Source organism: Limnohabitans sp. 2KL-27 (assembly GCF_001269345.1).
Lineage (GTDB): Bacteria > Pseudomonadota > Gammaproteobacteria > Burkholderiales > Burkholderiaceae_C > Limnohabitans_A.
In genome coordinates, this window is record NZ_CXOP01000001.1 from 1 (window position 1) to 114,657 (window position 114,657).

A 114,657-nucleotide genomic window follows, 5' to 3' on the forward strand; every position below is an offset into this window, starting at 1 on the left:
CATAAGGCGTCTTGTTCTGGATGGCCAGCCCATTGAGCAAAATCTCGCCACTGGTGGGGCCAAAGCGGCCGCTGATCAGGTTGAACAACGTGGACTTGCCTGCGTCGAAGACCGTGCGATTCCTGGCCATTGGGAAGGCGACTTGGTATTTGGAAGTGGCAACAGCCAGGTCGCAACGCTTGTTGAGCGCCAGACGCGATATCTGATGCTGATCAAGCTCGATGGCAAGGATTCGCAGACAGTGGTCAACGCCCTTATCAAGAGCGCTCGAAGGTTACCGCAAGAGCTCTATAAATCACTGACTTGGGATCGTGGCACGGAGATGCACGGGCACAAGAAATTCACGATGGCAACCGACATCCAAGTCTACTTCTGCGATCCCAAAAGTCCCTGGCAACGTGGCAGCAACGAGAACACAAATGGGTTGCTCAGGCAGTACCTGCCCAAAGGCATGAACCTGTCTGGCTACTCTCAAATTCAGCTCAACGCAATTGCACGACAATTAAACGAGAGGCCGCGCAAAACGCTCGGCTTCCAAACGCCCGCTGAGATGTTCAGCGAATGTGTTGCACTGACCAGTTGAATCCGCCGCCTGTTACAGCCACTCGCCAACACCCTCACCCCCCACCCCGCTGCATCGTCAAATCAAAACGCTTCATGAAGCTTTGACGCGCATCTTCTTGCACGCCCTCAAACACAAAAGACACGGCCAACCGCTGCAGGCGCAGCAGCGCGATCACGCGTGGGGGCAGGATGCGCCATTGCAATTGCAGATGGCCGTCACCGATGTGCACGCGTGCTTGGCCGGTTTCCAGTTCAAAGGCGTGCTCGCCCAAAGCCCGGGGCAAGGCGGTCAACCATTCGGTTTCGCTGGTGCCCATGTCGCGCTCAAAGCGCTCGGGGTAGTGGGACTGCATGGGTCGGGTCGCCGCGTGTGCTGTGCTCAACCACCGGCCACCGGGGGCCAGATGGCGAGCACATCGCCTTCGACCAAGGTGGTGGTGCCTCGGTCTTCTGGTTTGATGTATTTGCCGTTGACCAACACCAGGTGCACCAGCTTCGGCGGCATGCCAAAGGGCTCGATGATCTGGCTGATGCTGGCATCCTGCGCCACATCCAGCGTGACCTGGTTGCTGCGCCGGGCTTCGGGGGGCAAGTAGTCGGTCAGCGTGGCAAACAGTTTGAAAGTGATGTTCATGCGCAGATTGTCACTTCATCGGCGGCGTGCGTCTTGCGCACCGCTCCATCGCCCTTGACCCTGTGCGCAATCGAGATAGGCGTCCATCAGCTTGGTCGGGTCGTGCATCAGGCGGTCTTTCCAGTCGCCCAAATGCACCTGGCCTTCCACCAAGCCGCGCATCACACCCACATGCTCGGTCCAGCCCACGCTGTTGCAGCCAACCATCACATCGTCCTTGAACTGCAGGCTCAGGTGACGACCCGCAGCCTTGTCGGTCAACACGGCCGACTGGCCTCCGGCCACGCCTTCCCAGTTGCCAAAACTGGTGGAGATCAATCCCAGGGTGTCGAGCACGTTGATTTGGGTGACGCCTTTGAGCTCGGTCTTTTGGCCCAGCATGTTGAGCGCGGCCACACGGGCCTGCTCGGCGGCGTTGGGCTGGATGGCGCTCACAATCGTTTTGCCGCTGACCATGTCAAACGCTTCAGCGCAGTCGCCTGCGGCGTAAATGCCGGGCACATTCGTTTGCAGGTGTTGGTCGGTCAACACGCCTTGCAGGCAGGTGATGCCGCTGTCCTTCAAAAAGCCAATCGCTGGGCGCACACCCGTCGCGCTGATGACCAGATCGGCTTCGACGGTTTGACCATTGGACAAGCGGACCTGCAGCGGGCCACCCGCATCGTCAGAGGCCAAGCCCACCGCAGACGCCAACTTGCCGAGCAAGCCTTTTTCAGCGCCTTGGCTGATGGCTTCCACCTTGGTGCCGGTGAACACCTGCACGCCTTTGGCCTCGCACCAGTCGCGGATCATGCCGCCGGCCACCGGGCCCATCATGCGGGGCACCATGCGGTCGCCCATCTCCACCACGCTCAGCTTGACGCCACGCGCGGCCAGCGCTTCCATGATGATGCAGCCAATGAAGCCCGCGCCCATTTGCAGCACACGAGCACCGGGCTTGGCCAGCGCCTGAATGGCGCGGGCGTCTTCCAGCGTCCAGCACGGGTGCACGCCGGGCAAGTCCATGCCCGCAATCGGCGGGCGCACAGGGTGCGAGCCGGTGGCGATCAAGAGCTTGTCAAAAGCCATCGACTGGCCGTTGTCCAGCTGCACCGTTTTGCTTGCCGCATCGACGCGGGTCACCTTGGCCTTGACTTGCGTGATGCGCAGATCGTCAAAGTGGGTGGCGCTCTTGCGCAGGTAGGTGCCCTGCTCTTCAATGTTGCCGATCAGCAAATAAGGGATGGCCATGCGCGAATACGGCGCATCGGGCTCGTCACCCACCAGGGTGATGGTGTCGGCGGGGGCGTGCTTGCGCAGGGTTTCGGCGGCGATCACGCCGGCAGGGCCGGCGCCCAAGATCAGGTGGTGCATGGTTCAGTTTCCATAAACGGGCAGCGGCCCAAGGGCCGCTGGAAATGAAAGGCCAGATTGCCACGCTGCGCTCGCAATGACCGGGTTTTTCACTGCAAGCATGGCGGGAAAACTTCGTCACTGCGAGCTTAGCGCGGCAGTCCATGGATCGCCGCGCTGCGCTTGCGATGACTTAAAGGTCACAGCCAGCGCAGTGGGCTGCCATCTCACAAACCCAGACGCTCCCGAGTGGCCGATGTCGGACGGCCTTCGCCATCCCAGCCGCGGGCGTCGTAGTACTTGGGCAGCATTTCATCCAACTTGCTGACCATGCCTTTGCCGGGGCCGGTTTTGGCGGCTTCGGTCATCAGGCGCTTGGGCAGGTTGTCGTCGGCCTTGGTGAAGCCGGCGGCGTTGTTGAAGTCGCGCTCCATGTTCCAGATGCGCTCGCCGATGTGGTTCAAGTGCTCCATGGTGAACTCTTCACCGCAAGCGGCTTGCACCTGAGGGGCCACGTCAGCCAGTGTCCAGGCAAAGCTGGTGAACACGCAAATACCGGCCGAGTCAAAAGCGGCTGTCGCGTCTTGGAAGGCCTTGACCAATTCTGGCTTGCCTTCGTGCTCGGTGGGCTCGGTCTTGACCGGGATGCCCAGCACTTCAGAGGCGATGGTGTAGCCGCGCAGGTGGCAAGCACCACGGTTGGATGTGGCGTAAGCCAAGCCAATGCCTTGGATCACACGGCCGTCGTAGGCCGGGAACTCCTGGCCCTTGACGCTCATGGACAAATCGGGGTGGCCGTATTTGGCGGTCAGGCGCTTGGAGCCCATGCCAATTTCCTTGCCAAAACCGATGCCCTTGGCTGTCATGTCAACAAACTCGCACAGCGCTTCAGCCGAGCCAAAGGGGGCTTCCACACCGATTTGCTCTTTGGTCAGCACGCCCATTTCGTACAGCTCCATCACGGCACCGATGGTGGCACCGAAGCTGATCGGGTCAAAGCCTTCTTCGTTGCAGATCATGTTGGCGTACTGCAGGGCTTCCAAGTCTTTCACGCCGTTGGCCGCACCCAGCGCCCAGGCTGCTTCGTATTCCAGGCCGCCGTTGGCACCCCAATACTCGGGCTTGTTCTTGACCGAGAAGTGGCCCTCGTCCATCTTGCTGATGCGACCGCAGGCGATGGTGCAACCAAAGCAGGCTTGGTTGGTCACCAGGTGCTTTTTGCCATCGGTCTCACGGGGCGTGACCATGGCTTCGGCCGAGATGTCTTTGGCGCTTTCAAACTGCACGTCGCGGTGGTTGCGTGTGGGCAAGCCGCCCACTTCGTTGATCACGTTCATCAGCACCTGGGTGCCGTAAGCAGGCAAACCTTGGCCTGTGACGGCGTTGTCGGCCAACACCTTTTTGGCTGCCTTGGCCGCAGCCATGAAAGCCTTGGGGTTTTGCATATTGCCCACGCCTTTGGTGCCGCGCACCGCGATGGCTTTGAGGTTCTTGCTGCCCATCACGGTGCCCACGCCCGAACGGCCCGCCGCACGGTGCAGGTCGTTCACCACAGCGGCATACAGCACGCCGTTTTCACCGGCCTTGCCAATGCTGCAGACGCGCAGCAAGGGGTCTTGCAAGCTGGACTTGAGGATTTCCTCGGTCTTCCAGACGCTTTGGCCCCACAGGTGGCTCGCATCGCGCAACTCGGCTTCGTCGTCGTTGATGTGCAGGTACACGGGCTTGGCCGATGCACCTTCAAAAATGACCATGTCCCAGCCGGCCATTTTGAGCTCAGCGCCCCAGTAACCGCCCGAGTTGGAGCAAGCGATCGCGCCGGTGAGCGGGCTCTTGGTGATGACGGTGTAGCGGCCACCGGTGGAGGCCATGGTGCCGGTCAGTGGGCCCGTGGCCCAAACGATTTTGTTGTCAGCCGACAAGGGATCGACTTTGGGGTCGATCTCGCTGATCAGGTATTTGCTACCCAGACCGCGTGAGCCGAGGTAGGCTTTGGCCCACTCCATGTTCAGCGGTTCGGATTTGACGGTGCCAGCCGTGAGGTTGACGCGAAGAATTTTTCCAGCCCAAGACATGTTGATGCTCCTTGTGGGGGGATTTAAGAGGCCGAGGGCTGATTGCCCAACTTGTCGGCCCACTGCTTCATCTTGTCGATGCCGGTCCAGTTGGCGTCCACAAAAGTGATGGCGCCAGTCGGGCAAGCATCGGCACAGGCCGGATCGCCACCGCACAGGTCGCACTTTTGGACTTTGCCGGTTTCCTGCACGTAGTTGATGGTGCCAAACGGGCAGGCGATGGTGCAGACCTTGCAGCCCACACAGGTGGACTCGTTGACCACTTTGGCGCCTGTGGCTTTGTCCACGGTGATAGCTTCCACAGGGCAAGCATGGAGACACCAGGCTTCGTCGCACTGGGTGCAGGTGTAAGGGACTTTTTTGCCGGTGTGATGGAAATCAAACACCTTGATGCGAGATTTGGAGGTCGCGTAAGTGCCGTAGTTCTCGAAAGAACAGGCCATTTCGCACTGCAAGCAGCCGGTACATTTGTCCGGATTGATGTGCAGGACTTTCTGCATGGGGATCTCCTGTGGTGTGGCGGACTTTTCAAGCACGCGCTTATGAATCAGAATGCATAGCCATTGTTGGCGCATCGCCCAGTAAACCGATGCGGATTAACCCTAGGTTTATCAGGGTTGACGCAAAAATTCTCAGCTTGATACACATCTGACATGCCTCTGACTGCCCACCACAGTGACCGCTTGCAGCGGATCGAACGAGCCCGTGACCTGGTGTTTCAGGGCAGATCCGAGGCACAGGGCAGCGGCGTGCCCCCCTGGATTGCCCAGTCCTGGCAGCGCTGCCTGTCCATGGGCCTGCAGCCGGGCCAGGCCGTGGGCTTTGACGCCATCTCAGCCCAGCACATGCGCCGCGTGCAAGAAGCCAGCCGCCCCTTGGTGCAGGCGGCCCAGCCGGTGCTGGTTGAACTGGCACGGGCCATTGCCGACATCCGCTATTTCGCCATCCTGACCAATGCCCAAGGTATCGTGGTGGATGTGCACGGACCGGTGGACCGGCGAGACCGCCGTGCCGAGGTGATCGCCCGTGTGGGCGTGGACCTGTCAGAAAAAGCCGTGGGCACCACGGCCATCAGCGCCGCCCTGACCGAACTGCAGCCCGTGTGGTTGCACCGGGGCGAACATTTCTTTCAGGACACGGGGGTCTACAGCTGTGCCGGAGCACCGGTTTTCGGCCCGGATGGCCTTTGCGCTGGCATGCTCGACCTGACGGGCATCGAAACCACCGAGCGCCCTGCCCTCAAACACCTGGTGCGCCGCTCAGCCCGCAGCATCGAAAACAGCTGGCTGCTGTCCACCGATCACGCTCTGGTGCTGCGCCTGAACTGGCCCGGCAACCAGCCCGGGGACGACAGCGATGGCCTGATCACACTCGACCACAACGGCCAGATCGTGGGGGCCAACCCCACGGCGCGGCAAATGTTGGCCATGGGCCCCGGCACCGGCGGCCACACGCTGCACGCCAGTGAGGTGTTTGCCTCACCCTGGGAAAACCTGTTCGATGCGGCCAGCCGCCAGGCCAGTGCGCAAGAGTTGCCGCTGTGGTCAGGCCTGCGTTTGCAAACCCAAGCCCTTCGCCCGGGCACCCGCCCAGCGGCCGCGCACAGCGCGAAGACCTCAGAACGTGCTCAGGCGATGGCCAAACCCCTCAAGGACGTGCAGACCGAGATGATCCGCGAAGCCGTCCAGCAAGCACGTGGCAACGTGGCCGAAGCCGCACGTTGCCTAGGCATAAGCCGCGCCACGGTTTACCGCAAACTTGGCTTACCCAAAGTCTGATCACTTGCCAGCATTAGGGAAGAACAGCTGTTCACCACCAATTTTGTAATCGGCAATCACCCCCTGCCCAGCGGCCGAGGTGATCCAGTCGACAAACTTCTGCGCATCGGCCTGTTTGACGTGCGCATGTTTGGCGGGGTTGACGACCATCACGCCGTATTGGTTGAAGAGACGTTGGTCACCCTCCACCAAAATGGCCAGATCGGCGCGATTTTTGAAGTTGAGCCAAGTGGCGCGGTCGGCCAACACATAGGCGCCCGAAGACGCCGCGATGTTCAAAGCCGGGCCCATGCCGCAGCCGCACTCTTTGTAGCCACTGCCTTTTTTCTCGGTTAAGTTGGCCATCTTCCAAAAACGCAGCTCGGCCGCGTGTGTGCCGCTCTTGTCACCGCGCGACACAAAGGCTGCGTTGCCTGTCGACAACTTGGCCAAGGCCGCCACAATGTCTTTGCCTTTGGTCGCCGCCGGGTCGGCCTTGGGGCCGATCAGCACAAAGTCGTTGTACATCACAGGCAAGCGCTTGAGGCCAAAACCATCGGCCACAAATTTGTCTTCGGCCACTTGGTCGTGCACAAACACCACATCGGCATCACCGCGCCGGGCCATGTCCAGCGCTTGGCCTGTGCCCAGGGCCACGACTTTCACATCCAAGCCGCTGGCCTTTTTGAAGGCGGGCAGCAGGTGCGCAAACAAGCCCGACTGCTCGGTCGAGGTGGTGGACGACATCACGATGGACTGGGCTTGTGCCGAAATTGAGGTGATCGAGGTGGTGGCCAAAACCGCACACACCAAGGCGCGACGGGTCATAGAAGATGGAAAGGTCATGAAAGTTCTCCTTGAACAAAAGCATGGGCTGCCGGGCTGTGTTCAGCCAGCAGTTCGGGGTTGAAAAAATCGGCCACAGGCAAGTCGGCCATCACATGACCGAACTCCAGATAAATGACGCGGGTGGCCAAGCGCTTGACTTGGCCCAGGTTGTGGCTGGCCCAGACCAAGGTCAAGGGCCGTTCTGGCGCACAGGCAAATTCGGCCATCAGGGCTTCGACTTCGCGTTTGGCATGCGGGTCCAGGCTGGCCGTGGGTTCATCCAGCAGCAGCACATCGGGGTGCCGCGCCCAAGCGCGGGCTAAGGCCAAGCGCTGCTGCTGCCCGCCCGACAACTGGCGGCCGTTTTGCTGCGCCACAGACTGCAAACCCACGCGCTCCATGGCCTGGAGCGCCAGCGCTTTGGCGGCAGACCAAGACAGGCCCCGTGCGCGGTCCAGCCACAAGCCCAGCGCCACGTTGTTCTGTGCCGACAGACGCAACAAATGCGGCCTTTGGAACAACATGGCCTGGCGCATTCCCGGTGCTTGCAGCACCTGGCCTTGCGTGGGCGGCACCAAACCATGCAAGGTGCGCAGCAAAGTGCTTTTGCCCGAGCCATTGGCGCCCACCAGCGCCACGCGCTCGCCAGCCTCGATGCGCAAGCTCACGCCCGTCAAGGCTGCTTGCGCCCCCAGGTGCACGCTCACGGCGTTCAAGCTGATTTGCACAGTGCTCATGCCAGCGCCCCTGGCTCGCGGTCCACTGGCGCGGGTCGGGCGTTGCGCCGCTCACCCAACAGGCGTAGCCCTGCCACCAGCGCATTGAGCAGCAGCACCACCGCCAGCAAGACCATACCCAGCCCCAGCGCCAGCGGCAAATCGCCCTTGCTGGTTTCCAATGCAATGGCGGTGGTCATGACCCGCGTGAAGCCGTCGATGTTGCCGCCCACAATCATCACCGCGCCCACCTCCGAGATGGCGCGGCCAAAGGCGGTCACGCCAATGGTGAGCAAGGCCAGCCGTTCGTCCCAGGCCAGCAGCAAGCTGCGCAGCCAAGGCCCAGCGCCGAGCGAAGCCCACTGCTCGCCATGCTGGCGCTCCACGTCTTCGACCACCTGGCGCGTGAGCGCTGCAACCACGGGCACCACCAAAATGAACTGGGCCAGCACCATGGCCTTGAAACTGAACATCCAGCCCAAAAAACCCAAAGGCCCGGTGCGAGACAGCAGCAGATACACCACCAAGCCCACCACCACAGAAGGCAGCGCCAGCAAAGTGTTCAAACCCACCAGCACGGCACCCCTGCCGCGAAAACGCGAGACGGCCAGCCAGGCGCCCAAGGCCACACCCACGCCATAGGCCAGCAAGCAAGCCGTGGCACTCACGGCCAAAGACCGAATGACGACCACCCAAAGCGCGTTATCGAAGGAAGTGATGAGATGCAGCGCCGCCTGGACGCTGTCGGAGAAGGTGTTCATACAGCGCTCTGGATGCTACGTGACAAGCACCCGGCAAGTCATGAGGGGTGTCCACTATGAATTACTTTGCATAGGCCGCATCAATTGACCCAACACAAGAGGAACAGCGATCGAAGCCCACAAAAAAGCCCGGCGAACCGGGCTTTTTGTGGGCGGCTTGTGCGCCAGCTTTACTTCTTTTCAGCCTTCATGTCGGCTTCCAAGGCTTTGGCAGGATCATCCTCCGGTGCATCCTCACCTTCAGGCTTGAGGTCATCGGCTTGGTCATCTTGCGTCTGACTTTCGCTCTCAAGCATCTGCTCCAAGGCGGCATCAGCATCCACTTTGACCCCCTCTTGCAGGCCACCGGTGACCAAGGAGGGGACCATGATGATGGCGGCCACCATGATCAACTGGAGCACGATGAACGCGATCGAGCCTTTGTAGATTTCGGTGGTGGTCACCGCCTTGATGTTCTCCCCCGTGACGCGGTCTTTGTAATCGTTCTTGGGTGCGACGCTGCGCAAGTAGAACAAAGCAAAACCGAAGGGTGGCGTCAAGAACGAGGTCTGAAGGTTCATCGCCACGATCACCCCGAACCAGATCATGGCCTGGTCGGGCGTCATGCCAGGCACCAGTCCGGGCAAGATTTTCTCAGCCACTGGGGCCAGGATCGGAATGACGATGAATGCGATCTCGAAGAAGTCAATGAAACATCCCAGGATGAAAATCAGGATGTTCACCACGATCAAGAAGCCAATCGCACCACCGGGCATGTCGACAAACAGGTGCTCTACCCAAATGTGACCGTCGGCCGCATTGAAGGTAAAGCTGAACACGGTGGAGCCGATCAGGATGAACAGGACGAACGAGGCCAGCTTGGCTGTGCTCTCCAAGGCCTGGTTCATCAAAGGCTTGTCCATGCGGCGCTTGCCCATGGCCAGAATCAAGGCACCCAAAGCCCCCATCGCACCGCCTTCGGTGGGCGTGGCCACGCCGAGGAAGATGGTGCCCAGCACCAAAAAGATCAAAATCAGCGGGGGCATCAAGACAAATGTGACCTGCTCGGCCAATTTGGACAACAAGCCCATGCCGGTGACGCGGTTGACGATGGCCAAAGCCAGTGCAACCAAAGAGGCTACGGTCATGGACATGATGACCACTTCATCACCGGGCGCATCTTGTGAGCGGTCCAACCATGCCGTCATGATGCTGTTGTGTGCCGAGGCCCAGGCATAACCCACCACCACGCACAAGATCATCAGGAACATCAGGGACACATGGCCCGATTTGCCATTGGCTTCGCGGTAGATGCGCGCCTCTGGCGGCAGAGCTGGCACCATGGCGGGCTTGAAAATCGCCACCACCACGATGAAAAGCACATACAAGCCCACCAGCAGCAAGCCGGGCAACAGCGCACCCGCATACATGTCACCGACCGAACGGCCCAACTGATCGGCCAGCACAATCAAGACCAAGGAAGGAGGAATGGCCTGCGCCAAAGTGCCGGACGCGGTGATGGCGCCAGTGGCGATCACCCGGCTGTATCCGTAGCGCAGCATGATGGGCAAAGAGATCAGGCCCATGGAAATCACGGCAGCGGCCACCACACCCGTGGTCGCAGCCAGCAAGGCCCCCACCAAAATCACCGCGATGGCCACGCCACCGCGCACCGGACCAAACACCTGGCCCACGGTCTCCAGCAGGTCCTCGGCCATGCCGGATTTTTGCAAGATGATGCCCATGAAGGTGAAAAACGGGATGGCCAGCAAAGTGTCGTTTTGCATGATGCCGAAAATGCGCAGCGGCAGGGCCTGGAACAAAGAGGGCGGAAACAGCCCGGCCTCCATGCCAATGAAACCGAATCCCAGACCACAAGCGGCCAAGGCAAAAGCCACCGGAAAACCGGTGAGCAACAGCACCAAGAGGCCGCCAAACATGATGGGCACAAAGTTCTGTGCCAAAAAAGTCGCTTCCATCAACGTGCTCCCTGCGCTTGCTGTTGCGCAATTTTTTCAAGTTCCAAAAGTTCCTTTTGCTCATCCGACATGGTCTCTTCAGACGACAAAACGTCTTCGCCCTGCCCCAACAAAAAGTCCAATCGCTTGATCAATTCAGACACGCCTTGCAGCATGAGCAAGGCAAAACCGGCAGGCACCAGCGCATACACAGGCCAGCGGATCAAGCCACCAGCGTTGGATGACATTTCACCCGTGTTGTAAGCCTGCATGAACAAGGGCCAAGACAGGTAAATGCAAATGGCGCAAAAAGGGAACAAGGCCAGCAAGATGCCGCCCACGTCAATCCAGTTGCGCGTGCGCGGGGTCAGCATGGACGAGATGAAATCAATGCGCACATGCGAGTTTTTGAGCAGGCCGTAACCGGCACCCAACAAAAACACCGCCGCAAACAGGTACCACTGGATCTCCAGCAGCGCGTTCGAACTCGAATCAAACGCCTTTCGCACAATGGCGTTGCCCGCACTGATCAAGGTCGTGGCCAAAATCAACCAAGTGGTGAAAAGCCCCACGCTTTGATTCAAACGGTCAATGCCCCGCGAAATCAACAAGAAAAAAGACATGTCGTCCTCCACAAAATCTGGCGCGATTGTAAGTCTGTGTGAAGCTGCAATCCTGCATTCACTCAAAATGCTCGGCTTGATATTTTTGACAGCTGCCTTGAACGCATTTCAAGGCCCAAAAATCAGGGGTTAACCCTTGCTCATCCGTTCAGATCTGAATCGCCACCAAGGCAGCATGCTGCGCAAGGACTGGACCTGCCCCGCATCCTGGTTGGTGGTGTACCCCGACATCGCTTGCAAACGAGCCAACCAAGCCGGATCGCTCAGCAAGGCGCGCAATTGCCGCACAGGTTCGGTGTCCAGGGCCGACGCCAGACACACCAACCAATAACGCTCCGGGTACAAAGGCAAAAAATCGAGCCCATGCACCTGCGCCGCACTGGCGATGCCCAAGCCCGCGTCGGCCTGTCCAGCAGCAATGCAAGCGGCCACAGCGGTGTGCGAGTTTTCTTCTTGTTCATAACCCATCAGGTCGGATGCCTGCAAGCCCAAAACCTGCAAGCACTGGTCCAACAGCAATCGCGTACCGGTGCCGGGGCTGCGGTTGACATAGCGGACCCTTGCATGGACCACATCCCCCAGGCCATTCAAGCGCAGAGGATTGCCTGGAGCCACCATCAAGCCTTGAGAACGCGTGGCAAAACCAATCAGCTTGTGCTGCCCGGGCTTGAGCAAAGGCTTGTAGGTGCGGGCCACCAGGGACTGCGCATCGGGCTGCCACGGCGCATGAAAGCCCGCCACATGGCATCGCCCCTCGTTCAGGGCCCGGATGGCATCAACGCTGCCGCAAAAGCGCAGGTCCAGATGCAAGGACTGGGCCGCAGCTTCTTCGCGCAGCATGACCAGCGCATCATCATGGCTGGCGTAAATGGGCAAGGCCTGGTGTGCAGGGTCAAAAGCCACCGCAAACGTTTTTTCCAGCTCGGCCTGCAAGGCATTGATTTGGGGGGCCAAGCGCGCTTGCGCCTGGCGCTCGGCCCACAACAACTTGTCCGCAAAACCCGTCAGTCGGGCGGCCTGACCTTTCTCCCAGACGATGATTGGCTGACCCAAGGATTGTTCCCAGCGCTTGAGCTCACCCCAAACATGGCGGTAAGACAAATCGAGAAGCTTGGCCGCGCCACCGATCGAGCCGGCTTGCCGCACCGCTTGCAGCAAATCCATGAGGGGGTTGCGCAAAGGACTTTGGCGGTTGCGCGTTCCCTCCATATTCGGAGGGACCCATTGATAGGAAAGATCGATGTGCTTCATGGGTTGAAGTTTGCCTGATGCGGGTGTTCTGACCTGGCGTTAGCCAAAACAAAAGGCCCCGAAGGGCCTTTTGTGGTGCATGCAAGCGGGGCTGAATTACAGCTTGGCCGATTGCATGTAGCTGTCGAAGCGCGCTTCGGTGAAACGGAACCACTGGTTGGCTTCCTTGCGGAAGGCCGAGTAGTCGGCGTAGATCTTTTTCCAGCCTGGGTTCTTGGCACCGATTTCGTCGTACAACGCCATGGACTCTTTGAAGGCCGCATCCATCATGTCCTTGGGGAATGGGAAGAGCTTGGCACCACCAGCCACCAAGTTCTTGAGGGCGGCTGCGTTGCGTGCGTCGTAACGGGCTTGCATGTCGGTGGCTGCAAAACTGGATGCCGCCTCGATGATGGCCTTGTACTCGCTCGACAAGCTTTCGTAAGCTTTTTTGTTGATGTGCAGGTCCAACTGAGGACCGCCTTCCCACCAACCTGGGTACGCGTAGTTTTTGGCCACTTTGTGGAAGCCCAACTTGAAGTCGTCGTAGGGACCCACCCACTCGGCGGCATCGATCGTGCCTTTTTCCAGGGCTTGGTAAATCTCGCCACCAGGAATGTTCTGGGGCACGCCACCGATGCGCTCAACCACTTTGCCCGCAAAGCCGCCCACACGGAATTTGGTGCCCTTGAAGTCTTTCAACGATTTGATGGGTTTACGGAACCAGCCACCCATTTGGGCACCTGTGTTGCCCATCACGAAGTTGACGATGTTGTAGTTGTTGTAGTGCTCGCGCATCAATTTCATGCCGTTGCCGTGCAGCATCCAAGCCGTCATCTGGCGGCTGTTCAGACCGAAAGGAATGGCGCAACCCAGGGCAAAGACTTCGTCCTTGCCAAAGTAGTAGTAAGGCGCGGTGTTGGACATTTCCACGGTGCCGTCTTTGGTGGCATCGATGGTGCCGAAAGCGGGCACCAATTCACCGGCCGCGTGGGTGGTGATCTCAAACTTGCCACCGGTCATCTCTTTGACCTTGGCCGCGAACACGTCGTTCACGCCAAACAGTGTGTCCAGCGCCTTGGGGAAGCTGGATGTCAGACGCCAGCGCAAGGCGGCTTGAGCGTGAACGGCAGGTGCAGCACCTGCGGCCAAAACACCGGCGATGCCGGCGTTTTTAATGATGGAACGACGATCCATAGGGAAACTCCTTGTGAAATGACTGAAACCCGTTGTCAGGGTCGCTTGACCTAGCAGGCCGTATTGTAGAAAGCGAACCCGCCCCAATCCGTGGGGGTTTACCCTTTTCTAAATCATTAAATTTAAAGGGCTTTAGCAATACCGGCAATAACGAGAAGGCCATCCAGAAACCCACTGGAAACCGTTCAGTGATCCCAACGTTGTCGAATGGAAGCCTCGATGCCTGCGGCATCCAAGCCTTGCAAAGCCAACAGCTTGGCCGGATCGCCATGCTCGATGAATTCATCGGGCAAGCCCAGGTGCAACACCGAGCGCTGCAGGTTCAGCTGCTGCAAGGCCTCGCCCACCGCGCTGCCTGCGCCGCCCATGATGCAGCCCTCTTCCACCGTCACCAAGCGCTCGTGACTTTGGGCGATTTGGGCCAGCAACGCCACATCCAGCGGTTTGACCCAGCGCATGTTGACCACGGTGGCATTGAGCGCTTCAGCAGCCTGCAAGGCCGGGGCCAGCAAGGTGCCAAAAACCAAAATGGCCACTTTTTCGCCTTGGCGGCGCACTTCGCCTTTGCCAAAGGGCAAGGTGTCCAGATCGCGTCCGGGCTCGGTGCCCACGCCAGCGCCCCGCGGGTAGCGCACGGCCACCGGGTGGTTTTGCGCGTAAGCGGTGCTCAGCAGCTGACGGCATTCGCGCTCGTCGGCCGGGCAGGCCAGGCTCATGTTGGGGATGCATCGGATGTAGGCGATGTCGTAGGCCCCCGCGTGGGTGGCCCCGTCCGCCCCCACCAGGCCCGCGCGGTCCAGTGCGAACACCACCGGCAGATTTTGCAGCGCCACGTCGTGGATCAGCTGGTCGTAGCCGCGCTGCAAAAAGGTGGAGTAAATGGCCACCACCGGCTTGAGGCCTTCGCAGGCCATACCGGCGGCAAAGGTCACGGCGTGCTGCTCGGCAATGCCCACGTCGTAATAGCGCTTGGGAAAGCGCTGGTGGAAAGCCACCATGCCCGAGCCCTCGCGCATGGCGGGCGTGATGCCGACCAGGCGCATGTCTTTCTCGGCCATGTCGCACAGCCACTGGCCAAACACTTGGGTGAAGGTGGTTTTGGCGGGTGTGACCGCCGGCACCAGGCCCACATTCGGGTCGAACTTGCCGGGGCCGTGGTAAGCCACCGGATCGGCTTCGGCCTTTTCATAGCCCTGGCCTTTTTTGGTAACCACATGCAAAAACTGCGGGCCATCCAAGTGCTTGATGTTCTCCAGGGTCGGGATCAGCGAGTCCAGGTCATGCCCGTCAATCGGGCCAATGTAGTTGAAGCCAAATTTCTCGAACAGCGTGGCGGGCACCACCATGCCTTTGGCGTGTTCCTCGAGACGCTTGGCCAGCTCAAACAAGGGGGGCGCATTTTTGAGCACATTTTTGGCCCCGGCCTTGGCGGCCGAATAAAACCGCCCGCTCATCAGTTGGGCCAGGTAGCGATTGAGGGCCCCCACGGGCGGGCTGATCGACATGTCGTTGTCGTTCAGGATCACCAAGAGCTTGCACTCTTCGACGCCCGCGTTGTTCAGCGCCTCAAAGGCCATGCCGGCGGTCATGGCGCCGTCGCCAATCACGGCAATTGAATGGCGCGATTCACCTTTTTGGCGCGCGGCCACGGCCATGCCCAAGGCGGCCGAAATGCTGGTCGACGAGTGCGCCGTGCCAAAAGTGTCGTACTCGCTCTCGTCGCGGCGCGGAAAGCCCGACAAACCACCAAACTGGCGCAGCGTGGGCATGCGCTCGCGACGGCCTGTGAGGATTTTGTGCGGGTAGGTCTGGTGCCCAACATCCCAGACGATGCGGTCCTCTGGGGTGTTGAAGACGTAATGCAAAGCCACCGTCAACTCGACAGTCCCCAAGTTGGAGCTCAGGTGCCCACCGGTTTTCGACACGTTGTCCAGCACGCAGTGGCGCAACTCGTCAGCCAATTGAGGCAAGTCGGTGCGCTGCAGGCGGCGCAGATCGGCGGGCTGGTTGATGGTCTTGAGCAAATCGGTCATGTCAGTTGTTTCTTTCTACCACCATGGCGGTCAGCGCACGCAAGGGGGCCAAACGGGCTTCGGGCAAACCGGTATCGGCCAGTGCCTGCATGGCCTGAGCCGCCAAGCTGTCGGCATAGGCCTTGGCCGCATCCAGCCCCATCAGGGCGACATAGGTGGGTTTGTCAGCGGCTTCATCCTTGCCCGCAGTCTTGCCCAGAGTGGCCGAATCGGCCGTCACGTCCAGGACATCGTCGACCACCTGAAAGGCCAGGCCCAGGGCCTCGCCGAAACGCTTCAAAGCCGATGGAACCGGTTCGAGCACGCCCGGCACACAGGCCGCGCCCATCTGCACGCTGCACAGCAGCAGTGCCCCAGTTTTGAGGCGGTGCATCTGGCGCAGCTGGTCTTCGCTCAGGCGCTGGCCCACGCTGGCCAGGTCTATCGCCTGCCCCCCGGCCATGCCCTGGTAACCCGAGGCCCGCGCCAACAAACCCACGCAGGCGGCTTGCACGGCAGTGCTGACGCTGGCGTCCTGGGGGGTCAAAAACTCAAAGGCCAGGGTCTGCAAGGCGTCCCCCGCCAGCAGGGCCTGGGCCTCGCCAAACTGCACATGCACCGTGGGTTTGCCGCGCCGCAGCACATCGTTGTCCATGCAGGGCATGTCATCGTGTACCAAAGAATAAGCATGGATCAACTCGATGGCGCAGGCGGCCCGGAGCGCTGCCGCGCTGCGGGCCTCATCGCCCACGGCCTCGGCGGTGGCCAGCACCAGCAAGGGGCGCAGGCGTTTGCCGCCGTCGAGCACGGCGTAGCGCATGGCTTGGCCCAATTGGGCGGGCGAATCGGCGGCGATGCCTTGCGACAGCGCCTGCTCAACCCGGTCCAGATGCGGCTGCATCCAGGCTTTGAGGTCAAAAACACTCATGCACCGCTCCAGGGTTTGAGTTGCCCGCCGTCCAGGACCTGAATCTGGTCTTCCACCGCCTTGAGCTTGTCGCGGCAAAACGCCAGCAAAGCTGCGCCGCGCTGGTAGCCCGTCAAGAGCTGGTCCAAAGGCATTTGGCCCGACTCGAGCTGACCGACCAAGGACTCCAGCTCCGCCAGCGCCGCTTCGTACGTGGCAGGCAGGGGTGCTGCCGGGGCGTCAGCGGGGTCGGTGGGGGCGGCCTTGGGCATGGGGTGTTCCGGAAGAAAAAACCCGATTTTAGGCCTTAAGCCTCGAAGGGGCTGACAGTTGCCCCTGTCAAGTCCACAAGACGGATATGGGCGAGGCTCAGCCATGCCTTCAAGCGCAGACCTTGATTTTTTCAAGGCTTGAGCCGTTGTGCACAGCAAGGACCAGCCCCCGGGGTAGAATCCGCGTTCATCGGCAGGGTTTCCCTGTCATTTTTTTGCGCGGTTTTCCCTGAATACAGCGCTTTGTTCCTGCCCCTTCATAGGGGGAGTCTCTAGGTCAGGTCACCCATGTCTGATTTAAGTCTTCAACTGCAGCAGGCCGCAAGCCAACTACCAGTTTCCACTTATTTCGATGAAGCGCTGTTCCAGCGCGAATTGAACACGCTCTTTCGGCAAGGCCCCCGTTATGTGGGCCATCAGCTGGCCGTGCCCGAGCCGGGCGACTATTACGCCCTGCCCCACGAGGCAGAAGGACGCGCCCTGGTGCGCAACGCCCAAGGCGGTGTCGAACTTGTCTCGAACGTCTGCCGCCACCGCCAGGCCGTGATGCTGAACGGCCGGGGCAACTTGCAGACCCAGCAAAAGGGCAGTGCAGGCGGCAACATTGTGTGCCCGCTGCACCGCTGGACCTACTCGCCCAGCGGCCAGTTGTTGGGCGCACCCCACTTTGCGCACGACCCCTGCCTGAACCTGAACAACTACCCGCTGCAGGCGTGGAACGGCCTCTTGTTCGAAGACAACGGCCGAGACATCGCTGCCGACCTGGCGGGCATGGGCCCCAGAGCGCAGCTCAGTTTTGAGGGCTATGCGCTCGACCGGGTCGAGTTGCACGAATGCCACTACAACTGGAAGACCTTCATCGAGGTCTATCTCGAGGACTACCATGTCGGCCCCTTCCACCCGGGGCTGGGCCAGTTCGTCACCTGCGACGACCTGAACTGGGAGTTCAAGGAACATTACTCGGTGCAGACCGTGGGTGTGTCGGGCGGCTTTGGCAAGCCCGGCTCGGACACCTACAAAAAATGGCACGAGGTGCTGCTCAAATACCGCAACGGCCAACTGCCCGAGCGCGGCGCGATCTGGCTGACGTACTACCCGCACATCATGGTCGAGTGGTACCCGCATGTGCTGACCGTGTCGACCCTGCACCCGATCAGCCCGAACAAGACGCTCAACATGGTGGAGTTTTACTACCCCGAAGAGATCGTCGCCTTTGAGCGCGAGTTCGTCGAAGCCCAGCAAGCGGCTTACATGGAAACCTGCATCGAGGACGACGAGATTGCCGAGCGCATGGACGCGGGCCGCAAGGCCCTGCTGGCGCGTGGCGACAACGAGGTCGGTCCTTACCAAAGCCCCATGGAAGACGGGATGCAGCACTTTCATGAGTGGTACCGCCAGCAGATGAACACCCTCTGAAGTCAGCCCGGATGCAAGCCTCTTGGATGATTCTGGCGTCGCTGTTTTTTTCCATGATGGGTGTGTGCATCAAATATGCATCGGCCCACTTTCACACTTTTGAGCTGGTTTTTTTCCGCGGCCTGATCGGCGTGGTGTTCATGGCCACCCTCTGCAAGGTTCAGGGCGTTTCTTTGCGGACCCCCATACCCATGATGCATGTCTGGCGCTCGGTGGTGGGCGTGACATCACTGGCCGCATGGTTTTACGCCATTGGCCACCTGCCACTGGCCACCGCCATGACGCTCAACTACATGAGTGGCGTCTGGGTGGCGGTGTTTTTGGTGGGCGGCACGCTGGTCATGGGCAGGCTGCAGGATGCGACTCAGCAAGGCCCCATCGTGCTGACGGTGATCGCCGGTTTTGGCGGTGTCATCTTGCTGCTGCGCCCCACCATCGAACAGGACCAGTTGTTTGCCGGCATCGTTGGACTGCTCTCGGGCCTGATCGCCGCATTGGCTTACCTGCAGGTGGCCGCTTTGGGTCGATTGAACGAACCCGAAGCCCGCACCGTGTTTTATTTTTCGGTCGGCACCACCGTGGTCGGAGCCTTGCTGATGGGGCTCACCGGCATGAGCGCCTGGGTGTGGCCCACCATGCTGTGGCTGCTGCCGGTGGGTGTGCTGGCGGCACTGGGCCAACTGTGCATGACCAAAGCTTACAGCCGCGGCTCCACACTGGTGGTGGCCAATTTGCAATATTCGGGCATCGTTTTTGGCGCCTTGTTTGGTCTGATGCTGTTTGGTGAACACATTGCCCTGATGGGCTGGCTGGGCATGGCCCTCATCATGGCCAGCGGCATCGCATCCACCATCTTGCGCAGCCGAACCCTGCCCCGCGCCCCTGCCGAAGACCACTGAACGGAGACCATTGCCATGTACCCCTTGCTGATCACCGCCGCCCAATTGCAAGACCTGCAAGCCCAAGGCCAGCCCTGTGCCGTCTTGGACTGCAGTTTCGACCTGATGAAACCCGAGCTGGCCGATGGCTTTTTTGCCAGTGAGCGCATCGCCGGTGCCCTGCCTGCACACCTGGACAAGAACCTGAGCGCGCATCAGCCGGGTCAGGCCGTCAATGGCGGGCGACATCCCTTGCCGCAGCGCGAGATCGTGGCGAAGTGGCTGGGCAGTTTGGGCATTCACAATGGCCTGCAGGTTGTGGTGTACGACCGAAACAAAGGCCATTACTGCGGTCGTTTGTGGTGGATGCTCAAGTGGTTGGGGCACGAGGCAGTGGCCGTGCTCGACGGCGGTCTGCAGGCCTGGAAAGACGTTGGCGGCGCCATGGCCTCGGGGCCTGCCCAGCCCGTGTCACCCACCCGCTTCGAGCTGAAAACGCCACTGCGTCAATTGGTGCTGACCGATGCGGTCTCAGCCACTTTGGGCCAGCCCTCCCAAACCGTGGTCGATGCCCGCGCAGGAGCCCGTTACCGGGGCGAGGTGGAGCCTCTTGACCCGGTGGCAGGCCACATTCCGGGCGCTTTGAACCGCCCTTTCACCGAGAACTTCACCGAAGACGGCCGCTTCAAAAGCGCGCAGCAGTTGCAAGCGGAATGGACCCAGGTGCTGGCGGGGCGTCCGGCCAGCAGCGTGGTGCACCACTGCGGCAGCGGCGTGACCGCCGTGCCCAATCTGATCGCGATGGAGTTGGCGGGTTTCGGGCCCACTGCGCTGTATGCGGGCAGCTGGAGTGAGTGGTGCCGCACGCCCGGACTGCCCTGCGCCAAAGGCTGACACCTCTGAAATCAGTGCTGGTGTCCTGCCAGGGCGCTGACCAGCAGCACCATGCCGATGCCCAAGCCCAGCCAAATGATCTGGGCTGCCGTCTCTCTCGCGGACAAGCGCTTTTGCAATTGGGGGATCAGGTCGGCCAGGGCCACATAGACAAAGCTGCTGCTGGCCACGACCAGAAAATACGGCAACCAGTCGTGCAGGGCGTCGACCAGGACATAACCCACGGCGCCGCCCAAAGCGGTGATGGCCCCGGCCATCGACACCTTGAGGATGGCCGCCTGGCGGCTGCTGCTGCCTTGGCGCAACACCGCCAAATCGCCCATGTGGTGAGGGATTTCGTGGGCCAGCACGGCCAGTGCGGCAATCACGCCCAAACGCATGTCGGCGATGAAGGCCGAGGCAATCAGGATACCGTCGCCAAAGCAATGCACGCTGTCCCCCGCCAACACGGCCCACTGTCCGCGGGGTGGCTCGGCTTCAGCATGCAGCTTGTCCGCATGTTCATGGCCCGTGTGGTGTGCATGCCCATGGTCGTGCCCATGGTCGTGCCCATGCGCGTGTCCATGCCCATGTTCATGCCCGTGGTGCCAAAGTTCGGCCTTGTCGAGCAAGAAGAAAAACAGCAAACCCACCAGCAAAGTCAGGAACAGCTCGTGCGCCCCGGCCTCGCTCTCGAAGGCCTCGGGCAAGAGGTGCAAAAACGAGGTGGCCATCAAGGCCCCAGCGGCCAGGCTCAGCATGTGCTGGGTGTAGCGGCTCAAGATGCCGAAACTCAGCCACGCCGCCACCCAAACGCTGCCAATGCCCGCCACCAAAGTGCCCACCAAAATCGCCAATAAAGTCATCATGTTTCCCGGGATGCACGGCACCCCATCAAAAACCGCCCCGAAGGGCGGTCGCTGCATTCAAAAAATCAGGCCACGCCTTGGCGCTTGAGCCAAGCCAGCAAACGCTGCCAGCCGTCTTCAGCGGGCCCCTTGCGGTAGCTGCTGCGGTAATCGGCATGGAATGCGTGCGGGGCCTCAGGATAAACCACAAACTCGCTCGCTTTGGCCGCTGCGGGCCCTTGGGCCAGTTCTGCCTTCATCTTATCAACCGTGTCAAGGGGAATGCCCGTGTCGGCAGCGCCGTACAAACCCAGCACCGGGGCCTTGAGGCTGCCCACCAAGGCCAGCGGGTGCGCTGGCGTTTGCGCTGTGGCATTGCCCACCAGACGGCCATACCAGGCCACACCCGCCTTGAGTTTGGGCTGGTGCGCGGCATACAGCCAAGTGATGCGCCCGCCCCAGCAAAAGCCGGTGATGGCCAACTTGTCGGGGTTGCCGCCGTTGGCCCCTGCCCAGGCCACGCAGGCGTCCAGGTCACCCATGACCTGCGCATCGGGCACTTTGGCGATGATCTCGGATTGCAGCTTGGCGAGTTCGCCGTATTCATTGGGATCGCCCTGGCGCACAAACAGCTCGGGTGCAATGGCCATGTAACCGGCCTGGGCCAGTCGGCGTGCCACATCGGCGATGTATTCGTGCACCCCAAAAATCTCGGAAATCACCAGCACCACCGGCAAACCGGTCTTGCCGGCTGGGGCGCAGCGGTAGGCGGGCATCTTGAACCCATTGACATCGATGGTCACTTCGCCCGACACCAGACCCGTAGAAGGGGTTTTGATGGCCGTTTGCGCCATGATCGGCACGGCAGCAGCGGCATAGCCTACGCCCAAAGCCGCTTTCAAGGCTGTGCGGCGTGTGGCCACGGCGTCCCCCAAGCGGCCGCCCAGCAAGGCTTGTGTGTCTTCAATCAGGTCGTGGTTCAAGGGATGTCTCCTCGGTCATGCTTTAAAAGGGGCTTTATCTTGGCACAGCCACTGAGGGCTTGCACAAGGGCGGCGATTTAAACTGCCTCCATGTCCCATTCCGCCTTGCCTGTCTTGTATTCGTTTCGCCGTTGCCCCTACGCCATGCGGGCCCGATTGGCCTTGCAGGTCAGCGGGGTAGCGCATGAGCACCGTGAGGTGGTGTTGAAGCACAAACCCGCCCACATGCTGGCCCTGTCGCCCCAAGGCACGGTGCCCGTTTTGTGGCTGCGCGGCGCAGACGGCGATACGGTGCTGGCGCAAAGTCTGGACATCATGCTGTGGGCGCTGCGCGAGCACGACCCGCTGGGCTGGCTGCCCAACTCGGATGTCGCCATGGCCGATGCCCTGGCGCTGATCACGCACAACGACGGGCCGTTCAAGCACCGGCTCGACCGCTACAAATACCCAAACCGATCGGGCTTGGACAGCGGCTTGGCAGACCGGGATGAGGCCGCTGAGTGGTTGCACACGCTGGATGCCAGGCTGGGTGCGCAGCCTTTTTTGGCCGGTGAGCACTTTGGCCTGGCCGACGCCGCCTTAGCGCCCTTTGTGCGCCAATACGCCCACACCGATCCGGCCTGGTTTGCAGCGCAGCCTTGGTGCCCCTTGGCCGCTTGGCTGGGCAAGTTTGAAGCCTCTGCGCTGTTTGATGCCATCATGCAAAAGCACGCCCCCTGGCCAGACAAGCTCGCCTGAGTACCCCACGCAGACTACCCTGATGGCTACCCGGTCTGGCCGCTTGTGACCCATCAGGGCGGGTCAGTGGGCTTGTTCCCAATTCGGCCCAAAGCCCACTTCGGCCAAGAGCGGCACCTTCAGATCGGCCACACCGGCCATGATGCGCGGCACCTCGGTGCGCACCCAATCTACCTCTGACTCGGGCACCTCGAACACCAGTTCGTCGTGCACCTGCATGATGACCTTGGTGGCCTTGCCTTGCTCGTCCAGCGCCTTTTGCACCGCGACCATGCTCAGCTTGATCAGATCGGCCGCCGTGCCCTGCATGGGCGCGTTGATGGCCGCACGCTCGGCCCCGGCGCGGCGCGGGCCGTTGGGGCTGTTGATCTCGGGCAGCATCAGGCGACGGCCAAACACCGTCTCCACATAGCCCAGCGCCTTGGCTTGCTCACGCGTGGCATCCATGTAGTGCTTGACGCCCGCAAAGCGCTCAAAGTAGCGGGTGATGTAGTTTTTGGCGGCGGTGTTGTCGATGCCCAGCGCCTTGGCCAGACCAAAGGCGCTCATGCCGTAGATCAGCCCGAAGTTGATGGTCTTGGCGTAGCGGCGCTGCTCGCTGCTGACCGTGTCGGGCGTCCCACCAAACACCTCGGCCGCGGTGGCCTTGTGCACGTCCAGCCCTTCGTGAAAGGCCTTGAGCAAGGCCGCGTCGTCGCTCAGGTGCGCCATGATGCGCAGCTCGATCTGGCTGTAGTCGGCACTCGCAATCACGCAGCCGGCGGGGGCCACAAAGGCCTCACGCACCTTGCGGCCTTCGGCCGTGCGCACCGGGATGTTTTGCAGGTTTGGCTCGTTGCTCGACAAACGGCCCGTCACCGCCACCGCTTGGGCGTAATGCGTGTGCACCCGACCCGTGCGCGGCAAGGCCATTTGCGCCAGCTTGTCGGTGTAGGTGCCCTTGAGTTTGGACAGACTGCGGTGCTCCAGGATGCGGGCGGGCAGCGGGTAGTCCTCGGCCAGTTTCTCCAGCACCTCCTCGTCGGTGCTTCGGGCACCGGTGGCGGTCTTTTTGATGACGGGCAGACCCAACTTGTCAAAGAAAATCTCGCCCAGCTGCTTGGGGCTGGCCAGGTTGAAAGGCTGCCCGGCGATCTCGTAGGCCTCGGTTTCAAGCTGAACGATGCGCTCGCCCAGCGCCTGGCTTTGTGCGGCCAGCGTGGGCGCGTCGATCAGCACCCCATTGCGCTCGATGCGGTAAAGCGCTTCGCTGGTCTGGATCTCCAGGTCGTACACGTACTTCAGTCCCGCATGGGCCTCGATTTGCGGCCACAGCGCCAGGTGCACATCCAGGCACTGGTCCGAGTCTTCGCACGAATAATGGGCTGCTTTGTCCACCTCCACCTGCGCAAACGGGATCTGGTGCACGCCCTTGCCGCACAGGTCTTCGTAGCTCACGCCCCGGCGACCCACATGCCGCTCGGCCAGGCTCGACAAGCCATGGGGCTTGTGCACTTCGAGCACATAGCTTTCCAGCATGGTGTCGTGGGCATAGCCTTGCACCTCGATGCCGTGGTTGGCCAACACATGGCGGTCGTACTTGATGTGCTGGCCCAATTTCAGGCGGGCCGGGTTTTCCAGCCAGGGCTTGAGTTTGGCCAGCACCTCGGCCAGCGGCAGTTGTTCTGGCGCTCCCGGGCCGTTGTGGGCCAACGGGATGTAGGCCGCCTCACCGGGCGCGACGCTCAGCGAAATCCCCACGATCTCGGCGCGCATGGCGTCCAAAGAGGTGGTTTCGGTGTCGATGGCCGTGAGCGGCGCTTGCTCGATGCGCGCCAGCCAAGTGTCGAACATCGCCCAGTCGAGCACCGTGTCGTATTTCAAATCACCCTGTACGGCGCTGGCTGCGCTGTTCAACTCGGGCAAAGCCGCAGTTTCATCGGCAAGGGCCTCGCCAAACAAGTCGCCCATGCCCGTGTCCTTGGGTTTGGCGGTTTTGGCCTTGGGGGTGGGCGCTGGCACGGTCCCGCCCAGCGACTGCACCAGCCCCTTGAAGCCATAGGTCTGGTAAAAATTGAGCAGCTTGTCCTTGTCGGGCGCGTGCAGGTGCAGGCTGGCGAGCGAGGGCAAATCGGGCACCCAGCCGTTCAGGTCGCAGTCGGTTTTCATGGTCACGAGCGCCCGGCCCTTGGGCAGCCAGTCCACGGCCTGGCGCAGGTTCTCGCCCGCCACGCCTTTGATCTCGTGGGCTTTTTCCATCAACTGATCGAGCGAGCCATATTCCAGCAGCCACTTGGCCGCCGTCTTGGGGCCGACCTTGGCCACGCCGGGCACGTTGTCCACCGGGTCGCCCACCAGCGTCTGGTAGTCGATCATGAGCGAAGGCGGCACGCCAAACTCTTCGGTCACGCCCGCCACATCGCGCACCTTGCCGTTCATGGTGTCGATGATGGTGATGTGGTCATTGACCAACTGGCTCAAGTCTTTGTCTCCGCTGGAGACGGTGACCTGAATGCCCTGCTGCGCGGCCACATGGGCCAAGGTGGCGATCACATCGTCGGCCTCCACGCCGGGCACGTCCAGCACAGTCCACCCCATCAGGCGAACCAACTCGTGGATGGGCTCGATCTGCGAGCGCAGGTCGTCGGGCATGGGGCTGCGATGGGCCTTGTACTCGGGGTACATCTCGTCGCGGAAGGTCGGGCCTTTGGCGTCGAACACGCAGGCGGCATAGACGGCGGGCACATCTTTGCGCAGCCGCTCCATCATGTTGATCATGCCGCGAATGGCCCCGGTGGCCGGGCTGGTCGGGTCACCCGGCACGGCCCGCAAATCGGGCATGGCATGAAAGGCGCGGTACAGGTAGCTGGAGCCATCGACCAGCAGGAGGGTCGGTGGGGAGGTTTCGGGGGTGTTGTCGCTCATCCCTCGATTGTGTACCGGGTTAAGGGCTTGACCATCAAACGACCCCATGATCGGGTGGCCGGGCCTGCGCCAGGGCGATGTGGCAAAGCGAAGCGCTAAGACCACTGCCGAACTTCCAGATGGTGAGTGGGGGCTGCGCTGAGGCGATGTGGCAAAGCGAAGCGCCTCTGAGCCTCGGCGCAGCCCCCACTCACCATCTCTGCGCGCCCTGGGCAAACACGCAAAGGGCTGACGGCGCAGGGCCTCAGAGGCGCTTCGCTTTGCCACATCGGCCCAGCGCAGTCGGGCCTTTCCGGGTCATTGTTGGGTGTTCGCCCTCTACAATCCGTATTTTGCTCACCCAAGCCAGTCCCCATCTGGCGCTTTGACGGTTTTCTCCCCCATGGCGGTATTCACCGAAGTCACCGAAACCCAGGCCAACGACCTGATGCAAGCCCTGAACCTGGGGGCCTTGACGGCATTGCGCGGCATCGAAGGCGGGATTGAAAACACCAACTACTTCGCCAGCACCACCCAAGGTGAGTACGTGCTCACCCTGTTCGAGCGCCTGACGCATGAACAGCTGCCGTTTTACCTGTTCCTGATGAAACACCTGGCCGGGCGCGGTATCCCGGTGCCCGACCCGGCTGCCAACCGCGACGGCGATGTGCTGCACACGCTGTGCGGCAAACCGGCCGCCGTGGTCAACAAGCTCGCGGGCAAAAGCCAGTTGCAGCCCCAGGCCGTGCACTGCGCTGCCGTGGGCGACATGCTGGCGCGCATGCACCTGGCCGGAGCCGACTACAACCGCAGCCAACCCAATTTGCGCGGTTTGCCCTGGTGGAATGAGACCGTGCCTGTGGTGCTGCCCTACCTGGAAGAAGCGCAAGCGCGCCTGTTGTGCAGCGAATTGGCCTACCAAAACCACATCGCCAGCGGCGCCGCTTTCGCCGCCCTGCCCCGTGGGCCTGTGCATGCCGACCTGTTTCGCGACAACGTGATGTTCGACGGCGAGCGGCTCACCGGCTTCTTTGACTTCTATTTCGCGGGCGTCGACACCTGGCTGTTTGACTTGGCCGTTTGCCTGAACGACTGGTGCATCGACCTGCCCTCGGGCGTGCACGATGCAGCCCGAGCCCAGGCCATGCTGCGCGCCTACAACCAGGTGCGCCCCCTGACCGCTGCCGAACGCGAATTGCTGCCTGCCCTTGTGCGCGCAGGGGCATTGCGTTTTTGGATTTCACGGCTGTGGGACTACCATCTGCCCCGCGAAGCGTCCATGCTCACCCCGCACGACCCGACCCATTTCGAACGGGTTTTGCGCGGTCGGGTGCAAGCGCCCATTTCCCTGTCCGACCTCGTCTGATCACCATGAACCTGCAAATCGTTCCCACCCGTGCCGGCCTCAAGTGGGTCCGTCAGGGCATGAGGACTTTCTGGCGTCAGCCACTGGCGCTGTCAGGGCTGTTTTTTTTGTTCATGGCCACCGTGTCCATTGTGTCCATCGTGCCCTTCATCGGCAGCGCCTTGGCGCTGATCGTTCTGCCCGCGCTCACGCTGGGCATGATGGCGGCGACCCAGACGGCCTCCGAAGGCAAGTTTCCCATGCCCAGCGTGCTGTTTTCGGCCTTCAAAGCCGGGCCGCACCGCCAAGCCATGCTCCATTTGGGTGGCTTGTACGCGCTGATTTTTTTGGTGGTCATGGGCGCTTCGGCCTTGGTTGACGGCGGCACCTTCGCCAAGGTGTATTTTGGCGGCCAAGCCATGACGCCCGAGGTGGTCACGACCGACTCGTTCCAGACCGCCTTGTGGGTCTCCATGCTCTTTTATGTGCCCTTGTCCATGATGTTCTGGCACGCGCCCGCTCTGGTGCACTGGTACGGCCTGCCGGCCGTTAAAAGCCTGTTTTTCAGCTTCGTGGCCTGCTGGCGCAACCTCAAGGCCTTCGGGGTGTATGTGCTCGCCTGGGGCTTGATTTTCATGTTGGCCGGGGTCTTGGCGCTGCTCATCAGCAGCCTGATGGGCCATCCGGGCCTGGTCACGGCCACCTTCATGCCGCTGGCGCTGATGGTGGCGGCCATGTTCTTCACTTCGATGCTGTTTTCGGTGCGTGACTGCTTCTCGACCGATGTCTACGACGAGGCCCCCGCCAACGCGGCCGGGCCTGACTGAGCGACTCAGTGGTGGTGGCCGTGCGCACCGTGTGCATGGCGGTGCGTCACCTCGTCGGCTGAGGCCGCCCGCACTTCCAGCACCTTCAGACTCAGCGTCAGGTGCTGCCCAGCCCAAGGGTGGTTGCCGTCCAGGATCACCTTGTCGCCCTTGATTTTGAGCACATTGAACACCTGCTCGCGTCCATCGGGCGTGCGTCCGCGCAGCTGACCGCCCACTTTGACACCGGGCGGAAACTCGCTTTTGGGGATGGTCTGCACCAGGCTCTCGTCGCGCTCGCCAAAGGCGTCGGTCGGGTTCAGCAGGAGCGTGGTGCTGAAGCCCACGTCCTGGCCTTCCAGCGCGGCTTCGATTTTGGGAAAGGTGTTGTCGTAACCACCATGCAAATAAGAAGTGGGCTCACTCGCCTTGTCGAGCAACTGGCCTTGGGCGTTGGTCACTTTGTATTGCATGGTGACGACGGTGTCTTGGGTGATTTTCATGGGGACTTTCAGAACAGAAATCGGGTTTAAACCACGGTGAGTTTGGCCACGCTGAGCGCCAGCCATTTCACACCATGGCGCGGGAAATTCACTTGGGCCCTGGCATCGGCGCCCACGCCTTCAACCGCGAGCACTTTGCCTTCGCCAAACTTGGTGTGAAACACCTGGCCACCTGCGGCAATGCCGTGCTCGGGCGCGACTTTTTGTACCGGCACGGGCGGGCTTTTGTAGGTTTCGGTGCTCAGGCTGCTTTGGCCCCAAGCCGGTCGGGCGTGTCGGTTGAAGGCCGGGGTTTGCGGCCAGCCGCCACCCGCAGCGCCGGCCCCGGCTTGCCCCAAGTTGGAGAACCCGCCGTTTTTGGGCGTGACCCACTTGAGGCACTCTTCGGGCAGCTCTTCCAGAAAGCGGCTTTTCAGGTTGTAGCGGGTCTGGCCGTGCAACATGCGGGTTTGCGAATGGCTCAAATACAAACGCTTGCGGGCGCGGGTGATGGCCACATACATCAAGCGGCGCTCTTCTTCGAGGCCGTCAAAATCGTTCATCGAATTTTCATGCGGGAACAGGCCCTCTTCCAGCCCGGTGATGAACACCGCATCAAACTCCAAGCCCTTGCTGGCGTGCACCGTCATGAGCTGCACCGCGTCTTCACCGGCTTGCGCCTGGTTGTCGCCTGCTTCGAGCGAGGCGTGCGTGAGGAATGCCGCCAGCGGGCTCATGATCACGCCGTCTTCGCTGAACTCGTCGGTCAAAACCTCGTCATCGCGAGGACCGAAGGGACGTGGCGATCCAGCACTGGACTGCCGCGCGTCGCTCGCAGTGACGGAGTCTTCGTCATCGCGACCACGAGCTTGCCAAGCGGGTGACGATCCATCTTCTACGGGGTATAGCCCCTGACTGGCCTGGCTCTGCGGCAGGGCCACCGCGCTGCGGCCAAAGCCTTCCTGTGTGACAAAGCTCTCGGCGGCGTTGACCAGTTCCTCCAAGTTCTCCACCCGGTCGGCGCCTTCTTTTTCAGCGCGGTAGTGGGTCACCAGGCCGGTCTTGTCCAGCACCAAATCGATGATTTCGCGCAAGGTTCGGCCCTCGGTCTGCTCGCGCAGCACATCCACCATGGCCACAAAGGCCGCCAAATTGGCCCCGGCCTTGCCGGTGGTCGCGCTCACCGCATCGTGCAGCGAGCAACCTGCGGCGCGGGCCGCGTCTTGCAACTGCTCGATGCTGCGCGCACCAATGCCGCGCGGCGGAAAGTTGACCACCCGCAAAAAGCTGGTGTCGTCGTTGGGGTTCTCCATCAGGCGCAAATAGGCCAGCGCGTGCTTGATCTCGGCGCGCTCAAAAAATCGCAAACCGCCGTACACCCGGTACGGAAACCCGGCGTTGAACAGCGCGGTTTCCAGCACCCGGCTTTGCGCGTTGCTGCGGTACAGCAGGGCCACTTCTTTTCGTTCAAAGCCGTCTTGTTTGACCAGTTGGCGCAACTCGTCCACCAGCCACTGCGCCTCGGCAAAGTCCGACGGCGACTCCACCACCCGCACCGGCTCGCCCGCGCCTTGGTCTGTGCGCAGGGTTTTGCCCAAGCGGGTCTTGTTGTGGCTGATCAGGTGGTTGGCCGAATCCAGGATGTTGCTGAAACTGCGGTAGTTCTGCTCCAGCTTGATCTGGTGCTTGACTTGAAACTCGCGCACAAAGTCGGCCATATTGCCCACACGGGCCCCCCGGAAGGCGTAAATGCTCTGGTCATCGTCGCCCACGGCCAAAATGGCACATTCCCCCCCCTCGCCCGGCAAGCCGGCCAGCTGCTTGAGCCAAGCGTATTGCAGCTTGTTGGTGTCCTGAAACTCGTCCACCAGGATGTGCTTGAACCGGCGGCGGTAATGATCCCGCACATGCAGGTTGTCACGCAGCAGCTCGTACGAGCGCAGCATCAGCTCGCCAAAATCCACCACACCTTCGCGCTGGCATTGCTCTTCGTACAGCTGATACAGCTCCACCTTGCGGCGGGTTTCGTCGTCGCGCACGGGCACATCGCCCGGGCGCTGGCCGTCTTCTTTGCAGCCCGCAATGAAATACTGCACCTGCTTCGGGGGGAAGCGGTCTTCGTCCACATTGAACTGCTTGCACAGCCGCTTGACGGCCGACAGCTGGTCTTGCGTGTCCAAAATTTGAAAAGTCTGCGGTAAACCTGCCAGCTGGTGATGCGCCCGCAAAAACCGGTTGCACAGCCCGTGGAAGGTGCCGATCCACATGGCGTTCACATTGACCGGCAGCATGGACTGCAAGCGCAGCTTCATCTCTTTGGCGGCCTTGTTGGTGAACGTCACCGCCAAGATGCCGCCGGGCGAGACCTGGGAGGTCTGCAGCAACCAAGCGATGCGCGTGGTCAGCACCCGGGTTTTGCCCGAACCTGCGCCCGCCAAAATCAAGGCGTGTTCAGCTGGCAAGGCCACCGCCCGGTGCTGCTCGTCGTTGAGCTGGGCGAGCAAGGGGGAGGATGGATTCGGTGGGGAGTCTGACAGCATAGGGGGAGATTGTAGGAACTAAGTGTCCCGAAGCCGTGAACCCAAAAAAGCCGTCAGGTCATGCGGGTAGAATCAGCCACCGGGCCCAAGATTCTTGCGCCCGGTTTTTTTTGCCCTGAACCTGCAATGGGTTCGTTTCAAGGGCGAGAAAACCGGCCAGGCCAAGCGCTCACTCGTTCTCTCAACGAATCCTTTTTTGGAGCTTGGTTTTCTCATGGAAATTTTTGACTACGACAACATCCTGCTTTTGCCACGCAAGTGCCGCGTGGAAAGCCGTTCCGAGTGCGATGCAAGCGTCACCTTGGGCAGCCGCACCTTCCGCCTGCCGGTGGTACCGGCCAACATGAAGACGGTGGTGGATGAAACGATCTGCCTGTGGATGGCACAAAACAACTACTTTTACGTGATGCACCGCTTTGATCTGGACAACGTCCAGTTCGTGCGCGACATGCACGCCAAAGGTGTTTACGCCTCGATCTCGTTGGGCGTCAAAGCCCCCGACCGCGCCACCGTGGACCAGCTGGCCGCCGAGAACCTGGTGCCCGAGTACATCACCATCGACATCGCCCACGGCCATGCCGACAGCGTGCGCGACATGATCGGCTACATCAAGGCCAAACTGCCCGCCAGCTTTGTGATCGCGGGCAACGTGGCCACGCCCGAAGCCGTGATCGATCTGGAAAACTGGGGCGCAGACGCCACCAAAGTGGGCGTGGGCCCCGGCAAGGTCTGCATCACCAAGCTCAAGACGGGTTTTGGCACGGGCGGCTGGCAGTTGTCGGCGCTCAAGTGGTGCGCCCGTGTGGCCACCAAGCCGATCATTGCCGACGGCGGCATCCGCAGCCACGGCGACATCGCCAAGAGCATCCGATTTGGGGCCAGCATGGTCATGATCGGCTCACTCTTTGCCGGCCACGAAGAGTCGCCCGGCAAAACCGTCGAGGTCGATGGCGAGATGTTCAAGGAGTACTACGGCTCGGCGTCTGACTTCAACAAGGGCGAATACAAGCACGTGGAAGGCAAACGCATTTTGGAGCCGATCAAGGGCAAGCTGGCCAACACGCTGATTGAGATGGAGCAGGACGTGCAAAGCTCGATCAGCTACGCAGGTGGCACCAAGCTGATGGACATCCGCAAGGTGAACTATGTGACCCTGGGCGGCGACAACGCGGGTGAGCACCTGTTGATGTAACCCCCCCGCCGCTTTGACACCAAGGGGAGCCGCATGGCTCCCCTTTTTTTGGGGGTTCAACGGCCTCAGCGCAAGGCCCCCAGCGCCAGCATCACACCACTGACCACCAGCAAGCCGCAGATGATCTGACGCAAACGCGCCACAGGTACGCGGTGCGCCAGACGGTGGCCCAGCCACACGCCCGCCAGCGCCACACCGATCAGCCCCACCCAACGCTGCCAGATCCAGCCGCTGGACAAGCGCCCTTCCCAAGCCATCCCGATCAGCACGGTGGCCGCTGCCACGGCAATGACCAAGGGCGTGGTGGCCCGCAATTGCTGCACATCCGACAAGCGGCGACTGAGCCAAGCCACCACCAAGGGGCCGGCCGTGCCGAAGATCATTTCGACCAAACCAATGGCCGCCCCAGCAGGCCAAGCCCACACAGGTGCTGCGTCTGACGCTGGGGACACCTTCGGCCGCAAGGCATTGATCCCCACGCCCGCCACATACACCCCCAGCACAAGCAAAGGCCAGCGGCTGTTCATGTGCTGCACAAGCCACAAACCCAGCAGCGTGCCCAGCACCATGCCCGGCAAGAGGCGGCGCAGTTCGCGCCACTGCACCTGACGCCAGTTCAGCCCGCTGTGGAAAGCCGAAGCGGGCACGTCCATCAGCAATGCAAGTGCCACCACATCGGGCAAGGGCCATGTCCAGGCCAACAAGGGCACCACCACCAAAGACGAACCAAATCCCGTCAGGCCCAGCACGGTGTAACCCAACAAAACCACCCCCACGGGATAAAACCACTCCTGCATCCTGATTCCTTTTTGACCGTCAATCCGTCAAGTGTTTTTGGATAAATTCCCGGAACACCGACATGACGGGCAACTCGGTGCGGCCCGCCAGGGTGATGAGACCCAGCCTTGCCTGACCCTGCAAAGGCGTGCTCATGCCCAATTCCACCAAACGGCCTTGGGCCATGCCCTCTCGCGCAGCCCCCACAATGCCCAGGTAAATCGCATCGGTTTGCCCCACCACATCGAGCAAGCTGGCGATGTCTTCGCACTGCAAGGTGGTCATTTGTGCCGGGTTGGCCTGCGGGCCATAGTGGTCCACCAGCAAACGGGCCACCTCTTGCGACAAGGGGATGGAGGCGATGGGGTAGGCCAGCAAGGCTTCAAAGGGCACGCCATGGGGGTGGAGGCTGAGCAGCGGGTGCCCCTGACGGCAGACAAAGCCTGCACGCATTTCCACCAGATGTGCCATTTTCAAGTCGGGCGCGGCTTCCACACGCCGCACGTCCACCACCAGAGCGTCGAGTTGCCGCTCGCGCAGCTCAGTCAGTTGCAGTTCGGTGGACCCGCGCGACACCGTGACCTGCACCGTGGGGTGATGCTTGGCCATGAAGACCAACCAGGGCGTCATCAGCATCGCGCCAGGGCCAGAGCCCAAACCCACCCGCAACGAACCCAAGCCGCCTTGTTGGAGCAAAGAAGCGCCCTGTTTGAGTTCCTGGGCCTCGTGCACAATGCGCCGAGCCCGCTCCAGCACCGAGCGGCCCAAGGGTGTCAGCTCATTTTTTTTGCCGACCCGGTCCACCAGCGCGCCGCCCAAGTCTTCTTCCAAGGCTTGAATGCTGCGGCTCAGGGCCGACTGGGTGATGTGCAGCTTTTCTGCCGCGCGGCTGAAGGAGCCGGTATCGGCCAGGGCCAGCCAGTGCTCAAGGTGCCTGAGGTTCATGCATGCATTTTACGAATGAACATCAGGAAAATAAGTCATTGGACACATTGATTTGGAGTTTTTACGATTTCTCCATGGTCATTTCAACCATGCAGAACCTCAAACTTCCTGGAGACATCATGAACATCCCTACCCTTCTCGCCAGTCTGGCCTTGGTGGCCAGCGCTTTGAGCCCCGCCCTCGCGCAAACCTATCCGGCCAAAACGATCAACCTGATCGTGCCCTACCCGGCCGGTGGCCCTTCGGACTTTTTTGCCCGCAAGGTGCAACCCGATGCCGCAGCCAAGCTGGGGCAAACCATGATCATCGACAACGTTGGCGGCGCAGGCGGCGCCATCGGCATGGCCAAACTGGTGAACGCGCCGGCCGACGGCTACACCCTGAGTCTGGGCAGTCCCATGGAGCTGGTGCTGGCCCCCATGGCCATCCAAGGCGTGAAGTACAAATCCGAAGACTTCAAGCTGGTGGCGCAATTCACGACCACCAACACGATTTTGGCGGTGCGCAACTCCCTGAACATCAAGACGGTGGATGAACTGCTGGCATTGGCTCGCAAAAACAAAGACAAGCCACTGAGCTACGGCAGCGTAGGGCCCGGCTCGCTGTACCACCTGATTGGCGAAAAATTTTCGCAACTCACCCAAGTGCAAATGTTGCACGTGCCCTACAAAGGCATTGCCCCCTTGCTGACCGACCTGATGGGCGGGCAGATCGACATGGCGTTCCTGCCCATGGCCGGCTCCATTCCGCAAACCATCATCGACGGCAAAGTTCAGGGACTGGCCGTGACATCCAAAACCCCGCACCCGCTGTTCAAACAGTTCCCGGCCATGGCGGCCATGAAGGGTCTGGAGGCCATGGACTTTGACATCTGGGCGGGCGTGCAGGTGCACAAAAACACCCCGGACGCTGTGGTCAACACCCTGAACAAAGCCTTCTATGCCGCCGCTGAAGTGCCCGAAACCCGCAAAGCGCTGGAAGCCAGCGGCAATGTGGTCCTGCCTTCGCGCAGCCCAGCAGAGCTGGCGCGCGTGTACCAAGGCGAAATCGAGCGCTACCGGGCGATTGCCAAATCCATTAACCTGCAAGCTCAGTAATCCACTGCGGTCACAAGAGGTCTCTGCCATGAACGCACCCAGCGACGTTTTTTTGCACGACAAACTGCACGCCCTGCATGCCCAGGCGGATGAATTCATCGCGGTGCGCCGCGACATCCACCAGCACCCCGAAATGGGCTACAAGGAGTACCGCACCAGCGACCTGGTGGCCGAGCAACTGAGCGCCTGGGGTTATCGGGTCACACGCGGTCTGGGCGACACGGGCCTGGTCGGCCAGATCCAAAAAGGCTCTGGCCGCAAACGCATCGGCATCCGTGCCGACATGGACGCCCTGCCCATCGACGAAGCCACCTGCCTGCCCTATGCCAGCTGCAACGTGGGCATCATGCATGCCTGCGGCCACGACGGGCACACCGCCATGCTGTTGTCAGCGGCCAAGCACATCGCCCAAAAAGGCGCATTCTCGGGCACCGTGAACCTGATCTTTCAGCCGGCCGAAGAAGGTTTGGGCGGCGCCAAAAAGATGATGGAAGATGGCCTCTTTGAGCAGTTCCCGTGCGACGCGATTTTTGCCATGCACAACATGCCCGGACAGCCACAAGGCCACCTGATCTTGCGCGATGGCCCGGCCATGGCCTCCTCCGACAACGTCACCATCACCTTGCATGGCAAAGGTGGGCACGGTGCCATGCCCCACATGGCCGTTGATCCGGTGGTGGCCGGTTCGGCCATCGTCATGGGCCTGCAAAGCATCGTCGCTCGCAATGTCGATCCGCAGCAGATGGCCATCATCACGGTGGGCGCCTTCAATGCCGGCGTGGCCAACAACGTGATCCCTCAGAGCGCCACGCTGCGTTTGAGCGTGCGCTCACTCGACCGCGATGTGCGCATCCTGCTCGAAAAACGCATCACCGAGTTGGTGCAAGCCCAAGCCGACAGCTATGGCGTGACCGCCGACATTGACTACCAGCGCGGTTACCCGGTGCTGGTGAACCACCTCCAAGAGACCGACTTCGCACGCAGCGTCGCCGATGAGCTGGTGGGCGCAGACCGCGTGGTCCGCCAGGGCCGCGCCCTGAACGGCAGCGAAGACTTCGCCTTCATGCTCGAGAAGGTGCCCGGCAGCTACCTGTTGATTGGCAACGGCAACGGCGAAGGAGATGGCCATGGGGCGTGCATGGTGCACAACCCGGGCTACGACTTCAATGACAAGAATGTGGCCGTGGGTTCGGCATTCTGGTCGCTGCTGGTGGAGCGGTTCTTGCCTGCCTGAGCCGACTGCACGCGTCAAGCAAAAGGGCAAGCCGGATGGCTTGCCCTTTTTTTGGAAGGTCAAGGAGAAGGTTCAGGCTGGTTTCTGATGAACCAAGGTGTTGGCCATTACATTCAACCGACTGCCAGAGCGCGTCAGTTCCGTCACCACACTGAAGTGGTTCAGCCCGGGCAGGTCTTCGCAAATGGGCACGGTCTTGGGACCCCAGGCTTGGTGAATCAAGCGGTTGTGGCGCAAAAATTCGGGGCTTTCATCGCCGCCCACCACCGTGTAGAGCACCCCTTTGGACGGGCGCTGCCATTTGGCCGGGCTGGCCATGCGCACATGGGCGGGCGTGATGCGCAGATCGGCTTGCACAAAGGGCGTCTTGCGCACCGGTGCCAGATCGAACAGGCCCGAGATCGACAGGCTCTTGCGCACCAGGCCCGCAGGCAAATCGCGGCCAAGCTTCTTCCAGTCGCAAGCGAGCAACATGGCCGCCAAGTGGCCACCTGCCGAATGACCGATCGCGGTGATGTTGCCGCGGTCGCCGCCATGCGCGCCAATGTGCCGCCAAACCCAGGCCGTGGCACGCGCCATTTGCAAGGCAATGTCGGGGATGGTGATGGGCTGATCGGGCGTGCCGGGGCACAGCGCGTAATTGACCACCACGACGCAAGCGCCCATGTCCCGCAGCGCCGGGGCCACGAACGAGTGGTCTGATTTGTCCAGGCTGCGCCAGTAGCCACCATGGATGAAGACCACCACAGGTGCGTTGGCTTTGGCCGCAGGAAAGATGTCCAGCGTTTCATTGGGGCCGTCGCCATAGGGCACATCCAGCTGGGGTTGGAGCGTGTCGCGGGCTTGAGCCGAGGCGTTTTTCCAGTGCTCGAAGTGGTCCGCAAAATCAGGCACAAGGGCCCGGTTGTTGTACATGCGGTCGTACCAGGCGGCGTCTTGGGTGGGCATGGGTGTCTCCTTTTAAATTTTCATTTCCAGGCGCAGCTGGATGTTGCGCCAGTTGCGATCGGTGGTGCGGGCTGTTTCCTGTTGCGCGCCCGTGTTGAATGTGCTGGCGGTCTCGTAGTCACGCGGCAGCAAGTTGCTGAGGGTCAAACGCAAGGCGGTCGCTGCCGAATAACGCCACTGGCCGTACACATCCACCACACGCTTGATGCCTTGGTAGGACCATTGCTCTTGGCTGCGCCGCGTGTCGTAATCCGGGTTCCAGTTCAGGTTGCCGCCCAAAGTCAGCGGCATGCCGCGAAGCCGGTAATCGGCCCCGAGGTTGGCGGTCATGCTGGGCTGTTGGTCAAGTCGGTTGTCGGGGCCAGGCACATCCTTGACCTTGGAGCGGAAAAAGCTGACGTTGCTGCGGATGTCCACGGGCCAGGCCCCAACCCAGACCTGATTCAGCCGGAACTTGGCCTCGAGCTCCACCCCTTGGGTGACAGCATCGCCGACGTTTTGGGGTGAGGAGACGCAGCGAGCGCCGCCGCTCACACAGGTGGTGGTGGTTTGGTAACGGATCAGGTCTTGAATGTTGCGGCGGAACACATTGGCGCTGAGCACGCCGCCGCCATCCAGATAACGCTCAAACCCCAGGTCAATGCCGGTGGCCAACTCGGGCTTCAGGTCCGGGTTGCCCACACGGTCGGGCTGGGTCGGCACGTTGTTGCCCGTTATGGGGTAATCACGCGAGTAACGCAGCGGGGCCACCATGTTGTAGAGCGTGGGCGTCTTGTAGCTGCGCGTGAGGCTCATGCGCACCTGGTCTCGCTTGGCCGGATCAGGTTTCCATAAGGCGTGCAGCAAAGGCGTCATCACCTGGCTTTGGTTGCGCTTGAGTTCCTCGCTGACTTGTCCTTGGGTCAGGATGCTCTCGTAGCGAACACCGACGTAGGCCGACCAATTCGGATTGATCTTGAATTCATCTTGGGTATAAGCCGCCCAACGGGTCGTGCGGGCCTTCAGGTTGCCACTCTCGTCACCCGCGCCTGCGCTGGCTTCTTCGACACGGCGCACGCCTTCGTGCTCCAAACCACTGACCCACTGATGGCCGTTGTCCAGCACCCGGGTCCACTTGGCGTTCAAACTGGTGTTGCGGTCAGTGAAGCGTTGCTCATCGAGCGCGTTGGACAGCAGGGCAGGCGTGCTGCTGATCTGGGGGGTCTGGGTGATGTGCTGGTTGTACTTGGCCTGGCCTAAACCAAAACGCACTTCCAGCCGGTCATCGGCCGACAAGCGCTGACCCCACTGCCCGTTCAAGCGGGCCGCCGCGTAACGGCTGTGGTTGTCAGTCAAGGCCGTGTCGGTGATGTTGGCATCCGCCAGACGCCGAGCATCGATGCGGCCAAAGGCCGCGTATTCGGAGTAAATCAAAAACGGCGTGATGGTCAGGGTTTTGCCCTGCTCACCTTTCCATTGCAAACGGGCATTGGCGTGCACCCCTTTGCGGCGGCCCGAAGACTCGGACCAACGCACCTGGTCATCGCGGTAATCCGAATCGATCACCGTCACGCTTTCATCTGGTCGCTGGTTGTCCATGGCCGACAGCGTGAAGGTGCCGCTCATGGGCGCGGTGTTCAAATTGCGCACCCAATTCAAGATGCTGGAGCCCTCACCGTGCTCTTGGCTGCGGGTGACCTTCAAATCGTCCAGTGCGGCCTTTCGGCCCTCACGCAGCACGATGTTGATGGTGCCCGCAATCGCCCGCGCACCGGTTTCGGCGGTCGGTGCACGCAAAATTTCAATGCGCTCCACCTGCTCAGGGGTCAACGAATCCACCGAAAAACCGGGCGGTATGCGCTCACCGTCCAGCAAAATTTGGGTGTAACCACCGCCCAAACCGCGCATGCGAATGGCCCCGCCGCGCCCGGGAGTGCCCTGCACGGTCACGCCCGGCAAACGCTTGAGCACATCGCCCAGGGTGGCGTCGCCTTGTTTCTCGATCTCTTCACGGCCAATCACGATTTTCGAGGCCGTGGACTCTTGCCGCGCTTCGGTGTCGCTGTTGCGGGTGCCTCGAATCTCAACCTGACCCAGATCGGTGGCCGCAGGGGGCGCGGATGAGGCCTGGGCCTGGGCCTGGGCAACGCCCGGCGCAGACAACACCATCAGTGCCGATGCCACAAACCCCTGCGAGACGACAGACCAGAGTCCGGTCAGAGGCTGGTGAACAACAGGGAATGGAGGTGTGCAACAGGTATCACGCATGGAGGCATTTTGACAGCCTCACATGACGCCCGTTTGTCGAGCCGGCAAAGACCGGGACAACCGCCTGATCAATCTGCGGGTGCTGACTCGCCGGACTTGAACAAAGCCGCCACCTTGCGCTTGGGCTTGATGTTGGCAGAAATCGACGAACGGACCGTTTTGGGGCCACTGGGCTCCCAACTGGGGGCTGCGTCGGTGGCGGCTGGCTCGTAAGGCTTTTGGAAAAACGGATCCCGGTTGATCGGCGCAGGGCGGAAACCACCACGTCGCTCGTTCGGCGCATCCAGCGCGTCGCGGGGATCCTGCTCGCGGCGGCGGCCTTCAGAAGCGCGGCCACGCGGACGGTCCTCAGCACGTGCCCCCCACTTCTCAGGCGCGGGGTCTGCAGGGGGCGTGTCCAGCTGCAAGGTTTCGACATCCAGTTTCTTCTTGATCAGCTTTTCAATGTCACCCACCAAGCGGTTGTCCGAAGGGCTGACCAAGGTCACGGCCAAACCTGAGGCCCCGGCGCGGCCTGTGCGGCCAATGCGGTGCACATAGTCTTCAGCGTTGAAAGGCACATCGAAATTGAACACCGCAGGGACATCCTTGATGTCCAGACCGCGCGCGGCCACATCGGTGCAGACCAGCAAATCAACTTCGCCTTTTTTGAAGGCTTCCAAGGCTTTGAGGCGCTCGTCCTGGCTCTTGTCGCCGTGCAAGGCGGCAGTTCTCAAGCCTTCGCGCTCCAGCGAACGGGCCAGACGCCCGCAGCCGAGCTTGCTGTTCACAAAAATGAAGGCCTGCTTGATGCCCCGGTCGTCCAGCACCTTGCGGATCACGCGGCGCTTGTCATCGTCTTGCGCAGCGTAAAAGCGCTGCTCGACGGTCGACGCGGTTTCATTGGGGCGGGCCACCTCGATGGTGATGGGGTTTTGCAGGTAGCTGCCGGCCAAGCGCTTGATCTCGGGGGAGAAGGTGGCCGAGAACAGCAGTGTGGTGCGCTGCTTGGGCAAAAAGCTCAGGATGCGCTGCAGGTCGGGCAAAAAGCCGATGTCCAGCATGCGGTCGGCTTCGTCCAGCACCACATATTCCACTTGGTTGAGCACCGCGTTCTTGGCTTCGATGTGGTCGAGCAAACGGCCCGGTGTGGCCACCAGCACTTCCACGCCTTTTTTCAGCTCCAGCGTCTGAGGCTTCATGTCCATGCCGCCAAACACCACCGCGCTGCGCAGCTGGGTGTACTTGGCGTACAGCTTGATTTGCTGGGCCACCTGATCGGCCAGCTCGCGCGTGGGCAGCAGCACCAAGGCCCGCACCGGGTGACGGGCAGGTGAGGTGGAGGGGTTTTCGTGCTTGAGCAGGCGCTGCAGCAAAGGCAGCGAAAACGCTGCCGTTTTGCCGGTGCCCGTTTGGGCAGCGCCCATCACGTCCTGGCCCGTCAACACCACCGGAATGGCTTGGGCCTGGATAGGGGTCATGGATTCGTAGCCCATTTCGGCCACGGCTCGTGCCAGCGTGGGCGCCAGCGATAAATTGGAAAAAGAGTCGGTCATTAACCCGCTATTGTCTCATTTTGGGCTGACCACCCCGAAATCCGATTTTCGGCCTCTGGATTCCAGGCTCAGGTCTTGGGCAAGGTCACGCCCACTTGGCCCTGGTACTTGCCGCCCCGGTCTTTGTAGCTGGTCTCGCAAACCTCATCGCTCTCGAGGAACAGCACCTGCGCACAGCCTTCACCCGCATAGATCTTGGCGGGCAGCGGCGTGGTGTTGCTGAACTCCAGCGTGACATAGCCTTCCCACTCAGGCTCGAAAGGCGTCACGTTGACGATGATGCCGCAGCGGGCGTAGGTGCTTTTGCCCAGGCAAATGGTCAACACATTGCGCGGAATACGGAAGTACTCCACCGTGCGGGCCAGTGCAAAACTGTTGGGTGGAATGATGCAGACATCGCCTTCGATGTCCACAAAGCTGCGCTCGTCAAAATTCTTCGGGTCCACCACCGTGCTGTAGATGTTGGTGAACACCTTGAACTCGGGCGCGCAGCGGATGTCATAGCCATAGCTGCTGGTGCCGTAGCTCACGATTTTTTGACCTGCGGCGTTTTGGCGGACCTGTCCGGGCTCAAACGGCTCGATCATGCCGTGCTGCTCGGCCATCCGGCGGATCCATTTGTCGCTCTTGATGCTCATGGTGTGCCTTTGTATCGATCGCGCTATTTTAGGGTCTTGCCCGGGCACTCGGTCCGGACCGGTTTGTCAACGGGCGATGCGCCCCAGAACCCCTTGAACCAGGTAGTTCATGTTCAGAATCTGAGCGTCACTCAAAGTCTGGCCAGCAGGCACCACCCACTTGCCTTCGTTGTCGGTGATCGGACCGGCAAAGGGCTGCAGGCGGCCTGCCCCCACAGCTTTTTGCTTGGCCAGGATTTCGTCCTGCACGGCCTTGGGCACCTTGGGGCCAAAGTCGCCCACGCGGACCATGCCGTCCTTCACGCCGCCCCACACGTTGCCCGATTTCCACTGACCAGCCCGAGCCGCCTTGACACGGGCCGTGTAGTAGTCGCCCCACTGGTGGGTCACGGCGATGATCTGCGCATCCGGCCCCATCTTGCGCATGTCGGAGTGGTAGGCCACGGCCATCTTGCCGCGCTCTTGCGCCGCGGCCATCACGGCGGTGGAGCCGGTGTGGAACGCGATCACGTCCACATCCTGGTTGAACAAGGCCATGGCCGCTTCGCGTTCTTTGGGCGGGGCAAACCAGGCGTTGAGCCAGACCACTTTCACAGTGGCTTTGGGATTGACCGAACGCATGCCCAAAGTGAACGCGTTGATGCCCTGCAACACCTCCGGAATCGGGAAGCCCGCCACATAACCGGCCACGTTCGATTGCGTCATGCGCCCGGCCGCGATGCCCGCCAGAAAGCGGCCTTCGTAATAACGGGCGTTGGACGCGGCCACGTTGGGGGCCGTTTTGAAGCCGGTCACCGACTCAAATTTCACATTCGGGAAATCTTTGGCCACCTTGAGTGTGGGCTCCATGTAGCCAAAGCTGGGCGTGAAGATGATGTGGTGCCCCTGCTGTGCCAAATCGCGGATCACGCGTTCGGCATCCGCGCCCTCGGGCACGTCGGCCACAAAAGTGGTTTTGACCTGGTCACCCAAAGCCCGCTCGACAGCCTTGCGGCCCTCGTCGTGCTGGCGTGTCCAGCCCGCTTCGGTGATGGGCGAGACATAGACAAAACCGGCCTTGATGGGCTCGGTGGATTTGACAGTGGGTTGAGCTGAGATTTGGGCCTGAACGGCCGGAAGAAAAAAGCAGGCGGCCACGAGCGTGGCAGCGAGGTTTTTATACATGGTAGTCCTCTACATGGCCCCGGGATGGAACAAAACAAAGCCCGCCGGGGCAGCGGGCTTCGGGGGTGAATTTTAACCAGCGCGCAAAGGCATTCCATCCCGCTGTTCAAAACTTTGAAAACAAGTTGTCAGCTCGCGCAGCCAGCGGTGCTTGTCCGCCTCAGGGGCAAAGCTCGCTTCGATGCTGTTGGCGGCCAGTTGGTAGGCGTGTTGCGCATTCAGCTGCAGGTCGGCAAAGGTCTGCAGGTAGTTGTCGTTCAAGTAACCGCCAAAGTAAGCCGGGTCGTCGGAGTTGAGGGTCACGCACAGGCCGGCGTCCAGGATCTGGCCCAGGTTGTGCTCGGATAGTGTTTTGAACACGCACAGCTTGAGGTTGGACAGCGGGCAGACCGTCAGTGGCATGCGGCTGTCGGCCAGGCGCTGCATCAAACCCGCATCGTGGATGGCCTGCACCCCGTGGTCGATGCGCTCGACTTTCAGCACGTCCAGTGCGCCCCAGATGTAAGCGGGCGGACCTTCTTCGCCCGCATGGGCCACGCAGTGCAAGCCCAACTCGCGGGCACGGGCAAACACGCGCGCAAATTTCTCGGGGGGATGACCCACTTCGCTCGAATCGAGCCCCACGCCGATGAAGTGTTCGCGCCAAGGCAGCGCCGCCTCCAGGGTGGCCAATGCCTCTTCTTCAGACAGGTGGCGCAAAAAGCACAGGATCAGGTCGGCACTGATGTTCAGCCGGGTTTGCGCATCGCGGCAGGCACGGCTCAGGCCTTCGATGACCGCACCCATGGGCACACCCCGCGCCGTGTGGGTTTGCGGGTCAAAAAACAACTCGGCCCGCACCACCTGGTCGGCGGCGGCTTTTTCAAAATAGGCCCAGGCCATGTCGTAAAAATCCTGCGCATGCAGCAGCACGCTGGCCCCGGCGTAATACAGGTCCAGAAAACTTTGCAGATTGCTGAAGGCATAGGCACTGCGCAAGGCGGCCACATCGGCGTAGGGCAGCGACACACCATTGCGCTGGGCCAAGGCAAAGATCAGCTCGGGCTCCAGCGAGCCTTCGATGTGGATGTGCAGCTCGGCCTTGGGCATGACGCGCAGCAACTCGGGCAGGCGCTCTGGGTCAATGGCGTGGACTTCGAACATGGTCATTCTTGAAAAAATTGGGATCGGATGGTGGCTTCGTCGAGTCGATCAAAACAAGCGTTGTGCCGGTGGGTCAAAGGCCCATGGCCCGGCATCACTTGGCCTGCAGGGCCATAGCCCACAGCCTTGAACTTCCATTGGCCGTTGACCCACTTGAAGTTGCCGACATGCAGGCCCGACAGGTCATGCAGGGCGCAGACGTCTTCGTTGATTTTTCGAATGTGCATGCTCGCTGCTCAACAGGTTCTTCAGCGATGCTGGAAATCGCCCTGCTCCATCCACCACGACACCGCGAACCCGGCCACCAGACCCCAAAAAGCCGCGCCGATGTTGAACAAGCCAATGTCGGCCACCGTGACCAGCAAACTCACCAAGGCGCCGAGCGAGAATTTGCCCGCACCAAACGAGGCCACAAACGCGCCCTGCAACACCCGCAACATGGCCAGGCCGCCCAGCACCATGATGAACTCCTTGGGCGCGGCCAGCATCAATCCGGTGAAGGTGGGCGCCATGAGGCCGAACAACAATGCCAACACGCCAAACATCAGCGCTCCAGTGTAGTGGCGGGGCTTCTCGCCAGACGAAGAGAGCATGCCATTGGTGGGCCCGGTCAGGCAAGTGCTGACGGCGCCAACCAGTGCGCTCACGGCTGCCCCCAGCCCGCAGGCTACCGCGATCATGTTGACGGGCGGCTCGTGCCCTGCGTTTTTGAGCACGGCAACGCCCTGCCCGTTTTGCACCACCAGCACCGTGATGGCCAAGGGCACCACCAGCTCCAGCATGGCCGCCCACGACCACACTGGCGCCTGAATCACTGGCTGCGCCAAAGTCAATTGCCCCACAGCCGCGGCATCCAGCCTGCCCGACAGTGCCACCGCCAAAGCCCCCACCAGCAAAGCACCGATCACAGGCGGCAGGCGTTTGCCCCAATCGGCCCGGGCCGACAACAACACGAAGACCGCCACCATGGGCGCTGCGATGGCCATGTCGCTTTGCAGGGCCCGCACGATGTCGAGGCCAAACCGCAAAAACACCCCGGCCACCATGCCCATGACAATCGGCATGGGCAGCGCCGCCATGACGCGCTTGACCCAGCCCGTCAGGCCCAACACCAGGAGCAAAGCGCTGGTCACGCAAAAAGCGCCAATCACTTCGGCAAAACTCAGGTGCTGCAAAGCCGGTCCGACCAGCACCGTGCCGGGGATCGTCCAGCCAAACGCCAAGGGCGTGGTGTAGCGCCAAGTCATCAGCAAAGTGACCACGCCATTGATAAAAAACACGCCAAATACCCAGGACGCCAGCTCCTCGGGCGACAAACCGCCACGCGTGCCCACCGACAAAATGATGGCCACCGGCCCGGTGGCTGCAAAAATGAAACCGATCAGCGCGTTGACGGCGTAGGTGCTGCCAAAGTCCGATCGGATTTGCCGCCAGCTTCTGCGCGGGGCTGCGGGAGATTCCAGGTGTTTCAACAAAGCTTGGGCCTAGGTGGTGTGGGCAAGGGACTCAGGGTATCAAAAAAAAGCCGCCCGACTGGCATCGGGCGGCTTCGGTCGATCAGCGCCTTTTGGGCGCTAAACATCACTTGCCTGGAATCTTGCCTTCCACGCCCTTGACGTAGAACATCACGCCACCCAGGAACTTGTCGTCGGCCACAGCGTCTTTGGCCAACATTTCCTTACCGGCCTGGTCCACGATGGGGCCTTTCCAAATGGAGAAGGTACCGGCTTTCAAACCTGACTTGATCTCATCGATCTTTTTCTTGGTGTCTTCTGGCACGTCAGCGGCCACGTTGACCATCTCGATCGCGCCTTCTTTCACGCCCCACCAGCTTGTACCGGTGCTCCACTTGCCTTCCAGAGCTTCACCCACGGCCTTGACGTAGTAAGGGCCCCAGTTGATCACGGCCGAACCCAAATGGGCCTTGGGGCCGTAGGCGGTCATGTCGGAATCCCAACCGAAGGCACGCTTGCCCATTTTCTCGGCGGTCTGCAGCACAGCCGACGAATCGGTGTTTTGCATCAGCACGTCCGCGCCACCGTTGATGAGCGAGGTGGCGGCTTCGGTTTCTTTCGGTGGGTTGAACCACTCGTTGACCCAGACCACCTTGGTCTTGATCTTGGGGTTGACCGACTGCGCGCCCATGGTGAAGCTGTTGATGTTGCGCACCACTTCAGGGATTGGGATCGAAGCCACCACGCCCAGCGTGTTGGTCTTGGTCATCTTGCCCGCGATCACACCAGCCATGTAAGCGCCTTCGTAGGTGCGGCTGTCATACGTGCGCATGTTTTCGGCGGTTTTGTAGCCGGTGGCGTGCTCGAACTTCACACCCTTGTTGTCGGCAGCCACCTTGAGCATGGGCTCCATGTAACCGAAAGTGGTGCCAAAAATCAGTTTGTTGCCTTGGGCGGCCATGTCGCGGATCACGCGCTCAGCGTCAGCGCTTTCTGGCACTTTTTCGACAAAGGTGGTGACCACTTTGTCGCCGAAGGCTTTTTCGATCTCCTTGCGGCCGTTGTCGTGGGCAAAGGTCCAGCCGCCATCGCCGACAGGGCCCACATAGGCAAACGCGATCTTCAGGGGCTCGGCCTTGGCCGCAGCGGGAGCGGCCGCCTTGGCGGCTTCTTCTTTTTTGCCACAACCGACCAATGCGGCGGCGGCCACAGCGGTCAGGGCCACCATCTTGACGATGGAGCGCTTGGAGATGTCTGTCATGTCAGGTCCTTTTGAACAGGGTTACAGGGGTTGGAAAAAAAGCAATTATGAACCGGGATAAAAGGGCTTGCCCAGTGAGGCCGGCATGTTCACGCGAATCCAGGTCGGGTTGCGCGAGATCAAAGCCAGCACCACGATGGTGGCGATGTAGGGCAGCGCCGTGAGCAACTGGCTGGGCACTTGCACGCCCACACCTTGCAAATGGAACTGCAGCATGGTCACTCCGCCAAACAGGTAAGCACCCAGCAAGACCCGTGCCGGACGCCAGGTGGCAAACGTGGTCAGCGCCAAGGCGATCCAGCCCTTGCCCGCCACCATGCCTTCGACCCACAGCGGGGTGTAGATCACCGAGATGTAGGCGCCGGCCAAGCCGCACAAAGCGCCGCCGGCCACCACCGCCGCCAATCGGATGCGGCGCACCGGGTAGCCCAAAGCGTGGGCCGAAGCGGGCGATTCGCCCACCGCCCGCAGCACCAAACCGGTGCGGCTTTTGTACAGGAACCAAATCAGGGCCAACACCAGCGCCACCGCCCCATAAACGAGCGGGTGCTGCTTGAACAGGGCGGGGCCCACCAGCGGAATATCGGCCAAATAGGGCACCGCAAAATGAGGCCGGTCCGGTAGTTTTTCTTTCACATAGCCAATGCCCACAAAGGCTGAGAAGCCCACACCGAACAGACTCAAGGCCAGACCCGTGGCGTATTGGTTGGTACCCAGCCAAATGACCAACACCCCAAAAAGAGCCGCCAAGACCGCGCCTGCGCCCATGCCCGCCGCAAAGCCCAGCCAGTCATTGCCGGTGTGCACCACACAGGCGAAGCCCGCGATGGCGGCGCACAGCATCAGGCCCTCGGCGCCCAGGTTCACCACGCCGGCTTTTTCGTTGATCAGCAAACCCAAGGCGGCAATGGCCAGCACCGTTCCCGCGTTCAAAGTGGCAGCGATCAGCAATGCATAGGACTCCATCACACACTCCCTTTTTTGGAGGCCACCCAGCGCAGGCGATAAGCCACCAGCGTGTCACACGCCAACAAGCAAAACAACAGCAAGCCCTGGAACACGCCCGTGATCGACTTGGGCAGGCCCAGGCGAGATTGCGCCAGCTCGCCGCCGATGTAGAACATGCTCATCAGCACCGCCGACAACACCATGCCCGCCGGGTGCAAGCGCCCGACAAAGGCCACGATGATGGCGGCAAAACCATAGCCCGCAGGCACATAGGGCGTGAGCTGCCCAATGGGCCCCGCCACCTCCAATGCGCCGGCCAAACCTGCCGCACCGCCCGAGACCATGAGTGCCACCCACAGCGCCTTGCGCGAAGAAAACCCTGCGTACCGGGCCGCATCGGGCGCCAAGCCGCCCACCTGCTGGGCAAAGCCCGCACGCGTGCGAAACAGAAACACCCAAAGCAAGCCTGCACCGACCAGCGCCAGCAACAAGCCCACACTCACGCGCGAGCCGTCCATCAAACGCGGAATTTGGGTGACCGCTTCAAAGGTTTTGGACTGCGGGAAATTGAAGCCCGCCGGGTCTTTCCAGGGGCCATAAACCAGGTAGCTGAGCACCATGTCGGCCACATAGACCAGCATCAAACTGACCAAGATCTCACTGGCATTGAAACGGTCGCGCAGCAGCGCTGTGATGCCCGCCCACACCATGCCGCCCAGCATGCCCGCCAGCAGCACAGCCAGCACGATCCAGCGGCCCGTGTCTTTGTCGGCCAGCAGGGCCACGCCCGCGGCACACACCGCGCCGATGACAAATTGCCCCTCGGCCCCAATGTTCCACACATTGGACCGAAAGCACACCGACAGGCCCAAAGCGATCACCAAAAGCGGCGTCGCCTTGACCATCAACTCGCCCAAGGCGTAGCTGGTTTTGACCGGCTCCCAAAAGAACATCTGTAAGCCACGCACAGGGTCTTTGCCCAGCGCCATGAACAGGGCCACGCCCAGCAGCACCGTGAGCACCAGCGCCAACACCGGCGAGGCATAGGTCCACAGGCCAGACGCCTGGGGACGGGCTTCAAGCCGCAGCATGTTGCGCTCCTTCTTGTGCGGGTCGCGCCGAAACCGCGGCATCGGGCCACAAGCCACTCATCCACTCGCCAATGCGCTCCACCGTGGCCTCGGTTCTCGCCACGGAAGGCGACAAGCGCCCTTTGGCGATCACATGCAAACGGTCGGACAATTCGAACAATTCTTCCAACTCCTCACTCACCACCAGCACCGCACAACCGGCGTCGCGCAAGGCCAAAATTTCGCCACGAATCTGCGCCGCCGCCCCCACGTCCACACCCCAGGTGGGTTGCGAGACGATGAGCAACTTCGGCGAAGCGCTGATCTCGCGCCCCACGATGAACTTTTGCAAATTGCCGCCCGACAAGGACTGCGCGGGGGCATCGGGGCCGGAGGCCTTGACCTTGAAGCGCTCAATGACGCTGCGCGCCTGATTGGCCAACACCCCCATGCGCAACCACCCCCACGCGCCCAGCGCCTCGCTGCGCGTGAGCAGCAGGTTTTGAGACAGGCTGAGCGAGGGCACCGCCCCCCGGCCCAGGCGCTCCTCGGGCACAAAGTGCAAGCCCATTTGCCTGCGCGGCACCGGCCCCAAAGCGGCCACGGGCTGACCGGCCAAACGCACACTGGCCGCGCCGCACTGCACGCCTGCCCGGGTGTCTTCCCCCGACAAGGCCCACATCAATTCCTTTTGGCCATTGCCCGACACCCCGGCCAGGCCCACCACTTCGCCAGCGCGCACTTGCAAGTGGATGTCCTCCAGGTCCACGCCAAAAGGGTCTTGGCGCGACAGGCTCAGGGCGTGGACCGACAGCACCACCTCGCCCGGCGCACGCGTCACATGCGCCAATGCCGGTGGCTCGGCCCCGATCATCAGGCGGCTCAGGCTGGCATTGGTTTGCTCACGCGGGTCGCAGACGCCCGTGAGCTTGCCGCCGCGCAGCACCGTGCAGGCGCTGCACAGCGCCCGGATTTCGTGCAGCTTGTGCGAGATGTACAAAATACTGACGCCCTGACTGACCAATTTGTGCAGCACCACAAACAGTTTTTCGACCGCTTGCGGCGTGAGCACCGAAGTCGGCTCGTCCAGGATCAGCAGTTGCGGCTCTGACAACAAAGCCCGGATGATTTCCACCCGCTGCATTTCCCCCACACTCAGGGTGTGCACGGGGCGGGCAGCTTCAATGTCCAGGCCATATTCAGTGGCCTTGGCCTCGATGCGTCGGGTCACTTCGGCCAGGCTCAGCGTCTTGTCCAGCCCCAGCCAGACGTTTTCAGCCACCGTGAGCGTGTCGAACAGGCTGAAATGCTGGAACACCATGCTGATGCCCAGCTTGCGCGCTTCTTGCGGGTTGCGGATGGTGACCGCTTGGCCCTTGAAGAACACCTGGCCTTCATCGGGTTTGACCGAGCCGTAGATGATTTTCATCAAGGTGGACTTGCCTGCGCCGTTTTCACCCAGCACGGCGTGGGCCTGGCCGGGCATCACGGTCAGCGACACAGCCTGGTTGGCCACCACGCCCGGGTAGCGTTTGGTGATGCCTTGCAAAGACAAGAGGGGTGTGGTCATGTCGGGTGCGGTGGAGGATCTGGAGAAGTCTCATGCAAAGTCCGTGCCTCAAGCGCTGAGCCGACCCTTGCAAGCGAAGAGATTGCCGCACAATGTACCACTCCCAACACGCCCGTTTTCCGGGTGTTTATCCCCGTATTCACCCCCTTCTGACCCATGCGCCACGCCCCCCATCTGACCGAATGCCAAGGTTGGCGAGCCAGCTTGCTGTGGTTCGCCGAGCCGACCACGCCGAAGGCCCACTACGAAACCGACGGCCTGCTGGTGACCGCACGCGAAGCCGACGGCATCGTGCGCATTCAGGCCATCGGTCCCTACCGCGATTTGGCCCCCCCGTATCCCCAACTGCCCGTGACCCATTGGCCCGGTCGGTGCATCGCCCCCGGATTTGTCGATTTGCACATCCACTACCCCCAAACCGATGTCATCGGTTCGCCCGCCGAGGGCCTGTTGCCTTGGCTGGAGCACTACACCTTTCCACACGAAAAACAGTTTTCCGACCCCGCTTATGCCCAGGAGGTGACCACTTTCTTTCTGGATGAGTTGATGCGCCAGGGGGTGACCACCGCCCTGTGCTTTGCCACGGCACACCCCGAGTCGGTCGATGTCTTCATGGCCGAGGCACAAAAGCGCCGACTGCGCATGATCACTGGCAAGGTGCTGCAAGACCGCCACAGCCCGGATCGCCTGCGCGACACCGACACCCCCTTGAGCCTGCGCCAAACCGAGGAACTGATCCGCCGCTGGCACGGTGTGGACCGTTTGGGCTATGCCATCACACCGCGCTTTGCCCCCACCAGCAGCCCGGCGCAGCTGCACGGCGCAGGCGAGATCGCGCAGCAGTTCCCCGATGTCTGGGTTCAGTCGCATGTGGCCGAAAACCTGGACGAGATCCGCTGGGTGCACGAACTCTTTCCCGAGGCACGCAGTTATCTGGATGTTTACGACCGTGCAGGCCTGCTGCGCCAGCGCTCGGTGTATGCACACTGCATCCACCTCGACGACACCGATCGCCGGCGCATGGCCGAAGTGGGCGCCAGCGCTGCGGTGAGCCCCACCAGCAACCTGTTTTTGGGCAGCGGCTTTTTTGACTATCCCGCATCCGACGCCGCAGGCCTGCGCTATGGCCTGGCCAGCGATGTGGGGGGCGGCACCAGCTTCAGTCCTTTTCACACCATGCACGCGGCCTACACGGTGGCCCGCCAGAGCGTGGGCCGTGCCGGCATCAGCCTGTCGCCCGAACATCTGTGGTGGCAACACACGGCAGGGGCTGCCGCAGCACTCGACCTGAACGGCCAAGTGGGCAATCTGCTGCCCGGGTGCGAAGCCGATTTTGTGGTGCTCAACCCCCAGGCCACCCCCCTGCTGGCGCGACGCACCGCGCAAACCGAGACCCTGGCCGAATGGCTGTTCGCCATGGTCGTGTTGGGCGATGAGCGGCTGATTGCGCAAACGGTCGTTCAAGGCCAACCAGTCAATGACAATCGGGCATGACCGGCGAGAACGAACACCCCATCATCGACCCCTACCAGGCCCAGCGCGCTTCCGTGCGCCGGGGCATCGCCCAATTCCAGGAGCGCCTCAAGGCAGCGGGCCACGACTTCAGGGAGCCGCCCCCGGAACCCACCTCCTGCTGCGGTCGCGGCTGTAACGGTTGCGTGTGGGAAAGCTACGACGCTGCGCTGATGTTCTGGTACGAAGACGCGGGGATTTTGCTGGCGGGTTAATGCTCACAACCCGCCTCAATTCAAATGCTTTGCGGCCTCCCTGCGCGTGAGGCCCGACAGTTGCTCGGCATGCCGCGACAAAAATGCCCGCACCGCTTCGGGCTGGGTGCGCGCATGGTCCCGCAGGGCCCAACCAATGGCTTTGCGGATGAAAAAGTCGGTCTCCGGCGCCAGTGTCAGCGCGTAGTGGAACAGGCGCTCCTGATCGGTCTGCTCGCGCCAGCCCAGCTGGTGCAGCATGGCCACCCGCCGCACCCACAGATGCGGGTGGCGCAAGGCAGCGTCCATGTGTTGTTGCACATCGGGCTGGCTGGTTTTGACCCTCAGGACGATGTCCCCCACCACGCCCGCCAGACCGTCCACCGTGTCCCACCAGGGGTCGGTTTGCACCCACTCCAAAATGCGCGGCAAATCGCTCACGGCCAAGCGCTTGTGGTGTTTGGCCAGCAGGTCAATGGCGGCATAACGGAACTCTCGCTCGGGCAAGCGCCACAGCGAATGGGCCAGCGCCAGCAGGTCTTCGGCCGTGCCCGTGAACTGGGGCAAGCCCTTGAGTGCCTCACGCCGTGGGCCAGCGCGAATACCCAGAAACTCGAATTGGCCCAACATGTAGGCTTTCATGGGCACGGCCTGCTGCGCATCGGCCCGCGCACGCAAAGCCATTTCGATGGGCAGGCGCCAAGGGGAGATGCGCACCATGCTCAAACCCCCATGGCCGTCAACATGTCCTGCACGCTGGTGGGGCGCACCACACGGGCCACTTCTTGACCGTCACGCAAGACCAGCAAGGTCGGCCACTGTTTGACGCGGTAACTGCGCCCCAGCGCGCGGCCGGGGCCGTCTTCGACTTTGAGGTGTTGCCATAGCGGCTGGCGGGGGGGCTGCTGGGGGGACTGCTGAGAGGGCTGCTGGGCCAGTGCCTGCGCCACCACAGGCTGAGCGGCGCGGCAGTGACCACACCAGTCGGTGCCAAATTCGAGCAAGGTCAAGCCGCGCAAAGCCTCCACCTCGGCGCGGCTGGGCGCCTCCATGGGGCTGAGGTAAGGTTGGAAGGAAGTCGGTGTCATGTCGGGCAGAACAATTGGGCAACGGTGGCGCGCAGCCATTGCAAACCAGGGTCTTTGTCAAAACGCTGGCTCCAGTGCATGGACACGGTGAAGTCGCGCAAAGGCAGATCGGGCTCGATGATGGCCAATTCGCCGGCCACCGCGAAACCTTGGGCAAAATTGTGCGGCATCAACACAGCCAGATCGCTGCTGTTCACGATGCCGGGCAAGGACAGGAAATGGCTGACCGTCAACCGCAGCCGGTGGCGCCATTGCATCAAATCCAAAATGCGCAAGGTGTCCGCATGGGTGCGCACCGCGGCAAACTCCAACTCGGCCAACAGCGCCTGCAGGGCATCAGCGCGGGCGTTCCCGCTGGCCTGTAGTTCAGACCAGCGCCGGGCCACCGGATGCCCCTGACGCATCAACACCACATAGCGGTCTGTCAGCAGGGGCTGCTGCAAGGTTTCACCCACTTCGGGCAAAAACCCGATGGCCATGTCCAACTGCCCGTTGTCCAGCGCCGCGCCGATCTTGTCATGCGCCAGCGGCATGGCTTCGAGCCGTATGCCCGGCGCCAGCCGCTGCAAGGCGAGCACCAGATCGGGCAAAAAACGGGCCTCGCCAATGTCGCTCAAGTGCACGCGCAACACGCGCGCCGAACGCAGGGGGTCAAAGACCTGCGAGGTGTTGAGCGCCTCTTCGATCGTGCCCAAAGCGCTTTGCACCGCCTGCGCCAATCGGTCAGCACGCGGCGTGGGCCGCACACCCGTGCCGCTGCGCTCGAATAAGGCATCGCCCAGCATGCTGCGCAAACGCGCCAGACCTTGGCTGGCCGCCGGTTGCGACATGCCCAATTGCCGAGCCGCCAAGCTGACACTGCGGGTGCGCCAGACCGCGTCAAACAAGCGCAGCAAATTCAGATCGAGGTCTTTGATATTCATTGAATGCATACCGTTTATTAAGAATATTTTATGAGCTTATACGTAAGATGGCCCTGTCCCGTCCCCAATCGGGCCACCACAACGCAAGGAGCGTGCTTTGGAAGTCTCATTTCACGAAGAGATCAAGGCCCTGCGCATGGGCGAAGGCGAGGTGTTTCACGGCGAAGGCATTTTGGCCATCACCAAAGGCTTGTTGCAATCGGGGGTGAGCTATGTGGGCGGCTACCAGGGCGCCCCTGTGTCGCATTTGCTGGACGTGATGGTGCAGGCCAAACCCTATATGGACGAGTTGGGCGTGCACGTGGAGGCCTGCTCCAACGAAGCGTCTGCCGCCGCCATGCTGGGCGCCTCGATCCACTACCCGATCCGCGGGGCGGTGACCTGGAAATCGATTGTGGGCACCAACGTGGCAGCCGATGCCCTGTCCAACCTGTCCTCACCGGGGGTGACCGGTGGCGTGCTGATCGTGGTGGGTGAAGACTATGGGGAAGGCGCCAGCGTGATCCAAGAGCGCACACATGCCTACGCGCTCAAATCGGGCATGTGCCTGCTCGATCCTCGCCCGGAACTGGGTCAGATGGTCAACATGGTGGAGCACGGCTTCCGGCTGTCGGAAGCGTCCAACATGCCGGTGATGATGGAGCTGCGCATCCGCGCCTGCCATGTGCGCGGCCAGTTTGTGGCCAAAGACAACCCCTCCCCCAAGCTGTCCAAAAAACACCTGCTCCAGGAGCCGGCTGGCTTCAACTACATGCGCTTGGCGCACCCGCCGGTGACCTTTGCGCAAGAAAAGCGCAAGGTCGAGCATCGCCTGCCCGCCGCACGCCAATACATCGCCGAGCATCGGCTGAACGAGCACTTTGAAGGCAGCACGCACCGACACTTGGGCCTGGTGGTGCAAGGCGGTCTGTACAACACACTGATTCGCACTTTGCAGCAGTTCGATCTGGCCGATGCATTTGGCGTGAGCAGCCTGTCGCTGCTGGTGCTGAACGTCACCTACCCGCTGGTGCCCGATGAGCTGGTGGGTTTTTGCAAGGACAAATCGGCGGTGCTGCTTCTTGAAGAAGGACAGCCCGAATACATTGAACAAGAACTGGCCCTGATGCTGCGCCGCCTTGACCTGCAGACCCCACTGCATGGCAAAGACATGCTGCCCTCGGGCGGCGAGTACACCGCCGAGGTCATGGCCATGGGGCTGCTGAAGTTTTTAGACCGCCACCACAGTGATGCGGTGCCGGCCACCACGCGCCAATGGCTGCAGGGCAATGGCGAGCGCCGCCAACAGGTGCTGGCCCAATTGGGCAGCCCCGTGCCTGCACGGCCACCGGGCATGTGCATTGGCTGCCCCGAGCGCCCGGTGTTTTCTGCGCTGAAACTGGCGCAACAAGACGTGGGGCCGGTGCACATCGCAGGCGATATTGGCTGCCACGCCCTGGCCACCTTTGAGCCGTTTTCGATGGGCCACTCCATCCTGGGCTACGGCATGAGCCTTGCCAGCCGCGCGGGCGTGTCGCCGCTCATGAAGCGGCGGGTGTTGTCTGTCATGGGCGACGGCGGGTTCTGGCACAACGGCTTGCTCACCGGTGTGCAAAGCGCTTTGTTCAACGGCGACGATGCCGTGCTGCTGATCTTCAAGAACGGCTACACCTCGGCCACCGGCACGCAGGACATCATCAACACGCCGACCGACATCGCCAAAGAACTGGCGGGCGACAAACGCCAGAGCATGGTGCACACCAACCAAACCATCGAGTCCACCTTGAAGGGCTTGGGGGTGCAATGGTTGCGCACGGTCAACACTTACGAGGTGAGCCTCATGCAGGCCACATTGACCGAGGCCTTCACCACCGAATTTCAGGGTCTGAAGGTGATCGTGGCCGAAGGCGAATGCCAGCTCGAACGCCAGCGCCGCATCAAACCCTGGCTGGCCTCGCTGCTGTCCAAAGGCAAGCGGGTTGAGCGCGTGAAATACGGCGTGGACGAAGACGTGTGCAATGGCGACCACGCCTGCATTCGCCTCTCGGGCTGTCCCACCCTGACCCTCAAAGACAACCCTGACCCGCTCAAGGTGGACCCGGTGGCCACCGTGATCGACGGCTGTGTGGGCTGCGGCCTGTGCGGCGAAAACGCCCACGCAGCCACCCTGTGCCCCTCCTTTTACCGCGCCGAAGTGGTGCAAAACCCCAAGTGGCACGAACGCCTGTGGGCCCGCTGGCAAGGCCTGGCCACGCGCTGGCTGCAACCGGCTTGACCGACACACCGAGACAGACCATGACCCAAGCGATTTCGATTTTGCTGTGCGCCCTGGGCGGCGAAGGTGGCGGCGTGCTGGCCGACTGGCTGGTGGATGTGGCCCGCCACGCGGGCCACCCCGCACAAGCGACCTCCATCCCCGGTGTGGCGCAGCGCACCGGCGCCACCACCTACTACCTCGAGGTGTATCCCCTGCCCCACAGCCAACTGCAAGGGCGCTGGCCGGTGCTGGGTCTGAACCCCTTGCCGGGCCGGCTCGATGCGCTGGTCTCGTCCGAGTTGCTGGAAACCGCTCGCCAAATTGGCAACGGCTTGGCCTCGGCGGACCGCACACTGGTCATCAGCGCCTCCTCGCGCGCCTTGACCACCGCCGAAAAAATGACCATGGGTGATGGTCGCCGTGCCGAAGGCCCATTGCTCGACGTGGTGGCCGCTCACAGCCTGCGCCACCATGTGCTGGACATGGCCCAGTTGTGCCAGCAAAGCGGCACCATGGTCAGCGCCGTCATGCTGGGCTCTGTCGCAGGCAGTGGCTTGCTGCCTTTTGCGCGGACCCATTACGAAGCCGTGCTGGCAGGCCCCGGCGCCTCGGCCCAGGCCAGTTTGCGCGGCTTTGCCCTGGCCTTCGATCGGGTCGCGCGACAGCGCGAACAAGCCCAGTATGTGGAGCACGTCCTGAAGCCGGAGCCCCCAGCACCTGCCGCATCGGCTGGTTTGCCGGCCGATGTGGCGGCACGTTTTCCTGCGGCTTTGCACCCCTTGATGGGTTTGGCACACCAGCGCCTCTTGGAATACCAAGGCCCGGCTTATGCCCAGCTGTATGTCCAGCGTCTGGCGCGTTTGCTGAATGTGGAGAACTTCGCCGCCGATGCCTCGCACCCCGTGACGGCCGAAACCAGCCGTTGGCTGGCTTTGTGGATGGCTTTTGACGACATCGTCCGCGTGGCCGACCTGAAAAGCCGTGCCAGCCGCTGGGCGCGCGTCACGCAGGAAGTCAAAGCCCAAGAAGGCGACGTCCTCAAGGTGTATGACCACTTCAAGCCCGGCGTGCCCGAGCTCGCGGCCTTGCTGCCGCAAGGTCTGGCCAAGCGCTTGCTGCGGTGGGACCGCGCCCGGGTGGTACGGGGCCAGGCGCCCTGGTCGATGCCCCTCAAAGTGGCGCGGCATGCGCTGTGGGGCATGGCCAGCTTGCGCCTGCTGGCCAGCTTGCGGGTGCTCAGGCCCCTGGGCAGCCGCTACGCCACCGAACAAGCCCTGATCGAGGAATGGCTGGACGGCATTGAAAACGCCACGCGGCATTCGCCCGCATTGGGCTTGGAGTTGGCGCGCTGCGGGCAACTCATCAAAGGCTACGGCAGCACCAACGAGCGCGGCAAGGACAACCTGCTGCACATCCTGCGCCAGGTGTGCGGCACGGCCTCCAAAGTGCCTGTGGCCGAACAGGCCCAAGCCGTCGCACGCATCCGCCAGGCCGCCTTGCTGGACGAAGCCGGCCAGGCCCTGGACCAAGCCTTGCTGCAACACGGTGCACCGGCGCGTCCGGTCAAAGAGCAGCCCGTGCTGTGGATGAAAAACCCCCGACTGAAAAAAACCTGATGCCCCCGCATGGGCCCACACCCTTTGATCAACCCCAGGAGACAAGCATGAAAAAAACCAGTTTCTTCCCACGGCGGGCCCTCACGGCCGCATGGCTGGCCATCGTGGTCGGCCCCGCGCTGTGCCTGAGCGCGGCGGCGCAAAGCTGGCCCACCAAACCGATCAAGGTGGTGGTGAACTTCCCACCCGGTGGCGCCGCTGACCAGATAGCACGCGCCATTGGCGTGCCCTTGGGCGAGGCCTTGGGCCAGCCGGTGGTCGTGGAAAACCGGGGCGGTGCCAACGGGAACCTGGGTGGGGAGGTGGTGGCCAAATCACCCGCTGACGGCTACACCCTGCTGATGAGTTCAGGTGGCATGGTCTCGGTCAACCCGCACATCTATGCCCGCATGCCATTTGACCCGGTCAAAGACCTGGTGCCGGTGGCTTCGGCGGCGCGTGTGCTGGTGTTTTTGGTGGCCAAGCCCAATTTCCCGGCCAACAACGTCCAAGAGTTTCTGGCCCATGTGAAGGCCAACCCGGGCCGCTTGTCGTATGGCTCGGCGGGCAATGGCAGCTCACCCCACCTGGCAGGTGAAATGATGAAGAGCCAAGCCGGCCTGTTTGCCGTGCATGTGCCCTACCGGGGCGCCGCGCCCGCACTGCAAGACGTTTTGGCCGGGCAGTTGGACTATTACTTTGACCCCGGCATTGGTCTGGGCCAGGTGCGCGCGGGCAAGCTCAAGCTGCTGGCCGTCGGCAGCCTCAAGCGCTCGCCGCTGTTCCCCAATGTGCCCACGCTGGACGAAGTGGGCCTCAAAGGGTTTGATGCCGACTCGGTGTTTGGCTTTTACGCCCCTGCCGGCACCCCTGCCGATGTGGTCCAACGCATCAACCGAGAGATCAACCGCATTTTGGGCACGCCAGCCCTGAAAGAGCGGATTCAGAACCTGGGCGGCGAAGCCCTGCCCTTGACCCCTGCCGAATTCGGTGCCCGCGCAGCAGACGACTCCAAACGCTTTGGCGCCATCATCCGCGAGCGCAAGATCAGCGGAGATTGAAAGCGCTCACACCCCGGCCAACTCACGCAGCGCTTGCGGGTTGGGCAGGCCCAACACGCGCCCACCCCCGCTGATGAGCTGGCGCTCGCGCAGGTGGCGCAGCACGCGTGAAAACGTTTCGGGGGCAATGCCCAGCTGTGCGGCGATCGTGCGTTTGCGCTCGGTCAGCTTGACCGCCAGGCCACCCGTCAGGTCAACGGGTTCGGCATGGCGCAACAGCCATTCGGCGCAACGCGCATCGGCATCCTTGGCCAAGCGACTCACCGCCATCTCGGTCTGCTGGCGCTGCGAACGGGCCATGTCCATGAGCAGGTTCTGCGAGGCCTCGGGCAAGGCCTGCACCTGGGCCACAAAGTCGCCCACACTCACGTACTGCAGATGCACCTCGGTCTCGGCCAAGGCATCGACCGCGTGGGGCAGCGCCAACAGGCCTGAAGCGGCTTCGAGCCAGAACGGCCCCTCGACCACGCCCAGCTGGTGCGCCATGTGGCCGTCCACCATCACCCCCAACACCACGCGCCCTTGCATGACATGCACGATGCGGTCCACCGCGTCGCCTCGGTTCAGCAACACGCTGCCTGCTGCCACAAGGGATAAGGGGGCTGCGGGCTCGGACAAGGGGGGCAAAGAGGTATCCAACATGGTGTAGTCGACTGTGCCAGAGCACCAGCCTGTGGGCTTTGACACAAATCAATCAGCCCCCATCAACACACCAAGATGGCCCGAAAGTCGTTCACATTGGTGTGGGTGGGCCCCGTGACGACCAAATCGCCCAAGGGCGCAAAAAAACCGTAAGCGTCGTTGCGCTGCAGGTGTTCGTCCACCTTGAGCCCCAAAGCCAGGGCGCGGCCCAGCGTATCCGGGCTCACTTGTGCCCCGGCGTTGTCCTCGATGCCGTCGATGCCATCGGTGTCAGCCGCCAAGGCCCAGACACCCGCTTGGCCTTGCAGGGCTTGCGCCAGACCCAAACAAAATTCGCCGGCCCGGCCTCCGCGCCCTTGGGGCACCCCTGCGGGTTGGGGCTTGATGGTCACCGTGGTCTCGCCCCCGCTCAAGATCACGCAGGGCTTGGTGAAGGGCCCCAGGCCCTTGGCCGCTGCGCGGGCCAGCGCCGCGTGCACCTTGCCCACCTCGCGCGATTCGCCTTCGATCTCGTCGCTCAGGATATAGGCGTTCAGCCCCTGCGCACGGGCGGCGGCTGCGGCCGCTTCCAGCGACTGCTGGGGCGTAGCGATCAGGTGCACGCTGTGCCCGGCAAACACGGGCGAGCCGGGCTTGGGGGTTTCCCATGCGCCCGACTGCAAAGCCTGCAGCACCGATTCGGGTACTGTGATGGCGTAGCGCTTGAGGATGGCCAGCGCATCCTCGCACGTGCTGGCATCGGGCACGGTGGGGCCGCTGGCGATGATGGACGGGTCATCGCCCGGCACATCGCTGATGGTGAGCGTGACCACGCGTGCTGGCGCGCAAGCCGCCGCCAAACGACCGCCCTTGATGCGCGAGAGGTGTTTGCGCAGGCAGTTCATTTCAGAAATATTGGCCCCGCTGGCCAGCAATTGGCGGTTGATGTCTTGCTTGATTGGCAAGCCGATGCCGTCTGCCGGCAGGGTCAGCAAGGACGAGCCACCGCCCGAAATCAGGCACAGCACCAGGTCGTCGGCGGTGAGGCCTTGGGTCATTTGCAATATCCGCTCGGCCGCCTGCAAGCCAGCAGCGTCGGGCACTGGGTGGGCAGCCTCGACCACCTCGATGCGCTCGGGCACATCCGCCGGGCGCGGCGGCGTGTGGCCGTATCGCGTGACCACCAAGCCCGACAAAGGGGCATCTGCTGGCCACCATGCCTCCACGGCTTGCGCCATGGCGCCCCCTGCTTTGCCCGCCCCCAACACCAAGGTGCGGCCCTTGGGGGGTGCTGGCAAATGCGCGGCGGTGTTGTGCAGCGGCATGGCGCGTTGCACCGCCTGGTCATACAGCGCTTTCAAAAAAGCGGGGCGGTCTTGGGTAAAGCTGGGCAGGTGGGGCTTGGCATCTTGCATGGGCAAATTGTGCCCCAAGGCAGGTAAAGTCCAGCCCATGACCACCCTGCTCATCCACCGCGCCCACTGCATCGCCACCCAAGACGATGCCAACACAGAACTCCAAGACGCATCGCTGCTGATCCGCGATGGCCGCATCGAACGCATCGTCCCCGCCACCGAAAACACCGACGAACTGCTCACACAAGTCGACGAAGTGATCGACGCACGCCACCATGTGGTGGTGCCGGGCCTGATCAACACCCACCACCACATGTACCAGTCGCTCACGCGGGCGATTCCGTCGGTGCAAAACGCCGAGCTGTTTTCTTGGCTCCAGGGCCTGTACCCGATCTGGGTGGGCCTCACGCCCGAGATGGTGCGCGTCTCAGGCCAGGTGGCCATGGCCGAACTCCTGCTGAGCGGCTGCACCACCAGCAGTGACCACCTCTACATTTACCCCAACGGCGTGCGCTTGGACGACAGCATCGAAGCGGCGCACACCATCGGCATGCGCTTCACGGCCACCCGTGGCAGCATGAGCGTGGGCGAGAGCCAAGGCGGCTTGCCGCCCGACAGCGTCGTCGAGCAAGAACCCGCCATCCTCAAAGAAACCCAGCGCCTGATCGAGACCTGGCACGACGCGGGTTTTGGGTCGATGACCCATGTGGCCGTGGCGCCCTGCTCGCCTTTCAGCGTGAGTCAGGACCTGATGCGCGAATCGGCGCAATTGGCCCGCGCCCATGGCGTGCGCCTGCACACCCACCTGGCCGAAAACGACCACGACATTGCCTACACCCGAGAGAAGTTCAACTGCACGCCGGCGCAATACGCCGAGACGCTGGGCTGGGTGGGCAGCGACGTCTGGCACGCCCACGGCGTCAAACTCGACGAGGAAGGCACGTACATGTTCGCCAAAACCCGAACCGGCATTGCGCACTGTCCGTGCAGCAACATGCGCTTGGCCAGCGGCATCTTGCCACTGCGCAAAATGCTGGACGCCGGCGTGCCCATCGGCTTGGGGGTGGACGGCAGCGCCAGCAACGACGCGGCGCACCTGCTCAATGAAGCCCGCCAGGCCATGCTGCTGGCGCGGGTGGGCCGGGCGATAGAGTCACCGCGCATTGAAAAAGGGCGCACCGTGTACGGTTGTGATCAAGGCCCCGCCGACATGACACCCCGCGACGCCCTGCGCCTGGCCACACGCGGTGGGGCTGAGGTGCTGGGCCGCGCCCACGAGCTGGGGCAGATCAAAGCGGGTTATTGCGCCGACATCGCGATGTTCCGCACCGACACCCTCAGCATGGCCGGTGGCGCGGTGCACGACCCGGTGGGGGCGCTCATGCTGTGCGCCAGCGACAACGCCGACTACACCCTCGTGAATGGCCGCGTGGTGGTGCGCCAAGGCCAGATCACCACCGTGGACATGGGGCCGCTGATCGAGCGGCACAACCTGCTGGCGATGCAGCTGGCCTTGGGCGTGAACTGAGCTAGGCCGCGATGCCCGTCAGCGCCCTCAAATAACTTTCCCCACGCGCCTGGGCAAACAGGTCCAGCGCCTGCGTGAAGCCCGCCTGCAGAACCAAGCCGATGCCGATCGCGGTGGCTGCATCCCATTTGGAAAAGAACGCGATCAGGCCGGCCCCGAGCACCAGCAGCAACAGCTCGACGGTTTTGTACACCTTGAAGTTGGCCATCACCGTTTGCATGCGTTCGGTTTCTGCTTGCTTGAATTCAGTCGGCGAAAGGGACAGCTGCGTGCTCAGATGGGCCACTTGCGCCTCGGTGCGCGCAAAAATGGTGACGCCCACCACCAGCTGCAGCAGTGCCACCACCACCAAAGGCAGCGCCATGAAGCGCAGGCGGTGGCCTTGCGTCCACAGCCAAACCGCCAGGCCGATCGCCATACATGCCGCCAAGATGAAGAGCATGCTTTCTTGCTTCTCTCCAACAAAGTAATCCGTCATGTCTTTCACCATGTTCGTGTCTCCTGTATGCATGGGCGATGCCTCTCAATGCCACTGAGGGGCGTCCAGGCCCGCGAGACCCTGCCGATAGGCCGCTGGTGTGGTGCCGGTCCAGCTTCTGAAGGCCCGGATGAAGGAGTTGCTTTCCTGAAAGCCCAGCAGCCAGGAAATCTCTGCGGCTGAAATACCGGTGCGGCTGAGGTAATGCTGCGCCAGCGCTTGCCGCACCTCGCTGAGCACTTCTTGAAACCCGACCGATTCGTTGGCCAACTGCCGCTGCAAGGATCGCTTGCTCATCGCCAGTTGTTGGGCCACGGACTCGATGCTGCTGATGCCTGCGGGCAGCGACTCCAGCAACACAGCCCTGACCCGCTCGCGCAGGCTCGCTTGTGCATCCAACTCAGAAAGTCGGCTGTTGAGTGCCGGCTCAAACGCTGCCCACATGGCCATGTTGTCGGTCAAGAAAGGCTTGCGTCCATCCTGCGTCGAAAACGTGATCTGGATCTGCTCTGAGGCACCCAAAGCGCAACCCAGATAGGCTTGGTAGGGGGCAAGATTCAAGGGCAAATCCGGTACAGAGGCCGCCAAGGGCTCGATGCGCTCGCGCGTGCCCAGCCGCGCCAGTTGCGTGAAGAACGCCAGTTCTGACACCCCCAAGCTGCGGGGGATCGGCCCGGCACTCCCGTAGCAGCTGAGCGTGACTTGCGTGCGGTCTGCGCGGATGTCGACCACCATGTGCAAAGGGCACATGAGGCGTTTGTAATGCGCCAGCCGCTGCAACGCAGTGTTCAGATCGGGACTGCACAGGCAGGCGAACATGGCCGGGTCAAAGGCCTCCACCGACATGGCCTGCGCAAGCTTCAGGGCCAGCTCGTCGCGGCCTGCGGCCTGCTCCAATCCGCGCCACAGGTCAAAGTACTGCGCGGGTGACAAACTCGCACCCCCCGGGCGTGCAAACAGATCAACCGGCAAACGCGCCATGCTCAGCACATCAGCGGGGGCATAACCCATGTCCAAGATGAGCAGTTTCCAACCCATCTGCAAGGCAAAGCGTGTGGCCTGTTTCACGGTGAGGGCCTTTCTGGCACAAGGGCGTGAGGTGATTGGCGTAGGTCAAGGCTACTTGGCTTGGCTCAGGATGGCCATGTCAAACAGGCGGTCCCCCAAATATTTTCGGATGAACATCAAGGGCTTGGCCATTTTGCCGATGACGTAACGGGTTTTGGGTCGGCGCGAGCGCACAGCCTCCAGTATGGCATCGGCCACCACCGAGGGCGGCGAGGCGGCGCCCGCTTGGGCATACGTGCTGCGCATGGCCTTGGCCATGCCCTGCGCCATGGCTTGGTAAGGGCCTTGGCCCGAACGCGCCAGCATGGGCTCGAGCATCACGCCGCCCCATTCGGTGGCAATCACACCGGGCTCGATGATGACCACTTGGATACCGAAAGGTGCCAGCTCGATGCGCAGGCAATCGCTCCAACCTTCCACCGCGTGCTTGGTGGCGTGGTACCAAGAGCCCAGCGGGGTGTACATCTTGCCGCCCATGGACGAGATGTTGATGACCTTGCCTGCCTTTTGGCGACGCATGTGCGGCAGGGCCAATTGCGTGAGCCGCGCCATGCCGAACAGGTTGACCTCAAACTGGTAGCGGGCATCGGCCAGGGTGGAGTCTTCCATGGCCCCATACATGCCAAATCCCGCGTTGTTGACCAGTACGTCGATGCCATCATGGCCGGACACGATGGTGTTCACAGCCGAGACGATGTCGGCGTCTACCGAAATGTCCATCTGCAGCGGTATCGCGCCCAAGGCCCGCAGGTCTTCCATTTGTGCCATACGGCGGGCTGCAACGTAAACCACCAGCCCCTCTTGCAATAGCCGCTTGGCCGTTTCTTTGCCCATGCCGGACGAGGCGCCGGTGACGAGGGCCACTTGGGGCTTGAGGGATGTGGATGCCATGAAAAACTCCGTTCCTTGATGTGTTTCGAATGGCCAAATGGTCGCAGCTGGTTCATCGTGTGTCGCCATCGGATCACGCCAATGCGCATGCAAATCGCGTCAACAAGCCCTGAATGCTGGGGATAGGCGAATCCAATCTGTGCGTTTTGATCACGACTGTTTGCACTCGCCAACAGACGCTGCCCTGTCTACACTGGGCCCATGATCCAAGGCTTGGTCCAACTCTTCCTCTTTCAGGCGCTCGGCGAGCTGCTGTCTAAATTCGCCCTGCCTTTCATCCCAGGGCCCGTTCTGGGTCTGGTCTTATTGCTGGCGTTTTTGGCCCTGCGCGGCCATGTGCCCGCGTCCATGGACATGGTGGGCAGCGGCATCTTGCAGCACTTGGGGCTTTTGTTCATTCCGGCGTCGGTGGGCGTGGTGCTTTACCTGCCGGTGCTGCAGGCCAATGCCTGGGCCATCAGCGCGGCGCTGGTGATCAGCGTGCTGGCCACAGTGGCGGTGGTGGCGCTGGTACTCAAAATCTTGGCCCCAAAGGACTGAGCGCCATGGACAAAGCATTGCCGCCCATCTCTGAAATTTGGGTTTACCTCTCAGGCAGCCCGCTGCTGGCTTTGGTGCTCACGCTCAGCGCTTACCTGCTGGGCCTCACGCTGTACGAGCGCAGCCAGCGCAACCCACTGGCCAACCCGGTGCTGATCGCGGTGGTGCTGGTGTGCATGGGGATCAGTGTGATCGACATGCCCTATGCCCAATACTTTGAAGGCGCACAGTTTGTGCACTTCTTGCTGGGCACGGCCACGGTGTCCTTGGCCATCCCGATTTACAAGGGCTTGGCATCGCTCAGAGGTCGCATGGGGGTTTTGCTGCTGTCACTCACGGCGGGCAGCATCACCTCTGTGGTGACGGCCGTGGGCATGGCGCATTGGCTGGACGTGGACGAGTCGCTGGTGCGCGGGCTGGTCGCCAAATCGGTCACGGCCCCCATTGCCATGGGCATCGCCGAGCGCGTGCAAGCCTCGCCCACCTTGACCGCCATCTTTGCCGTCAGCACCGGCATTTTGGGCGCAGTGCTCGGCCGCTATGTGCTCGACGCCCTGCGCGTGACGGCCTGGTGGCAGCGCGGCTTTGCTCTGGGCGTGGCCGCACACGGCATCGGCACCTCACGCGCTTTCAGCGTGAACGCCGAGGCCGGTGCCTATGCCAGCCTGGGGATGGGGCTGCACGGCATCGCGGGCGCGGTGCTCATACCCTATGCGGTGGCCTGGTGGTTTTGAAAGCGCTGGCAAATGGCGCCAGGCGAACATGGCCGTCGAATTGACAGCCATAATCGGTTTTCTCTGAGCCATGCGCGCCCGCGTGTCGCCCTCGCCGATTCCCGATGACCGACTCCGCGCCATGCACCGCACCATTTTTGACACCCCCATCGTCAACACCGCCCTTCGCGGCATGTCCTTGGTGTTTCTCAAAGCCACCGGCTGGAGGATCGAGGGCCAACTGCCGAACAGTGTCACCAAATGCGTGCTCATTGCCGCACCCCACACCAGCAACTGGGATTTGCCCTACACCTTGATGGTGGCCTTTGCCTTGCGCCTGCACATCTACTGGATGGGCAAAAGCAGCATCTTCTCCTTCCCCTTTGGCCCGGTCATGCGCTGGTTGGGCGGCATCGCGGTCAACCGCTCGCAAGCCTCCAACCTGGTGGACGCTTGTTCACAAGCCTTGGTCCAAGCCGAGGGCGCGGTGCACTTGGTGGTCCCGCCGGAGGGCACACGCAGCAAAACACGCTATTGGAAAACCGGCTTTTATTACATCGCCTTGCAAGCGCAAGTGCCCATCGTGATGGCCTACATGGACTACTCGCGCAAAGTCAGTGGCTTGGGCCCCTTGTTTTACCCGTCTGGCGACATCGACAAGGACATGGTCGCCATTCAAGCGTTTTATGCCCCCTTCAAGGGCAAAAACGCAGACCAGTTCGACCTGCCGCCCCCAAACTGAGCCTGGTTGAGCCTCAGCAACCCGGTCGCCACAGGTGGCCCACCAGTGGACCCAATCCGGGTGACCGAGTCCAAGTGGCGACAGCGTTGAGGCCGCATGTTTTTATGATGAAGGCCATGAACTACGCTGCTTCTGAACTTTTGACCTTTGCCCACCAGCTTTTGCAAAACGCAGGTTTGCCGCCCGACAAGGCGCAGGCCGTGGCCGAAGTGTTGCTGGAGGGTGACTTGCTGGGCCACAACACGCATGGCCTGGCCTTGCTGGCCCCTTATTTGGCCGAGCTGGAATCGGGCAAGATGCGCCAAGATGGCCAGCCCTTGGTGGTGTCGGACCACCCCGCCGCTGTGACCTGGGATGGGCAGCGTTTGCCTGGCCCCTGGCTGGTGCTGCAAGCCATTGACTTGGCCACCCAACGCGCCCGCACGCAAGGCACCTGCACCGTGGTCATCCGGCGCAGCCACCACATCGCTTGCCTGGCCGCTTACCACCAACGCGTGACCGATCAGGGTTTCATGATGCTCTTGCATTGCTCTGACCCCAACGCCGCCAGCATTGCGCCCTTTGGCGGGCTGGACCCGGTGTTCACGCCCAACCCCATGTCGGTGGGCATTCCCACGTCCGGCCTGCCGGTGCTGATCGATGTGTCCACCTCGTCCACCACCAACGGCATGACCAACCGCTTGCACAAAGAAGGCGGCTTGCTGCCTGCCGAGTGGGTGATGGATGGCCACGGCCAGCCCAGCCGTGACCCTGCCGTGTTGTTCAACGAGCCCAAGGGCACGATCTTGCCGCTGGGTGGGATGGATTCGGGCCACAAAGGCTATGGCCTGAGCTGGATGGTCGAGGCGCTGACCGGTGGATTGGGCGGGCATGGCCGCGCCGACTCGCCGGAAGGCTGGGGGGCCACGGTGTTTTTGCAGATCATCGACCCCCGCGCTTTCGCAGGCCAAAGCGCCTTCAACACGCAGATGGACGAAGTGTCACGCCAGTGCCATGCGGCGCGGCCCGCACAACCGGACCGCTGGGTGCGCACGCCAGGCGAGCGCGGCCTCAAGCTCAAAGCCGACAGCGCCAGCCAAGGCGTGGCGCTGTACCCGAACATCATGCCCATGCTGGCGCCTTGGGCCGAGAAGTTCAAAATTGCTATGCCCTCAGCGGTCTGATCAACAAAAAGCTGAGCGACCGCACCCAGCAAAAAAAAACCCGGCACCAGCCGGGTTTTTGGAGTTTTTAAAAGCGCTTGTTCAAGCCGCAGAAGCAGGCTTGCGCAGCATGCGCAAGAGCAGCGGTGCAAACCACACCAATGCCGTCAATAGGGCCAATCCCAATGCGATAGGTCTGGCTACAAATGCCATCAAGTCCCCATTGGACTTGATCATCGAGGTGATGAAGTTCTCTTCCAGCATGCCGCCCAACACCACGCCCAAAATGGCCGGTGCTGTCGGGAACTTGTTGGCTTCCAGCAGATAAGCCAGGATGCCGGCGACCAGCATCACGCCGATCTGAAACACCGAGTTGTTGATGGCGAACGTGCCGACCACGCAAAACAGCAAGATCATCGGCATCAGGATTTCACGCGGTACCTTGAGGATGCGCTTGGCCACCTTGATGCACAAAATGCCCAAGGGAATCATGATGAGGTTGGCCACGATGAAGAGCAAGAACACCGCATAAATGTTTTGCGGATTGGTGGTGAACAAGGTCGGGCCGGGGTTCATGTTTTTCATGTAGAGCACGCCGATCACAATCGCCGTGATCGAATCCCCCGGAATGCCAAACACCAAGGCGGGAATCCACGCACCGGCCAGTGCACTGTTGTTGGCCGAGCCCGACTCCACGATGCCCTCCACATGCCCGGTGCCAAATTTCTCGGGCTCTTTGGAAAACTTCTTGCTCATCGCGTACGACATCCAAGCCGCGATATCGGCACCAGCACCGGGCAAAGCGCCCACCGCTGTGCCCAACACACTGCCCCGCAGTATTTGCTTGGGGTATTTTTTGGCCAGGGCCCATTGCCCCTTGAGCACACCCCCCACTTCTTCCACCACCAACTCAGCAGGTGGGCTGGTGTCCACCACATAGCGGATGATTTCAGAGATGGCGAACATGCCGATCATCATGGCGATCATGCCGATGCCGCCCGACATCTCGGTATTGCCAAAGGTAAAGCGTGGAAAGCCCGCCGGATTGCCCAAACCCACACAGGCCACCAGCAAGCCCAGAAACAACATCATCATGCCCTTGACCGGCGAACCGGTGGAGATGAAGACCGCGCAAGTCAGGCCCAGCAAGACCAGCCAAAAATATTCAAAGGAGCTGAAATTCAGTGCAAAGTCGGCCAAGGCAGGCGCAGCCACGATCAGCACCACCGTGCCAAACAAGCCCCCCACCGCCGAGAACACCAGGCCTGCGCCCAACGCTTTCTCGGCCTGCCCTTTGCGCGTCATGGCGTACGCTTCGTCGGTGTAGGCCGCCGATGCCGGCGTGCCCGGAATGCGCAGCAAACAGCCCGGAATGTCACCGGAAAAAATCGCCATGGCGGTGGCCGTGACCATGGCCGCCACCGCCGGGATGGGCGGCATGAAGAAAGTCACCGGCACCAGCAGCGCAGTGGCCATGGTGGCGGTCAAGCCTGGCACCGAGCCGACAAACAAACCGTATAAGGAGGCGAGCACCATGACCATCAAGGTGTAGGGCTCGAACACCATCGAAAAAGCTTGACCAACGGCTGTCCACATGGAATGCGGCTCCTCAGACTGTCAAAGTCGTTTGGGAAAAAACGAAAGTGGATCGGTTCGTTACCAAGCCAGTGGTGTCAGAACACCCCAGGGCAAAGGCACACGCAGCAATTTGTAAAAGGCAAAGTGAACGACCAAGGTGGCCACCACCGCCCAAAAAACCGAACGGCCCCACGCGACTTGCAAGGATCTGAACAGCACCACCAGCATCAGGATGGCCGTGATCAAAAACCCCAACCCATCAGACACCAGGATGTAGAAAACCACAGAGCCAAGCAAAGCCACCAACGCTCTGACGTGTCTGGGGGATCGAACCCAATCCTCCCAAACCAGCCAGGGACCGTGGGCACGGTCTCGCCAACCTTGCCAGACCAGCAAAGCGCCACCGGCACACAGGCCAATGGCGATCAGGCCTGGAAACAAAGCGGGCCCGACTGGCTGGCCTGGAATGTTGGGGTAGGCACGCACAGCCCAGAGCACCGCAGCGCCCAAGGCCATGAGCAGGACGCCCCAAAAAGCGTCGTTGATTTTCATGTGCGGGTTTACTTGACCAAGCCCACAGCCTTCATGGTCACGCCCATTTCGGCATCGGACTTGGCCATGAACTTGGCCATGTCATCCGGGCCGCCATAAATCACGCCCAGGCCGCGGCTGGTCATGAAGTCGTTGTACTCCTTGCTGGCCACGGCCTTGCGTACGGCCTCGGCCAACTTGGTTTGAATCGGGGCTGGCAAGCCTTTGGGGGCCAGCACACCGCGCCAAGCGGCCATGGTCCAGTTGCTGCCCGTGGCCGACTTGAGGGTCGGCACATTGGGGTACAGCGTGGAAGGCTTGGCGTCCATGATGGCCAGGCTCTTGACCTTGCCGGCATCGATCAGCGACCGCGCCTCAGGCAGGGACACCGGAGCCACTTCCACACCACCGGCCACCATGTCTTGCAAACCAGGGGCAGCGCCGTTGCTGGGCACCCAAGGCAGTGCTGCGGGGTCGATTTTTTGGTCCAGCAGCAAACCGGCAATGGCCAAATGCCAGATGCCGCCCTGGCCTGTGCCCGAGGCTTTGAACTTGCCGGGGTTGGCCTTGATGGCGGCCAGCAAGTCGTTCACGTTTTTGTAAGGTGAATCGGCGCGCACCTGAATACCCGCCGGGTCGGCATTGACCAAACCGATGGGCGTGTAGGAAGCGCCCGTCAGCTGGGTCAGACCCTGCCAATGCATCATGCCGATTTCGACCGTGGCCAGACCGATGGTGTAGCCGTCAGCGGGTGCCGAAGCAATGGCCGCATGGCCCACCACACCGCTGCCGCCCGTGCGGTTGACAACGGTGACCGGTTGGCCGAGGTCTTTTTCGAGCAAGCTGGCCACGATGCGGGCCACCGCATCGGTGCCACCGCCTGCACCCCAGGGCACGATCATGGTGAGGGGACGGGCGGGGTAATTCTGAGCGGCTGCAGGCAACGCAGCTGCCAAACAAGCCAAGCCAGCAACAGCGCTGGCAACCAAAGAACGGCGTGAGCGATTGAACATGGGTGTCTCCTTTTGATTTGAACAGCCGAGCCCAAAGGGGCCTGCTGCATCAAAATTTATACCCATTGGATCGTCATACCAATAGGGTCAACCATATTCCAAGTAACACTGGCGACTGCCTGATCGCCCGCCAGCCTTCAGTCCAAATTGGCGCCCGCCTGAAACCAGTGGCCCAACAAGGCACGGTCTTCTTCGGTCAGGCCCGTGGCGTTGCCCATGGGCATTTGCTTGGTCACCACCACCTGCTGGTACATGTTTTGCGCATGCTGTTTGATCAGCTCTGGGCTGTCCAGGCGCACGTTTTTCATTTGCACCTGCGCACCGTGGCAGCTCAGGCAGTGCTGACCCACCAGGCTTTGCACTTGGGCAAAGGCCACAGGCGCAGCCGGGGTTGCCGACACTTTGGGTGCTTCAGGTTTCAAAGCCACGATCACACCCGCAATCAGCACGATGCCCACCGCTGCAAAAGGCCAAGGGTTGCCCGCACGGCCCAGATGGAAGGCATGGCGCTGCACAAAGAACTGGCGGATCAAGGCGCCGGCAAACATCATCAGGAACAGCAGCACCCAGCGTTGTTCATGGGTATACAAAAAGCTGTAGTGGTTGCTCAGCATCGCAAAGATGACGGGCAAGGTGAAATAGGTGTTGTGCACACTGCGCTGCTTGCCACGTTTGCCGTGGATGGCCAGGGCGTTGGCGTCATACGGCTCACCGCTGGTCATGGCGGCCACCACTTTGCGCTGGCCAGGGATGATCCAAAAGAACACGTTGGCGCTCATGGCGGTGGCGATCATGGCGCCCACCAACAAGAAAGCGGCGCGGCCTGCAAACAGCTGGTTGGCGGACCATGATGCGAAGCCAATCACCACAATCATCAGACCCGCGACGATCAGCTCACCGTTCTTGCGGAAACCGAACACCCGGCAAATGGTGTCGTAAATCAGCCAGAAAGCCACCAAAAAGGCCACCGCTGCCGAGCCCGCCATGAATGGCGTCCATTGCATCAGCGATTTATCAATCAGGAAAGTGCCGGCGTTCCAAAGGTAGAGCACCGTGAAGAGCGCAAAACCACTGAGCCAAGTGGAATACGCCTCCCAATAGAACCAGTGCAGCTTGGTGTGGATTTTTTGGGGGGCCACCATGTATTTTTGGGGGTTGTAAAAACCGCCACCGTGCACCGCCCACATCGCACCGCCCACGCCCTTTTCAAGCAGGTCGGGTGAGTTGGGTTTTTGCAGGTTGTTGTCCAGAAAGACAAAGTAAAACGAGGAGCCAATCCAGGCGATGGCGGTGATGACATGCACCCATCGCAACAACAAATTGGCCCATTCCAGCAGATACGTTTCCATGAAGGATTCTCCAACCTGCTCACCACCGCGGGCCCTGTGAGCGGGTATTCGGTCGCGAACATGTTCCCGGAGGAACCTGCGCCGCTGCGACCAGTGCACCGGAGTGTATACAGTTTATAGCCCGTCATCTACCTTTTACCAAGCCAGACGGCCTAGGGAAAACCATCAGCTGACCCTCAAACCGTTTGCAGAAGTTGTGCCGCCACCGCCACAGCAATGACTTCGGGCTCTTTGCCCGTGATGCCCGGCACACCAATCGGGCAGGTGATGCGGGCAATCTCTTCGGCCGTGAAACCGCGGTCCTCCAGGCGGTGCCTGAAAGTGGCCCATTTGGTTTGGCTGCCAATCAGGCCCACAAAGGGCAAATCGTCCTGCGCGCGCAGGCGCTTGAGGCAGGCCACAACGATGTCCAGGTCTTCGGCGTGGCTGAAGCTCATGATCAGCACCCGGCTGCCAGGCGCCAGATCGGCCACGGCGGCCTGCACCGGGTTGGAGTGTTCGCATTCCACATCCAGGGGCACATCGGCCGGAAAAATCTCGTCACGGCTGTCGATCCAGCGCACCGCAAAAGGCAAGGGGGTCAGCGTATTCACAATCGCCCGGCCCACATGCCCCCCGCCAAACAGCGCCAGCGGGGTGCGCGGCGGCATCAACAAGGTGCGCAAACGCGCCACATCGTCAGTGCACATGGGTGCCAAAACCAACTCGACCACACCGCCGCAGCACTGCCCCAAACTGGGTCCCAGCACCTGGCGCAATTGGGTGGACACCCGCTCCCCAGCCAGCAAACGCCGCGCATGCGCCAAGGCCTGAAACTCGAGATGCCCGCCGCCAATCGTGCCCAGCTCGCCGTGGGCGAACACCAGCATGTGCGTACCCGGCCCTCGGGGCACAGAGCCTTGGGTGGCATCCACGGTCACCAGCACAGCCTGCTCTGTGTTCAGCCGCTGGAGGGCTTGCTCGATCCAATTCACGCTTTTTGTCCATTCAAAGTTGGGGATGGCCTCTGACTTGCTCATCCAGGCGGGACGATGCCACAATCGTGCCCACCACCGAGTATGCCAAGGACAAGGGCTTGCCATGAAACCACATTCAGATCCGATTCAGCCCCGCCTCAAACACCGCCTGTTGGCCATTGGCGCTGTGGTCTTGGCGCTCATGAGCGGCTGCAGCACGCCGCCGCCTGCGGTGCCCACGCCTACGCCACCACCCCCCCCACCCGCGGCTCAGCCAGCGGCCAAAATACCTGAGCCTGTGGCGGCACCGAACGGCCCCACATCGTTGGCGCGAAACAGCAAAGAATACCGAAAAGATGCTGCTAGCCATTTGTACGGCATGCACGCGCACCGCATCTACAAAGGCCGCATGCCGCCCTTGCTCGAAGCGATAGGGGTCCTGAATGTGGACATAGACCAAAAAGGCTCGGTCAAGGCGGTGAACTGGATGCGTGCACCCAGGCATGTTCCCCACGTGATGGCAGAGATCGAGCGCATGGTCAAAGCTTCAGCGCCCTACCCTGTTCCCAAGCACATGGGTCAGGTCACTTACACCGATGTGTGGCTCTGGCACAAAAGCGGCAAATTCCAGCTCGACACTTTGACAGAGGGGCAGGACTGAGGCCTGGGGGCTTGTGACTCCCCTGCAGCTTCATGCCCCCTGAACCTGCTCGTGCGATGCGCCGGGCAACAAAGTCAAAATGAGCGTGGTGGCCACCGAAAAGCCCGCCAGAAGCAAAAGCGAGCTGCCAAAGCCCATGGCCTTGACCACCGGCCCCAAAGCCCAGACCGACAAAGAGCTGACCGCAAACGACACACCCAAGCGCATGCCCGACACGCGCGAGCGCAGTCGGTCGTCCACGTAGCGGGCGATCATGAAATCGGTGAAGGGAATGGCCCCGAAGATGAACACCATCACCCCAATCAGCGCTGCAAACAGCCACCAGCCCTGCGCCTGCGAGGCCAACACCAACATGGGGATCTGCGCCATCACCATGAACATGAAAAAGCGCTTGAGCGGGAAACGGTTGATGAGGTGCCCCACCACCACCTGGGCCACCGAGGCCACGGCATAGACCAGGGCCAACAACAGGCCCAAGCTGGCAGGGTCTTCCATCACGCCCTTGAAGCGCTCGGCGATCAAAGGCCCATTGCCATTGGTGGTGAAGTTGAACAAGACGCTGCTGGTGATGGCCGCTGCCGTCATCACCACCAAAGCACGGGCCAGCAGGGGCGCGGGCAGGTTCACCTTGGCCCCGCCCTTGCGTTGGGCAGGCGACGAGACCTCTTGCGGACAGGTGCGTGCAAACACCCACCCGCACACCAAGGCCAACACACCTGGCAAGACAAAAGCCGCCCGCCAGCCCTGCCACTGGATCAAAAAGCCCGTGAGCAAAGCCGCCACCGCCACACCCAGGTTGCCCGCCAAGCCATTGAAGCCAATCGTCGCGCCCGGGTTGGACGATCGCTCCAGCAGCATGGGTATGCCCACCGGGTGGTAGATGGATGCGAACACGCCGATCAGCGTCAAGCACCCTGCCAGCTGCCAAGGCGTTTGTGCGAAGGCAGTGAGGATGGAGGCCGTGCCAATGCCAAAAAAGAAGACCAGCATCATGCTGCGGCGGCCCCACAGATCGCCCAAGCGCCCGGCGGGCAAAGAGCCCAGTCCGAACATGAAAAACGCACCTGCGCCGTAAGGCATGAGGTCCTGCCATTGGACCAGGCCCATGTCGGTCGCGATGGTGCTGACCGCCGCCGCAAAGATCAGCAAAAACAAATGGTCCAGCGCGTGTGCGATGTTGAGCAGGCCCCGCACCATGCGGGGATGGTCGGCGGCTTGTTCAGGCACATGGGCTGCAGAAGAGGTCAAGTTCGTCATGGTCAATGTCGGCTTTCGGGTCAGGCGGTGGTCACCCCGCCAGCATGCACCCGCACTGTGCGCTCACGGCGGTTTGCACGCTGTCGCTTTGGTCACAGCTCTTGTGCATCCGGCCCCCTCACAAAGGGGCGTTGGCCGGGGCTCGGGCGTCCCAGATGTGCGCCCGCCAATGCACCGCCATGGCCCCAGTCAAGAGCAGACCGAGGGCCGAATACACACCCGCTGTGGCGGCATAGCCCCAGCGGTCAATCAGCGGGCCCGACAAGAGCAAACCCAATGGCAAACCCCAAATGGCCAGCATGCGCATGCCCATCACACGCCCCCGGTAGGCGGGCTCTGTGGCGCGCAGCATCACAGCGGCCAAGGGCGTCATGCTCAGACTTTGCGCCAAGCCCGCCAAGCACAGCAAGGCCATGCCCACGCCCAGATGGGTGCTGAAGGCGAACAGCACATCCACCGCAAACCACACCGCCCCGGCCAGCACCATGGTCTGGGCAGCGCGAAACGCAAAGCGGTGCGAGCTGAGCACCACCGATCCCACCAGCCCACCCAAGGCAAAGCTCGCGCCCAGCCAACCCAGCCCGGTCTGGTCGGTCAGGTAAATGTTTTTGGCCACATAGGGCAACAAGCCCAAAGAAAAGGGAAAGGCCAGAAGGTTGACCAAGAACGCCAGCGCCATGGCGGCCATCAGCACCGGACGCGTCCACACATAGCCAAAAGCCAGCTGCAAATCGCGCATGGGCGATACGCGCACGGCGTCATGGGCTGGGGCGGGCACGTCCGACACCCCGCGAGACAGCACAAAGCTGAGCGTGTAAAGCGCCGTGATCAGGGCATAGGCCCAAGTCATGCCCAGCCATGCGACCACACCCGCACCGGCCAATGCACCCGCAATGCGGGCCGAATCCGAGGTGATGCGGGAAATGCCGAGCGTGCCCAGCAAATGCCGGGGCGGCAAGGTCTGCGCGATCAAGGCGTTGCGCATCATCATGTCCGAGGGGCGTACCAAGCCCGCCAAAGCAGCCATGAACAACACGATCATGGGCGTGAGGGCTTGCATCCAAGCCAGCAGCATGAAGGTGGCGGCCAACGCCGCATAGAGAGCTCGCGACAGGACCAGCATGCGCCGATAACCCAGCCTGTCACCTGCCACACCAAACAGGGGAGAGACCAAAGAGCCCAGGTACTGCAAGGAGCCAAACACCACCAGCATCATCACCGAGCCCGACTCGACCAAGATGAACCAGCCCAGCACGATGGCCTCCATCTCGAAGGCCCAAGAGGTGGCCAGATCGGCGGGCCACTGAAAGCGAAAACTCCGGACCCGGAACGGGTCGCGCCAGTGCATGGCGGGTGATGACTCAGCAGTCGTTGCGGCCTGACTCACAGCCTTGGCCCTTCGAAGCACACAGCTTGAAGAAACATCGCACAGCGCTCGGAGCACGGGCGCATGGCGCTCATGCGTTCAATCCTGTCCGGCCCGAGGCGACTGTGGCGTGGCGTCGCTCTTTGGGAGGTGGTCTGGTTGCGCCGCAGGCTCGGTCATGAAACACATCTTCTCGCCGTCCCAGCGCTGGCCGCACCAGCACACGCCTTCGGCATTGATGATGCAAGTGCCGGTGCCGCAGCACCGTGGATCGTCTGACATGGGCCTGCTCCTGTGGGCTGTATGGATCAAAGTGACAGGATGCCTGAAAGTGCTTGAGGCATCCGGCTCATGCGATCACAGCCCCGCATTGGCCTTGGCTTTTTCGCAAGCCATCAAGATGCGCTCGGGCGTGGCAGGCGCGTCCATGTACACCACCGCTTGGTGGTTGGCGCTGGCGGCCACCGCATCGCGCAAGGCGAAGAAGGCAGACAGGCCCAACATCAAAGGTGGCTCGCCCGTGGCCTTGCTGTTGAAAGGCGTGGGCTTGAGGTTGGCGTTGTCGAACAAGGTCACATTGAAATGCTCCGGGATGTCGCCCGCCACGGGAATCTTGTAGGTGCTGGGGCCATGCGTGAGCAATTTGCCTTTTTTGTCCCAGATGCACTCTTCCATGGTGAGCCAACCCATGCCCTGGACATAAGCGCCTTCGATCTGGCCTTTGTCGATCGCGGGGTTGATGCTGCGGCCCACGTCGTGCACGATGTCCACGGCTTTCAGCCACCACTCGCCGGTGCGGGTGTCGATTTCCACTTCGCTCACGGCCGCGCCATAGCAGTAGTAATAGAACGCACGGCCATTCAGGGTCGCGAAGTCGTATTTGATTTCGGGCGTCATGTAAAAGCCCGTGACCGACAAGCCCACACGCTCCATGTACGCTTGCTTGGTCACATCGGCCCACTTGACCGACTTGCCGCCGCCGTGCAGTTCGTTGTTGGCAAAGCTGACGTCTTCGGGTTGGCAGCCCAGCATGCGGGCCGCCACAGGCTTCAAGCGTTCACGCATTTGCATCGTCGCATTCATGATGGCCGCGCCGTTGATGTCGGCACCGCTCGATGCGGAGGTTGCCGAAGCGTTGGGCACTTTTTGCGAGTCGGTGGCCGTGATGCGCACATGGTCCACGCTGATGCCCAAGCCGTCGGCGCAGACCTGCGCCATCTTGGTGTTCAGGCCTTGGCCCATTTCGGTGCCGCCATGGTTGCAACTGACCGAGCCGTCCATGTACACCACCAGCAGCGCGCCGCCCTGGTTCAGGTGCGTGGCGGTGAAGCTGATGCCGAACTTGAGCGGCACCAGCGCCATGCCGCGCTTGCGGGTTTTGCTTTGGGCGTTGAAGGCTTGAATCTGAGCGCGGCGCTCGGCGTATTTGGATTCCTGCTCGACCTGATCGATCACTTGGTCACCCACCCAGTCTTCAATCAACTGGTTGTATTGGGTGGTCATGGTGTCGGGCGTGCCGCTGATGGCGGGGTCTTTGTAGAGGTTGAGTTTGCGCACAACCAGTGGGTCTTTGCCCAATGTCATGGCGATCTCGTCCATCACCGTCTCGATGCCGAACATGCCTTGCGGGCCGCCAAAGCCACGGAAAGCGGTGGCGCTTTGGGTGTTGGTTTTGCAGCGGTGGCTCACCAACTTGAGCGCAGGCAGGTGGTAGGTGTTGTCGATGTGCAAGCAAGCACGGTCGTTCACAGGGCCCGAATAGTCGGTGCTGTAGCCGCAACGTGACATGAGCGTGATGTCGGCACCCAAAACGCGGCCACTGTCGTCAAAGCCCACTTCGTAGTCGATGCGGAAATCGTGGCGCTTGCCAGTGATGGTCATGTCGTCGTCGCGGTTCACACGCAGCTTGACCGGCTTTTGCAGTTTGAACGCGGCCAAAGCGGCGCTTTGACTGAAGATGCTGGCGTTGCCTTCTTTGCCACCGAAGCCACCGCCCATTCGGCGACAGATCACTTCCACATCGTTGGTGTGCAGGTTCAGGGCGTGCGCGGCTTCGCGCTGGTTGCCGTCGGGGTGCTGGGTCGAGACGTACAGCGTGAGCTGCCCGTCTTCCTTGGGCACCGCATAGGTGATCTGGCCTTCGAGATAAAACTGCTCTTGTTGGCCGGTGTTGGTGCTGCCCTTGATTTTGTGCGGGGCTTTGGCAATGGCCGCGGCGGCGTCACCACGCGTGATGCCCTTGGGCGGCATGATGAAGCTGCTCGCCGCCATGGCCTCTTCGATGGTCAAGATGGGGGGGAGTTCTTTGACCAGCACCTTGGCTTTTTTGGCGGCTTCTCGGGCGTAGAGCATCTCGCGCGCCACCACCACGGCCACAGCTTGGCCGACAAACTCGACCTTGCCTGCAGCGAGGAACGGGTCATCATGGATGATCGGGCCGCAGTTGTTTTCGCCGGGAATGTCTTTGGCCGTGTAGACAGCCACCACGCCATGTTGTTTCAACACAGCTTCGCGGTCAATGCCGTCGCCAATCAACTCGCCATGCGCCACGGGCGACAAGATCAGCGCGGCATACAAAGTGCCTGCATGCTCGGGAATGTCGTCGATGTAAGTGGCCGAACCCGTCACGTGCAGGTGCGCTGACTCGTGCACGATCTCGGTGCCCTGCTGAACACCCGTAGCGGGCAACAGGTTTTTGAGTGGGGTAGGAGCGTTCATTCAAGCCACCTCTTTCGTTTGTTCTTCAATGAATTCGAGCACCAGATTACGAGCCACCAGGGCGCGGTAGGCCCATGTGGCACGCAGACCGTCGCGGGCGGTGAAGCTGGCGGCGATTGCGGCGTCCAGGTCGGCCGATTTCACATCGGCAGGCGACTTGCCCTCGAGCACCGCTTCGAGTTGGGGCGCACGGCACGGCGATGGTGCCAGACCGTTGTAGGCCAGCTTCACGCCAAGCAACTTGCCGCCTTGCAGCGTGTAGCTGATGGCCGCGCAGGTGGCGGAGATGTCTTGCTCAAAACGCTTGCTCACCTTGTGGGCGCGGAACACCTGGCCAGCCACTGGCTTGGGCAACTCGATCGCTTCGATGAACTCACCGGGCACCAGCACGTTTTTCTTCATGCCGGTGTAAAACTTATCCAGCAAAACCTTGCGGGTGTTGTCGCCCCGGCGCAGCACCAGGCTGGCACCCAGCGCCATCAGGCAAGGCATGGTGTCGCCAATCGGCGAGCCGTTGGCAATGTTGCCCGCCAAGGTGGCGGTGGAGCGGATGGGCGGCGAGCCAAAGCGGCGCAGCACTTCGGTGAAGTCGGGGTAAGCCTGAGCGACCAGCGCTTCGACTTGCGTGAGCGACACGGCCGCGCCAATGCGCCAGGCGCTGGCGGTTTCGGTCACTTGGCGCAGTTCTTTGACGTTGCCCAAATACATGATGTGTTCAGGGCGTGAGAACTGCTTGTTGACCTGCAGGCCAATTTCGGTGCTGCCTGCCAACAAGGTGGTGGTGGGGTTCTTGACCAGATAGTCGGCCACCTCCGCGAGGGTGGCGGGCGACACGAACTCATTGCCTTTGCGGGTGCGCACCACGGGCTGAACGATGATGTCGCCGTCCAAACTCAGCGTGGGCACGCTGGCGCGTTTGATTTCTTGGAGCAAAGGCACATCGGCACTGTCATCGAGCTTCAAGGCCTCAGGCTTGGCGCAGGCTTGGGTGGCCGAATCGATGATCGGCTTGTAACCGGTGCATCGGCACAGGTTGCCGCTGAGCGAATCCGTGATCTGCTGGCGATTGGGCATGGGCAACACCTGCACCAAATTGACCAGGCTCATGACGATGCCAGGCGTACAAAAGCCGCACTGCGAGCCGTGGCACTTGACCATTTCGGCCTGCACCGGGTGCAGCGTGCCGTCGGCTTTTTTCAGGCTCTCGACGGTCTTGACCGATTTGCCGTCCAGCGAAGGCAGCAGCTGAATGCAGGCGTTGGTGGCCACATAGTCCACACCCGTGCCTGCGGCGTTGAGCTCACCCACCATCACCACGCAAGCGCCGCAATCGCCTTCAGCGCAGCCCTCTTTGGTGCCGGTGCGGTGCAGTTCCTCGCGCAGGTAATCCAGAACAGTGGTGGTGCGGCGCTCACCTTGGGCTTCGACGATGCGGCCGTCGAGCACAAAGCGCACGGTGTTGGTGACTTGGGTCATGGTGCGGGGGGTGGGGTAATTGAACTGTAAACCCCGATTTTAAGGAATCGGGGCCTTCACGGGGCGGCTTTTCGACGGATTAATGGGGATCTGACCCCGATTAATTAATTGGGGTCAGATCCCCATTGTTTTATGAGCCACGGTAAGTGGAGTAGCTCCAGGGGCTGGCCAGCAGGGGCACGTGGTAGTGCTGCTCTTCGTGGGCCACGCCAAAGTCCAGCGACACACGGTTCAGGAAATTGGGCTCGGGCAGTTCGACGCCTTTGGCTTTGAAGTAGTCGCTCACATTGAAGACCAAGCGGTAAGTGCCTTTGCGCAGGCTGGCGTGGTCGTAAAGCAGGCCGTCGGGGTTGCGGCCATCGTGGTTGAGGGTGAAGCTTTTGACCAAGGTGGCCTGGTCGCCTTGTGTGGTGTACAGGGACACCTGCATGCCCGCGGCGGGGCAGCCGTGCATGGTGTCCAAAACATGTGTGCTCAATCCCATGGTGTGCTCGCTTGTCTTGAATGGGGGTCAAAAGGGTGGTTGAGGTCAGGCTTTGAAAAGCCCTTTAAGCCGGTCGACTGAAGTGTATACAATTTTGCTTTTGGTGGCTATGATTTGCGCCACCGACACCCAAAACCCGGAGCAAGTGCCCCAAGGGACCGCGAGACATGGAAACCTCCACCACGCACCACATCGTCGAATCGCTGACCCGCGCCATCGTGGAGCACCGACTTTTGCCGGGCTCCAAGTTGGCCGAGCAAAAGCTGGCCGACCACTTTGGCGTTTCACGCACGCTGGTGCGCCAAGCGCTGTTTCAGCTCTCGCAAAACCGGTTGATCCGTTTGGAGCCAGCGCGCGGCGCGTTTGTGGCCGCACCCTCGGTCGAAGAGGCGCAGCAGGTCTTTGCCGTGCGCCGCATGCTCGAAGCCGAGATGACGCGCGCCTTTGCGCAACAGGTCACGCCCGCTCAAATCGTGGCCCTCAAAGAGCACATCCAACAAGAGCGCGAAGCCGTGACGCAAGGCGACATCACGGGGCGCACAGAATTGCTGGGCGATTTTCATGTCCGCATGGCCGAACTCATGAACAACGATGTGCTGGCCCAGGTGTTGGGCGAGCTGATTTCGCGCTGTGCCCTGATCACGCTGATGTACCAGTCCCGCAACGAGGCCGAGCACTCCACCGACGAGCATGTGACCATCGTGGCCGCCCTCGAGGCGCAGGACGCTGACCTGGCCGTGCGCCTGATGCACGAGCACCTGCTGCACGTCGAAGCCAGCCTGACCTTCGACCGCAAAGTGCCCACCCACGACATTTCTCTGGCCTTGGCCTGAACCATCGAGCGATATCCATGAGCGTTTACGACAGCACCCTCCCCTATCCCCGCGATCTCAAAGGCTACGGCCGCCACGTCCCGCATGCCCAGTGGCCGGGCGGCGCACGCGTGGCCGTGCAGTTTGTCTTGAATTACGAAGAGGGTGGCGAGAACTCGGTGCTGCACGGCGATACGGGTTCTGAGCAGTTTTTGTCTGAAATGTTCAACCCTGCCTCCTTCCCCGAGCGGCACATCAGCATGGAAGGCATTTATGAATACGGCTCGCGTGCAGGCGTTTGGCGCTTGTTGCGCGAGTTTGAAAAGCGCGGCCTGCCGCTCACCGTCTTTGGCGTGGCCACCGCCTTGCAAAAGCACGACGACGTGACAGCCGCCTTCCGAGAACTGGGTTATGACATCGCCTGCCATGGCCTCAAGTGGATCCATTACCAAAACATCGACGAAGCCACCGAGCGTGCCCACATGGCCGAGGCCATGGCCATTTTGCAAAAGCTCACAGGCGAGCGCCCCTTGGGCTGGTACACCGGACGTGACAGCCCCAACACGCGACGCTTGGTGGCCGACTTTGGTGGCTTTGAATACGACAGTGACTATTACGGCGACGACCTGCCCTTCTGGATGAAAGTGCGCAAGAGCGACGGTAGCGATGCACCGCAACTGATCGTGCCCTACACCCTGGACTGCAACGACATGCGCTTTGCACTGCCCCAGGGCTACTCGCACGCTGACCCCTTTTTCCAGTACATGAAGGACACCTTTGATGCGCTGTACGCCGAGGGTGACCCGAATGGCGACAACGCCCCCAAGATGATGAGCATCGGCATGCACTGCCGCCTGCTGGGCCGCCCGGGTCGCATCACCGCGCTGCAACGCTTTTTGGACCACATCCAGTCGCACGACAAGGTCTGGGTGGCACGGCGCATCGACATTGCGCGGCACTGGAAAGCCCACCACCCCTACCAGGATTGAACATGTCCCTGACCCTTGAAAAACTCAACAGCGCATCCCACGCCAATGCCGCGCACATGCTCGACGGCTTGTACGAGCACTCGCCCTGGATCGCCGAGCAGGCGCTGGCCCAACGCCCCTTCGCCTCGCTGGCGCAACTCAAGCACGCCATGTGCGAAGTGCTGGCGCACGCCGGGCGCGACGCGCAGCTGGGCCTGATCCGCGCCCACCCCGAGCTGGCGGGCAAGGCCATGGTCAGCCAAACGCTCACCGCCGAATCGACGAACGAACAAACCAAGGCAGGCCTGACCGACTGCACGCCCGAGGAGTTCGCCAAGATCCAAAAGCTCAACGCAGACTACAACGCCAAGTTCGGCTGGCCCTTCATCCTGGCAGTGCGCGGCCCGCGTGGCTTGGGATTGAGCAAAAAACAGATCATCGACGCCTTTGAGCGCCGCCTGTTCGGTCACCCCGATATTGAGTTGCAAGAGTGCCTGCGCAACATCCACCGCATCGTCGAGATCCGCCTGAACGACAAGTTCGGCGTGGAACCCACGCTCGGCCACCAGGTCTGGGACTGGCAAGAACAACTGGCCCAACACAGTGACCCCGGCTTTGCCGAACTGGGCCAACTCACCGTCACTTATTTGACCGACGCGCACCGCGCCTGCGCCCAGCGCATCACGCAAAACATGCGCGACTGTGGTTTTGACGAGGTCTATACCGATGCGGTAGGCAATGTGGTGGGGCGCTATCACGCGGCGTCGACCAGCGGCAAATATTTGATGACGGGCAGCCACTACGACACCGTGCGCAATGGCGGCAAATACGACGGTCGCCTGGGCATCTTTGTGCCCATGGCCTGCGTGCAGCAGCTGCACCAGCAGGCCAAGCGTTTGCCCTTTGGCATCGAGGTCGTGGCCTTTGCCGAAGAAGAAGGCCAGCGCTACAAAGCCACCTTCCTCGGTTCGGGCGCGCTGATTGGCCAGTTCAACCCCGCTTGGCTGGACCAGCAAGACGCCGACGGCATCACCATGCGCGCGGCCATGCAACACGCGGGCCTGTGCATCGACGACATTCCCAAAATCCAGCGCGACCCGGCGCAATACCTGGGTTTTGTCGAGGTGCACATCGAACAAGGTCCGGTGCTCAACGAAGTGAACATCCCGCTGGGTGTGGTGACCTCGATCAACGGCAGCGTGCGCTACCTGTGCGAAATCATCGGCACCACCAGCCACGCGGGCACCACGCCGATGGACCGCCGCCGCGACGCCGCTTGCGCCGTGGCAGAACTGGCGCTTTACATGGAGCAACGCGCCGCCCAAGACGGCGACAGCGTGGCGACGATGGGCCAGCTGCAAGTGCCCAACGGCTCGATCAACGTGGTGCCCGGCCGCTGCACCTTCAGCCTGGACATGCGGGCACCGACCGACGCGCAACGCGACGCGCTGGTCAACGACATCCTGGCGCAGCTGCAGGCCATTGCCGAGCGCCGTGGCGTGCGCGTGAAAGCCGAGCTCACCATGAGCGCCGCCGCCGCGCCCAGCGCCCCCGAATGGCAAGCACGATGGGAACGCGCCGTGAGCGCACTGGGCGTGCCGCTGTTCAAACTGCCCAGCGGCGCAGGCCATGACGCCATGAAGCTGCACGAGGTCATGCCCCAAGCCATGCTGTTTGTGCGCGGCGAAAACGCGGGCATCAGCCACAACCCTCTCGAATCCACCACCAGCTGCGACATGCAACTGTGTGTTGACGCCTTCACCCATGTTTTGAACCAACTTGCATCGGAATTGTCATGAGCGCTACCGAAACCCAATACCAACAACTCGACGCCTGGATCGACGCGCACTTTAACGAGCAGGTGAAGTTCCTGCAAGCGCTGGTGCAAGTGCCCACCGACACCCCGCCCGGCAACAACGCCCCGCATGCCGAGCGAACAGCCGAGCTGCTGGCGCCCATGGGCTTTGCCGCAGAAAAGCACGCCGTGCCCGCCTCCGAAGTCAAGGCCTACGGCCTGGAATCGATCACCAACCTGATCGTGCGCCGCAAATACGGCGAGGGCAAAACCATTGCCCTGAACGCCCACGGCGACGTGGTGCCCCCTGGCGAAGGCTGGACGCACCCACCCTACGGCGGCGAGATCCACAACAGCGCGATGTACGGCCGCGCCACCGCTGTGAGCAAGTGCGACTTTTCCACTTTCACCTTCGCCACTCGGGCACTGGAATCACTCAACGCGCCCCTCAAAGGCGGCGTGGAACTGCACTTCACTTACGACGAAGAGTTTGGCGGCGAAATGGGCCCCGGCTGGCTGCTGGCCAAAGGCCTCACCAAGCCTGATTTGATGATCGCGGCAGGTTTTAGCTACCAGGTCGTCACCGCACACAACGGCTGCCTGCAAATGGAAGTGACGGTGCAAGGCGAGATGTCGCACGCCGCCATCCCCGACAGCGGCACCGACGCGCTGCAAGGCGCGGTGCACATCCTGAGCGCCCTGCTCGCACTCAACACGCAATACCTGAAAGTCACGTCCAAGGTCGAGGGCATCACCCACCCCTATCTGAACGTGGGCCTGATCGAAGGCGGCACCAACACCAACGTGGTGCCCGGCAAAGTGAGCTTCAAGCTCGACCGCCGCATGATTCCCGAAGAGAACCCAGCCGAAGTCGAAGCCAGCATCCGCCAAACCATTGCCGACGCCGCAGCCAGCTTCATGCCCCCACGTGGTGGCCATGTGCTGAAAGTGGACGTGCGCCGCATGCTGCTGGCCAACGCCATGAAGCCGCTGCCGGGCAACCAACCGCTTGTGAGCGCCATCCAGAAACACGGCGAACAAGTCTTCGGAGAAGTCATCCCCGCCCTGGGCACGCCGCTCTACACAGACGTGCGCTTGTATGTGGAGCGCGGCATCCCTGGCGTGATCTACGGCGCAGGGCCCCGCACTGTGCTCGAATCCAACGCCAAACGCGCCGATGAGCATGTGCAGCTCGAAGACCTGCGCCGCGCCACCAAGGTGGTGGCACGCACGTTGCTGGATTTGCTGGCCTGAACATCACCGCGGCGCAGATTGGAACCCTGCGCCAGCCCGTGCAGGCCTGCACCACCGCAGGGTAAATCGAGTCCTGGACCAGGATCGGTCCAGCTGGGGTGCCGATGGACCGTGCGCTTTTTCCGCTGATGCCTGGGCTTTAACCCCGTTTCAGATACACCTTGACGAAACTGCTCTTGAGCTGATCTGCTTGCGCGCGCATGGCCCCCAGATTTCCGGCTTGCGCCAATGCCAGCAGCTCATCCAGGTTTTTGCGAATGGCCTGAATCTCGACGTCGTTGGCTTCCAGTTCCACAGGTTTGAACTTGTCGCTGAGCATGGGATGCAGTTGCTTGACTTTTCCCGCATCCTTGGCGTTCGCAGCGTCCAAGATCAGCTCCATCGCGTCATGAAAATCCACCAGCGCGACGGCCAGCATGGAAAACCCGTTGCGCTTGAAGATGTCCTGAAACACGGGGCGGATCTTTTCCAGATCCAGGTGCGCCTGATGCAGATCGCCATCGCGCACCAGGGGTTCAACAGCAGCCATGATCACAGCCACCTGCTGCAAATCGCTCACCAGTTGGCGGTCGCCCCTGAGGGCATAGGGCTGATAAGTGCTGTATTTGCGCTGAAAAACCGCATAGCCTGACACCATTTTTTCCCAATTCGCTACAGCTGAGTCGCGCTCATTTTTGCCCGTCAGAAACATTGTTTGTAAAAGTGGTTCATCGCATTGAACTCTTCCAAAAAGAGTTTGCGACTGAAAAACTCGCTGCCATAACTGCCACCGACGAGCAAGGCCAGCAATGCCAGCCACCCCAACCCGCGCCAGACGGGGCTTACTTTGCCACCGGCAACTTGGGCCGTGCCCATGCCCATGAATCGGTACAGGGGGCAAAACTGTGCACCCGCCGTGACCACCAGCACCACCGCCCCAGCGAAGGCAGCCCATTGCCAAGCCCCTGTCAGCCAGAAATAGCCCCCTTGCGCCAGAACGATGGCCAAAGCCAGACGACACCAGCGGTCGATGGGATGGATGTTTTTCATTACAAAACCTCATGTTGGATCACCAAAAGGTTTTCGGCGATGTCGGATTTCAGTATCCACACACCCGCCCCTGTTGGAATTGATCCTGATCACGGGGCCGGAATCTTTTTCCAAGACTTCATGTCCCGGGGTATTCCCTGAGGTCAAGTGGGCATATTTTGTATACAGTTTCGAACACAAAGAAGCACACATCTAGTTTCTTTGCAGTTTTCTCCCTCTGTTTACTTTTCAGGAGACCCCTCCATGAGTTCAACCATCCACCCCGTGGACGAGCATTTACCCAATGGCAAGCTCGCCGCTTTGGGCCTGCAACATGTGCTGGTGATGTATGCCGGCGCGGTGGCCGTGCCCCTGATCGTGGGCCGCGCCCTCAAGCTCAGCCCTGAACAAGTGGCGATGCTGATCTCGGCCGACCTGTTTTGCTGCGGTTTGGTCACGCTGATCCAGTCGCTGGGCGCCACCCAGTGGTTTGGCATCAAGCTGCCCGTGATGATGGGCGTGACGTTTGCTTCTGTGGCCCCCATGGTGGCCATGGCCAACAACAACCCGGGCGTGCAAGGCGCGGGGCTGATCTTTGGCGCCATCATTGGCGCGGGGGTGATATCGATCTTGATTGCGCCCATCGTGAGCCGCATGCTGCGGTTCTTCCCGCCTGTCGTCACCGGCACCATCATTGCCGTCATCGGCATCAGCTTGATGCGCGTGGGCATCAACTGGATTTTTGGCAACCCCTTCGGCCCCACAGCGCCCAGCATTCCCAACCCGGAACACCTGGCCTGGCTCGATGCCGCCAAACAAGCGGCCAGCACCGGCGCGGTGCCCCCGGTGCCTGCCGGCATGAACATCGTGGGCTCGGTGCCCAACCCCAAGTACGCGCAGCTGTCGCACATCGGGATCGCTGCCATTGTGTTGGTGTCCATCTTGTTGATTGCCAAGTACGCCCGTGGCTTTGTGGCCAACATTTCGGTGCTGCTGGGCATCGTGATCGGTGGCGTGGTGGCTACAGCTGCCGGCCTCATGAGCTTCGACAAAGTCGGCAAAGCCGGCTGGTTTGACCTGGTCTTGCCCTTCGAAATCGCCACGCCCGTCTTTGACCCGATCCTGATCCTGACCATGACCTTGGTGATGATCGTGGTGATGATCGAGTCGACCGGCATGTTCCTCGCCTTGGGCGATCTGACGGGCAAAAAAGTCGACCAAAAAATGCTCACCGCAGGTCTGCGCACCGACGGTCTGGGCACCCTGATCGGCGGCATTTTCAACACCTTCCCCTACACCAGCTTCTCGCAAAACGTGGGCCTGGTGGGTGTGACGGGCGTGAAAAGCCGCTTCGTCTGTGTGGCCGGCGGCGTGATCCTGATCGTGCTGGGTCTGTTGCCCAAAATGGCCGCTCTGGTCGAGTCGCTGCCCACTTTTGTGTTGGGTGGGGCGGGCTTGGTGATGTTCGGCATGGTGGCCGCCACCGGCATCCGCATCTTGGCCAGCGTGGACTACAAGGGCAACCGCAACAACCTGTTCATCGTGGCGATTTCGATCGGCTTTGGCATGATCCCGCTGATCGCGCCGCGCTACCTGCAGTGGATGCCGCACAGCATCCACCCGCTGATCGAATCGGGCATCTTGCTGGCCTCCATCAGCGCGGTGCTCTTGAACCTGTACTTCAACGGGTCCAAAGGCGACAGCAGCGAGGCCATCGAAGCGGCCAAACACGCCGACTCGCACTGATGACATGGATACCCGGTCAAGCCGGGTATGACAGACATTTGTCACACAAAAGCCAAGCCCAGCGCTTGGCTTTTTTGCTTTTTATGCAGGTAATCCGCAGGGTATTGGGCGCACCAAATGGGTTACGCTTTCCCATTGATTTCCTTTCCTGAGCCAAAGAGACAATTTCCATGAGCCAAAAACCACTCTCCCCCGCCGAAGAAGCCCTGCGCGACGCGGCCCGCGATTACCACCGCTTGCCCACGCGCGGCAAGGTCTCGGTCAACCCCACCAAGCCCCTGTCCAACCAGCGCGACCTGTCGCTGGCCTACTCGCCCGGTGTGGCTTATCCCTGCCTGGACATCGAAGCCGACCCGTCCAAGGCGTTTGACTTCACCTCGCGGGGCAACCTGGTGGCCGTGATCACCAATGGCACGGCCGTGCTGGGCCTGGGCGACATTGGCCCGCTGGCGGCCAAGCCCGTGATGGAGGGCAAGGGTTGCCTGTTCAAGAAGTTTGCGGGCATTGACGTGTTCGACATCGAGTTGGCCGAGCGCGACCCGGACAAGTTGGTGGACATCATCGCCGCCATGGAACCCACGCTGGGCGGCATCAACCTTGAGGACATCAAGGCCCCCGAATGCTTCTACATCGAGAAGAAGCTGCGCGAGCGCATGAACATCCCGGTCTTTCATGACGACCAGCACGGCACGGCCATCATCGCCTCGGCCGCCATGCTCAACGGCCTGGAGCTGGTGGGCAAGGACATCGGCAGCATCAAGCTGGCCGTCTCGGGTGCGGGTGCGGCGGCCATCGCGTGTCTGGACGTGATGGTGGGCCTGGGCGTGAAGACCGAGAACATTTTTGTGTGCGACTCCAAAGGCGTGGTCTACGAAGGCCGACCCGGCGGCTATGACGAATCCAAAGCCCGCTATGCCCAAAAGACCGACGCCCGCACACTGGCCGATGCGGTCAACGGCGCGGACGTGTTCCTGGGTTGCTCCGCCCCTGGCGTGATGACGGTGGACATGCTCAAGACCATGGCCCGCGACCCGGTGATCCTGGCGCTGGCCAACCCCGAGCCCGAAATCCGCCCCGAACTGGCCAAAGCCGCCCGCCCCGACTGCATCATCGCCACCGGCCGCTCGGACTACCCCAACCAGGTCAACAACGTGCTGTGTTTCCCCTACATCTTCCGAGGTGCCCTGGACTGTGGCGCGACCAAGATCACCGAGGCCATGAAGCTCGCCTGCGTGCGCCAGATTGCCGACCTGGCCAAGGCCGACATCAGCGAGGAAGTGGCCAGCGCTTACGCGGGCAAGGAGCTGTCATTTGGGCGCGACTACCTGATTCCCACGCCGTTTGACTCGCGCCTGATTTTGCGCATCGCGCCCGCGGTGGCGCAAGCCGCGGCCGAATCGGGTGTGGCCACTCGCCCCATCACCGACATGGACGCCTACCGCCAGCAGCTGCAAAGCTTTGTCTCGCAAACCGGTTTGTTGATGCGCCCGATCTTCAACGCAGCCAAGGCTGTCGCCAAAAATGCCAAGCGCGTGGCCTATGCCGACGGCGAAGACGAGCGCGCCCTGCGTGCTGCCCAAATGGCCATCGACGACCAACTGGCCCACCCGATCCTGATCGGCCGCCCCGGCGTGATCGCCGCCCGCATCGAAAAAGCAGGTTTGCGCATGCGCTTGGGTGTGGATGTGGACAACGTCAACCCCGAAGACGATGAGCGGTTTCGCCAGTATTGGGAGCACTACCACCAGCTGATGAAGCGCAACGGCGCCACGCCCGCGGTGGCCAAGGCCGCGGTGCGTCGCTCCAACACCATCATCGGCTCGCTGATGGTGTCGCTGGGCGATGCCGACGCCCTGATTTGTGGCCTGACGGGCAGCTACATGACGCACCTGGAGCGCATCGACAGCATTTTGGGCAAACGCACGGGCGTGACCAACTACGCGGCCGTGAACGCGCTCATGAGCGACTTGGGGCCGCTGTTCATCACCGACACCTATGTTCAAGAAGACCCGAGCGCCGAGCAACTGGCCGAGATCGCGGCCATGGCGGTCAAGGAGATTCAGCGCTTTGGCATCGTGCCCAAGGTGGCCTTCCTCTCGCATTCGAGCTACGGCTCGTCCAAGCGGGCATCGGCTCGGAAGATGCGCCAGGCACGTGACCTGTTTGTGGGGCAGCACCCCGACATCGAGTGCGATGGCGAGTTGCACGGCGACGCCGCTTTACAGCCCGAAATCCGCAACGTGTACCTGGAAGACAGCACCCTGAGCGGCTCGGCCAATTTGCTGGTGTGCCCCAACCTGGACGCGGCCAACATTTTGTACAACGTGATGAAAACCACCACCAGCGGCGGTGTCACGGTGGGCCCGATCCTGATGGGCGCGGCCGGCACGGCGCACATCCTGACGCCTGCAGCCACGGTGCGCCGGGTGCTCAACATGACCGCCCTGGCCGCTGCCGGTGTGCGCAGCTGAGCCGCAAAAAACGGGCTCAGCACTGCAAAAAACCCCAATTTGGTGCTCACTTCAGCCGAAATGGGCACCAAAACAGGGGTTTTATAGGGGATGAACCTGACATACACCGTCAGGTACTTGTTTGATAATGGCATCGATTTTGCTAGACAAGATTCACCGTTTATCAGACCCTGGAGCCCCTCATGAACAAGCGTTTCTTACTCAAGGCCACGGCCGCACTGGCCGCAGTCGCCTCTTTTGGCCTGGCACAAGCCCAAAGCACTGCCATCAAATTCCAGCTCGACTGGCGCTTTGAAGGCCCCTCTGCTTTCTTTCTGCTGCCAGCTGCCAAGGGCTATTTCAAGGACGCCAAACTGGACGTGACAGTGGACTCGGGCAACGGCTCGGGTGGCGCCGTCACCCGCGTGGCCTCGGGCACTTATGACCTAGGCTTTGCCGACCTGGCCGCCCTGATGGAGTTCCACGCCAACAACCCCGACGCCCCCAACAAGCCCGTGGCCATCATGATGGTCTACAACAACACGCCTGCCTCGGTGATGGCGTTGAAGAAGTCCGGCATCAAGACCCCCGCCGACTTGGCTGGCAAGAAGCTGGGCGCTCCCGTGTTTGACGCTGGCCGCCGTGCCTTCCCTATCTTCCAAAAAGCCAATGACATTGGCAACGTGGCCTGGACCGCCATGGATCCGCCACTGCGTGAGACCATGCTGGTGCGTGGTGACGTGGACGCCATCACCGGCTTCACCTTCACCTCGCTGCTCAACATCGAAGCGCGTGGCGTGAAAGCCGAAGACGTGGTCGTCATGCAGTACCCCGATTTCGGCGTCAAGCTCTACGGCAACGCGATCATCGCCTCACCCAAGATCCTGAAAGAAAACCCAGCCGCTGTGAAAGCGTTCCTGGCTGCCTTCACCAAGGGCGCCAAGGACGTGATGGCCGACCCGGCCAAAGCCATTGAATCGGTCAAGGCCCGCGACGGCATCATCAACGTGGCCCTCGAAACCCGCCGCCTGCAACTGGCCATCGACACTGTGATCAACAGCCCCTCGGCCCGCGCCGAAGGCTTTGGCCAAATCAACGCCCCGCGCATGACGTTGATGGCTTCGCAAGTGTCGGACGCCTTCAACACCAAGACCCGCGTCAAGTCCGAAGACATCTGGAACGGCTCGTTCTTGCCGACTGCCAAAGAGCTGGACATCCTGCCCAAAGGCAAGAAGTAATCCAGCGCCAGTTTCGGGGCATGCCGCCCCGGCGCTCCGGGCCCACCGCCACCTTGCACGGGTCGGTGGGCTTTTACAGGGCGTAGCGTGTATACACTTTCGAACACCATTTTCGAGCTCTCACCATGACCCAAGAATCATTCGTTGATTTCCAGAATGTCTGGCTGGCCTACAACGACGAGTTGCTGGCGCAAAACCACTTCGCTGTCGAAGACATCAACCTGCAGGTCAAGCAAGGCGAGTTCATCGCCATCGTGGGGCCATCGGGTTGCGGTAAGTCCACCTTCATGAAGCTGACCACAGGCCTGAAGATGCCGAGCAAGGGCCGCATCCTGGTTGACGGCCAGCCCGTGACCGGGCCGCTCAAAATCAGCGGCATGGCCTTTCAGGCCTCCTCGCTCTTGCCCTGGCGCACCACGCTTGACAACGTCTTGTTGCCGCTGGAAATCGTGGAGCCCTACCGCTCCAACTTCAAGCAAAAAAGAGAAGAGTACGCGGAACGTGCCCGAAAACTGCTGAACACCGTCGGCTTGGGCGGCTACGAAGACAAGTTCCCCTGGCAACTGTCCGGCGGCATGCAGCAACGCGCCAGCATCTGCCGCGCCTTGATCCATGAGCCCAAGATGCTGCTGCTGGACGAGCCTTTTGGCGCGCTCGACGCTTTCACCCGTGAAGAACTCTGGTGCATCTTGCGTGACCTGTGGACCGAGCAAAAGTTCAACGTCATTTTGGTCACGCACGACCTGCGCGAATCGGTGTTTTTGGCCGACACGGTCTATGTGATGAGCAAGAGCCCCGGCCGCTTTGTGGTCAAACGCGAGATCGACCTGCCGCGCCCACGCGATCTGGAGATCACCTACACCCCCGAATTCACCAACATCGTGCACGAGTTGCGCGGCCACATCGGTGCCATGCGCAAGACCGGTACGGCGATCAACCAATAAGCGGGAGACCCTCATGAACAAGAAATCCCTCGAAAGCTGGTCCCCCTGGATCTTGCTGGTGCTGAGCATCCTGATCTGGGAAGGCCTGTGCCGCGCCTTCAACGTGTCGGAATTCGTTTTCCCGAGTCCCTCGCGCATTGCGCAGCAAACCATCGAATACCGCGACGTGATCGCAGGCCACGCCTGGCGCACCTACTGGGTGACCATGGTGGGCTTTGGCATCGCCATCGTGGTGGGTGTGCTGCTGGGCTTCATCATCGGCAGCTCACGCCTGGCCTATGCCGCCGTGTACCCGCTCATGACCGCCTTCAACGCGCTGCCCAAAGCGGCCTTCGTGCCCATCTTGGTGGTGTGGTTCGGCATCGGCATCGGCCCCGCCATCTTGACGGCCTTCCTCATCAGCTTCTTCCCCATCATGGTGAACATCGCCACGGGTTTGGCCACGCTGGAGCCTGAGCTCGAAGACGTGCTGCGCGTGCTGGGCGCCAAGCGCTGGGACGTGCTGGTCAAAGTCGGCCTGCCCCGTTCCATGCCTTACTTCTACGGCTCGCTCAAAGTCGCGATCACGCTGGCCTTTGTGGGCACCACGGTGTCCGAAATGACCGCGTCAAACGAAGGCATTGGCTACCTGCTGATCTCGGCCGGATCGGCCATGCAGATGGGCCTGGCGTTTTCGGGTCTGGTGGTGGTGGGCGCGATGGCCATGGCCATGTACGAACTGTTCAGCGCCATCGAAAAGCGCACCACAGGCTGGGCACACCGCGGCTCGCAAGGCGAATAAGTCCCATGCTGTTTTGCGTGTGAAGCCGTCGGCCCATCCCAGGGAGTTGATCCGATGACTTGGCTGGCCCGACTGGATCTGGACTACACGCACGAAGCCGAGCGCAGCGTGGCCCGCTACCTGCACCAAGGCCCGCTGCGCATTTTGCAAAGCCTCTACCCCGAAGGCGATGCGGTGTGCCACAACGTGCTGGTGCACCCCCCCAGCGGCCTGGTGGGTGGCGACACACTCGACATGCGCGTCACCGTGGGTTCAGGCGCCCATGGCCTGGTCACCACGCCCGGGGCCACACGCTTTTATCGGTCGGAGGCTGGGCTGGCCACGCAGCAAGTGCATGCACGCTTGGAATCGGGTGCGCGGCTCGAATGGCTGCCTTTGGAGGCGATTGCTTACAGCGGCTGCGATGGCCTCAATCGGGCCGTGTTTGACCTGGCGCCAGGGGCCGAACTGATCACCTGGGACATCACGGCGCTGGGCCTGCCCGCCGCTGACTTGCCCTTTGCACAAGGGACCTTTCGCCAGCACCTGGAAATCCCGGGAGTCTGGCTCGAGCGCGGCACGCTCGACGCCAGCGACAACCGGCTGATGAACAGCCCCTTGGGTCTGGCCGGTCAGCGCTGCATGGCCACGCTGGTGTTTGCGGCAGGCAGCGCCATATCGCCTGAGCGCTCGGATCGGGCCTTGGCCTGCGCACGGGAACTGCTTGAAGCCTCAGAACTGCGCCTGACCGCCGGGGCCACCTCACCGCACCCACAGGTCATCGTGCTGCGGGTGCTCTCGCCTGTGACCGAACCTGCGATGCAGCTGCTCAAACAAGTCTGGGCCGCCTGGCGCCACGAGATGTGGGGCATGAGCGGCACCGTACCGCGGCTTTGGAATCTTTAGGAATTGAGAGCGTTACGCAATCAATGTCCGATAAAGGCTGAAAGCGGACTACGACAAGCTGGCACCAAGGGCAGGAATCGACCAAAAGCGGCCCGTGATAGCCATGAAAAGCTGACGCTCAACGTTAATACAGCGGCTACCGGAGGCTGTCAGCTGCAATGATGGGTTAAGTTTAAATGAGCGTCTTTACCTTTGACGTAAAGTCGCTGCAGAACTGAGCGTTAGCTCGTACCCACAGTGCAAGAAACGCCCCGCGGACGATGGCCTCGGGAACGAAGCAAATTTTGATGCCGACTTGGTTGAAAAGCAGGTGCGGGTTCCCAAAGTTGCCATTCCGTGTTCCCCCTCGTGTGCAGCCTTGCCTGAAACTCAGGTAACGCCTAGATCAGAGGTCTTTGGCTCGTACAGCCGCACTTGGAACCATGTTCTAGACGTTGTACGTAGCCACGCTTTTGATGAGGGTAAAGAACTTTATGGATGTGCCTTGAAGTTCAAATGATCATGGGAATATCTGTCGCAGGTGGAGTATTGCGACTGCGTCCACAGCGCACCAAACCATCGATCATCACCATGCCAATGCCGGGGATATCACCCAGTTGAACACTGTCCAGCAGGTCTTTTCCAGCAGTGTGCTGGGCCTTGTCCATGAACACGAAGTCGGCTGCGCGGCCAACTTCGATGAGGCCACAATTTAAGTCGCGTATGCGTGCGGTATTGCCCGTCGCGAATCCGAACACAACTTCGGCAGGAATACCCGCGAAGCTGGAAATGAGCGAGATAAGCCGCAGCATACCCAGCGGCTGTACACCCGATCCTGCAGGCCCATCGGTGCCAAGAATCACCCGATGCGGACACTTGAGTTCGATGGCAGCGCGCGCGGCCTCAATGGCAATTTTCTCGTTGCCGTTGTGCACAATTTCAATGGCACGCGAGGACTTTTCGCACAATTCGCACACATGTCGCCAAGGCAGAGCAGTGTGGCCACCGTTGATGTGGCCAATTACATCAGCATCTGCTTCCAGGATCACGTCCTTGTCGATCAGGCCCGAGCCTGGGATAGACGGACCACCGGTGTGAATGGTGCTCTGGATTCCGTATTTTCTCGCCCAAGCCACCATTTTTTGAGCTTCTTCTCCGGCCTTGACCGATCCCAGCCCCACCTCGCCAAGCAGTTTGACTCCTGCATCAGCCAGGTCCTTGAAGTCTTGCTCAATCATGCCTTTTTCAATGACAGGAGCGCCAGCAATCACTTTGACGCCACCGGGGCGGAAGTTCTCGTAGGCGCGCTGTGCGGTGATGGCCAGGGCTTTAAGCCCGACGATGTCTTTGGGGCGACCGGGTAGGTGAACCTCGCCAGCCGAGATCATGGTCGTGACGCCGCCGTTCATAGTCGAGTCGATCCAGCCAATCTGGTTCTGACGCGGCGTCCAATCGCCAAAAACCGGGTGCACATGGCTGTCAATCAGGCCAGGAGCCACACAGGTTCGGCGAACATCAATAGTCTGACGAACGCCTTCTAAGTCGCAGTCCTTTTCTTTCCCGACTGCAATGATGATGCCGTCATTCACTAAGATGGTGTCGGCATCCAGAATGGGATTGTCGATGTCGCCCGAGAGCAGTAAGCCGATGTTTTTAATGAGAACCTTGCCCGATTTTTCAGTGATTGCAGCTTCTGCCATGAGTTACTCCGGTGAGGTTGAAGGAATTTCAAGTCTTCACGGTGCGAAGCACCGTTTCGATCACAAACTGTTGCCAATGCACCATCGCATCTTGGTTCTCAAGCTTTTCTCCGAGAAAAGCAGAAAGAGTGAAGCGATTAGAGAGGTAGAAGTAGTTCAAGCCAGCGATCATGAGATAGACATCGCGCCCCAACAGGTCTTTGCGGAAGACCTTTTTCTGTGCACCGCTAGCCAACACCGATTCAAGGATCTGGATGGCTGGTGAAGAATATTCGCGGGCTCTCAACGATTTAGAGATGTGTTTTCCCCGATGAAGGTTCTCGTCGTTGAGGAGGGTGATGAACTCAGGGTTGCGCTGGTAGTAATCCCACATGAAACTCACCACCGCGACCAAGGCTTCTTCAGGCTTTTCAACATTAAGTTTGAGACGTGCTTCAGCGTCGTTGAACCGTCGGTACAGGTCTTCGAGCACGGCGATGTAGAGCCCCTCTTTGCTGCCAAAGTAGTAGTAGATCATCCGGTCGTGCGACTTGGCCGCTTTGGAGATCTGGTCGACGCGCGCGCCTGAAAACCCGTGTTTGGCAAAAATGCGAGTGGCCGCTCGCAATATGCTGTCCTGAGTTTCCTGAGCCGCCAGTTCACGTACGCCAGGCTTGCGCCCAGGGGCGGCAAGTTTGCGGGTGGGGCTACGCGTCGTGGTTGTGCTCATGGGCTAGGGGTGTTGCAGGGGGTGGATTTCAGGACTCAGCGAAAGCGCGCTCGATCACGAAGTCGCCCGGGCGTGAAGTATTGCCTTCGTTGAAGCCACGCGATTCTAGAAGATGCTTGAGATCCTTCAGCATGGCCGGGCTGCCACAAATCATTGCACGGTCGGTGGAGGGATTCAATGGTGGCAAGTCCAAGGCAGAGAAAAGTTTTCCGGATTCCATCAGGTCAGGTATTCGCCCCATGTTACGGAAACCCTCGCGCGTGACCGTTGGGTAGTACAGCAACTTACTGGCGATCATATCGCCCAGAAATTCGTGGTTTGGCAGATGGTCGAGGATGAGGTCATGGTAAGCCAATTCGTCGACCGTCCGCACGCCATGTACCAGGATGATTTGCTCGAATTTTTCGTAAGTTTCAGGATCGCGCACGATACTCATGAAAGGCGCGAGGCCAGTGCCAGTGGACAGCATGTAAAGGCGTTTGCCTGGTAACAAATAGTCTACAACCAGAGTGCCGGTCGGCTTGCGTCCGACGATGACGGTGTCGCCCACTTGGATGTGCTGCAGCCGGGAGGTGAGCGGGCCATCCTCGACCTTGATACTCAAGAATTCCAGATGGTCCTCGTAGTTTGGCGAGGCAATGCTGTAAGCGCGCAGCAGTGGCTTTTCATTGATACGCAAACCAATCATTGTGAAGTGGCCGTTGTTGAAGCGCAGGGATGTATCGCGGGTGGTGGTAAAGCTGAACAAACGGTCGGTCCAGTGATGAACGCTGATCACGCGTTCCTCGATGAATGCACTCATTGTGGGTTCCTTGGCTGAAGGATCAGTCTTTTAAGGTGGTTAATTTGTTTGTCCGGTCCTTCCACTCCTCTGCGTCAGGGAGCGGGAGGGTGCGCTTGGTGATGACGGGCCATCCTTGAGCGCGGTCCGCATTGATGGCGATGAAGTGGCGCTGGTCAATGGGGAGGTCTTCTTCTGCATAAATCGCGTTGACTGGGCACTCAGGGATGCAGACTGCACAGTCTATGCACTCGTCCGGATCGATCACCAAAAAACTCGGCCCTTCCTTGAAACAGTCCACCGGGCACACATCCACACAGTCGGTGTACTTGCAACGCACACAAGCATCAGTCACAACATGGGTCATACGAATTCCTGAAAAACGGGCCTGGCACTGCCTAAGTGTCCGCAAATATTGCGGAGGAGAAACTTGTTTAGGGTTTACTCCATAGACAGTAGGTGAAGGCTACATCAAAATTTCAGTTAATTGATGTAGGGTTTACTCCATGAAAGTTTAGTGAAGCCTACATTAAAGTCAAGTGAGGCTCAAGTCGAGCGTGCATTTTTGAGGCGAGTAAAAACATGGCCGAGCACACCAGAACAGATGGATTGCCAGGGATGGATGAGCCCCGAGTTCTCGAGCGCTCCCCCCCTCGCAGCGAGCGGATGGCTGATGCCAAGATCGAATGCAATGCGTGTCCCGTCTTATGTCAGATCACCAGTGGCCGCACAGGCGCTTGCGACCGTTATGCAAATCAAGATGGGGTGTTGATACGTGTTGATCCGGTAGTTTTGCTGCGAAAGTCAATGGACCAGCAGGGCGCAAAGCTCGTGCAGTTCACCGGGCGCCTGGTGCAAAACGGTGCGCCCGATGCGCAGGATGTGTCTGAGGTATCGGATTGGAATGCTGACTTGTTGCTCGCCGATGAGGTGTTCGTGACCGGTGTGGGGTCATCCACAACCTACCCCGACTACAAACCTGCGCCGTTTATTGTTGGCTCCAAGGCTCAGGGAGTGGACATGGTGACAGTGGTCACAGAGGGCATCTTTAGCTATTGCAGTTACAAGGTGAAGATCGACACAGATCGATATCTTGGCCCTGAACAATCCAATGTGCGGTGTAAAGGCGAGGTGGTCGGACACGTCACTACGGCTGAGTATGGTTCCCAGATGTTGTCGTTGGGCGGTGTGCATCACCTCACCGGTGGCAGTAAGAAAGAGGGCCGCATCACTGTGGACATGATGGCTGCTCTGGGCAATAAAAAAGCGGTAGAGCTGAGCATTGATGGCGGCGCTCAGATCGTGATCCAAGCCGGAAAGGCCCCCATTGTCAACGGGGTGGAAGAGCAGCGCATGCGAGTTGGCTGTGGTTCGGCCACCGTGGGTATTTTTGCTAAACAACTTTATGGCAAGGTTGATGAGGTGGTGGTGGTGGATGATCACATCACAGGTGTGTTGACCGAGCATCAAGCTGGTCGTTGTCTGGACATGCGCCCCTCTGGCATCGCCATGCGAGGGCGAAAGTCCACACCGGGACGCTACTTCCAGGTTGCCAATCCCGGCACCGCTTGGGGCGGTACGTCGATAGCAGATCCGCTAGAAGTCATCGAAGGGTGGGATGCCAAGGTTTCCTGGCCTGGTCTTCGTTTACTCATGACCTCGACCACAGGTGAACACGCGGCTTGGTACGTGTTGGATGAGCAGCTGGTGCCGCGGGAGCAGCCCATGCCCGAGGCTGTGCAGGCGGTAGTGGATCGCATCGGAGAAAACTGCGAGCCTTCTATGACCACGGTACTGTTCCTGGCAGGTGCGGGCGGAAGCTTGCGAGCTGGAGCCACCGAAAACCCGGTACTGCTTACCCGCAGCATCAAGGATGCGCTGGTCAATGTGACCTGCGGCGGTGCGCCAGCCTACGTCTGGCCTGGTGGTGGTATCACGGTGATGGTTGATGTGATGCGGATGCCCGACAACAGTTTTGGCACCGTACCTACGCCAGCTATCGTGGCACCTATTGAGTTCAGCATGCGTATGGACCACTATGCAGCGCTGGGTGGACACATAGATCAGGTGCGCAGCTTGGAGGACGTGCTGACGTCAGGAGCTTGGCACAACGACGGCGCACCAACGCGCCTTCATTGGCAGCAAATCGAATCCGTCAATCCTTGGCCTTTGGGCCAGAAACCGCAGCTGGGCTGAAAATGCAAGCGCAACATCGGTCACTCGGTGAAGGTCGGCTCCACTTCCAGCACGGTCCTATGGACATAGTTCTCGGCGCCAGTGGAGACTTTGCTGCTTTGCAGCAGGCTCATGCGCAAGCGTGGGAGCGTTTTCGTGGCCTTCTGCAGGAGCTGGTTGATGAGCTGCCTGGATTACAGGCCCCGGTGGATGGACTTTGCACGTTGCGCGGCACAGTGGCTCGCCGCATGTGGGCCGCTGCTGAGGTGCACAGGCCGGCTTTTGTTACGCCTATGGTGGCAGTGGCCGGTGCTGTGGCTCAGGAGCTGCTGCTTGCCTACGATCGCCCAGGAATTAACCGTGCTTGGGTCAACAACGGGGGTGACATCGCCCTACACCTTACGCCAGGCACGTCCTTTCGCATCGGTCTTTTAGCTCAAATTGAGCGTCAGGCGCAGTGGCACGATGCTGGCGGTTTGCAGATTGATGGCAAGTTTGATGTCACCCACGAGAGTGGGGTGCGTGGTGTCGCAACCAGCGGATGGCGCGGGCGAAGCTTCTCCCTTGGCATAGCAGACAGTGTGACGGTACTGGCTGCATCCTGCGCCGAAGCAGATGCAGCGGCCTCGCTTATCGCCAATGCGGTCAATGTAGACGTGTTGGGGATCAAGCGGATGCCGGCTAACCAGCTTAAGGACAACAGCGATCTTGGCAATATCCCCGTCACCGTAGATGTGCCACAACTCACGCCCAGCGAAGCATCCGAGGCGCTGCTTGCGGGACGTAAACACGCCATGGCATTACTAGAGGCTGGCCATATCCAAGCCTGTTTTATCACCTGCCAGGGCTGGACCGTGTCTACCCAAACCGGCGGCGCCGTGCCGCTGGCCCTCAACTCCTTAAAAAGGACAAGCGCCTCGGGCCAGTCGGCCTGCGTGCTGGAGCTTTAACCATGATCGAGATACGAAGAATTCACACCCATGTTGAAGACATATTTCACGAATTTGGTCCTGTCGCTGCGACGCCGCAGCGCCGTGGCTTCATTGCTGCGGTTTTGACCAATCCCTTTGCCGGCCGATACGTGGATGACATATTGCCCATGATGGAAGCGCTCAACTCCGTTGGCCCCCAGATGGCCCACCAATTACTCACGGCTATGGCGGTGCAGCGTGAGCAGATCGAGGGTTATGGCAAGGGTGCCATCGTGGGTGAAGCTGGCGAGCTCGAGCACGGTGCGCTGTGGCACGTGCCCGGTGGATATGCCATGCGTGAATTGTTGGGCTGGGACGGCGACCGCGTCGCCTACATGGCGGGCAAAGGCCAAGATAAGACAGGACAGCCTGGTAACGCTATATCGATTGTGCCGTCCACCAAAAAAGTGGGCCCACCCGGTTGCACCCTTGACATACCTCTGACCCACATCAACGCCAGCTACGTTCGCAGCCACTTCGATGCCATAGAAGCGCGCGTGCCGGGAGCCCCATTTCCGGACGAAGTTGTGTTCCTGCTGGCCATGTCTACAGGACCTCGCGTGCACGCTCGTGTGGGAGGGCTCAAGGCTGCCGATATTGCCAAATGGGACGGTCTGCGCTGAAGCGGGGCCAAGATTAATTGCATCAAATAAGGAATGCCATGACAACCAAGATCAGAAAACTTCTTGTCCAGGTGGACGAAATCCGCATCGAAATGGGCCAGGCCGTGAATCCGCCTACTCGCCGTGCAGTGGCGATGGCCGTGATCGAAAACCCTTACGCGGGTCGATACGAGCAGAACCTGGACGCGCTGATCACCATCGGCGAAGAACTAGGTGCATTGCTGGGCGAGAAGTGTGTGCAAGCGCTGGGTATCACACCGGGTCAGGCTCAGAGTTACGGCAAGGCAGCCATTGTGGGTGAGGCGGGTGAATTGGAGCATGCCGCCGCCATCCTGCACCCTAAGTTGGGCGCGCCGCTACGCATGGCAGTGGAAAAAGGTGCTGCATTGGTGCCATCCAGCAAGAAACGCGGTGGCATGGGTACAGCCATCGACGTGCCGCTGGGCCACAAGGACGCCGCATTTGTGCGCAGTCACTTTGACGCGATAGAAGCACGTGTGTGCGATGCGCCGCGCTCCAATGAAATTGTTGTTGCAGTAGCAGTCACCGACAGCGGGCGTCCTTTGCCGCGTATCGGTGGCCTTCAGGCCAGTGAGATCAAAGGCCTAGATGGTTTGAGGTGATGGGCTTCGGCCCGATGTAAGCGTGAAAGTACTTTAACCCCCTGAAAGGAATGACCATGTTCAAGTTAAATGTCCAGGCAAAAATCCGGCCGATGATCGCGGGCGCAGCTGGCCTGTTGGTCGCGGTGAGCGCACAGTCACAGAGCGTGTTGAAAATCGGTGAGGTCAATAGCTACAAGGCTCAACCTGCCTTTTTGGAGCCCTACAAAAAAGGCATGCAGCTGGCGGTTGACGAGGTGAATGCGACTGGCGGGGTGCTGGGCCGCAAAATCGAGCTGATCACCCGGGACGACAACGCTAACCCAGGTGATGCCGTGCGTGCAGCAGAGGAACTGTTGTCGCGTGAGCGTGTTGATGTGCTGACAGGCTCATTCCTTTCTCACATCGGCTTGGCTTTGACAGACTTCGCCAAGCAAAAAAAGGTGTTTTTCCTCGCTGGTGAACCGCTCACTGACAAAATCGTGTGGGAAAACGGCAACCGTTACACCTTCCGTCTGCGTACCTCCACCTACATGCAGGTGGCCATGCTCATGCCCGACGCGGCGGCTATGAAGAAAAAGCGCTGGGCCATCGTTTATCCTAACTACGAATACGGCCAGTCGGCCGCCGCCAGCTTCAAGAAGCTGCTCAAGGCTGCGCAGCCTGATGTGGAATTTGTCGCGGAGCAGGCACCTCCTTTGGGCAAGGTAGATGCTGGCAGCGTCGTGCAAGCTTTGGCCGATGCCAAGCCCGACGCCATTTTCAACGTACTTTTTGGTGCTGACTTGGCCAAGTTTGTGCGTGAGGGCAACACCCGCGGCCTGTTCAAGGGCAAGGACGTGGTCAGTCTTCTGACCGGCGAGCCAGAGTATCTCGACCCGCTCAAGGACGAAGCACCTGACGGCTGGCTTGTCACTGGGTACCCCTGGTACAGCATCAAGACGCCAGAGCATGAGGCCTTCCGCAGCTCGTACGAAGCCAAGTTCAAGGAATATCCGCGTCTGGGGTCTGTGGTCGGCTACTCGTCCATCAAGTCCATCGTAGAAGGTGTGAAGAAGGCGGGATCGACTGACACCGAAAAAATGATCACAGCCTTCCGAGGTCTGAATGTCGTGACTCCCTTCGGTCCCATCGTTTACCGCGCTGAAGATCATCAGTCCACCATGGGTGCATATGTGGGCCGCACCAAAAATGAAGGCGGCAAGGGCGTGATGGTCAATTCGCGATACATGGATGGTGCCAAGTTTTTACCTTCAGCCGCAGAAGTTAAGAAGATGCGTCCTGCGGACTGATATTAGGCACTTAACGAACGAGGCGCTGTATGTCTGAATTGTTGAACTCTGCAGAGGTGCTATGAACTTCTCAGGCTTAGTTGTCCAGTTGCTCAATGGACTGGCTGGCGCTTCGTCGCTGTTTCTGGTCGCGGCCGGGTTGTCACTTATTTTTGGTGTCACCCGGATCGTGAACTTCGCACACGGCTCCTTCTACATGGTGGGTGTTTATGTAGCCTACGTGCTGGTGGACAAACTGGAATGGCTGGGCTTCTGGTTCGCCGTGCCCATTGCAGCCATCACCGTGGGCCTGCTGGGGGTTATCGTGGAGATGACGCTGCTGCGGCGCATCTACCGCGCACCAGAATTGTTCCAATTGCTCGCTACCTTTGCCTTGGTCTTGGTCATCAAGGATGGCGTTTTGTGGCTGTTTGGCCCTGAGGAATTGCTTGGCCCGCGCGCTCCCGGCATGACCGGATCTGTAGAAATCCTCGGGCGTCAGTTCCCAACTTATGACCTGTTTCTAATTGTGGTCGGTCCCATCGTGCTGGGCCTCCTGTGGACACTTTTGACGCGCACTCGCTGGGGTACCTTGGTACGCGCTGCTACCCAAGACCGCGAAATGGTGGGTGCCTTGGGCGTTAATCAGGCATGGCTGTTCACTGCGGTATTCGCCCTAGGTGCCATGCTGGCTGGGTTAGGCGGTGCGTTGCAATTGCCGCGCGAACCTGCAAACCTGGAGATGGATCTGCACATCATTGGCTCCGCCTTTGTAGTGGTGGTGGTCGGTGGTATGGGCTCCATAACTGGGGCCTTTATCGCCGCATTGCTGATCTCCGAGATTAAGGCCATCTGTATCTGGCTAGGTCTGATCGAGGTGTTTGGCATCGAAATTTCCTTCTCCAAGCTCACCTTGGTTGCCGAATTCGTGGTTATGGCGGTGGTGCTGGTTGTGCGGCCTTGGGGCCTGATGGGCAAGCAACAATCTGTTTCCCGTGTCATGGGCGAAGCAGAGATGCCCATACGACCTGCCGACAAGCTCTTCATGTCCGGCGTTGCGATGTTGACCTTGGTGCTGTTGGTTTTGCCTCAAGCCACCAGCGGATCGCCTTATGTGGTCGTGCTCGTGATCGATCTTCTGATCGCCGCACTGTTCGCCGCTAGTCTGCATTTCATCATGGGGCCTGCGGGGATGCATTCCTTTGGCCATGCCGCGTACTTCGGCCTAGGCGCCTACGCAGCAGCGCTAGTTGTGCGCAAGCTGGGCTTGTCCATGGAAATGGCCTTGGTGCTGGCACCTGTGGTGGCCGGGCTCGGAGCCATTATTGTGGGCTGGTTCAGTGTTCGGCTTTCGGGCGTATACCTGGCCATGCTGACGCTGGCCTTTGCTCAGATTGTTTGGGCCGGCGTGTACCAGTGGGACGCATTCACTGGCGGCAGCAATGGTTTGACCGGTGTATGGCCTGCTGAGTGGCTGTCCGACAAAACGGCTTATTACTACCTGACCTTGGTGCTGGTGGCAGTTTCATTGTGGGCTTTGCGACGCATGTTGTTCTCACCCTTTGGCTATGCGTTACGGGCGGGACGCGACTCTTTCCTGCGAGCCGATGCCATCGGAATGAACGTCAAAGCAATGCAGTGGATGGCCTTTGTGATCGCGGGCGCGTTTGCTGGTGTAGCCGGTGCGCTGTTCGCCTTTTCCAAGGGAAGTATTTCGCCGGAAGCGCTGAACGTTAGCCGCTCAGTGGATGGCCTGGTGATGGTCCTGTTAGGGGGCATCCAGACCCTTGCCGGACCTGTGGTGGGTGCGGTCAGCTATACCTGGCTACACGACGTTATGGCGCGTACTACCGAATATTGGCGTGCCTTGTTAGGCGCGGTGATCCTGATCTTGGTGCTCTTATTCCCACAAGGCATTGCTGGCTTCTTCCGGCAATTGCTGGACCTTCGCCGAGCAAAAACGGAGGTAACTCAATGAGTCTTCTTAAAGTCGAAAACCTGGGCAAGTCCTTTGGTGGAGTCAAGGCCGTTGACGGCATCAATTTCGAGCTAAAGGCCGGTGAATTGCTGGCCCTTATAGGCCCTAATGGCGCAGGGAAGTCCACTACTTTCAACATGGTCAACGGCCAGCTCAAAGCCGATCGTGGTTCCATACAATTTGCTGGAACTGAACTGGTGGGTTTACAGCCCCGCGAAATCTGGCGTTTGGGCGTAGGACGGACCTTCCAGATCGCCGCTACCTTCTCGTCACTGACGGTGGTAGAAAACGTTCAGATGGCCTTGTTGTCTCAAGACAGACGGCTCTTTTCCTTGTGGCCGGCGACGGCAAAACACCGCCGCAGTGATGCACTGGACTTGCTAGACATGGTGGGTATGGCTTCACAGGCCGACCGACCTTGTAGTGTGCTGGCCTACGGTGACGTCAAGCGGGTGGAGCTGGCAGTGGCGATGGCCAACAGCCCGAAGCTGTTGCTGATGGACGAGCCAACCGCTGGTATGGCACCCAAGGAACGTAACGAGCTGATGGCATTGACCAAGAAACTGGTGATTGAGCGCGGCTTGGCCGTGCTGTTCACCGAACACAGTATGGACGTGGTGTTCGCCTACGCCGACCGCATGGTGGTTCTGGCGCGGGGTCGTCTGATCGCCGAAGGACCGCCCCACGTGATCCGCGATCATCCGAAGGTGCAAGAGGTGTATTTCGGCTCGGGCAAGACTTTCGAGAAAGCCCGTGGCAGTGACAAAGCGAAACAGGAGCAAGCGGCATGACAGCCCCCCAAGTTATCAGCCCGGAAATACTGCTGGACGCTCACGGCCTAAAGGCTTGGTACGGCGCGGCGCAGATCCTGTATGACATCAACCTGCAAGTCGGACGTGGTGAAGTGGTGGCCCTCATGGGACGAAACGGTGCTGGCAAGTCCACCACACTCAAGACGCTCATGGGCCTGATGGACAAACGCAAGGGCACGGTTAGTTTCATGGGCCACGATGTGTCGGATGCGCAGCCACACCTGATCGCCTCGCTGGGGATGGGCTTTGTGCCGGAAGACCGAAGGGTATTCACCGACCTGACAGTGACCGAGAACCTCGAGGTGGGGCGCCAGCCAGCACGCCGTTGGCCCGATGGTCGGTCCGCACCCACATGGACGCCACAGGATCTGTACAAACTGTTTCCCAATCTTGGCGAAATGCCTGATCGTCCTGGTGGGAGCATGAGCGGTGGTGAGCAGCAGATGCTCACTGTGGCCCGCACGCTTATGGGAAACCCATTCCTAGTCTTGCTCGATGAGCCGTCGGAGGGTGTGGCGCCGGTCATTGTCGAGCAAATGGCCCAGATGATCCAGGAGCTCAAGAGCAAAGGTGTGAGCATTTTTCTTTCTGAGCAAAACCTTCACTTTGCCGAATTGGTGTCCGATCGAGCATACGTGCTTGAAAAAGGCCAAATCCGTTTTGAAGGCACGATCGCCGAGTTGTCCCGCGCTGAGGATATACGCCGCGCCTACCTCAGTGTCTGAGACACCTCACCCCCACGGAGCAAAAACCATGAGCAGGCCCCCGAACTCCGGCGAGTATCGCGTAACCGATCAAGTCGGCCACCTGTTGCGCCGGGCGTACCAGCGGCATACCGCTATTTTTCAGTCGGTGGTACCTGCCAGCAAGCTCAGTGCTGCTCAGTTTGTGGTTCTATGCGCTGTGCGTGACCACCAAAGCGCGACCATACGCGATATCGTGGACGCGACCGCTATGGACGAGCCGACCGTGCGTGGCATCGTCGAGCGCCTCAAGTGGACAGACCTTGTGCATGTAGCCCACGAGCCTGGGGACAAACGTCATGCCATCGTCACCCTGAGTGTGTTGGGTCAGTCTGCAGTCACCGACACACTGCCATACGCGCAACAGATTTCGGAGCTCACCTTTGGCGATCTGAACGCGAGCGAACGCCAGCAGTTAACCGATCTCTTGCGCCGCATAAGTGGTGCTGCCTGACGTCCGGCCATGGCCGCAATTCCTCAATTTACTCACCCCATTGAACTTTTGGTCAATGGCGCAAACCACCGGTTGACTGTGGGTGGCTCTGCCACCTTGTTGCAGGTCTTGCGAAACGATCTGGGTCTCAATGGCCCTAAATATGGCTGTGGTTTTGGCCAGTGTGGTGCCTGTACGGTGCATGTTGATGGTGTGGCTGCCCGCGCCTGTGTTATTCCCGCAGCCAAAGTTCAGGGACGGGACATCACCACCTTGGAGGGCTTAGGTGATCGACTGCGGCCGCATCTGGTGCAAAGCGCCTTCATTCAGGCCCAAGCAGCGCAGTGTGGTTATTGCTTGAACGGGATGATCATGACGACCGTCGCACTCTTGGCCCAAAACCCTCATCCTAGCCAGCAAGCCGTGCGTGATGCCCTCTCGGGCAATTTATGCCGTTGCGGTACCCACGTCGAGATCTTGGCAGCGGTTGAGCACGCCGTGGCCATGATGGCGAATACAACTTCCGACATGGCCCAGAGATGAACAGAAGCGAACGATTGAACCTGTTGCGCACGCGCAGCGACTTTCTGAGCGCTAGCGGTGTGCTGCTTATCACGCGCGAACCACCGCCACCGCCACCGTCTGCGCCAGGCCAGCCACCCATCGTTGCCGGCAACCCTGCCGAAGGCGTAGAAGTCCTTCTTTCGGTTTGGGACGACAACAGCGCACTCGCATTGCACGGCCACGTGGACCTGGGCACCGGCATAAAAACAGCACTGAGCCAGATCGTGGCCGAGGAACTCGACCTTGCCATGGAGCAAGTTGACATGGTGCTTGGCGACACCGGGCGAGCGCCAAATCAGGGCCCGACCATCGCCAGTGCTTCGATCCAGATTCACGCTGTGCCGTTGCGCAAAGCCGCCGCGCAGGCGCGTGCCTGGCTGCTAAATCAGGCCGCCCAGCATCTCGGCGTGGCGGTGGAAAACCTCACTGTCGGTAGTGGCGAAGTCCGGGCTGCGGGTGACAATGCCAAGGCCGTGCAATATGGCGAACTACTTCGCGGACGGCGCGTAGAGTTACGGCTCGACCTCGATACCCCGGTTAAGGCGGTGGCAGATTACCGTGTTGTGGGCCAGAGCCAGCCGCGTGTGGACATTCCTGCCAAGGCCTTTGGTGAGGCCGTGTTCGTGCACGATATGCGGGTTCCCGGCATGTTGCACGGGCGTGTGGTGCGCCCGCCCTACGCGGGCGCAGACCACGGTGATTTCATTGGTAACACGCTGGAATCGGTCGACGAAAACTCCATCGCCCACATTCCAGGTATCCGTGCAGTGGTAGTGATTCGCGACTTTGTGGGCATCGTCGCTGAACGCGAAGAGCAAGTTGAAGCAGCCTGTGCCAGCCTACAGGTGCGCTGGAAAGCTTGGCCCGGCATGGCGCCGCTTGACGACCTGGCACAGGCGCTGCGGGACAACCCAGCACGAAAGCGCCAGTTGGTGGATGAGGGCGATGTGGGAAAGGCGCTGTCCGCTGCCAGCCAAGTACTGGAGCGAAGTTACGTCTGGCCCTACCAAATGCACGCATCCATCGGACCGTCGTGTGCGGTTGCCGATTGGGCGGGCGAGAGTGGGGCGCCGGCGCTGCGGGTATACGCTGGTACCCAGAACCCCCATGCCTTAAGGGCTGACTTGTCCCGTCTGATGGGCGTAGCGGATGTATCAATCGATGTGGTCCGCATGGAAGCGGCCGGTTGTTATGGCCGCAACTGCGCTGACGATGTGGCAGCTGATGCGGCTCTGCTGTCGCGTGCGGTGTCAGCTCCTGTGCGCGTTCAGCTCACACGCGAACAGGAGCATTTGTGGGAGCCTAAGGGAGCAGCCCAGCTCATGGAAGTGCGTGGCGGCATCACTGCAGAAGGCGTTATCGCCGCCTACGATTTCCAAAGTGCCTACCCCTCGAATGCGTCCCCCACGCTGGCATTGTTGTTGACTCGCACGATTGAGCCGGTAGCAACGGCTTTCGAGATGGGTGACCGCACTGCAAGGCCGCCCTACGACATCGCCAATCTGCGTGTAACCATCAACGACATGCCGCCGATCTTGCGCGCCTCCTGGCTGCGAGGGGTGTCAGCCATGCCCAACTCGTTTGCGCATGAGTCCTATATTGACGAGCTGGCGGTGGCCGCTGGTATTGATCCGGTGGAATTTCGTCTGCGTTACCTCAAAGATCCGCGGGCCAGTGAACTGCTGGAGACCACGGCCAAGCGGGCTGGATGGATTGCCCACACAGAGCCACAGGGGCAGGGTGCCAGCGGTGACTGGCTGCATGGCCAGGGCGTAGCTTACGCACGTTATGTGCACAGTAAATGGCCCGGTTTCGGTGCCGCCTTGGCGGCCTGGGTGGCCGATGTGGACGTGAACCAGAAAACGGGAGAAGTGCACGTCAAACGGGTTGTGGTTGGCCACGATGCAGGACTCACCATCAATCCCGCCGGTGTCGAACATCAGATCCATGGCAATGTGCTGCAGACCACCAGCCGCGCGCTCAAGGAACAGGTACGCGTAGACCCAGATACAGGGGTCGTGGCCACTCGCGAGTGGGGCAGTTATCCCATCCTGAGCTTCCGTGAGGTCCCAGTGATCGAGGTCATGCAGATGCCCCGGGCCGACCAGCCACCTTTGGGTGCTGGCGAGTCGGCTTCGGTGCCGGGCACAGCTGCTATTGCCAACGCCATCTTCGATGCCACCGGCGTTCGGTTTCGTCAACCGCCATTCACCGCCGAGGCTGTGCGTGAGGCACTGAATCCGCAACGCCTGCCCTCGCCAGAACCCCCAGCACCTGCACCTTTGCCCGAGGTGCCGGCCAATGCCCCTTGGCCGCGCCGACGCAGCCGCTGGTTACAGGCTGGTGCTCTATTGGCTGGTGGTGTTGGCGTGCTCCTAGGTCTGGCTGGGTGGCGTTCGGCCATTGCTCCGGTAGCACCCAGCACGGCAGTGGTGTACACCGCAGAGACCATCGAAAAAGGTCGCCAGCTTGCAGCCCTGGGCAACTGCATGCACTGCCATACGGTGGATGCCCGTCAGCCCCTGGCCGGTGGGTTGGCCATGGAAACGCCGTTTGGTACTGTGCACAGCACGAACATCACACCCGACGTGGAAACAGGAATCGGTGCTTGGTCCTTTAGCGCCTTCCAACGCGCCATGCGCGAAGGTATCTCGCGCGATGGGCGTCACCTCTATCCGGCTTTCCCGTATACCTCTTTCACCCGGATGGGCGATGACGACCTCATGGCGCTCTACGCCTACCTGATGAACCAGCCAGCAGTGCGCGCCGATTTGCCCGCCACGCAGCTGAAGTTCCCTTTCAATGCTCGACCTCTGCTGGCCGGATGGAACGCCTTGTACCTGACGCCTGGCACGCTAAAGACCACGGAGACAACACGCTCAGCGTTATGGCAGCGCGGTGAGTACTTGGTCAACGGGGTCGGGCACTGTAGCGCCTGCCACACCGAGCGCAACGCTCTGGGGGCCGAAAAAGGTGGCATGGCCTTCCTGGGCGGTGCCATGGTCAAAGGCTGGGAGGCGCCCTCCTTGACTGCTCGCCAGCCAGGCCCAGTGCCCTGGACAGAGGAGGCCTTCTACAGTTATCTGCGTCATGGCCACAGCCCGGAGCACGGTATGGCGGGGGGGCCTATGGCTGATGTGGTGCGTAATCTGCAATTCGTGCCGGAGACGGACGTGCGCGCGATGGCCCACTATCTGTCGTCATTTGGGCAGCCCACCAACGCAGCACAAGCACAGCAGGCAGCTAGCCAGGCCGTGGCCGTTGCCGCCGCAGGCGCACCGCAGTTGCTAGGCTCAGCGCAGCGCATGTTCACGCAGGCTTGCGCTGCTTGCCACCATGATGGTGAAGGGCCACGTGTTCTAGGTGTCAATGTGCCGCTGGCACTCAACACTAACTTGCACAGCGCGCGGCCCGACAACCTGCTGCGCAGCATCCTCGAAGGTGTCCAGGACCCGGCCACGTCCGACATTGGCTTTATGCCGGCCTTCAAAGATGCCTTTGATGACCGCCAACTCGTGGAGTTGGCTGGCTATATGCGCCAGCGGTTTGCTCCCCAACAGCCACCCTGGACCGATCTGCCCCAAGCTGTCGCTCGCGCTCGGGCTGCTCAAACGCGCCCCTGATCATGATTGCGTAAAACCCAATGCACCTCAATCTCACTGATGGCGAATGCTTGCCCGAGAGCGGTTTACGCCAGCATCTGAACAGGCTCCGACAACTACGGCACCAAGTTAAAACGAGACGCCCAGCTAAGAACAGTCATGGTCAAGTAGTCCCACTGACATCGACTACCGCGTGCCTTTTTGAGGTCGCAAAGGCTCCAGCGATGCATCCCGAGGGCCGGGACGTTCCGCAGCGGAGATTTATCAACACAACATGTGCTCTTTGATAGCTGCTTGATGCAACTCACAATCCGCTAAAAAGCCAAGCTTAACAACGAACTATGACCTTTATCGACGATAAAACATCACGGGTGCTTATAGCGAATTCAGGGTGCGCAATCATCACGGTCATAGACCGCAATGGACCTGAAAGTGTCAGTCACGTCTCACCTGGAAAAGACTTTAATCCTCCTCAAGTAGCCTTCAACAGACAAAAAGTAATTGTCTACTTGTCTGCTTACCTTTGTTACGCGTCTGTCGTCAACTTGGTAGCCCACACTCTCAAAAACACCCTACTAACCTGACCGCTGATCCGTAAGCAGTCGTGATAACGATCAGGCGGCAGGATCACGGCCGAGCGCTTCTCATCCTGCGGCTTGTAAAAGTTGCCCGTGAAGGGGCCTCTCATTCGCAGTAGGACAGTTGAAAGATCAAGCGGATTTACAACGCGGCAGAAAACTGGTTGTACCGTGCGATGTACGCGCGCCTTTGAGCATCAAACTTGTTGAGCTTTTGCTTCAACTCAGACAAGTGATGTGTGATGAGGTCCAGCGGTGCCCCATCATTAACAGGGGCGGTGCTGAACAGCCCCGAGGCCGGGTTGTAAAAGCAGTTGTCCGTTTCTGACAGGAACACGCGGATCAATCCCGAGCCGGGTGCCAGCCGGACGTGATGCCCTAGTGAATTCAGCAAACGCGAACCTGCGCTTTGGATCTGGTGTTGCCGGTGCCATCCACACTGCGGCCGGGCCGGAACTTGAGCAGTACTGAACAACTTGAACTTGGCCGTCGCTCGCGGTTCAGTTCAACAGCTGAATGACTGCTATTGGCCAGACAGCGGTCACTGCACGGCAGAGCCTGACCGACCGCAACAGCTGCCTAGCTGACTTACACCATAAGAACTTCAAAATCAGCCTGCTTAAATCGCCACCAGCTGCTGAATGTTCTTTTCCTTCATCTCACTGCCCGGCCCCCTGGCAATCACCTCGCCCCGTTCCATGACCAAGTACTGGTCAGCCAGCTCTTGCGCAAAGTCGTAGTACTGCTCGCACAGCAGCACCGCCATGCGCTGGCCTTGCAGGCCCACGTCGGCCAGTTGACGGATCACGTGGCCGATGTCCTTGATGATGCTGGGCTGGATGCCTTCGGTGGGTTCGTCCAGAATCATCAAGCGCGGTTTGGCCGCCAGTGCGCGTGCAATGGCCAACTGCTGTTGCTGACCGCCTGACAAATCACCACCCCGGCGTTGCAGCATCAGCTTGAGGACCGGGAACAGCTCAAACAACTCGGGTGGAATGGGCGTGCCGCCCGGCTGGGTGGCCAGGCCCATGCGCAGGTTGTCTTCCACCGTGAGGCGGGCGAAGATTTCACGGCCTTGCGGCACATAACCCACGCCCGCTGCGGCGCGTTCGTAGGGCTTGGCGTTGCTCAATTCTTGGCCGCCCAGTGTCACGCTGCCGCTTTTGATCGGCACCAGCCCCATGAGTGATTTGAGCAAGGTGGTTTTTCCCACGCCGTTGCGCCCCAGCAGCACCGTGACCTGGCCTTGTGTGGCACTCAGGCTGACATCACGCAGGATGTGCGAGCCGCCGTAATACTGATGGATGTTTTTAACTTCAAGCATTTAAACCCTCTTTAACCCTCTGTTGAATGGTGCGCACCACTAAGCGGCAAGACGCAAGCAATAGAACACCGCGCTTGGCTCGCAGTGACGGCCAACTGGCTGTCATCGCGAGGGACGAAGCGATCCATGGACTGCTTCGTCGCTGCGCTCCTCGCAGTGACGGGAAGTTCCTGGCCACGGCCATCTCCCCTTTGACGTGCGCAAACTATCCATCAGCGTCCCAAATAAACTTCGATCACCCGCTCGTCGGCCTGCACCTGGTCGAGCGTGCCCTGGGCCAGCACCGCGCCATCGCACAGCACGGTGACGATGTCAGAGATGGTCCGTATGAAGCCCATGTCGTGCTCCACCACCATCAGCGAATGTTGGCCTTTGAGCGTGAGGAACAACTCGGCGGTGCGCTCGGTCTCAAAGTCGGTCATGCCCGCCACGGGTTCGTCCAACAGCAAGAGCTTGGGGTCTTGCATCAGCAGCATGCCGATCTCCAGCCACTGTTTTTGACCGTGGCTGAGCAAACCGGCCTGCTTGCTGACACTGTCGGCCAAATGGATGGTGTGCAGCACTTCGGCCAAGCAATCGCTTTGGCGAGAGTCCAGTTTGAAAAACATCGAGGCTTTGACACCCTTGTGGGTCTTGAGCGCGAGTTCGAGGTTTTCAAACACGGTCAGTTGTTCGAACACCGTCGGTTTTTGGAACTTGCGCCCAACGCCCAACTGCGCAATCTCCGGCTCGTTGTGGCGCAGCAAATCGATGGTGCTGCCAAAGAACACCGTGCCCTCATCAGGCCGGGTTTTGCCGGTGATGATGTCCATCATCGTGGTCTTGCCCGCACCGTTGGGGCCGATGATGCAGCGCAGCTCGCCGGGGGCGATGTCGAGCGACAGCTTGTTGATGGCTTTGAAACCGTCAAAACTCACGCTCACGTCGTCCAAGTACAGGATGCGGCCATGCGTCACATCGACTTCGCTGGCGTCTTGCACCACGCGGCCGTAACC

The 114,657-nt window shown here is 61.0% G+C and carries 105 protein-coding genes (1 of these 105 only partly in view); 44 read left to right on the forward strand and 61 right to left on the reverse strand.

The window, feature by feature from the left end:
• Positions 1-583 (forward strand): IS30 family transposase (locus tag LHAB_RS00005; RefSeq protein ID WP_228763290.1); only part of this gene is annotated, 583 nt, incomplete at its 5' end.
• Positions 584-617: 34 nt separating this feature from the next.
• Here the strand turns inward: LHAB_RS00005 and LHAB_RS00010 are convergent.
• The 5 genes from LHAB_RS00010 to LHAB_RS00030 form a co-directional block, all read right to left on the reverse strand.
• On the reverse strand, positions 618-917 hold the full coding sequence (locus LHAB_RS00010; RefSeq protein WP_090043350.1) for a hypothetical protein: 300 nt from the start codon (positions 915-917) through the stop codon (positions 618-620).
• 26 nt (positions 918-943) lie between these two features.
• Positions 944-1,198, reverse strand: coding sequence for a sulfur carrier protein ThiS (locus LHAB_RS00015; RefSeq protein WP_090043351.1), 255 nt, complete (start codon positions 1,196-1,198; stop codon positions 944-946).
• Positions 1,199-1,213: 15 nt separating this feature from the next.
• Positions 1,214-2,551, reverse strand: coding sequence for an NAD(P)/FAD-dependent oxidoreductase (locus LHAB_RS00020; protein WP_090043352.1), 1,338 nt, complete (start codon positions 2,549-2,551; stop codon positions 1,214-1,216).
• Between the two features lie 206 nt (positions 2,552-2,757).
• Positions 2,758-4,605: an aldehyde ferredoxin oxidoreductase family protein gene (locus LHAB_RS00025; RefSeq protein ID WP_090043353.1), complete on the reverse strand. Its 1,848-nt coding sequence runs from the start codon at positions 4,603-4,605 to the stop codon at positions 2,758-2,760.
• 23 nt (positions 4,606-4,628) lie between these two features.
• A complete protein-coding gene (locus LHAB_RS00030) occupies positions 4,629-5,105 on the reverse strand; it encodes a 4Fe-4S dicluster domain-containing protein (protein WP_019427650.1) in 477 nt (158 codons plus the stop codon).
• A gap of 153 nt (positions 5,106-5,258) precedes the next feature.
• Here LHAB_RS00030 and LHAB_RS00035 point away from each other — a divergent pair, with 153 nt between their 5' ends.
• Entirely contained in the window at positions 5,259-6,383 is a 1,125-nt protein-coding gene (locus LHAB_RS00035) for a helix-turn-helix domain-containing protein (protein WP_090043354.1), read from the forward strand.
• On the opposite strand, the gene LHAB_RS00040 is transcribed toward LHAB_RS00035, so the two are convergent.
• The 10 genes from LHAB_RS00040 to LHAB_RS00085 form a co-directional block, all read right to left on the reverse strand.
• Positions 6,384-7,190, reverse strand: coding sequence for an ABC transporter substrate-binding protein (locus LHAB_RS00040; protein WP_228763322.1), 807 nt, complete (start codon positions 7,188-7,190; stop codon positions 6,384-6,386).
• 14 nt (positions 7,191-7,204) lie between these two features.
• Complete coding sequence (locus LHAB_RS00045) at positions 7,205-7,927, reverse strand: ATP-binding cassette domain-containing protein (protein ID WP_090043356.1); 723 nt, start codon at positions 7,925-7,927, stop codon at positions 7,205-7,207.
• Entirely contained in the window at positions 7,924-8,667 is a 744-nt protein-coding gene (locus LHAB_RS00050; RefSeq protein ID WP_090043357.1) for an ABC transporter permease, read from the reverse strand. Before LHAB_RS00050 ends, LHAB_RS00045 begins: the two co-directional genes overlap by 4 nt.
• 170 nt (positions 8,668-8,837) lie before the next feature.
• Positions 8,838-10,625 carry a TRAP transporter large permease gene (locus LHAB_RS00055; RefSeq protein ID WP_090043358.1) on the reverse strand — a complete coding sequence of 596 codons (1,788 nt, stop codon included), beginning with the start codon at positions 10,623-10,625 and terminating at the stop codon, positions 8,838-8,840.
• Positions 10,625-11,227, reverse strand: a complete 603-nt coding sequence (locus LHAB_RS00060; RefSeq protein ID WP_090043359.1) for a TRAP transporter small permease subunit — start codon at positions 11,225-11,227, stop codon at positions 10,625-10,627. The genes LHAB_RS00055 and LHAB_RS00060 overlap by 1 nt, the downstream gene beginning before the upstream one ends.
• A 129-nt stretch (positions 11,228-11,356) precedes the next feature.
• A complete protein-coding gene (locus LHAB_RS00065; protein WP_090043360.1) occupies positions 11,357-12,478 on the reverse strand; it encodes a substrate-binding domain-containing protein in 1,122 nt (373 codons plus the stop codon).
• A gap of 96 nt (positions 12,479-12,574) precedes the next feature.
• Positions 12,575-13,654 (reverse strand): TRAP transporter substrate-binding protein, encoded by a 1,080-nt coding sequence (locus LHAB_RS00070; protein ID WP_090043361.1) that lies wholly within the window; start codon positions 13,652-13,654, stop codon positions 12,575-12,577.
• A 185-nt stretch (positions 13,655-13,839) separates the two neighbouring features.
• Positions 13,840-15,687, reverse strand: a complete 1,848-nt coding sequence (gene dxs, locus LHAB_RS00075) for a 1-deoxy-D-xylulose-5-phosphate synthase (RefSeq protein ID WP_090043362.1) — start codon at positions 15,685-15,687, stop codon at positions 13,840-13,842.
• Position 15,688: 1 nt separating this feature from the next.
• Positions 15,689-16,594 (reverse strand): polyprenyl synthetase family protein, encoded by a 906-nt coding sequence (locus LHAB_RS00080; RefSeq protein WP_090043363.1) that lies wholly within the window; start codon positions 16,592-16,594, stop codon positions 15,689-15,691.
• Entirely contained in the window at positions 16,591-16,845 is a 255-nt protein-coding gene (locus LHAB_RS00085) for an exodeoxyribonuclease VII small subunit (RefSeq protein WP_090043364.1), read from the reverse strand. The genes LHAB_RS00080 and LHAB_RS00085 overlap by 4 nt, the downstream gene beginning before the upstream one ends.
• 288 nt (positions 16,846-17,133) lie before the next feature.
• Between LHAB_RS00085 and LHAB_RS00090 the strand changes: the two genes are divergently transcribed.
• From LHAB_RS00090 to LHAB_RS00100, 3 genes are read left to right on the forward strand one after another with little or no spacing between them, the layout of a single operon-like run.
• Positions 17,134-18,261, forward strand: coding sequence for an aromatic ring-hydroxylating oxygenase subunit alpha (locus tag LHAB_RS00090; RefSeq protein ID WP_090043365.1), 1,128 nt, complete (start codon positions 17,134-17,136; stop codon positions 18,259-18,261).
• Between the two features lie 11 nt (positions 18,262-18,272).
• Positions 18,273-19,160 carry a DMT family transporter gene (locus LHAB_RS00095; protein ID WP_090043366.1) on the forward strand — a complete coding sequence of 296 codons (888 nt, stop codon included), beginning with the start codon at positions 18,273-18,275 and terminating at the stop codon, positions 19,158-19,160.
• Between the two features lie 15 nt (positions 19,161-19,175).
• A complete protein-coding gene (locus tag LHAB_RS00100; protein ID WP_090043367.1) occupies positions 19,176-20,033 on the forward strand; it encodes a sulfurtransferase in 858 nt (285 codons plus the stop codon).
• An 11-nt stretch (positions 20,034-20,044) separates the two neighbouring features.
• Here LHAB_RS00100 and LHAB_RS00105 read toward each other — a convergent pair whose 3' ends face one another.
• Both LHAB_RS00105 and LHAB_RS00110 read right to left on the reverse strand, forming a co-directional pair.
• Positions 20,045-20,878 (reverse strand): ZIP family metal transporter, encoded by an 834-nt coding sequence (locus tag LHAB_RS00105; protein WP_090043810.1) that lies wholly within the window; start codon positions 20,876-20,878, stop codon positions 20,045-20,047.
• Between the two features lie 68 nt (positions 20,879-20,946).
• On the reverse strand, positions 20,947-21,843 hold the full coding sequence (locus LHAB_RS00110; RefSeq protein WP_090043368.1) for a dienelactone hydrolase family protein: 897 nt from the start codon (positions 21,841-21,843) through the stop codon (positions 20,947-20,949).
• Positions 21,844-21,933: 90 nt separating this feature from the next.
• On the opposite strand from LHAB_RS00110, the gene LHAB_RS00115 reads away from it, so the two are divergent.
• Positions 21,934-22,581, forward strand: a complete 648-nt coding sequence (locus tag LHAB_RS00115) for a glutathione S-transferase (protein WP_090043369.1) — start codon at positions 21,934-21,936, stop codon at positions 22,579-22,581.
• Positions 22,582-22,644: 63 nt separating this feature from the next.
• Here the strand turns inward: LHAB_RS00115 and polA are convergent, their stop codons facing one another.
• Entirely contained in the window at positions 22,645-25,485 is a 2,841-nt protein-coding gene (polA, locus tag LHAB_RS00120; RefSeq protein WP_090043370.1) for a DNA polymerase I, read from the reverse strand.
• Positions 25,486-25,867: 382 nt separating this feature from the next.
• On the opposite strand from polA, the gene LHAB_RS00125 reads away from it, so the two are divergent.
• Positions 25,868-26,830 carry a homoserine kinase gene (locus LHAB_RS00125; RefSeq protein ID WP_090043371.1) on the forward strand — a complete coding sequence of 321 codons (963 nt, stop codon included), beginning with the start codon at positions 25,868-25,870 and terminating at the stop codon, positions 26,828-26,830.
• 5 nt (positions 26,831-26,835) lie between these two features.
• Positions 26,836-27,636, forward strand: a complete 801-nt coding sequence (locus LHAB_RS00130; protein WP_090043372.1) for a BPSS1780 family membrane protein — start codon at positions 26,836-26,838, stop codon at positions 27,634-27,636.
• 5 nt (positions 27,637-27,641) lie between these two features.
• Here LHAB_RS00130 and LHAB_RS00135 read toward each other — a convergent pair whose 3' ends face one another.
• A complete protein-coding gene (locus LHAB_RS00135; RefSeq protein WP_090043373.1) occupies positions 27,642-28,118 on the reverse strand; it encodes an FKBP-type peptidyl-prolyl cis-trans isomerase in 477 nt (158 codons plus the stop codon).
• A 26-nt stretch (positions 28,119-28,144) separates the two neighbouring features.
• Positions 28,145-30,637 (reverse strand): UvrD-helicase domain-containing protein, encoded by a 2,493-nt coding sequence (locus LHAB_RS00140; protein ID WP_090043374.1) that lies wholly within the window; start codon positions 30,635-30,637, stop codon positions 28,145-28,147.
• A 214-nt stretch (positions 30,638-30,851) separates the two neighbouring features.
• Between LHAB_RS00140 and LHAB_RS00145 the strand changes: the two genes are divergently transcribed.
• Positions 30,852-31,829, forward strand: a complete 978-nt coding sequence (locus LHAB_RS00145) for a GMP reductase (RefSeq protein WP_090043811.1) — start codon at positions 30,852-30,854, stop codon at positions 31,827-31,829.
• A 65-nt stretch (positions 31,830-31,894) separates the two neighbouring features.
• Here the strand turns inward: LHAB_RS00145 and LHAB_RS00150 are convergent, their stop codons facing one another.
• Positions 31,895-32,626: a sulfite exporter TauE/SafE family protein gene (locus LHAB_RS00150; RefSeq protein ID WP_090043375.1), complete on the reverse strand. Its 732-nt coding sequence runs from the start codon at positions 32,624-32,626 to the stop codon at positions 31,895-31,897.
• Between the two features lie 19 nt (positions 32,627-32,645).
• Positions 32,646-33,551 carry a LysR family transcriptional regulator gene (locus LHAB_RS00155; RefSeq protein ID WP_090043376.1) on the reverse strand — a complete coding sequence of 302 codons (906 nt, stop codon included), beginning with the start codon at positions 33,549-33,551 and terminating at the stop codon, positions 32,646-32,648.
• 119 nt (positions 33,552-33,670) lie between these two features.
• Between LHAB_RS00155 and LHAB_RS00160 the strand changes: the two genes are divergently transcribed.
• On the forward strand, positions 33,671-34,648 hold the full coding sequence (locus LHAB_RS00160; RefSeq protein WP_090043812.1) for a Bug family tripartite tricarboxylate transporter substrate binding protein: 978 nt from the start codon (positions 33,671-33,673) through the stop codon (positions 34,646-34,648).
• A 28-nt stretch (positions 34,649-34,676) separates the two neighbouring features.
• Positions 34,677-35,882, forward strand: coding sequence for a M20 aminoacylase family protein (locus LHAB_RS00165; RefSeq protein ID WP_090043377.1), 1,206 nt, complete (start codon positions 34,677-34,679; stop codon positions 35,880-35,882).
• A gap of 72 nt (positions 35,883-35,954) precedes the next feature.
• Here the strand turns inward: LHAB_RS00165 and LHAB_RS00170 are convergent, their stop codons facing one another.
• The 12 genes from LHAB_RS00170 to LHAB_RS00225 form a co-directional block, all read right to left on the reverse strand.
• A complete protein-coding gene (locus LHAB_RS00170; protein ID WP_090043378.1) occupies positions 35,955-36,830 on the reverse strand; it encodes an alpha/beta hydrolase in 876 nt (291 codons plus the stop codon).
• 12 nt (positions 36,831-36,842) lie between these two features.
• On the reverse strand, positions 36,843-38,993 hold the full coding sequence (locus tag LHAB_RS00175) for a TonB-dependent receptor plug domain-containing protein (RefSeq protein WP_228763291.1): 2,151 nt from the start codon (positions 38,991-38,993) through the stop codon (positions 36,843-36,845).
• Positions 38,994-39,145: 152 nt separating this feature from the next.
• Positions 39,146-40,612: a DEAD/DEAH box helicase gene (locus tag LHAB_RS00180; protein ID WP_090043380.1), complete on the reverse strand. Its 1,467-nt coding sequence runs from the start codon at positions 40,610-40,612 to the stop codon at positions 39,146-39,148.
• A gap of 68 nt (positions 40,613-40,680) precedes the next feature.
• Entirely contained in the window at positions 40,681-41,250 is a 570-nt protein-coding gene (dcd, locus tag LHAB_RS00185) for a dCTP deaminase (RefSeq protein WP_090043381.1), read from the reverse strand.
• 66 nt (positions 41,251-41,316) lie between these two features.
• The gene (locus LHAB_RS00190; protein WP_090043382.1) at positions 41,317-42,414 is read right to left on the reverse strand and encodes a BMP family ABC transporter substrate-binding protein; all 1,098 of its coding nucleotides are present in this window, start codon (positions 42,412-42,414) and stop codon (positions 41,317-41,319) included.
• Between the two features lie 72 nt (positions 42,415-42,486).
• Positions 42,487-43,557 carry an adenosine deaminase gene (locus tag LHAB_RS00195; RefSeq protein ID WP_090043813.1) on the reverse strand — a complete coding sequence of 357 codons (1,071 nt, stop codon included), beginning with the start codon at positions 43,555-43,557 and terminating at the stop codon, positions 42,487-42,489.
• Positions 43,558-43,559: 2 nt separating this feature from the next.
• Complete coding sequence (locus LHAB_RS00200; RefSeq protein ID WP_090043383.1) at positions 43,560-43,784, reverse strand: hypothetical protein; 225 nt, start codon at positions 43,782-43,784, stop codon at positions 43,560-43,562.
• A 21-nt stretch (positions 43,785-43,805) separates the two neighbouring features.
• Positions 43,806-45,032, reverse strand: a complete 1,227-nt coding sequence (locus LHAB_RS00205; protein ID WP_090043384.1) for a benzoate/H(+) symporter BenE family transporter — start codon at positions 45,030-45,032, stop codon at positions 43,806-43,808.
• Positions 45,033-45,138: 106 nt separating this feature from the next.
• Positions 45,139-46,272, reverse strand: coding sequence for a BMP family ABC transporter substrate-binding protein (locus LHAB_RS00210; protein WP_090043385.1), 1,134 nt, complete (start codon positions 46,270-46,272; stop codon positions 45,139-45,141).
• A gap of 45 nt (positions 46,273-46,317) precedes the next feature.
• Positions 46,318-47,238 (reverse strand): ABC transporter permease, encoded by a 921-nt coding sequence (locus LHAB_RS00215; protein WP_090043386.1) that lies wholly within the window; start codon positions 47,236-47,238, stop codon positions 46,318-46,320.
• A complete protein-coding gene (locus tag LHAB_RS00220; RefSeq protein ID WP_090043387.1) occupies positions 47,238-48,311 on the reverse strand; it encodes an ABC transporter permease in 1,074 nt (357 codons plus the stop codon). The genes LHAB_RS00215 and LHAB_RS00220 overlap by 1 nt, the downstream gene beginning before the upstream one ends.
• Positions 48,298-49,860, reverse strand: a complete 1,563-nt coding sequence (locus tag LHAB_RS00225) for an ABC transporter ATP-binding protein (RefSeq protein WP_090043388.1) — start codon at positions 49,858-49,860, stop codon at positions 48,298-48,300. The genes LHAB_RS00220 and LHAB_RS00225 overlap by 14 nt, the downstream gene beginning before the upstream one ends.
• 156 nt (positions 49,861-50,016) lie before the next feature.
• Between LHAB_RS00225 and guaD the strand changes: the two genes are divergently transcribed.
• Both guaD and LHAB_RS00235 read left to right on the forward strand, forming a co-directional pair.
• A complete protein-coding gene (guaD, locus tag LHAB_RS00230) occupies positions 50,017-51,354 on the forward strand; it encodes a guanine deaminase (RefSeq protein ID WP_090043389.1) in 1,338 nt (445 codons plus the stop codon).
• Positions 51,351-51,587, forward strand: a complete 237-nt coding sequence (locus tag LHAB_RS00235) for an oxidoreductase-like domain-containing protein (RefSeq protein WP_090043390.1) — start codon at positions 51,351-51,353, stop codon at positions 51,585-51,587. The genes guaD and LHAB_RS00235 overlap by 4 nt, the downstream gene beginning before the upstream one ends.
• A 15-nt stretch (positions 51,588-51,602) precedes the next feature.
• Here LHAB_RS00235 and LHAB_RS00240 read toward each other — a convergent pair whose 3' ends face one another.
• The 3 genes from LHAB_RS00240 to LHAB_RS00250 are packed head-to-tail and all read right to left on the reverse strand — an operon-like array spanning position 51,603 to position 53,577.
• Positions 51,603-52,286 (reverse strand): DNA alkylation repair protein, encoded by a 684-nt coding sequence (locus LHAB_RS00240; protein WP_090043391.1) that lies wholly within the window; start codon positions 52,284-52,286, stop codon positions 51,603-51,605.
• Positions 52,287-52,288: 2 nt separating this feature from the next.
• Positions 52,289-52,654 carry a thioredoxin family protein gene (locus tag LHAB_RS00245; RefSeq protein ID WP_090043392.1) on the reverse strand — a complete coding sequence of 122 codons (366 nt, stop codon included), beginning with the start codon at positions 52,652-52,654 and terminating at the stop codon, positions 52,289-52,291.
• Positions 52,651-53,577, reverse strand: coding sequence for a LysR family transcriptional regulator (locus LHAB_RS00250; protein ID WP_194943030.1), 927 nt, complete (start codon positions 53,575-53,577; stop codon positions 52,651-52,653). Before LHAB_RS00250 ends, LHAB_RS00245 begins: the two co-directional genes overlap by 4 nt.
• A gap of 97 nt (positions 53,578-53,674) precedes the next feature.
• Here LHAB_RS00250 and LHAB_RS00255 point away from each other — a divergent pair, with 97 nt between their 5' ends.
• From LHAB_RS00255 to LHAB_RS00265, 3 genes are read left to right on the forward strand one after another with little or no spacing between them, the layout of a single operon-like run.
• Positions 53,675-55,831, forward strand: a complete 2,157-nt coding sequence (locus tag LHAB_RS00255) for a thiamine pyrophosphate-dependent enzyme (protein WP_090043394.1) — start codon at positions 53,675-53,677, stop codon at positions 55,829-55,831.
• A 20-nt stretch (positions 55,832-55,851) separates the two neighbouring features.
• Positions 55,852-57,429 (forward strand): indolepyruvate oxidoreductase subunit beta family protein, encoded by a 1,578-nt coding sequence (locus tag LHAB_RS00260; RefSeq protein ID WP_090043395.1) that lies wholly within the window; start codon positions 55,852-55,854, stop codon positions 57,427-57,429.
• A gap of 47 nt (positions 57,430-57,476) precedes the next feature.
• Positions 57,477-58,469 (forward strand): Bug family tripartite tricarboxylate transporter substrate binding protein, encoded by a 993-nt coding sequence (locus LHAB_RS00265; RefSeq protein WP_090043396.1) that lies wholly within the window; start codon positions 57,477-57,479, stop codon positions 58,467-58,469.
• Between the two features lie 6 nt (positions 58,470-58,475).
• Here the strand turns inward: LHAB_RS00265 and LHAB_RS00270 are convergent, their stop codons facing one another.
• Positions 58,476-59,111, reverse strand: a complete 636-nt coding sequence (locus tag LHAB_RS00270) for a Crp/Fnr family transcriptional regulator (protein WP_090043397.1) — start codon at positions 59,109-59,111, stop codon at positions 58,476-58,478.
• Positions 59,112-59,173: 62 nt separating this feature from the next.
• Positions 59,174-60,505, reverse strand: coding sequence for a glycerate kinase type-2 family protein (locus tag LHAB_RS00275; protein WP_090043398.1), 1,332 nt, complete (start codon positions 60,503-60,505; stop codon positions 59,174-59,176).
• Positions 60,506-60,542: 37 nt separating this feature from the next.
• On the opposite strand from LHAB_RS00275, the gene LHAB_RS00280 reads away from it, so the two are divergent.
• Entirely contained in the window at positions 60,543-61,973 is a 1,431-nt protein-coding gene (locus tag LHAB_RS00280) for an 8-oxoguanine deaminase (protein ID WP_090043814.1), read from the forward strand.
• 1 nt (position 61,974) lies between these two features.
• Here LHAB_RS00280 and LHAB_RS00285 read toward each other — a convergent pair whose 3' ends face one another.
• The 3 genes from LHAB_RS00285 to LHAB_RS00295 are packed head-to-tail and all read right to left on the reverse strand — an operon-like array spanning position 61,975 to position 64,410.
• Positions 61,975-62,463 (reverse strand): hypothetical protein, encoded by a 489-nt coding sequence (locus LHAB_RS00285; protein WP_090043399.1) that lies wholly within the window; start codon positions 62,461-62,463, stop codon positions 61,975-61,977.
• 33 nt (positions 62,464-62,496) lie between these two features.
• Complete coding sequence (locus LHAB_RS00290) at positions 62,497-63,519, reverse strand: AraC family transcriptional regulator (protein ID WP_090043400.1); 1,023 nt, start codon at positions 63,517-63,519, stop codon at positions 62,497-62,499.
• A gap of 51 nt (positions 63,520-63,570) precedes the next feature.
• A complete protein-coding gene (locus tag LHAB_RS00295) occupies positions 63,571-64,410 on the reverse strand; it encodes an oxidoreductase (protein ID WP_090043815.1) in 840 nt (279 codons plus the stop codon).
• Positions 64,411-64,611: 201 nt separating this feature from the next.
• Here LHAB_RS00295 and LHAB_RS00300 point away from each other — a divergent pair, with 201 nt between their 5' ends.
• From LHAB_RS00300 to LHAB_RS00315, 4 genes are all read left to right on the forward strand, one after another.
• Entirely contained in the window at positions 64,612-64,950 is a 339-nt protein-coding gene (locus LHAB_RS00300; protein WP_090043401.1) for a CidA/LrgA family protein, read from the forward strand.
• Positions 64,951-64,955: 5 nt separating this feature from the next.
• On the forward strand, positions 64,956-65,684 hold the full coding sequence (locus tag LHAB_RS00305; protein ID WP_090043402.1) for an LrgB family protein: 729 nt from the start codon (positions 64,956-64,958) through the stop codon (positions 65,682-65,684).
• Positions 65,685-65,805: 121 nt separating this feature from the next.
• Positions 65,806-66,405 (forward strand): lysophospholipid acyltransferase family protein, encoded by a 600-nt coding sequence (locus tag LHAB_RS00310; RefSeq protein ID WP_090043816.1) that lies wholly within the window; start codon positions 65,806-65,808, stop codon positions 66,403-66,405.
• 116 nt (positions 66,406-66,521) lie between these two features.
• The gene (locus tag LHAB_RS00315; RefSeq protein ID WP_090043817.1) at positions 66,522-67,568 is read left to right on the forward strand and encodes an Ldh family oxidoreductase; all 1,047 of its coding nucleotides are present in this window, start codon (positions 66,522-66,524) and stop codon (positions 67,566-67,568) included.
• 81 nt (positions 67,569-67,649) lie between these two features.
• On the opposite strand, the gene LHAB_RS00320 is transcribed toward LHAB_RS00315, so the two are convergent.
• From LHAB_RS00320 to xdhC, 5 genes are all read right to left on the reverse strand, one after another.
• Positions 67,650-69,143 carry a tripartite tricarboxylate transporter permease gene (locus LHAB_RS00320; RefSeq protein WP_090043403.1) on the reverse strand — a complete coding sequence of 498 codons (1,494 nt, stop codon included), beginning with the start codon at positions 69,141-69,143 and terminating at the stop codon, positions 67,650-67,652.
• A gap of 60 nt (positions 69,144-69,203) precedes the next feature.
• On the reverse strand, positions 69,204-69,677 hold the full coding sequence (locus tag LHAB_RS00325) for a tripartite tricarboxylate transporter TctB family protein (protein WP_090043404.1): 474 nt from the start codon (positions 69,675-69,677) through the stop codon (positions 69,204-69,206).
• A gap of 8 nt (positions 69,678-69,685) precedes the next feature.
• Positions 69,686-70,669 carry a tripartite tricarboxylate transporter substrate binding protein gene (locus LHAB_RS00330; RefSeq protein ID WP_090043405.1) on the reverse strand — a complete coding sequence of 328 codons (984 nt, stop codon included), beginning with the start codon at positions 70,667-70,669 and terminating at the stop codon, positions 69,686-69,688.
• Between the two features lie 137 nt (positions 70,670-70,806).
• Positions 70,807-72,018, reverse strand: a complete 1,212-nt coding sequence (locus LHAB_RS00335) for a urate hydroxylase PuuD (protein WP_090043406.1) — start codon at positions 72,016-72,018, stop codon at positions 70,807-70,809.
• Positions 72,019-72,194: 176 nt separating this feature from the next.
• Positions 72,195-72,992, reverse strand: a complete 798-nt coding sequence (xdhC, locus tag LHAB_RS00340) for a xanthine dehydrogenase accessory protein XdhC (protein ID WP_090043818.1) — start codon at positions 72,990-72,992, stop codon at positions 72,195-72,197.
• Between the two features lie 106 nt (positions 72,993-73,098).
• On the opposite strand from xdhC, the gene LHAB_RS00345 reads away from it, so the two are divergent.
• Positions 73,099-73,635 (forward strand): hypothetical protein, encoded by a 537-nt coding sequence (locus LHAB_RS00345; RefSeq protein WP_090043407.1) that lies wholly within the window; start codon positions 73,099-73,101, stop codon positions 73,633-73,635.
• A gap of 30 nt (positions 73,636-73,665) precedes the next feature.
• On the opposite strand, the gene LHAB_RS00350 is transcribed toward LHAB_RS00345, so the two are convergent.
• The 6 genes from LHAB_RS00350 to uraH all read right to left on the reverse strand — a co-directional run bounded on the left by LHAB_RS00350 (position 73,666) and on the right by uraH (position 80,936).
• Positions 73,666-74,892, reverse strand: a complete 1,227-nt coding sequence (locus LHAB_RS00350; protein ID WP_228763292.1) for an MFS transporter — start codon at positions 74,890-74,892, stop codon at positions 73,666-73,668.
• A gap of 118 nt (positions 74,893-75,010) precedes the next feature.
• Entirely contained in the window at positions 75,011-76,240 is a 1,230-nt protein-coding gene (locus tag LHAB_RS00355; RefSeq protein ID WP_090043408.1) for an MFS transporter, read from the reverse strand.
• Positions 76,241-76,357: 117 nt separating this feature from the next.
• Positions 76,358-76,540 (reverse strand): hypothetical protein, encoded by a 183-nt coding sequence (locus LHAB_RS00360; RefSeq protein ID WP_090043409.1) that lies wholly within the window; start codon positions 76,538-76,540, stop codon positions 76,358-76,360.
• 75 nt (positions 76,541-76,615) lie between these two features.
• The gene (gene xdhB, locus LHAB_RS00365; RefSeq protein ID WP_090043410.1) at positions 76,616-78,976 is read right to left on the reverse strand and encodes a xanthine dehydrogenase molybdopterin binding subunit; all 2,361 of its coding nucleotides are present in this window, start codon (positions 78,974-78,976) and stop codon (positions 76,616-76,618) included.
• Positions 78,977-80,452, reverse strand: coding sequence for a xanthine dehydrogenase small subunit (xdhA, locus tag LHAB_RS00370; RefSeq protein ID WP_090043411.1), 1,476 nt, complete (start codon positions 80,450-80,452; stop codon positions 78,977-78,979).
• A 130-nt stretch (positions 80,453-80,582) separates the two neighbouring features.
• The gene (uraH, locus tag LHAB_RS00375; RefSeq protein WP_090043412.1) at positions 80,583-80,936 is read right to left on the reverse strand and encodes a hydroxyisourate hydrolase; all 354 of its coding nucleotides are present in this window, start codon (positions 80,934-80,936) and stop codon (positions 80,583-80,585) included.
• A gap of 167 nt (positions 80,937-81,103) precedes the next feature.
• Between uraH and LHAB_RS00380 the strand changes: the two genes are divergently transcribed.
• The 4 genes from LHAB_RS00380 to LHAB_RS00395 are packed head-to-tail and all read left to right on the forward strand — an operon-like array spanning position 81,104 to position 85,765.
• Positions 81,104-81,769, forward strand: coding sequence for a GntR family transcriptional regulator (locus LHAB_RS00380; protein ID WP_090043413.1), 666 nt, complete (start codon positions 81,104-81,106; stop codon positions 81,767-81,769).
• Between the two features lie 17 nt (positions 81,770-81,786).
• Positions 81,787-82,737 (forward strand): allantoinase PuuE, encoded by a 951-nt coding sequence (gene puuE, locus LHAB_RS00385; protein ID WP_090043414.1) that lies wholly within the window; start codon positions 81,787-81,789, stop codon positions 82,735-82,737.
• A gap of 2 nt (positions 82,738-82,739) precedes the next feature.
• The gene (uraD, locus tag LHAB_RS00390; RefSeq protein ID WP_090043415.1) at positions 82,740-84,515 is read left to right on the forward strand and encodes a 2-oxo-4-hydroxy-4-carboxy-5-ureidoimidazoline decarboxylase; all 1,776 of its coding nucleotides are present in this window, start codon (positions 82,740-82,742) and stop codon (positions 84,513-84,515) included.
• Positions 84,512-85,765 (forward strand): M20 family metallopeptidase, encoded by a 1,254-nt coding sequence (locus LHAB_RS00395; RefSeq protein ID WP_090043416.1) that lies wholly within the window; start codon positions 84,512-84,514, stop codon positions 85,763-85,765. The genes uraD and LHAB_RS00395 overlap by 4 nt, the downstream gene beginning before the upstream one ends.
• A gap of 139 nt (positions 85,766-85,904) precedes the next feature.
• Here LHAB_RS00395 and LHAB_RS00400 read toward each other — a convergent pair whose 3' ends face one another.
• Entirely contained in the window at positions 85,905-86,402 is a 498-nt protein-coding gene (locus tag LHAB_RS00400; protein ID WP_194943032.1) for a hypothetical protein, read from the reverse strand.
• 44 nt (positions 86,403-86,446) lie between these two features.
• Positions 86,447-86,794 (reverse strand): YgaP family membrane protein, encoded by a 348-nt coding sequence (locus tag LHAB_RS00405; protein WP_090043418.1) that lies wholly within the window; start codon positions 86,792-86,794, stop codon positions 86,447-86,449.
• Positions 86,795-87,037: 243 nt separating this feature from the next.
• Between LHAB_RS00405 and LHAB_RS00410 the strand changes: the two genes are divergently transcribed.
• From LHAB_RS00410 to LHAB_RS00435, 6 genes are all read left to right on the forward strand, one after another.
• Positions 87,038-88,519 carry a nucleobase:cation symporter-2 family protein gene (locus LHAB_RS00410; protein ID WP_090043419.1) on the forward strand — a complete coding sequence of 494 codons (1,482 nt, stop codon included), beginning with the start codon at positions 87,038-87,040 and terminating at the stop codon, positions 88,517-88,519.
• A 170-nt stretch (positions 88,520-88,689) separates the two neighbouring features.
• The gene (locus tag LHAB_RS00415; RefSeq protein WP_090043420.1) at positions 88,690-90,990 is read left to right on the forward strand and encodes an NADP-dependent malic enzyme; all 2,301 of its coding nucleotides are present in this window, start codon (positions 88,690-88,692) and stop codon (positions 90,988-90,990) included.
• Positions 90,991-91,172: 182 nt separating this feature from the next.
• Entirely contained in the window at positions 91,173-92,207 is a 1,035-nt protein-coding gene (locus tag LHAB_RS00420; protein ID WP_090043421.1) for an ABC transporter substrate-binding protein, read from the forward strand.
• A 125-nt stretch (positions 92,208-92,332) separates the two neighbouring features.
• The gene (locus tag LHAB_RS00425; protein WP_062402671.1) at positions 92,333-93,151 is read left to right on the forward strand and encodes an ABC transporter ATP-binding protein; all 819 of its coding nucleotides are present in this window, start codon (positions 92,333-92,335) and stop codon (positions 93,149-93,151) included.
• A gap of 13 nt (positions 93,152-93,164) precedes the next feature.
• The gene (locus LHAB_RS00430) at positions 93,165-93,932 is read left to right on the forward strand and encodes an ABC transporter permease (protein WP_090043422.1); all 768 of its coding nucleotides are present in this window, start codon (positions 93,165-93,167) and stop codon (positions 93,930-93,932) included.
• 54 nt (positions 93,933-93,986) lie between these two features.
• On the forward strand, positions 93,987-94,817 hold the full coding sequence (locus tag LHAB_RS00435; RefSeq protein ID WP_090043423.1) for an urease accessory protein UreD: 831 nt from the start codon (positions 93,987-93,989) through the stop codon (positions 94,815-94,817).
• Positions 94,818-95,308: 491 nt separating this feature from the next.
• Here LHAB_RS00435 and LHAB_RS00440 read toward each other — a convergent pair whose 3' ends face one another.
• The 4 genes from LHAB_RS00440 to fdxA are packed head-to-tail and all read right to left on the reverse strand — an operon-like array spanning position 95,309 to position 98,353.
• Positions 95,309-96,496 (reverse strand): amidohydrolase family protein, encoded by a 1,188-nt coding sequence (locus tag LHAB_RS00440; protein WP_090043424.1) that lies wholly within the window; start codon positions 96,494-96,496, stop codon positions 95,309-95,311.
• Between the two features lie 28 nt (positions 96,497-96,524).
• Complete coding sequence (locus LHAB_RS00445; protein ID WP_090043425.1) at positions 96,525-97,205, reverse strand: TetR/AcrR family transcriptional regulator; 681 nt, start codon at positions 97,203-97,205, stop codon at positions 96,525-96,527.
• Between the two features lie 28 nt (positions 97,206-97,233).
• A complete protein-coding gene (locus LHAB_RS00450; protein ID WP_090043426.1) occupies positions 97,234-98,007 on the reverse strand; it encodes a ferredoxin--NADP reductase in 774 nt (257 codons plus the stop codon).
• 22 nt (positions 98,008-98,029) lie between these two features.
• Positions 98,030-98,353, reverse strand: a complete 324-nt coding sequence (gene fdxA, locus LHAB_RS00455) for a ferredoxin FdxA (RefSeq protein ID WP_090043427.1) — start codon at positions 98,351-98,353, stop codon at positions 98,030-98,032.
• A gap of 215 nt (positions 98,354-98,568) precedes the next feature.
• On the opposite strand from fdxA, the gene LHAB_RS00460 reads away from it, so the two are divergent.
• From LHAB_RS00460 to LHAB_RS14830, 12 genes are all read left to right on the forward strand, one after another.
• Complete coding sequence (locus LHAB_RS00460; RefSeq protein ID WP_090043428.1) at positions 98,569-100,182, forward strand: 6-hydroxynicotinate reductase; 1,614 nt, start codon at positions 98,569-98,571, stop codon at positions 100,180-100,182.
• Between the two features lie 2 nt (positions 100,183-100,184).
• Entirely contained in the window at positions 100,185-101,111 is a 927-nt protein-coding gene (locus LHAB_RS00465; protein ID WP_090043429.1) for a UPF0280 family protein, read from the forward strand.
• A gap of 2 nt (positions 101,112-101,113) precedes the next feature.
• On the forward strand, positions 101,114-101,755 hold the full coding sequence (locus LHAB_RS00470) for an amino acid synthesis family protein (protein WP_090043430.1): 642 nt from the start codon (positions 101,114-101,116) through the stop codon (positions 101,753-101,755).
• 38 nt (positions 101,756-101,793) lie between these two features.
• Positions 101,794-102,378, forward strand: coding sequence for an amino acid synthesis family protein (locus tag LHAB_RS00475; RefSeq protein ID WP_090043431.1), 585 nt, complete (start codon positions 101,794-101,796; stop codon positions 102,376-102,378).
• A 92-nt stretch (positions 102,379-102,470) separates the two neighbouring features.
• Positions 102,471-103,649: an ABC transporter substrate-binding protein gene (locus LHAB_RS00480; protein ID WP_090043432.1), complete on the forward strand. Its 1,179-nt coding sequence runs from the start codon at positions 102,471-102,473 to the stop codon at positions 103,647-103,649.
• Between the two features lie 61 nt (positions 103,650-103,710).
• Complete coding sequence (locus LHAB_RS00485) at positions 103,711-105,606, forward strand: ABC transporter permease (protein ID WP_090043433.1); 1,896 nt, start codon at positions 103,711-103,713, stop codon at positions 105,604-105,606.
• On the forward strand, positions 105,603-106,397 hold the full coding sequence (locus tag LHAB_RS00490) for an ABC transporter ATP-binding protein (protein WP_090043434.1): 795 nt from the start codon (positions 105,603-105,605) through the stop codon (positions 106,395-106,397). Before LHAB_RS00485 ends, LHAB_RS00490 begins: the two co-directional genes overlap by 4 nt.
• Positions 106,394-107,143: an ABC transporter ATP-binding protein gene (locus LHAB_RS00495; RefSeq protein ID WP_090043435.1), complete on the forward strand. Its 750-nt coding sequence runs from the start codon at positions 106,394-106,396 to the stop codon at positions 107,141-107,143. Before LHAB_RS00490 ends, LHAB_RS00495 begins: the two co-directional genes overlap by 4 nt.
• A 28-nt stretch (positions 107,144-107,171) precedes the next feature.
• Positions 107,172-107,615, forward strand: coding sequence for a MarR family winged helix-turn-helix transcriptional regulator (locus LHAB_RS00500; RefSeq protein WP_090043436.1), 444 nt, complete (start codon positions 107,172-107,174; stop codon positions 107,613-107,615).
• A gap of 9 nt (positions 107,616-107,624) precedes the next feature.
• Positions 107,625-108,137: a (2Fe-2S)-binding protein gene (locus LHAB_RS00505; RefSeq protein WP_090043437.1), complete on the forward strand. Its 513-nt coding sequence runs from the start codon at positions 107,625-107,627 to the stop codon at positions 108,135-108,137.
• The gene (locus LHAB_RS00510) at positions 108,134-111,781 is read left to right on the forward strand and encodes a molybdopterin cofactor-binding domain-containing protein (RefSeq protein ID WP_090043438.1); all 3,648 of its coding nucleotides are present in this window, start codon (positions 108,134-108,136) and stop codon (positions 111,779-111,781) included. Before LHAB_RS00505 ends, LHAB_RS00510 begins: the two co-directional genes overlap by 4 nt.
• Before the next feature lie 938 nt (positions 111,782-112,719).
• Positions 112,720-112,809 carry a macro domain-containing protein gene (locus LHAB_RS14830; protein WP_369814097.1) on the forward strand — a complete coding sequence of 30 codons (90 nt, stop codon included), beginning with the start codon at positions 112,720-112,722 and terminating at the stop codon, positions 112,807-112,809.
• A gap of 148 nt (positions 112,810-112,957) precedes the next feature.
• Here the strand turns inward: LHAB_RS14830 and urtE are convergent, their stop codons facing one another.
• Both urtE and urtD read right to left on the reverse strand, forming a co-directional pair.
• Positions 112,958-113,662 carry an urea ABC transporter ATP-binding subunit UrtE gene (urtE, locus tag LHAB_RS00525; protein WP_090043441.1) on the reverse strand — a complete coding sequence of 235 codons (705 nt, stop codon included), beginning with the start codon at positions 113,660-113,662 and terminating at the stop codon, positions 112,958-112,960.
• A 212-nt stretch (positions 113,663-113,874) separates the two neighbouring features.
• Positions 113,875-114,657, reverse strand: partial view of an urea ABC transporter ATP-binding protein UrtD gene (urtD, locus tag LHAB_RS00530; protein WP_090043442.1) — the 3' portion only. 93 nt of this gene lie beyond the right edge of the window; only the last 783 of its 876 coding nucleotides appear in the window; its start codon lies off the right edge, out of view — the gene reads right to left on this strand; it ends in the stop codon at positions 113,875-113,877.

Bases quoted from the DNA above. Each gene is read 5' to 3' on its own strand.
- LHAB_RS00090 (WP_090043365.1), top strand. From the start codon at position 17,134: ATGTCTGATTTAAGTCTTCAACTGCAGCAGGCCGCAAGCCAACTACCA.
- LHAB_RS00065 (WP_090043360.1), bottom strand. From the start codon at position 12,478: ATGAAGCACATCGATCTTTCCTATCAATGGGTCCCTCCGAATATGGAG.
- LHAB_RS00320 (WP_090043403.1), bottom strand. From the start codon at position 69,143: ATGTGGACAGCCGTTGGTCAAGCTTTTTCGATGGTGTTCGAGCCCTAC.
- LHAB_RS00020 (WP_090043352.1), bottom strand. From the start codon at position 2,551: ATGCACCACCTGATCTTGGGCGCCGGCCCTGCCGGCGTGATCGCCGCC.
- LHAB_RS00200 (WP_090043383.1), bottom strand. From the start codon at position 43,784: ATGCACATTCGAAAAATCAACGAAGACGTCTGCGCCCTGCATGACCTG.
- LHAB_RS00170 (WP_090043378.1), bottom strand. From the start codon at position 36,830: ATGCCCACCCAAGACGCCGCCTGGTACGACCGCATGTACAACAACCGG.
- LHAB_RS00350 (WP_228763292.1), bottom strand. From the start codon at position 74,892: ATGACGAACTTGACCTCTTCTGCAGCCCATGTGCCTGAACAAGCCGCC.
- LHAB_RS00475 (WP_090043431.1), top strand. From the start codon at position 101,794: ATGACAACCAAGATCAGAAAACTTCTTGTCCAGGTGGACGAAATCCGC.
- LHAB_RS00430 (WP_090043422.1), top strand. From the start codon at position 93,165: ATGAACAAGAAATCCCTCGAAAGCTGGTCCCCCTGGATCTTGCTGGTG.
- LHAB_RS00265 (WP_090043396.1), top strand. From the start codon at position 57,477: ATGAAAAAAACCAGTTTCTTCCCACGGCGGGCCCTCACGGCCGCATGG.
- LHAB_RS00025 (WP_090043353.1), bottom strand. From the start codon at position 4,605: ATGTCTTGGGCTGGAAAAATTCTTCGCGTCAACCTCACGGCTGGCACC.
- LHAB_RS00060 (WP_090043359.1), bottom strand. From the start codon at position 11,227: ATGTCTTTTTTCTTGTTGATTTCGCGGGGCATTGACCGTTTGAATCAA.
- LHAB_RS00275 (WP_090043398.1), bottom strand. From the start codon at position 60,505: ATGCAAGATGCCAAGCCCCACCTGCCCAGCTTTACCCAAGACCGCCCC.
- LHAB_RS00135 (WP_090043373.1), bottom strand. From the start codon at position 28,118: ATGAAAATCACCCAAGACACCGTCGTCACCATGCAATACAAAGTGACC.
- LHAB_RS00410 (WP_090043419.1), top strand. From the start codon at position 87,038: ATGAGTTCAACCATCCACCCCGTGGACGAGCATTTACCCAATGGCAAG.
- LHAB_RS00125 (WP_090043371.1), top strand. From the start codon at position 25,868: ATGGCGGTATTCACCGAAGTCACCGAAACCCAGGCCAACGACCTGATG.
- LHAB_RS00305 (WP_090043402.1), top strand. From the start codon at position 64,956: ATGGACAAAGCATTGCCGCCCATCTCTGAAATTTGGGTTTACCTCTCA.
- LHAB_RS00510 (WP_090043438.1), top strand. From the start codon at position 108,134: ATGAACAGAAGCGAACGATTGAACCTGTTGCGCACGCGCAGCGACTTT.
- xdhB (WP_090043410.1), bottom strand. From the start codon at position 78,976: ATGAACGCTCCTACCCCACTCAAAAACCTGTTGCCCGCTACGGGTGTT.
- LHAB_RS00485 (WP_090043433.1), top strand. From the start codon at position 103,711: ATGAACTTCTCAGGCTTAGTTGTCCAGTTGCTCAATGGACTGGCTGGC.
- LHAB_RS00055 (WP_090043358.1), bottom strand. From the start codon at position 10,625: ATGGAAGCGACTTTTTTGGCACAGAACTTTGTGCCCATCATGTTTGGC.
- LHAB_RS00250 (WP_194943030.1), bottom strand. From the start codon at position 53,577: ATGAATATCAAAGACCTCGATCTGAATTTGCTGCGCTTGTTTGACGCG.
- LHAB_RS00030 (WP_019427650.1), bottom strand. From the start codon at position 5,105: ATGCAGAAAGTCCTGCACATCAATCCGGACAAATGTACCGGCTGCTTG.
- LHAB_RS00400 (WP_194943032.1), bottom strand. From the start codon at position 86,402: ATGGTGTCAGGCTATGCGGTTTTTCAGCGCAAATACAGCACTTATCAG.
- LHAB_RS00460 (WP_090043428.1), top strand. From the start codon at position 98,569: ATGGCCGAGCACACCAGAACAGATGGATTGCCAGGGATGGATGAGCCC.
- LHAB_RS00380 (WP_090043413.1), top strand. From the start codon at position 81,104: ATGGAAACCTCCACCACGCACCACATCGTCGAATCGCTGACCCGCGCC.
- LHAB_RS00490 (WP_090043434.1), top strand. From the start codon at position 105,603: ATGAGTCTTCTTAAAGTCGAAAACCTGGGCAAGTCCTTTGGTGGAGTC.
- LHAB_RS00045 (WP_090043356.1), bottom strand. From the start codon at position 7,927: ATGAGCACTGTGCAAATCAGCTTGAACGCCGTGAGCGTGCACCTGGGG.
- LHAB_RS00050 (WP_090043357.1), bottom strand. From the start codon at position 8,667: ATGAACACCTTCTCCGACAGCGTCCAGGCGGCGCTGCATCTCATCACT.
- LHAB_RS00040 (WP_228763322.1), bottom strand. From the start codon at position 7,190: ATGACCCGTCGCGCCTTGGTGTGTGCGGTTTTGGCCACCACCTCGATC.
- LHAB_RS00115 (WP_090043369.1), top strand. From the start codon at position 21,934: ATGTCCCATTCCGCCTTGCCTGTCTTGTATTCGTTTCGCCGTTGCCCC.
- LHAB_RS00225 (WP_090043388.1), bottom strand. From the start codon at position 49,860: ATGACCACACCCCTCTTGTCTTTGCAAGGCATCACCAAACGCTACCCG.
- LHAB_RS00015 (WP_090043351.1), bottom strand. From the start codon at position 1,198: ATGAACATCACTTTCAAACTGTTTGCCACGCTGACCGACTACTTGCCC.
- LHAB_RS00140 (WP_090043374.1), bottom strand. From the start codon at position 30,637: ATGCTGTCAGACTCCCCACCGAATCCATCCTCCCCCTTGCTCGCCCAG.
- LHAB_RS00100 (WP_090043367.1), top strand. From the start codon at position 19,176: ATGTACCCCTTGCTGATCACCGCCGCCCAATTGCAAGACCTGCAAGCC.
- dcd (WP_090043381.1), bottom strand. From the start codon at position 41,250: ATGAGCATCAAGAGCGACAAATGGATCCGCCGGATGGCCGAGCAGCAC.
- LHAB_RS00360 (WP_090043409.1), bottom strand. From the start codon at position 76,540: ATGTCAGACGATCCACGGTGCTGCGGCACCGGCACTTGCATCATCAAT.
- LHAB_RS00405 (WP_090043418.1), bottom strand. From the start codon at position 86,794: ATGAAAAACATCCATCCCATCGACCGCTGGTGTCGTCTGGCTTTGGCC.
- LHAB_RS00415 (WP_090043420.1), top strand. From the start codon at position 88,690: ATGAGCCAAAAACCACTCTCCCCCGCCGAAGAAGCCCTGCGCGACGCG.
- urtE (WP_090043441.1), bottom strand. From the start codon at position 113,662: ATGCTTGAAGTTAAAAACATCCATCAGTATTACGGCGGCTCGCACATC.
- LHAB_RS00435 (WP_090043423.1), top strand. From the start codon at position 93,987: ATGACTTGGCTGGCCCGACTGGATCTGGACTACACGCACGAAGCCGAG.
- LHAB_RS00190 (WP_090043382.1), bottom strand. From the start codon at position 42,414: ATGTATAAAAACCTCGCTGCCACGCTCGTGGCCGCCTGCTTTTTTCTT.
- polA (WP_090043370.1), bottom strand. From the start codon at position 25,485: ATGAGCGACAACACCCCCGAAACCTCCCCACCGACCCTCCTGCTGGTC.
- LHAB_RS00260 (WP_090043395.1), top strand. From the start codon at position 55,852: ATGACCCAAGCGATTTCGATTTTGCTGTGCGCCCTGGGCGGCGAAGGT.
- LHAB_RS00240 (WP_090043391.1), bottom strand. From the start codon at position 52,286: ATGGTGCGCATCTCCCCTTGGCGCCTGCCCATCGAAATGGCTTTGCGT.
- LHAB_RS00070 (WP_090043361.1), bottom strand. From the start codon at position 13,654: ATGGATCGTCGTTCCATCATTAAAAACGCCGGCATCGCCGGTGTTTTG.
- LHAB_RS00355 (WP_090043408.1), bottom strand. From the start codon at position 76,240: ATGCACTGGCGCGACCCGTTCCGGGTCCGGAGTTTTCGCTTTCAGTGG.
- LHAB_RS00235 (WP_090043390.1), top strand. From the start codon at position 51,351: ATGACCGGCGAGAACGAACACCCCATCATCGACCCCTACCAGGCCCAG.
- guaD (WP_090043389.1), top strand. From the start codon at position 50,017: ATGCGCCACGCCCCCCATCTGACCGAATGCCAAGGTTGGCGAGCCAGC.
- LHAB_RS00315 (WP_090043817.1), top strand. From the start codon at position 66,522: ATGAACTACGCTGCTTCTGAACTTTTGACCTTTGCCCACCAGCTTTTG.
- LHAB_RS00480 (WP_090043432.1), top strand. From the start codon at position 102,471: ATGATCGCGGGCGCAGCTGGCCTGTTGGTCGCGGTGAGCGCACAGTCA.
- LHAB_RS00445 (WP_090043425.1), bottom strand. From the start codon at position 97,205: ATGAGCACAACCACGACGCGTAGCCCCACCCGCAAACTTGCCGCCCCT.
- LHAB_RS00220 (WP_090043387.1), bottom strand. From the start codon at position 48,311: ATGCTGCGGCTTGAAGCCCGTCCCCAGGCGTCTGGCCTGTGGACCTAT.
- fdxA (WP_090043427.1), bottom strand. From the start codon at position 98,353: ATGACCCATGTTGTGACTGATGCTTGTGTGCGTTGCAAGTACACCGAC.
- LHAB_RS00010 (WP_090043350.1), bottom strand. From the start codon at position 917: ATGCAGTCCCACTACCCCGAGCGCTTTGAGCGCGACATGGGCACCAGC.
- LHAB_RS00155 (WP_090043376.1), bottom strand. From the start codon at position 33,551: ATGAACCTCAGGCACCTTGAGCACTGGCTGGCCCTGGCCGATACCGGC.
- LHAB_RS00470 (WP_090043430.1), top strand. From the start codon at position 101,114: ATGATCGAGATACGAAGAATTCACACCCATGTTGAAGACATATTTCAC.
- LHAB_RS00245 (WP_090043392.1), bottom strand. From the start codon at position 52,654: ATGACACCGACTTCCTTCCAACCTTACCTCAGCCCCATGGAGGCGCCC.
- LHAB_RS00165 (WP_090043377.1), top strand. From the start codon at position 34,677: ATGAACGCACCCAGCGACGTTTTTTTGCACGACAAACTGCACGCCCTG.
- LHAB_RS00130 (WP_090043372.1), top strand. From the start codon at position 26,836: ATGAACCTGCAAATCGTTCCCACCCGTGCCGGCCTCAAGTGGGTCCGT.
- LHAB_RS00105 (WP_090043810.1), bottom strand. From the start codon at position 20,878: ATGACTTTATTGGCGATTTTGGTGGGCACTTTGGTGGCGGGCATTGGC.
- LHAB_RS00330 (WP_090043405.1), bottom strand. From the start codon at position 70,669: ATGTTCAATCGCTCACGCCGTTCTTTGGTTGCCAGCGCTGTTGCTGGC.
- LHAB_RS00300 (WP_090043401.1), top strand. From the start codon at position 64,612: ATGATCCAAGGCTTGGTCCAACTCTTCCTCTTTCAGGCGCTCGGCGAG.
- LHAB_RS00215 (WP_090043386.1), bottom strand. From the start codon at position 47,238: ATGGAGTCCTATGCATTGCTGATCGCTGCCACTTTGAACGCGGGAACG.
- LHAB_RS00295 (WP_090043815.1), bottom strand. From the start codon at position 64,410: ATGGCATCCACATCCCTCAAGCCCCAAGTGGCCCTCGTCACCGGCGCC.
- LHAB_RS00335 (WP_090043406.1), bottom strand. From the start codon at position 72,018: ATGGAAACGTATCTGCTGGAATGGGCCAATTTGTTGTTGCGATGGGTG.
- puuE (WP_090043414.1), top strand. From the start codon at position 81,787: ATGAGCGTTTACGACAGCACCCTCCCCTATCCCCGCGATCTCAAAGGC.
- LHAB_RS00095 (WP_090043366.1), top strand. From the start codon at position 18,273: ATGCAAGCCTCTTGGATGATTCTGGCGTCGCTGTTTTTTTCCATGATG.
- LHAB_RS00285 (WP_090043399.1), bottom strand. From the start codon at position 62,463: ATGGTGAAAGACATGACGGATTACTTTGTTGGAGAGAAGCAAGAAAGC.
- LHAB_RS00345 (WP_090043407.1), top strand. From the start codon at position 73,099: ATGAAACCACATTCAGATCCGATTCAGCCCCGCCTCAAACACCGCCTG.
- LHAB_RS00440 (WP_090043424.1), bottom strand. From the start codon at position 96,496: ATGGCAGAAGCTGCAATCACTGAAAAATCGGGCAAGGTTCTCATTAAA.
- LHAB_RS00505 (WP_090043437.1), top strand. From the start codon at position 107,625: ATGGCCGCAATTCCTCAATTTACTCACCCCATTGAACTTTTGGTCAAT.
- LHAB_RS00450 (WP_090043426.1), bottom strand. From the start codon at position 98,007: ATGAGTGCATTCATCGAGGAACGCGTGATCAGCGTTCATCACTGGACC.
- dxs (WP_090043362.1), bottom strand. From the start codon at position 15,687: ATGACCGATTTGCTCAAGACCATCAACCAGCCCGCCGATCTGCGCCGC.
- LHAB_RS00035 (WP_090043354.1), top strand. From the start codon at position 5,259: ATGCCTCTGACTGCCCACCACAGTGACCGCTTGCAGCGGATCGAACGA.
- LHAB_RS00085 (WP_090043364.1), bottom strand. From the start codon at position 16,845: ATGCCCAAGGCCGCCCCCACCGACCCCGCTGACGCCCCGGCAGCACCC.
- LHAB_RS00145 (WP_090043811.1), top strand. From the start codon at position 30,852: ATGGAAATTTTTGACTACGACAACATCCTGCTTTTGCCACGCAAGTGC.
- LHAB_RS00210 (WP_090043385.1), bottom strand. From the start codon at position 46,272: ATGACAGACATCTCCAAGCGCTCCATCGTCAAGATGGTGGCCCTGACC.
- LHAB_RS00500 (WP_090043436.1), top strand. From the start codon at position 107,172: ATGAGCAGGCCCCCGAACTCCGGCGAGTATCGCGTAACCGATCAAGTC.
- uraD (WP_090043415.1), top strand. From the start codon at position 82,740: ATGTCCCTGACCCTTGAAAAACTCAACAGCGCATCCCACGCCAATGCC.
- LHAB_RS00280 (WP_090043814.1), top strand. From the start codon at position 60,543: ATGACCACCCTGCTCATCCACCGCGCCCACTGCATCGCCACCCAAGAC.
- xdhA (WP_090043411.1), bottom strand. From the start codon at position 80,452: ATGACCCAAGTCACCAACACCGTGCGCTTTGTGCTCGACGGCCGCATC.
- LHAB_RS00150 (WP_090043375.1), bottom strand. From the start codon at position 32,626: ATGCAGGAGTGGTTTTATCCCGTGGGGGTGGTTTTGTTGGGTTACACC.
- LHAB_RS00465 (WP_090043429.1), top strand. From the start codon at position 100,185: ATGCAAGCGCAACATCGGTCACTCGGTGAAGGTCGGCTCCACTTCCAG.
- LHAB_RS00425 (WP_062402671.1), top strand. From the start codon at position 92,333: ATGACCCAAGAATCATTCGTTGATTTCCAGAATGTCTGGCTGGCCTAC.
- LHAB_RS00325 (WP_090043404.1), bottom strand. From the start codon at position 69,677: ATGAAAATCAACGACGCTTTTTGGGGCGTCCTGCTCATGGCCTTGGGC.
- LHAB_RS00495 (WP_090043435.1), top strand. From the start codon at position 106,394: ATGACAGCCCCCCAAGTTATCAGCCCGGAAATACTGCTGGACGCTCAC.
- LHAB_RS00180 (WP_090043380.1), bottom strand. From the start codon at position 40,612: ATGACCGACTCTTTTTCCAATTTATCGCTGGCGCCCACGCTGGCACGA.
- LHAB_RS00080 (WP_090043363.1), bottom strand. From the start codon at position 16,594: ATGAGTGTTTTTGACCTCAAAGCCTGGATGCAGCCGCATCTGGACCGG.
- LHAB_RS00420 (WP_090043421.1), top strand. From the start codon at position 91,173: ATGAACAAGCGTTTCTTACTCAAGGCCACGGCCGCACTGGCCGCAGTC.
- LHAB_RS00395 (WP_090043416.1), top strand. From the start codon at position 84,512: ATGAGCGCTACCGAAACCCAATACCAACAACTCGACGCCTGGATCGAC.
- LHAB_RS00160 (WP_090043812.1), top strand. From the start codon at position 33,671: ATGAACATCCCTACCCTTCTCGCCAGTCTGGCCTTGGTGGCCAGCGCT.
- LHAB_RS00310 (WP_090043816.1), top strand. From the start codon at position 65,806: ATGCACCGCACCATTTTTGACACCCCCATCGTCAACACCGCCCTTCGC.
- LHAB_RS00270 (WP_090043397.1), bottom strand. From the start codon at position 59,111: ATGTTGGATACCTCTTTGCCCCCCTTGTCCGAGCCCGCAGCCCCCTTA.
- LHAB_RS00195 (WP_090043813.1), bottom strand. From the start codon at position 43,557: ATGTTCGAAGTCCACGCCATTGACCCAGAGCGCCTGCCCGAGTTGCTG.
- uraH (WP_090043412.1), bottom strand. From the start codon at position 80,936: ATGGGATTGAGCACACATGTTTTGGACACCATGCACGGCTGCCCCGCC.